The sequence below is a fragment of the Streptomyces sp. NPDC026092 genome (genome assembly GCF_040638605.1).
Classification (GTDB): Bacteria; Actinomycetota; Actinomycetes; order Streptomycetales; family Streptomycetaceae; genus Streptomyces.
This window is the reverse complement of the sequence record NZ_JBEZYN010000029.1, coordinates 1-86822: the sequence shown is the minus strand read 5'-3', so window position 1 is coordinate 86822 and position 86822 is coordinate 1. Positions and strand designations below refer to the sequence as shown.

At 72.3% G+C, this 86822-nt stretch carries 86 protein-coding genes and 1 riboswitch; of the genes, 42 read left to right on the top strand and 44 right to left on the bottom strand.

From position 1 onward, the window contains the following. Window positions 1-381: 381 nt before the first annotated feature. A complete protein-coding gene (locus AB0F56_RS32965) occupies window positions 382-1023 on the bottom strand; it encodes a DNA-3-methyladenine glycosylase (RefSeq protein WP_362016491.1) in 642 nt (213 codons plus the stop codon). An 83-nt stretch (window positions 1024-1106) separates the two neighbouring features. Here AB0F56_RS32965 and AB0F56_RS32960 point away from each other — a divergent pair, with 83 nt between their 5' ends. The 3 genes from AB0F56_RS32960 (at window position 1107) to AB0F56_RS32950 (ending at window position 3144) form a co-directional block, all read left to right on the top strand. Then, entirely contained in the window at window positions 1107-1889 is a 783-nt protein-coding gene (locus AB0F56_RS32960; protein WP_362016489.1) for a sporulation protein, read from the top strand. A gap of 43 nt (window positions 1890-1932) precedes the next feature. Further along, window positions 1933-2466 (top strand): YbhB/YbcL family Raf kinase inhibitor-like protein, encoded by a 534-nt coding sequence (locus AB0F56_RS32955; RefSeq protein ID WP_362016487.1) that lies wholly within the window; start codon window positions 1933-1935, stop codon window positions 2464-2466. A gap of 171 nt (window positions 2467-2637) precedes the next feature. Then, on the top strand, window positions 2638-3144 hold the full coding sequence (locus AB0F56_RS32950) for an HNH endonuclease (protein WP_362016485.1): 507 nt from the start codon (window positions 2638-2640) through the stop codon (window positions 3142-3144). Between the two features lie 83 nt (window positions 3145-3227). Here AB0F56_RS32950 and AB0F56_RS32945 read toward each other — a convergent pair whose 3' ends face one another. The 4 genes from AB0F56_RS32945 to AB0F56_RS32930 all read right to left on the bottom strand — a co-directional run bounded on the left by AB0F56_RS32945 (window position 3228) and on the right by AB0F56_RS32930 (window position 6473). Beyond that, window positions 3228-4001, bottom strand: a complete 774-nt coding sequence (locus tag AB0F56_RS32945) for a sulfite exporter TauE/SafE family protein (RefSeq protein WP_362016483.1) — start codon at window positions 3999-4001, stop codon at window positions 3228-3230. A gap of 90 nt (window positions 4002-4091) precedes the next feature. Beyond that, a complete protein-coding gene (locus AB0F56_RS32940) occupies window positions 4092-5021 on the bottom strand; it encodes an SPFH domain-containing protein (protein WP_362016481.1) in 930 nt (309 codons plus the stop codon). A gap of 133 nt (window positions 5022-5154) precedes the next feature. Next, entirely contained in the window at window positions 5155-5583 is a 429-nt protein-coding gene (locus tag AB0F56_RS32935; RefSeq protein WP_362016479.1) for an NfeD family protein, read from the bottom strand. A 98-nt stretch (window positions 5584-5681) separates the two neighbouring features. After that, the gene (locus AB0F56_RS32930) at window positions 5682-6473 is read right to left on the bottom strand and encodes an ABC transporter ATP-binding protein (RefSeq protein ID WP_362016477.1); all 792 of its coding nucleotides are present in this window, start codon (window positions 6471-6473) and stop codon (window positions 5682-5684) included. Window positions 6474-6658: 185 nt separating this feature from the next. Between AB0F56_RS32930 and AB0F56_RS32925 the strand changes: the two genes are divergently transcribed. Continuing rightward, window positions 6659-7444 (top strand): hypothetical protein, encoded by a 786-nt coding sequence (locus AB0F56_RS32925; protein ID WP_362016475.1) that lies wholly within the window; start codon window positions 6659-6661, stop codon window positions 7442-7444. A 148-nt stretch (window positions 7445-7592) separates the two neighbouring features. Here AB0F56_RS32925 and AB0F56_RS32920 read toward each other — a convergent pair whose 3' ends face one another. The 3 genes from AB0F56_RS32920 to AB0F56_RS32910 all read right to left on the bottom strand — a co-directional run bounded on the left by AB0F56_RS32920 (window position 7593) and on the right by AB0F56_RS32910 (window position 9819). Then, entirely contained in the window at window positions 7593-7835 is a 243-nt protein-coding gene (locus AB0F56_RS32920) for a chaplin (RefSeq protein WP_362016473.1), read from the bottom strand. Window positions 7836-7982: 147 nt separating this feature from the next. Next, entirely contained in the window at window positions 7983-8630 is a 648-nt protein-coding gene (locus AB0F56_RS32915; RefSeq protein WP_362016495.1) for a response regulator transcription factor, read from the bottom strand. Window positions 8631-8673: 43 nt separating this feature from the next. Next, window positions 8674-9819 carry a GAF domain-containing sensor histidine kinase gene (locus AB0F56_RS32910; protein ID WP_362016471.1) on the bottom strand — a complete coding sequence of 382 codons (1146 nt, stop codon included), beginning with the start codon at window positions 9817-9819 and terminating at the stop codon, window positions 8674-8676. Window positions 9820-9999: 180 nt separating this feature from the next. Between AB0F56_RS32910 and AB0F56_RS32905 the strand changes: the two genes are divergently transcribed. From AB0F56_RS32905 to AB0F56_RS32895, 3 genes are all read left to right on the top strand, one after another. Continuing rightward, window positions 10000-10746 carry an SDR family NAD(P)-dependent oxidoreductase gene (locus AB0F56_RS32905; RefSeq protein ID WP_362016469.1) on the top strand — a complete coding sequence of 249 codons (747 nt, stop codon included), beginning with the start codon at window positions 10000-10002 and terminating at the stop codon, window positions 10744-10746. Further along, entirely contained in the window at window positions 10743-11816 is a 1074-nt protein-coding gene (locus tag AB0F56_RS32900) for an S-adenosylmethionine:tRNA ribosyltransferase-isomerase (RefSeq protein WP_362016467.1), read from the top strand. Before AB0F56_RS32905 ends, AB0F56_RS32900 begins: the two co-directional genes overlap by 4 nt. 325 nt (window positions 11817-12141) lie before the next feature. After that, complete coding sequence (locus AB0F56_RS32895) at window positions 12142-12888, top strand: transglycosylase SLT domain-containing protein (protein WP_362016465.1); 747 nt, start codon at window positions 12142-12144, stop codon at window positions 12886-12888. An 83-nt stretch (window positions 12889-12971) separates the two neighbouring features. On the opposite strand, the gene AB0F56_RS32890 is transcribed toward AB0F56_RS32895, so the two are convergent. Continuing rightward, window positions 12972-15554, bottom strand: a complete 2583-nt coding sequence (locus AB0F56_RS32890) for an FHA domain-containing protein (protein WP_362016463.1) — start codon at window positions 15552-15554, stop codon at window positions 12972-12974. A 241-nt stretch (window positions 15555-15795) separates the two neighbouring features. On the opposite strand from AB0F56_RS32890, the gene serB reads away from it, so the two are divergent. Beyond that, window positions 15796-17010 carry a phosphoserine phosphatase SerB gene (gene serB / locus AB0F56_RS32885; protein WP_362016461.1) on the top strand — a complete coding sequence of 405 codons (1215 nt, stop codon included), beginning with the start codon at window positions 15796-15798 and terminating at the stop codon, window positions 17008-17010. A 93-nt stretch (window positions 17011-17103) separates the two neighbouring features. Here the strand turns inward: serB and AB0F56_RS32880 are convergent, their stop codons facing one another. The 4 genes from AB0F56_RS32880 to AB0F56_RS32865 form a co-directional block, all read right to left on the bottom strand. Then, on the bottom strand, window positions 17104-17655 hold the full coding sequence (locus AB0F56_RS32880; RefSeq protein ID WP_362016459.1) for a histidine phosphatase family protein: 552 nt from the start codon (window positions 17653-17655) through the stop codon (window positions 17104-17106). A gap of 99 nt (window positions 17656-17754) precedes the next feature. After that, complete coding sequence (locus tag AB0F56_RS32875; protein ID WP_362016457.1) at window positions 17755-17976, bottom strand: hypothetical protein; 222 nt, start codon at window positions 17974-17976, stop codon at window positions 17755-17757. A 181-nt stretch (window positions 17977-18157) separates the two neighbouring features. Continuing rightward, window positions 18158-18274 (bottom strand): SGM_5486 family transporter-associated protein, encoded by a 117-nt coding sequence (locus tag AB0F56_RS32870; RefSeq protein ID WP_261992078.1) that lies wholly within the window; start codon window positions 18272-18274, stop codon window positions 18158-18160. Between the two features lie 17 nt (window positions 18275-18291). Further along, a complete protein-coding gene (locus tag AB0F56_RS32865) occupies window positions 18292-19602 on the bottom strand; it encodes an MFS transporter (RefSeq protein ID WP_362016455.1) in 1311 nt (436 codons plus the stop codon). 130 nt (window positions 19603-19732) lie between these two features. Between AB0F56_RS32865 and AB0F56_RS32860 the strand changes: the two genes are divergently transcribed. Beyond that, window positions 19733-20458, top strand: coding sequence for a FadR/GntR family transcriptional regulator (locus tag AB0F56_RS32860; protein ID WP_362016453.1), 726 nt, complete (start codon window positions 19733-19735; stop codon window positions 20456-20458). Here AB0F56_RS32860 and AB0F56_RS32855 read toward each other — a convergent pair. The 3 genes from AB0F56_RS32855 to fabG all read right to left on the bottom strand — a co-directional run bounded on the left by AB0F56_RS32855 (window position 20391) and on the right by fabG (window position 22469). Next, the gene (locus AB0F56_RS32855) at window positions 20391-20807 is read right to left on the bottom strand and encodes a hypothetical protein (RefSeq protein WP_362016451.1); all 417 of its coding nucleotides are present in this window, start codon (window positions 20805-20807) and stop codon (window positions 20391-20393) included. The genes AB0F56_RS32860 and AB0F56_RS32855 overlap by 68 nt on opposite strands. A gap of 163 nt (window positions 20808-20970) precedes the next feature. After that, window positions 20971-21747: an enoyl-ACP reductase FabI gene (fabI, locus tag AB0F56_RS32850; protein ID WP_362016449.1), complete on the bottom strand. Its 777-nt coding sequence runs from the start codon at window positions 21745-21747 to the stop codon at window positions 20971-20973. Window positions 21748-21749: 2 nt separating this feature from the next. Continuing rightward, window positions 21750-22469, bottom strand: coding sequence for a 3-oxoacyl-[acyl-carrier-protein] reductase (gene fabG, locus AB0F56_RS32845; protein WP_362016447.1), 720 nt, complete (start codon window positions 22467-22469; stop codon window positions 21750-21752). A gap of 191 nt (window positions 22470-22660) precedes the next feature. Between fabG and AB0F56_RS32840 the strand changes: the two genes are divergently transcribed. The 3 genes from AB0F56_RS32840 to tyrS are packed head-to-tail and all read left to right on the top strand — an operon-like array spanning window position 22661 to window position 26916. Further along, entirely contained in the window at window positions 22661-24193 is a 1533-nt protein-coding gene (locus AB0F56_RS32840) for a TldD/PmbA family protein (RefSeq protein ID WP_362016445.1), read from the top strand. Then, window positions 24190-25584: a metallopeptidase TldD-related protein gene (locus AB0F56_RS32835; RefSeq protein ID WP_362016443.1), complete on the top strand. Its 1395-nt coding sequence runs from the start codon at window positions 24190-24192 to the stop codon at window positions 25582-25584. The genes AB0F56_RS32840 and AB0F56_RS32835 overlap by 4 nt, the downstream gene beginning before the upstream one ends. A 54-nt stretch (window positions 25585-25638) precedes the next feature. Beyond that, window positions 25639-26916, top strand: coding sequence for a tyrosine--tRNA ligase (tyrS, locus tag AB0F56_RS32830; protein ID WP_362016441.1), 1278 nt, complete (start codon window positions 25639-25641; stop codon window positions 26914-26916). A 69-nt stretch (window positions 26917-26985) separates the two neighbouring features. On the opposite strand, the gene AB0F56_RS32825 is transcribed toward tyrS, so the two are convergent. Further along, window positions 26986-27261 (bottom strand): GlsB/YeaQ/YmgE family stress response membrane protein, encoded by a 276-nt coding sequence (locus AB0F56_RS32825; RefSeq protein ID WP_362016439.1) that lies wholly within the window; start codon window positions 27259-27261, stop codon window positions 26986-26988. 180 nt (window positions 27262-27441) lie between these two features. On the opposite strand from AB0F56_RS32825, the gene AB0F56_RS32820 reads away from it, so the two are divergent. Both AB0F56_RS32820 and AB0F56_RS32815 read left to right on the top strand, forming a co-directional pair. After that, window positions 27442-27786 (top strand): DUF3099 domain-containing protein, encoded by a 345-nt coding sequence (locus AB0F56_RS32820; protein WP_362016437.1) that lies wholly within the window; start codon window positions 27442-27444, stop codon window positions 27784-27786. A gap of 181 nt (window positions 27787-27967) precedes the next feature. Beyond that, window positions 27968-28210, top strand: a complete 243-nt coding sequence (locus AB0F56_RS32815) for a hypothetical protein (protein ID WP_362016435.1) — start codon at window positions 27968-27970, stop codon at window positions 28208-28210. On the opposite strand, the gene moaA is transcribed toward AB0F56_RS32815, so the two are convergent. From moaA to AB0F56_RS32800, 3 genes are all read right to left on the bottom strand, one after another. Further along, window positions 28193-29200 carry a GTP 3',8-cyclase MoaA gene (gene moaA / locus AB0F56_RS32810; protein WP_362016433.1) on the bottom strand — a complete coding sequence of 336 codons (1008 nt, stop codon included), beginning with the start codon at window positions 29198-29200 and terminating at the stop codon, window positions 28193-28195. The genes AB0F56_RS32815 and moaA overlap by 18 nt on opposite strands. Window positions 29201-29352: 152 nt before the next feature. Next, the gene (locus AB0F56_RS32805) at window positions 29353-30981 is read right to left on the bottom strand and encodes a cation acetate symporter (protein WP_362016431.1); all 1629 of its coding nucleotides are present in this window, start codon (window positions 30979-30981) and stop codon (window positions 29353-29355) included. Next, complete coding sequence (locus AB0F56_RS32800; protein ID WP_362016429.1) at window positions 30978-31349, bottom strand: DUF485 domain-containing protein; 372 nt, start codon at window positions 31347-31349, stop codon at window positions 30978-30980. The genes AB0F56_RS32805 and AB0F56_RS32800 overlap by 4 nt, the downstream gene beginning before the upstream one ends. Window positions 31350-31642: 293 nt before the next feature. On the opposite strand from AB0F56_RS32800, the gene AB0F56_RS32795 reads away from it, so the two are divergent. Beyond that, complete coding sequence (locus AB0F56_RS32795; protein ID WP_362016428.1) at window positions 31643-33184, top strand: S8 family serine peptidase; 1542 nt, start codon at window positions 31643-31645, stop codon at window positions 33182-33184. A gap of 262 nt (window positions 33185-33446) precedes the next feature. Beyond that, entirely contained in the window at window positions 33447-34751 is a 1305-nt protein-coding gene (locus AB0F56_RS32790; RefSeq protein ID WP_362016426.1) for a CoA transferase, read from the top strand. Window positions 34752-34779: 28 nt separating this feature from the next. Here the strand turns inward: AB0F56_RS32790 and AB0F56_RS32785 are convergent, their stop codons facing one another. The 3 genes from AB0F56_RS32785 to AB0F56_RS32775 are packed head-to-tail and all read right to left on the bottom strand — an operon-like array spanning window position 34780 to window position 37388. Continuing rightward, on the bottom strand, window positions 34780-35823 hold the full coding sequence (locus tag AB0F56_RS32785) for a zinc-dependent alcohol dehydrogenase family protein (RefSeq protein WP_362016424.1): 1044 nt from the start codon (window positions 35821-35823) through the stop codon (window positions 34780-34782). An 18-nt stretch (window positions 35824-35841) separates the two neighbouring features. Further along, a complete protein-coding gene (locus AB0F56_RS32780; protein WP_362016422.1) occupies window positions 35842-36510 on the bottom strand; it encodes a lysoplasmalogenase in 669 nt (222 codons plus the stop codon). Next, window positions 36507-37388, bottom strand: a complete 882-nt coding sequence (locus AB0F56_RS32775) for a sterol desaturase family protein (RefSeq protein WP_362016420.1) — start codon at window positions 37386-37388, stop codon at window positions 36507-36509. Before AB0F56_RS32775 ends, AB0F56_RS32780 begins: the two co-directional genes overlap by 4 nt. 150 nt (window positions 37389-37538) lie before the next feature. Between AB0F56_RS32775 and AB0F56_RS32770 the strand changes: the two genes are divergently transcribed. Further along, window positions 37539-40631, top strand: a complete 3093-nt coding sequence (locus tag AB0F56_RS32770; protein WP_362016418.1) for an NACHT domain-containing protein — start codon at window positions 37539-37541, stop codon at window positions 40629-40631. Here the strand turns inward: AB0F56_RS32770 and AB0F56_RS32765 are convergent. From AB0F56_RS32765 to AB0F56_RS32745, 5 genes are read right to left on the bottom strand one after another with little or no spacing between them, the layout of a single operon-like run. Beyond that, window positions 40628-41341 carry a VIT family protein gene (locus AB0F56_RS32765; protein ID WP_362016416.1) on the bottom strand — a complete coding sequence of 238 codons (714 nt, stop codon included), beginning with the start codon at window positions 41339-41341 and terminating at the stop codon, window positions 40628-40630. The two genes, AB0F56_RS32770 and AB0F56_RS32765, sit on opposite strands and share 4 nt — an antisense overlap. Window positions 41342-41365: 24 nt before the next feature. Beyond that, the gene (locus AB0F56_RS32760) at window positions 41366-42589 is read right to left on the bottom strand and encodes an amidohydrolase family protein (RefSeq protein ID WP_362016415.1); all 1224 of its coding nucleotides are present in this window, start codon (window positions 42587-42589) and stop codon (window positions 41366-41368) included. After that, window positions 42589-43869, bottom strand: coding sequence for an amidohydrolase family protein (locus AB0F56_RS32755; protein ID WP_362016413.1), 1281 nt, complete (start codon window positions 43867-43869; stop codon window positions 42589-42591). Before AB0F56_RS32755 ends, AB0F56_RS32760 begins: the two co-directional genes overlap by 1 nt. 22 nt (window positions 43870-43891) lie before the next feature. Continuing rightward, window positions 43892-44776 (bottom strand): SDR family NAD(P)-dependent oxidoreductase, encoded by an 885-nt coding sequence (locus tag AB0F56_RS32750; protein WP_362016411.1) that lies wholly within the window; start codon window positions 44774-44776, stop codon window positions 43892-43894. Further along, window positions 44776-45573 (bottom strand): acetoacetate decarboxylase family protein, encoded by a 798-nt coding sequence (locus tag AB0F56_RS32745; RefSeq protein WP_362016409.1) that lies wholly within the window; start codon window positions 45571-45573, stop codon window positions 44776-44778. Before AB0F56_RS32745 ends, AB0F56_RS32750 begins: the two co-directional genes overlap by 1 nt. Before the next feature lie 124 nt (window positions 45574-45697). On the opposite strand from AB0F56_RS32745, the gene AB0F56_RS32740 reads away from it, so the two are divergent. The 6 genes from AB0F56_RS32740 (at window position 45698) to AB0F56_RS32715 (ending at window position 51131) form a co-directional block, all read left to right on the top strand. Further along, window positions 45698-46354: a TetR family transcriptional regulator gene (locus AB0F56_RS32740; protein ID WP_362016407.1), complete on the top strand. Its 657-nt coding sequence runs from the start codon at window positions 45698-45700 to the stop codon at window positions 46352-46354. A gap of 66 nt (window positions 46355-46420) precedes the next feature. Continuing rightward, a complete protein-coding gene (locus AB0F56_RS32735; RefSeq protein WP_362016405.1) occupies window positions 46421-47395 on the top strand; it encodes a DEDDh family exonuclease in 975 nt (324 codons plus the stop codon). A gap of 54 nt (window positions 47396-47449) precedes the next feature. Then, window positions 47450-47683: a hypothetical protein gene (locus AB0F56_RS32730; RefSeq protein WP_361958709.1), complete on the top strand. Its 234-nt coding sequence runs from the start codon at window positions 47450-47452 to the stop codon at window positions 47681-47683. A gap of 49 nt (window positions 47684-47732) precedes the next feature. Continuing rightward, window positions 47733-48533 carry an SURF1 family protein gene (locus tag AB0F56_RS32725; RefSeq protein ID WP_362016403.1) on the top strand — a complete coding sequence of 267 codons (801 nt, stop codon included), beginning with the start codon at window positions 47733-47735 and terminating at the stop codon, window positions 48531-48533. Window positions 48534-48585: 52 nt separating this feature from the next. Beyond that, window positions 48586-50370, top strand: coding sequence for a glycoside hydrolase family 15 protein (locus AB0F56_RS32720; RefSeq protein WP_362016401.1), 1785 nt, complete (start codon window positions 48586-48588; stop codon window positions 50368-50370). A 5-nt stretch (window positions 50371-50375) separates the two neighbouring features. Continuing rightward, complete coding sequence (locus AB0F56_RS32715; protein ID WP_362016399.1) at window positions 50376-51131, top strand: SDR family oxidoreductase; 756 nt, start codon at window positions 50376-50378, stop codon at window positions 51129-51131. A 15-nt stretch (window positions 51132-51146) separates the two neighbouring features. On the opposite strand, the gene amaP is transcribed toward AB0F56_RS32715, so the two are convergent. Genes amaP through AB0F56_RS32690 form a run of 5 tightly spaced genes read right to left on the bottom strand, consistent with a single transcriptional unit; the run spans window position 51147 to window position 53427 of the window. Continuing rightward, window positions 51147-51734 (bottom strand): alkaline shock response membrane anchor protein AmaP, encoded by a 588-nt coding sequence (gene amaP / locus AB0F56_RS32710; protein WP_362016397.1) that lies wholly within the window; start codon window positions 51732-51734, stop codon window positions 51147-51149. Then, entirely contained in the window at window positions 51734-52363 is a 630-nt protein-coding gene (locus AB0F56_RS32705) for a DUF6286 domain-containing protein (protein ID WP_362016395.1), read from the bottom strand. Before AB0F56_RS32705 ends, amaP begins: the two co-directional genes overlap by 1 nt. Beyond that, on the bottom strand, window positions 52360-52746 hold the full coding sequence (locus AB0F56_RS32700) for an iron-sulfur cluster assembly protein (protein ID WP_362016393.1): 387 nt from the start codon (window positions 52744-52746) through the stop codon (window positions 52360-52362). Before AB0F56_RS32700 ends, AB0F56_RS32705 begins: the two co-directional genes overlap by 4 nt. 6 nt (window positions 52747-52752) lie before the next feature. Continuing rightward, window positions 52753-52944 carry a hypothetical protein gene (locus tag AB0F56_RS32695; protein ID WP_315894609.1) on the bottom strand — a complete coding sequence of 64 codons (192 nt, stop codon included), beginning with the start codon at window positions 52942-52944 and terminating at the stop codon, window positions 52753-52755. A gap of 30 nt (window positions 52945-52974) precedes the next feature. Continuing rightward, entirely contained in the window at window positions 52975-53427 is a 453-nt protein-coding gene (locus tag AB0F56_RS32690) for an Asp23/Gls24 family envelope stress response protein (protein ID WP_362016391.1), read from the bottom strand. A gap of 57 nt (window positions 53428-53484) precedes the next feature. On the opposite strand from AB0F56_RS32690, the gene AB0F56_RS32685 reads away from it, so the two are divergent. Then, window positions 53485-54186 (top strand): hypothetical protein, encoded by a 702-nt coding sequence (locus tag AB0F56_RS32685; protein ID WP_362016389.1) that lies wholly within the window; start codon window positions 53485-53487, stop codon window positions 54184-54186. A 61-nt stretch (window positions 54187-54247) separates the two neighbouring features. On the opposite strand, the gene AB0F56_RS32680 is transcribed toward AB0F56_RS32685, so the two are convergent. The 3 genes from AB0F56_RS32680 to AB0F56_RS32670 form a co-directional block, all read right to left on the bottom strand. Beyond that, the gene (locus tag AB0F56_RS32680) at window positions 54248-55045 is read right to left on the bottom strand and encodes an enoyl-CoA hydratase/isomerase family protein (protein ID WP_362016387.1); all 798 of its coding nucleotides are present in this window, start codon (window positions 55043-55045) and stop codon (window positions 54248-54250) included. 119 nt (window positions 55046-55164) lie between these two features. Then, window positions 55165-55386, bottom strand: coding sequence for a helix-turn-helix domain-containing protein (locus tag AB0F56_RS32675; protein ID WP_006123601.1), 222 nt, complete (start codon window positions 55384-55386; stop codon window positions 55165-55167). A 322-nt stretch (window positions 55387-55708) separates the two neighbouring features. Next, window positions 55709-57307 (bottom strand): ABC-F family ATP-binding cassette domain-containing protein, encoded by a 1599-nt coding sequence (locus AB0F56_RS32670; RefSeq protein WP_362016385.1) that lies wholly within the window; start codon window positions 57305-57307, stop codon window positions 55709-55711. Window positions 57308-57572: 265 nt separating this feature from the next. On the opposite strand from AB0F56_RS32670, the gene AB0F56_RS32665 reads away from it, so the two are divergent. Further along, a complete protein-coding gene (locus AB0F56_RS32665; RefSeq protein WP_362016383.1) occupies window positions 57573-58463 on the top strand; it encodes a neutral zinc metallopeptidase in 891 nt (296 codons plus the stop codon). Window positions 58464-58548: 85 nt separating this feature from the next. Beyond that, window positions 58549-58950, top strand: a complete 402-nt coding sequence (locus AB0F56_RS32660) for a VOC family protein (protein WP_362016381.1) — start codon at window positions 58549-58551, stop codon at window positions 58948-58950. Window positions 58951-59020: 70 nt separating this feature from the next. Here the strand turns inward: AB0F56_RS32660 and AB0F56_RS32655 are convergent, their stop codons facing one another. Beyond that, the gene (locus AB0F56_RS32655; RefSeq protein WP_362016379.1) at window positions 59021-60352 is read right to left on the bottom strand and encodes a hypothetical protein; all 1332 of its coding nucleotides are present in this window, start codon (window positions 60350-60352) and stop codon (window positions 59021-59023) included. A gap of 223 nt (window positions 60353-60575) precedes the next feature. Continuing rightward, the gene (locus AB0F56_RS32650) at window positions 60576-61703 is read right to left on the bottom strand and encodes a hypothetical protein (protein ID WP_362016377.1); all 1128 of its coding nucleotides are present in this window, start codon (window positions 61701-61703) and stop codon (window positions 60576-60578) included. 429 nt (window positions 61704-62132) lie between these two features. Here AB0F56_RS32650 and AB0F56_RS32645 point away from each other — a divergent pair, with 429 nt between their 5' ends. From AB0F56_RS32645 to AB0F56_RS32615, 7 genes are all read left to right on the top strand, one after another. Then, the gene (locus AB0F56_RS32645) at window positions 62133-63398 is read left to right on the top strand and encodes an inorganic phosphate transporter (protein ID WP_362016375.1); all 1266 of its coding nucleotides are present in this window, start codon (window positions 62133-62135) and stop codon (window positions 63396-63398) included. 12 nt (window positions 63399-63410) lie between these two features. Beyond that, window positions 63411-63632, top strand: a complete 222-nt coding sequence (locus AB0F56_RS32640; RefSeq protein ID WP_362016373.1) for a hypothetical protein — start codon at window positions 63411-63413, stop codon at window positions 63630-63632. A 194-nt stretch (window positions 63633-63826) separates the two neighbouring features. Continuing rightward, a riboswitch (cobalamin riboswitch) is annotated at window positions 63827-63901 on the top strand. Window positions 63902-63955: 54 nt separating this feature from the next. Further along, window positions 63956-64933 carry a cobalamin biosynthesis protein gene (locus AB0F56_RS32635; protein ID WP_362016371.1) on the top strand — a complete coding sequence of 326 codons (978 nt, stop codon included), beginning with the start codon at window positions 63956-63958 and terminating at the stop codon, window positions 64931-64933. Then, on the top strand, window positions 64930-66438 hold the full coding sequence (locus AB0F56_RS32630) for a cobyric acid synthase (protein ID WP_362016369.1): 1509 nt from the start codon (window positions 64930-64932) through the stop codon (window positions 66436-66438). Before AB0F56_RS32635 ends, AB0F56_RS32630 begins: the two co-directional genes overlap by 4 nt. Before the next feature lie 115 nt (window positions 66439-66553). Continuing rightward, window positions 66554-68584, top strand: coding sequence for a putative cobaltochelatase (locus tag AB0F56_RS32625; RefSeq protein ID WP_362016367.1), 2031 nt, complete (start codon window positions 66554-66556; stop codon window positions 68582-68584). After that, complete coding sequence (gene cobO / locus AB0F56_RS32620) at window positions 68584-69192, top strand: cob(I)yrinic acid a,c-diamide adenosyltransferase (protein ID WP_362016365.1); 609 nt, start codon at window positions 68584-68586, stop codon at window positions 69190-69192. The genes AB0F56_RS32625 and cobO overlap by 1 nt, the downstream gene beginning before the upstream one ends. Next, window positions 69186-70550: a cobyrinate a,c-diamide synthase gene (locus AB0F56_RS32615; RefSeq protein WP_362016363.1), complete on the top strand. Its 1365-nt coding sequence runs from the start codon at window positions 69186-69188 to the stop codon at window positions 70548-70550. Before cobO ends, AB0F56_RS32615 begins: the two co-directional genes overlap by 7 nt. A gap of 2 nt (window positions 70551-70552) precedes the next feature. Here the strand turns inward: AB0F56_RS32615 and AB0F56_RS32610 are convergent, their stop codons facing one another. Then, window positions 70553-71281 carry a ZIP family metal transporter gene (locus AB0F56_RS32610; protein WP_362016361.1) on the bottom strand — a complete coding sequence of 243 codons (729 nt, stop codon included), beginning with the start codon at window positions 71279-71281 and terminating at the stop codon, window positions 70553-70555. A 63-nt stretch (window positions 71282-71344) separates the two neighbouring features. Between AB0F56_RS32610 and AB0F56_RS32605 the strand changes: the two genes are divergently transcribed. Further along, on the top strand, window positions 71345-72223 hold the full coding sequence (locus tag AB0F56_RS32605; protein ID WP_362016359.1) for a hypothetical protein: 879 nt from the start codon (window positions 71345-71347) through the stop codon (window positions 72221-72223). Further along, window positions 72220-73776, top strand: a complete 1557-nt coding sequence (gene cobC, locus AB0F56_RS32600; protein ID WP_362016357.1) for an Rv2231c family pyridoxal phosphate-dependent protein CobC — start codon at window positions 72220-72222, stop codon at window positions 73774-73776. Before AB0F56_RS32605 ends, cobC begins: the two co-directional genes overlap by 4 nt. Window positions 73777-73891: 115 nt before the next feature. Here the strand turns inward: cobC and AB0F56_RS32595 are convergent, their stop codons facing one another. Further along, on the bottom strand, window positions 73892-74866 hold the full coding sequence (locus AB0F56_RS32595; RefSeq protein WP_362016355.1) for an SCO1860 family LAETG-anchored protein: 975 nt from the start codon (window positions 74864-74866) through the stop codon (window positions 73892-73894). 316 nt (window positions 74867-75182) lie between these two features. Continuing rightward, entirely contained in the window at window positions 75183-75908 is a 726-nt protein-coding gene (locus AB0F56_RS32590) for a siderophore-interacting protein (protein ID WP_362016353.1), read from the bottom strand. Window positions 75909-75972: 64 nt separating this feature from the next. Here AB0F56_RS32590 and AB0F56_RS32585 point away from each other — a divergent pair, with 64 nt between their 5' ends. Continuing rightward, a complete protein-coding gene (locus tag AB0F56_RS32585; protein ID WP_362016351.1) occupies window positions 75973-78147 on the top strand; it encodes a penicillin acylase family protein in 2175 nt (724 codons plus the stop codon). Further along, window positions 78131-78736 (top strand): GNAT family N-acetyltransferase, encoded by a 606-nt coding sequence (locus AB0F56_RS32580; RefSeq protein WP_362016349.1) that lies wholly within the window; start codon window positions 78131-78133, stop codon window positions 78734-78736. Before AB0F56_RS32585 ends, AB0F56_RS32580 begins: the two co-directional genes overlap by 17 nt. 20 nt (window positions 78737-78756) lie before the next feature. Here the strand turns inward: AB0F56_RS32580 and AB0F56_RS32575 are convergent, their stop codons facing one another. Both AB0F56_RS32575 and AB0F56_RS32570 read right to left on the bottom strand, forming a co-directional pair. Next, window positions 78757-79842 carry an amidohydrolase family protein gene (locus AB0F56_RS32575; protein WP_362016347.1) on the bottom strand — a complete coding sequence of 362 codons (1086 nt, stop codon included), beginning with the start codon at window positions 79840-79842 and terminating at the stop codon, window positions 78757-78759. Between the two features lie 41 nt (window positions 79843-79883). Next, window positions 79884-81425 (bottom strand): esterase, encoded by a 1542-nt coding sequence (locus tag AB0F56_RS32570; RefSeq protein WP_362016345.1) that lies wholly within the window; start codon window positions 81423-81425, stop codon window positions 79884-79886. Window positions 81426-81641: 216 nt separating this feature from the next. Between AB0F56_RS32570 and AB0F56_RS32565 the strand changes: the two genes are divergently transcribed. Then, the gene (locus AB0F56_RS32565; protein ID WP_362016493.1) at window positions 81642-82742 is read left to right on the top strand and encodes an aminotransferase class V-fold PLP-dependent enzyme; all 1101 of its coding nucleotides are present in this window, start codon (window positions 81642-81644) and stop codon (window positions 82740-82742) included. A gap of 40 nt (window positions 82743-82782) precedes the next feature. Here AB0F56_RS32565 and AB0F56_RS32560 read toward each other — a convergent pair whose 3' ends face one another. After that, window positions 82783-83118 (bottom strand): hypothetical protein, encoded by a 336-nt coding sequence (locus AB0F56_RS32560; protein ID WP_362016343.1) that lies wholly within the window; start codon window positions 83116-83118, stop codon window positions 82783-82785. A 487-nt stretch (window positions 83119-83605) separates the two neighbouring features. Here AB0F56_RS32560 and ectA point away from each other — a divergent pair, with 487 nt between their 5' ends. The 4 genes from ectA to thpD are packed head-to-tail and all read left to right on the top strand — an operon-like array spanning window position 83606 to window position 86668. After that, window positions 83606-84103 carry a diaminobutyrate acetyltransferase gene (ectA, locus tag AB0F56_RS32555; RefSeq protein WP_362016341.1) on the top strand — a complete coding sequence of 166 codons (498 nt, stop codon included), beginning with the start codon at window positions 83606-83608 and terminating at the stop codon, window positions 84101-84103. After that, window positions 84100-85368: a diaminobutyrate--2-oxoglutarate transaminase gene (gene ectB / locus AB0F56_RS32550; protein ID WP_362016339.1), complete on the top strand. Its 1269-nt coding sequence runs from the start codon at window positions 84100-84102 to the stop codon at window positions 85366-85368. The genes ectA and ectB overlap by 4 nt, the downstream gene beginning before the upstream one ends. 32 nt (window positions 85369-85400) lie before the next feature. Continuing rightward, complete coding sequence (locus AB0F56_RS32545) at window positions 85401-85799, top strand: ectoine synthase (RefSeq protein WP_362016338.1); 399 nt, start codon at window positions 85401-85403, stop codon at window positions 85797-85799. A 2-nt stretch (window positions 85800-85801) separates the two neighbouring features. Continuing rightward, window positions 85802-86668 carry an ectoine hydroxylase gene (thpD, locus tag AB0F56_RS32540; RefSeq protein WP_362016336.1) on the top strand — a complete coding sequence of 289 codons (867 nt, stop codon included), beginning with the start codon at window positions 85802-85804 and terminating at the stop codon, window positions 86666-86668. Window positions 86669-86822 lie beyond the last annotated feature (154 nt).

Genomic DNA, 86822 nt, shown 5'->3' with positions numbered 1-86822 from the left:
GTTGATTTTTGGCACGCTGTTGAGTTCTCAAGGAACGGACGCTTCCTTTGTACTCACCCTCTCGGGCTTTCCTCCGGGCTTTTCCCTTCGGTCTTTCGTGTTTCCAACCTTACCAGATCGTTTTCCGTTCCGTTTCCGGTTCGGATTTTCTTTCCGGTGGCCTGTTGGCTGCCTTTGCCTTTCGGCGTGGTCACTACTTTAGCCGAATTCCCCGGCGACTCATAATCGAGCCATTCGGAACAGATTTCGGCATGCCGAAAACCGCACCCGTTGGGGTTCGTCGTAGGTAGTGGATGGCCGCTTCGGGGTGCTTGAACAAGCACGTCCCGTTTCAAGCGGCTCGCCTACGTTAGGCGTCCGAAGCACCCGAGTCAAGTCGGGTCAAGAGGACCTCTTGCGTGGCGCGTGGGCGCGGTACGGGCTCACCGTCGGGTCCTCGTCGATCCAGAAGCGCCAGGGGTGCGGGGCGCCGTCCCCTCCTACTCCTGTGCGCGGGCCGTTGCGGACCTGGTCAGGTGGGGGTGGGGTGCCGGTGAGGACCGAGAGAGGGGAGTCCGGGCCGGCGCAGGTGTCCGTGCCGTTCAAGGAGAGCGCCACGTCGAGTGCCGTCGCGAGGCGGGCGGGGCCTTTGGCGAGTTCCGTGTCGTACCGGGCCGAGAGTCGTCGGGTGCGGGCCTCGTCCGCGCCGGTCAGGATCCGGCCCGCGCGCAGGAGGACTCCGCTCGCCTGGCCCTCGGGGCCGCACACCAGGTTGAGGCAGTGCCACATGCCGTAGGTGAAGTAGACGTACGCGTGTCCGGGCGGGCCGAACATGACCGCGTTGCGGGCGGTGCGGCCGCGGAAGGCGTGCGAGCCGGGGTCGATCGCGCCGGCGTACGCCTCGACCTCCGTGAGGCGGAGTTCGATACGGCCTGTCTTCGACGTACGGACGAGCGTGCGGCCCAGGAGATCGGGGGCGACCTCGAGGACGGGGCGGTCGAAGAAGGCCCGCGGGAGCGGCGTACGGTCGTGGCTCTCGCTCATGGCGTCCGAGCGTACGGGGAACCGGCTACGGTCGTCGCGCGTATGTAGAGGTCAAGGCCAAGCAGGTCCAAGAGGGAGTGTTCATGGGATTCAAGAAGCTGCTCGCGAGCCTGGGTGCCGGCGGCGCGTCCGTGGAGACGGTGCTCACCGAGGAGAACGTCGTTCCTGGTGGGGTCGTCCAGGGCGAGGTGCGGATCCAGGGCGGTTCGGTCGATCAGCAGATCGAGGGGCTGTCCGTCGGCCTGCAGGCGCGGGTCGAGGTCGAGGGCAACGACCAGGAGATCAAGCAGGACATCGAGTTCGTCAAGGTCCGCCTCGGCGGTGCGTTCACTGTTCAGGCCGGCGCGGTGCACGTGGTGCCGTTCGGTCTGGAGATTCCCTGGGAGACGCCGGTCACGGCCATCGGGGGGCAGCAGCTGCGCGGGATGAACATCGGTGTGACCACCGAGCTGGAGATCGCCCGCGCGGTGGACTCCGGTGACCTGGACCCGATCAACGTGCACCCGCTGCCGGCGCAGCAGGCGATCCTGGACGCCTTCATCCAGCTGGGCTTCCGCTTCAAGAACGCGGACATGGAGCGCGGGCACATCCGGGGGACCCGGCAGAAGCTGCCGTTCTACCAGGAGATCGAGTTCTTCCCCCCGCAGCAGTACCGCGGCCTGAACCAGGTCGAGATCAGCTTCGTCGCGGACGACCGTGAGATGGACGTCGTTCTGGAGATGGACAAGAAGCCGGGGCTCTTCAGCGAGGGCAGCGACTCGTTCCGTTCCTTCAAGGTCGGGCTGAACGACTTCCACACGACCGACTGGGCGGCCTACCTCAACCAGTGGCTCGCCGACGTCGGTGGCAAGCGCAACTGGCTCTAGGCTCGGCCCCGTACAGCAGGTCGGGCGATACGGAGGTACAGACGTGGCCGAGGGGAAGAGGGCGCCGCTCCCTCACGACTTCCATCCGCCGGTGCCGGCGTTCACCGTGGTGAGCGACGACATCGTGCCGGGCGGTGTGCTGAAGGACGCGCAGGTGTACGCCGAGGGGAACACCTCGCCGCAGCTGCGCTGGGAGGGGTTCCCGGCGGAGGCGAAGAGCTTCGCCGTCACCTGCTTCGACCCGGACGCGCCGACGGGCAGCGGTTTCTGGCACTGGGTGCTGTTCGACATCCCCGTGTCGGTGACCGAGCTGCCGGCGGGCGCGGGATCGGGGTCGTTCGAGGGGCTGCCGGCCGGTGCCGTGCACGTCCGTAACGACTACGGGTCCCGGGACTTCGGCGGTGCCGCTCCCCCGGCCGGCGACGGTCCGCACCGGTACGTCTTCACCGTGTACGCCGTGGACCGGGAGAAGCTCGGCCCGGACTCCGACGCCTCGCCCGCGGTGGTCGGTTTCCATCTGCGGTTCCACGCGCTGGCGCGCGCCCAGCTGATCGGCGAGTACGAGATCCCCGCGTAGCTCAGCTGAGCGTTCGTTTGTTGTTTGCCCGCTTCTGGTCTTGGAGAGATCAGAAGCGGGCATCTTTCGTTGCACGGTAATTGCGTTGTCCAACCCGGCGCGCCCGGCCACAGTTGATCCAAGCCTGGAGCCCCGCGACGGGGCTGGGCCGGCACACGGGAGGTGGGCACAATGCGGGACACGCTGGTACTGAACGCGAGCTTCGAGCCGCTGTCGACGGTCACACTCAACCGTGCGGTGGTGCTTGTCCTCCAGGACAAGGCCGTCGTCGAGCAGGAGCACCCGGAGCTGCGTATGCGTGGTGCCGCCGTCGACATTCCCGTGCCTCGGGTCATCAGGCTCTGCCGCTACGTCCGGGTGCCGTTCCGAAGACAGGCTCCGTGGTCGAGGCGGGGTGTGCTGGTCAGGGACCAGCACCGGTGCGCGTACTGCGGGCGGCGGGCGACGACGGTGGACCACGTGGTGCCGCGGGCGCAGGGTGGTGGCGACAGTTGGCTGAACACGGTGGCGTCCTGCGCCGAGGACAACCACCGCAAGGCGGACCGGACGCCGGAGCAGGCGGGGATGCCGCTGCTGCACGAGCCGTTCGTGCCGACGCCGGCGGACGCGATGCTGCTGGCGATGCGGGCGGGTGAGCGGTCCGAGCTGCCGGGGTGGCTGGCCAGTTCGGCGGCGTAAGTCCGTGTGTGCGTAGGTCTGTACGTCCGTAGGCTGTACGTCCGTAGGCCCGTTCCTCTTGTCGGGGAACGGGCCTTTGTGGTTCAGCGGAGCAGGAGTTGCACGATGGCGACCGTGCCGATGGCGACGATGAAGCCGCGCAGGACCGTCGGCGGGAGGCGGCGGCCGACCTTGGCGCCGATCTGGCCGCCTATGGCGGAGCCGACGGCGATGAGGACGACGGCGGTCCAGTCGAATTCGGCGACGAAGAGGAAGAAGAGCGCGGCGATGCTGTTGACGATCGCGGCGAGGACGTTCTTGACGGCGTTGAGGCGCTGGAGGGTGTCCGTGAGGAGCATGCCCATGAGGGCGAGGTAGATGATCCCCTGGGCGGCGGTGAAGTAGCCGCCGTAGACGCTGGCGAGGAGCAGTCCGGTCATGAGGAGCGGGCCGCCGTCGGGGTCGCCCTCCTTGCCTTCGCGTGCGCGGCGGGCCTGGACGGCCTTGGAGAGCCTCGGCTGGAGGATGACGAGGACCAGGGCGAGGGCGACGAGGACGGGGACGATGGTCTCGAACGCGCGGGGCGGGAGCATCAGCAGGAGGATCGCTCCGCCGAGTCCGCCGATCGCGGCGACGGTGCCGAGGCGCAGGATGCGGCGGCGCTGGCCCTTGAGTTCCTCGCGGTAGCCGATGGCTCCGCTGATGGAGCCGGGGATGAGGCCGAGGGCGTTGGAGACCGTGGCGGTGACCGGAGGGAGTCCGGTGAGGAGGAGGACCGGGAACGTGATGAGCGTTCCCGATCCGACGATCGTGTTGATGGTGCCGGCGCCGACGCCGGCCGCGAAGACTGCCAGGACTTCCCAGATGGACAACGCCATCTCCTTACAGGATCAGTGGCTCGCCTCCCCGCCCTGACCTCCGTCGGGGTCGAGGGGCTCGCACCGATCATGCACGATTACGTGTACGTGTCAGTCAACCGGGGGCTGTTCCCGGCGCTCCGTACCCGTGTTGAAGCCCGGCGCTCCGCTGCCGAGGTTGCCGAAGGCGCCGGAGAGGCCCTTGAGCGCGTCGCCGATCTCGCTGGGCACGATCCAGAGCTTGTTGGCGTCGCCCTCGGCGATCTTCGGGAGCATCTGGAGGTACTGGTACGAGAGGAGCTTCTGGTCCGGGTCGCCGGCGTGGATGGCCTCGAAGACCGTACGGACGGCCTGGGCCTCGCCCTCGGCGCGTAGGGCTGCGGCCTTGGCCTCGCCCTCGGCGCGGAGGATCGCGGACTGCTTCTCGCCCTCGGCGGTGAGGATCTGCGACTGGCGGATGCCCTCGGCGGTGAGGATCGCGGCGCGCTTGTCGCGGTCGGCGCGCATCTGCTTCTCCATCGAGTCCTGGATGGAGGTCGGCGGCTCGATGGCCTTGAGCTCGACGCGGTTGACGCGGATGCCCCACTTGCCGGTGGCCTCGTCGAGGACGCCGCGCAGGGCCGCGTTGATCTCCTCGCGGGAGGTGAGGGTCCGCTCCAGGTCCATGCCGCCGATGATGTTGCGGAGGGTGGTGACGGTGAGCTGCTCGATGGCCTGGATGTAGCTGGCGACCTCGTAGGTCGCGGCGCGGGCGTCGGTCACCTGGTAGTAGATGACGGTGTCGATGTTGACGACCAGGTTGTCCTGGGTGATCACCGGCTGGGGCGGGAAGGGGACGACCTGTTCACGGAGGTCGATCCGGTTGCGGATCGAGTCGATGAACGGGACGACGATGTTCAGGCCCGCGTTGAGCGTGCGGGTGTAGCGGCCGAACCGCTCGACGATCGCGGCGCTCGCCTGCGGGATGACCTGGATCGTCTTGATCAGTGCGATGAAGACAAGCACCACCAGAATGATCAGGACGATGATGATTGCTGACATCGTGTTCCCTGTGCCCTTCGCTGCCGGTTCGCTGGCGGGTGTGCCGGATGTGCCGGGTTGATCCGATGATCGAGTTTCCCAGAACACGGGCCGTGGTGGGGGCCGTTCGGGCAAGAGGTCCGATGGTCACATGTCACATGACCACGGCGGTCGCTCCGTCGATCTCGACCACGTCGACCTGGTCTCCCGGTTCGAAGCTCTGGCCGGCGTCGAGCGCGCGCGCCGACCAGACCTCGCCGGCGAGCTTGATGCGGCCACCGGCGCCGTCGACCCGTTCCAGGACGACGGCCTGACGGCCTTTCAGTGCGTCGATGCCGGTGGCGTGCCGGGGTGGCCCGTTGCGGTGCCGAGCCGCGATCGGGCGGACCACGGCGAGCAGGGCGACGGAGACGACGACGAAGACGATCACCTGCGCGACGATGCCGAAGCCGAGAGCCGCGGTCACGGCTCCGGCGATCGCTCCGACGGAGAACATGCCGAACTCGGGCATCGCGGTGAGGACGAGCGGAATGCCCAGTCCCACGGCGCCGATCAGCCACCAGACCCATGCGTCGATGTCCACGTGGTCATGGTAGGGCGGTGGCGTGGAGTCGGACAGGGCGCGGATCCCCCAGAGCTTCGCCTGGGAGGTGCCCCCAGTGCGGTCTCGGCGCCCCGCCGTCACTTCAGCGGCAGGCCCTGGGCGGTGTAGCGCTCGCCGTTGCGCTCGACGACGAGCGGGAGGCCGAAGCAGAGGGAGAGGTTGCGGGAGGTGAGCTCGGTCTCCATGGGGCCGGCGGCGAGCACCTTGCCCTGACGGATCATCAGGACGTGGGTGAAGCCGGGCGCGATCTCCTCGACGTGGTGGGTGACCATGATCATGGAGGGGGCGTACGGGTCCCGGGCGAGCCGGCCGAGGCGGCGGACGAGGTCCTCGCGGCCGCCGAGGTCGAGACCGGCGGCGGGCTCGTCGAGGAGGAGGAGCTCGGGGTCGGTCATCATCGCGCGGGCGATCAGGGTGCGCTTGCGCTCGCCCTCGGAGAGGGTCCCGAACTTGCGGTCCAGGTACTCGGTCATGCCGAGGCGGTCGAGGAAGGCGCGGGCGCGCTGCTCGTCGACGGCGTCGTAGTCCTCGTGCCAGGTGGCGGTCATGCCGTACGCGGCGGTGAGGACGGTCTGGAGGACGGTCTGGCGCTTGGGGAGCTTCTCCGCCATGGCGATGCCGGCCATGCCGATGCGGGGGCGGAGGTCGAAGACGTCGACCTTGCCGAGCTGCTCGTCGAGGATCTTGGCCGAGCCGGTGGTGGGGAAGAGGTAGCTGGAGGCGATGTTGAGGAGGGTGGTCTTGCCGGCGCCGTTGGGGCCGAGGATGACCCACCTCTCGCCCTCCTTGACCGACCAGGAGACATCGTCCACCAGAGCCCGTCCGTCGCGGACCACGGATACGTCCACCAGCTCCAGTACATCGCTCATGAGCGCGTTGTCTCCCCTTGCGGTCGAGTCGTGTCGTCGCCCAGCACCGGTGCGCGTGGCGTCCAGGGAAAACCTACGCCACTGCCGGAGCGGGCCGGTCGTTAGGTCCGGATACTTCCCCAGGAGGTCCGGATACTTCCCCGCTACGGCCCGGGCAGGCCCCGGGGCGCCCCTAGGCTTGGGCCATGCTTTCGGAACCACGCTCAGGACGGTTGGCCGCTTGGGGCAATGCCCTGTTGGCCGGATCGGTGTCGCCGGACGACGCGGCGCTGGCCATTGTCGGGGACGACGCGGTGCACCGCGTGGAGGGGCTTCCGGGTGAGGCGGGGCCGGTCGGTCTGACGCTGGCGCTCGGGCGGCTGCGGCGGCTCGGGGTCAGCGGGTGGCGGGTGGCGCTGCCGGCGCCGGGGCATCCGCTGGGGCTGAGCGGGCCGCCGGACTTCAATGCCCGAGCGCTGGAGGCGGAGGAGGCGGTGGTCGGTTTCGGCGCGCCGTACGGCCTGGTGCCGGAGGTCACGGAGGCGGGTCCCGCGGGTGACGTGCACGTGGAGGTGGTCTGGCGGTGCCTGACCGTACGGGAGGCGCCGCCGGCGGACGTGCCGTCGCTCGGTGAGGCGGAGCGGGAGCTGGCGGAGGCGCTGCGCGAGGCGACGGCGGTCCTGACCAAGCTGGACGTGGCGGCCTCGGGCCCGATGGCGGAGGCGGCACGCGACGCGTACCGGGCGCGGGCGGAGGCGGGCCGCGAGGTCCTCGCCCCGGGCTATCCGGCACGTGCGGTACGGGTGTTGGAGCTGGCCCAGCGGATCGGCCTGCTGATCGACCTGGCGTACGACCACGGCCACGGCGGCGCGGTGAGCGCCTCGGAGATGGCGGCGCGGGGGGCTGCGCTGCGGCCGGTGGAGCGGGTGGCCCGGCGGGCGCAGGTGGCGGCGTACAACGCGTACGTGGAGGAGCGGGAACGGGAGCGGTGAGCCTGGGGCCACGGCTGTGCGGGACGGGCGGTGCGTCTGCGGCGCGAGCCTTCGGCGGTGAGCCTGCCGGGGGCTTGAGCCGGTCCGGGCATGGAGCAGCCCGGCCGCCGGGGGATCGTCCGGGGCCGGGCTGGGCGGTGGGGCGTCGTCAGTGGTTGACGGAGCCGTTGCCGAAGGCCGGGTTGAGCAGGCCGATCACGTTGACCGTGTTGCCGGTGGCGTTCACGGGGACGTGGACCGGGACCTGCACGAGGTTGCCGGAGCCGACGCCCGGCGAGTTGAGGGCCTTGCCGTCCGCCTGCGCGCCGTGGGCGGAGGCGACACCCGCACCGGCGGCGACGATGCCACCCGCGACGAGGGTGAGGGCAGCGGCCTTCTTCAGGTTGTTCACTTCAGGATCCTCCTGGTCTTCGCTGCGGCCGGCCGCCGCAGCACGCCATGGAGAACGCCCCCACGCCCGTCGGGTTGCGCCGAACGGGGGACATACACCCGACGGTATGACGATGGGAACGGGCTTGCCCCTTCCGTCACACCCGTCTCACCGGCTCAGGCCGTGCCGCACCGCCCACAGCGCCGCCTGCGTACGGTCCGCCAGGTCGAGCTTCATCAGGATGTTCGAGACGTGCGTCTTGACCGTCTTCTCCGAGAGAACGAGCGCCCGGGCGATCTCGCGGTTCGACCGGCCGTCGGCGATCAGCCCGAGCACCTCCTGCTCCCGTTCCGTGAGCGTCGTCCCGCGTCCCGTGCCGCCGTGCCCGTCCTCCTGGGAGAGCAGCGCCGTCGCGACCTCCGGCTGGAGCAGCACGTGGCCCGCGTGGACGGAGCGGATCGCACCGGCCAGGGCCTCCGGGTCCACGTCCTTGTAGACGTACCCCGAGGCGCCGGCGCGCAGCGCGGGGACGACCGTGCGCTGCTCGGTGAAGCTGGTGACGATGAGGACCTTCGCCGGGTTCGCCAGCTCGCGGAGCTTCCGGAGCGCCTCGATGCCGTCCATGCCCGGCATCTTGACGTCCATCAGGATCACGTCGGGCCGCAGCTCCTCCGCCCGTGCGACGCCCTCGGCGCCGTCGGAGGCCTCCCCCACGACCTCTATGCCGTCCTGGACCTCCAGAAAGGTCCGCAGGCCGCGCCGGACCACCTGGTGGTCGTCGACGAGCAGGACGCGGATGGCCCTCCCGTCTCCCACCACCACCCCTTCAACGAAGCGCTCCGCGCTGCCCCTCTTCTTCTCAGCCACCGGGAACCTCCATCTCGATCGTGGTGCCTCGGCCCGGCTCGGATGTCACGGTGAGCGCGCCGCCGACGCCGCCCGCCCGGTCCCGCATGGAGACCAGGCCGAGGTGCCGGCCCGCCCGGCGGACCGTACGGGGGTCGAAGCCCTTGCCGTCGTCGGCGACGGTGAGCAGCGCGCCCTGGCCGTGCCGGACCAGGGAGACGCAGACCCGCTCCGGTTCCCCGTGCCGCAGGGCGTTGTGCAGGGCTTCCTGGGCGACCCGGAGCATGGCCTCCTCCTGGGCGGCGGGCAGGGCGCGCACCCCGGAGCTCTCGAACGTGACGCGGGCGGTGTGGGCCCGGTCCAGGACCTGGATCTGCGTACGGAGGGTGTGGACGAGGCCGTCCTCGTCCAGGGCGGCGGGGCGCAGCTCGACGACGGCGGCGCGCAGCTCGTCCGCGGCCTCGGCGGCAAGCACGGCGACCTGCTGGAGCTCGCCCTTGGCGCGGGCCGGGTCGCGGTCGACGAGGGCGGCGGCGGCCTGGGCGGTGAGCCGGAGCGAGAAGAGCTTCTGGCTGACCGCGTCGTGCAGCTCGTGGGCGAGCCGCGAGCGCTCCTCGGCGATGGTGAGCTCCCGGCTGCGCTCGTAGAGCCGGGCGTTGGTCAGGGCGATGGCAGCGTGCTGGGCGAGGATCGAGAGCAGTTCCTCGTCCTCCTCCGTGAAGCCGCAGCCGCCCTCCGGCTTCGGGCAGCGCTTGTTGGCGAGGAAGAGCGCGCCGATGGTCTCGTCGCCGTCCTGGATGGGCAGGCCGAGGAAGTCGGACATGTCAGGGTGGGCGGACGGCCAGCCCTCGAAGCGGGGGTCCTGGCGGACGTCGGCGAGGCGCTCGGGCTCGGCCTTGTGGAGCATCGCCGCGAGGATGCCGTGCTGGCGGGGCAGCGGGCCGATCGCCCGCCACTGCTCGTCGCTGACGCCGTCCACGACGAACTGGGCGAAGCCGCCGTGGTCGTCCGGCACGCCCAGCGCCGCGTACTCCGCGTCGAGCAGCTCGCGGGCGGAGGCCACGATCGTCTTGAGGACGTCGCGCACCTCCAGCTGGCGGCTCATCTCCAGGAGCGCGGTGCTCACGGCGGCGAGGCCGGAGCTCGGTCGGTGACTCATGGATCAACCGTACCGGTGGGTTGTGACAGTCCGTATCCGTCCGGGGACGGCGCTCGCCTAGGACCACGGGACTAGGCCGAAGTGCCTTGTGCGGTCGGGGCCCGCGGACGAGGCGGCGGGCCGGTCGGCGGTCGGAGGGTGGAGCCATCGGTCGGAGAAGGACCAGAGGGGACGGCTGTCATGACTGTCGCGATCATCACGGGGGCGTCGAAGGGGCTCGGGCGGGCGCTCGCCGGGGCGCTGGCCGGGCGGGGCTGGGACCTGGTGCTCGACGCGCGGACGGAGCAGGTGCTCCGGGAGAGCGCGGAGGCGGCACGCGCGCGTGGGGCACGGGTGGTGGCGCTGCCCGGGGACGTGACCGACGCCGCGCACCGCCGGGAGCTGGTGGCGGCCGCCCGGGAGCTGGGCGGGCTCGATCTGCTGGTGAGCAACGCGAGCGCGCTGGGGGCCGAGCCGCTGGTGCGCCTGGAGGCGCTGTCGCCGGACGGGCTGCGGGCGGCCCTGGAGACCAATGTGGTGGCCGCGCTGGGTCTCGTACAGGAGGCGCTGCCGCTGCTGCGGGAGAGCGGGGCGGGGACGGTCGTGACGGTGAGTTCGGACGCGGCGGCCGAGGCGTACGAGACATGGGGCGGGTACGGGGCGTCCAAGGCGGCGCTCGACCAGCTGGCGGCCGTGCTGGCCGTGGAGGAGCCGGGGCTGCGGGTGTGGGCGGTGGATCCGGGTGACATGGCGACGGATCTGTACGCGGCGGCCGTCCCCGGCGACGAGGACCCCCGGCCGGCTCCGGAGTCGGTGGTGCCGGGGTTCCTCGCGCTGCTCGACCGCAGGCCCGCCAGCGGGCGGTACGCGGCGGCGGATCTCGCGGCCGTGGGGACCGTCGGGGCCCCCGGGGCTCTCGGGGCTCTCCGGACGGAGGGCGGTCGGTGAGCGTTCTGGAGAGCCTCGGGGTGCCCGCGGAGCTGTCGGCGCGGGTGCCGGCCGAGCAGCGCGGCCCCGGGCGGGGGCGGGACGACGTACGGCTCATGGTGTCGCGGGGCACGGAGGTGGCGCACCACGCCTTCCGTGAGCTGCCGGGGCGGCTGCGGGCCGGGGACGTGCTGGTCGTGAACACGAGCGCGACGCTGCCGGCGGCGGTGACCGGGCGGCTCGGGGCGGAGGGCGGCGGGGAGCCGGTCGTCGTGCACTTCTCCACGCGCGGGGACGACGGCCGCTGGGCGGTCGAGCTGAGGGCGCCGGACGGGCGGGGCAGTACCCGGCCGCGGGCGGGCGGTCCGGCGGGGGTGGTCGTACGGCTGCCGGGAGGCGCCGGTCTCGTCCTGGACGAGCCGCTGGCCCCCGGGGCCGCCCGGCTGTGGTGGGCGCGGGTGGACAGGCCGGTACCGGCCCTGCTGGCGCGGTGCGGGCGGCCGATCCGGTACGGGTACACGGAGCGGGACCAGCCGCTGTCCGCGTACCAGACGGTCTTCGCGCTGCCCTCCCCCGACGGCGCGGGCTCGGCGGAGATGCCGAGCGCCGGGCGGCCCTTCACGGCCCGGCTGGTGACGGAGCTGGTGAGCCGGGGGATCCAGTTCGCCCCGCTCACCCTTCACACGGGGGTGGCGTCGGCGGAGGCGCACGAGCCTCCGTACCCGGAGCGGTTCGCGGTGCCGGCGGCCACGGCACGCCTGGTGAACGCGGCCCGGGCGGGCGGGGGCCGCGCGATCGCGGTCGGGACCACGGCCGTGCGGGCGCTGGAGTCGGCGGCGGACGACCGGGGCGTGGTGCGGGCCGCTGCCGGGTGGACGGACCTCGTGGTGACGCCTGCGCGCGGGGTGCGCGCGGTGGACGGGCTGCTGACCGGGCTGCACGAGCCCCGGGCCTCGCATCTGCTGATGCTGGAGGCGATCGCCGGACGGCCCGCCCTGGACCGCGCCTATACCGAGGCCGTACGCGCGCTCTACCTCTGGCACGAGTTCGGGGACGTCCATCTCCTCCTCCCGGAGGAGGGCACTCACTGAGCGCATTGCTCAAGCAACGTCTGGTCAGTTCGTTACACGCCCGATGTGAGCCCGCGCATAGGACCCAGGTCACTTACGAAGACCCCTAGTGGTACCGCGAGTGGTACCGAAACGGGCGGATGGGGACTGTACGGGCCGGTTTCGGGCGGGTTCCGGTCGGGTTTGTCCGGCCGGTGCACGGGTCCCTGATCCACTACCCGGGATCGTACGTCACACCTTTGCCACAGGATTTTGCTGCCGCTAAGAATTGCGTTCGTCGCCGCCGAGCAGGCGCAGCGCCGCCCCGGCCTGAGCGACCCCCTGCGATTCGAAGAGGTAGTCCTCCATGTCTGCGAACACTCCCGGCCACTATCGCCTGAAGAAGACGCACAAGGCTTCCCTTGCCGGTGTTGCCGCCCTTGGCGCGGTCGCCCTTGGTGTCACCCTGGTCCCCGGCAACGCCGCCGCCGAGACCGAGCCCCAGGCGCTCAACAACACCCAGCAGGTCGCTCTCGCCTACAACGCGAACAGCCCGCAGGCCAAGGCGCTGCACACCAGCCTCACCGAGCAGCAGAACGCCCTGAGCCTGAAGGCCAAGGCCGACGCCGAGGCGAAGGCCAAGGTCGCCGCCGCGGCCAAGGCGAAGGCGGACGCGAAGGCCAAGGCCGACGCGAAGGCGAAGGCCGCCGCCAAGGCGAAGGCCGACGCGAAGAAGCGCGCCGCCGAGGCGAAGGCGGCCGCGAGCCGTGCCGCCGCCCGCAAGCCCGTCTTCGCGAACAACCTCGACGGCTGGATCCGCGAGGCCCTGTTCATCATGGACAAGCACAACATTCCGGGCACGTACAACGGCCTGCACAAGAACATCATGCGTGAGTCCAGCGGTAACCCGCGGGCCATCAACAACTGGGACATCAACGCCATCAACGGCGTCCCGTCGAAGGGCCTGCTGCAGGTCATCTACCCGACCTTCAAGGCCTACCACATCCCGGGCACCAAGTTCGACCAGTACGACCCGGTCGCCAACCTCGTCGCCGCCGCCAACTACGCGGCCGACCGTTACGGCTCGATCGACAACGTCAACAGCGCGTACTGATCCGTCCAGGACTTCAGGACTGCACGCCGAAGGGCGGCACCCCGTGCGGGGTGCCGCCCTTCGGCGTACGTGGAGTCACGCGGTCACTTGCGCATGACCTCGGGCTCGTGGCGGCGCAGCAGGCGCGCCACCGCGAAGGCGCAGACGACGCCGATGAGCACCAGGACCGTGAGGTTGAAGCCCCACTGGCCGGCCGTGTGGTCCCACAGCGGGTCCAGGTTGGTCGGGTCCTTGTGGTCCCACGGCGGCATCAGGTGCGCGAGGTCCAGGGTCGAGCCCGCCGCGGCGATGGCCCAGCGCGAGGGCATCAGCCAGGCGAACTGCTCCAGGCCGGGCGATCCGTACACCTGGAAGAGGATGCCGGTGAAGACGACCTGGACGATCGCGAACATCACGAGCAGCGGCATGGTCTTCTCGGCGGTCTTCACCAGCGAGGAGATGACCAGGCCGAACATCATCGAGGTGAAGCCGAGCGCGATGATCGTGACGCAGAGCTCGACGGCCGGCGGCATGACCAGGCCCTCTTCGGGCAGCTCGCGGGTGGCGAAGCCGATGCCGCAGATGATCACGCCCTGGAAGGCGGTGATCAGGCCGAGGACGATGACCTTGGACATCAGGTACGCGGAACGGGACAGGCCGGTGGCCCGCTCGCGTTCGTAGATGACCCGTTCCTTGATCAGCTCTCGTACGGAGTTGGCGGCGCCGCTGAAGCACATGCCGACCGCGAGGATCAGCATGATCGTGCCCGCGTCTCCGTTGAAGCGGGAGGGCGGGGTGGGCTTGCCGAGGCCGAAGTCGGCGGGGATGACGACCGAGACCGCGCCGAGGACGGCCGGCAGGATCACCATCAGGCCCAGGAAGCCCTTGTCGGAGGCGATCACCGAGGAGTAGCGGCGGATCAGCGTCCACAGCTGCGAGCCCCAGCCCTGTGGCTTGGGCGGCCTGGCCATGGCCTGCTGCGGCACCTGGACGGGCTGGGCGGCGACGGCGTCGATGTCCGCGGCGTACATCTGGTAGTGCTGCGAGCCCTTCCAGCGGCCCGCCCAGTCGTAGTCGCGGTAGTTCTCGAAGGCGGAGAAGACGTCGGCCCAGGTGGAGTAGCCGAAGAAGTTCAGCGCCTCCTCCGGCGGGCCGAAGTACGCCACCGAACCGCCGGGCGCCATCACGAGCAGCTTGTCGCAGAGGCCGAGCTCGGCCACCGAGTGCGTGACGACGAGGACCGTACGGCCGTCGTCGGCGAGGCCGCGGAGCAGCTGCATGACGTCGCGGTCCATGCCCGGGTCGAGGCCGGAGGTCGGCTCGTCCAGGAAGATCAGCGACGGCTTGGTGAGGAGCTCCAGGGCCACGGAGACACGCTTGCGCTGGCCACCGGAGAGGGAGGTGACCTTCTTCTCCTTGTGGATGTCGAGCTTCAGCTCGCGCAGTACCTCGTCGATGCGGGCCTCGCGCTCGGCCTCGGCGGTGTCGCCGGGGAAGCGGAGCTTGGCCGCGTAGCGCAGCGCCTTCTGGACGGTCAGCTCCTTGTGCAGGATGTCGTCCTGCGGGACCAGACCGATGCGCTGGCGCAGCTCGGCGAACTGCTTGTAGAGGCTCCGGTTGTCGTAGAGGACATCGCCCTCGTTGGCCGGGCGGTAGCCGGTGAGCGCCTTGAGCAGGGTCGACTTGCCGGAGCCGGAGGGGCCGATGACGCCGATGAGCGACTTCTCCGGGACGCCGAAGGTGACGTCCTTGAGAATCTGCTTGCCGCCGTCGACCGTGACGGTGAGGTGGCGGGCCGAGAAGGAGACCTCACCGGTGTCGACGAACTCCTCGAGCTGGCCGCCGACCATACGGAAGGTCGAGTGGCCGACGCCGACGATGTCGTTGGGGCCGATGAGGACGGAGCCGCCCTTGGCGATCGGCTGACCGTTGACGTACGTGCCGTTGTGCGAGCCGAGGTCGCGGATCTCGAACCGGCCGTCGGGCGTCGCGTGGAACTCGGCGTGGTGGCGCGAGACCTGGAGGTCGGAGACGACCAGTTCGTTCTCGAGCGCACGACCGATGCGCATGACGTGGCCGAGGGCGAGTTGGTGGAACGTCGTCGGGCTGCGGTCGCCGTAGACCGGTGGCGCCCCCGCGGCGCCGCCACCCTGGGCGGGAGCCTTCTGCGCGAGCTGCTCGACGGGGCCACCCTGCTGGTGCGGGACCTGCGGCGGCTGCTGCTGCCAGCCCTGCTGCGGCTGCTGGTGCTGCTGGTGCTGCGGCGGCGGGGCCTGGTGCGTGGCCCAGTCGGCCTGCGCGGGGCCTGCCTGCTGGGCGTTCGGGGCGGCGTGGGCCGGCTGCTGCGCGGGCTGCTGATGGGCCGGCGCCTGCTGCGGCGCGGCCGCAGCGGCGAGATTCAGCCGCGGGCCGTCCGTCGCGTTGCCGAGGTGCACCGCGGAGCCGGGGCCGATCTCCATCTGGTGGATCCGCTGCCCCTGCACAAAGGTGCCGTTGGTCGAGCCGTGGTCCTCGATGACCCAACTCCGGCCGCCCCAGCTGATGGTGGCGTGTCGCCACGAGACCCTGGCGTCGTCGATCACCAGGTCGCCCTGCGGATCACGTCCCAGGGTGTACGACCTGGACGGATCGAGGGTCCAGGTCCTTCCGTTCAATTCCAGTACGAGTTCTGGCACTCCATGCCCCACTATTTGTCCCCCGATGTACCCCCGTCGACGGGGGTTTAGGGATGGCGAACATCGGGGGGAACTATTTCAGGCCGGACCCGTACTCCGAAAGTCGGGCGGTGTGAAGACCCCGCAGAGGGGTACCGGCGTCGCGTAGCCCGCCGGTGCGGCGCCTCGACTCCCGACGGTGCCGCGCGCCTCCTGTCCGCCACGCGGGACGGGTGGACCGGTGGCACCCGGTGCCCGATACGGTGGAAGCACCATGAGCGCATCGCAGACCTCAGACGTTCCCACTCTTCTCGTCAAGATCTTCGGGAAGGACCGTCCCGGGATCACCGCCGGACTCTTCGACACCCTCGCCGCCTACTCCGTCGACGTCGTGGACATCGAGCAGGTCGTCTCCCGCGGCCGACTCGTCCTGTGCGCGCTTGTCACCGAGCCGACCGTCGCCTCCCAGGGGGAGCTCCGGGCGACCGTGCACAGCTGGGCGGAGTCGCTGAAGCTCCAGGCCGAGATCATCTCCGGCACCGGTGACAACCGTCCGCGCGGCGTCGGCCGCTCGCACGTCACCGTGCTCGGGCACCCGCTGACCGCCGAGCAGACTGCCGCCATAACGGCGCGTATCGCCGAGAGCGGCGGCAACATCGACCGTATCTTCCGGCTGGCGAAGTACCCGGTGACGGCCGTCGAGTTCGCCGTCTCGGGCTGCGAGACCGGGCCGCTGCGGACCGCCCTGGCCACCCAGGCGCACGAGATCGGCGTGGACGTGGCCGTCGTCTCGGCCGGGCTGCACCGCCGCGCCCAGCGGCTTGTCGTCATGGACGTGGACTCCACGCTCATCCAGGACGAGGTGATCGAGCTCTTCGCGGCGCACGCGGGGTGCGAGGACCAGGTCGCCGAGGTCACGGCGGCGGCGATGCGCGGCGAGCTGGACTTCGAGCAGTCGCTGCACGCGCGGGTGGCTCTCCTGGCCGGGCTCGACGCCTCGGTGGTGGACAAGGTCCGGGCCGAGGTACGGATGACACCCGGTGCCCGCACCCTGATCCGTACGCTCAAGCGGCTCGGCTACCAGGTCGGTGTGGTGTCGGGCGGCTTCACCCAGGTCACGGACGACCTCAAGGAGCGTCTCGGCCTCGACTTCGCCTCGGCCAACACCCTTGAGGTCGTGGACGGGAAGCTGACCGGCCGGGTCACCGGCGACATCGTGGACCGGGCGGGCAAGGCGCGGCTGCTGCGCCGGTTCGCGGCGGAGGCGGGCGTGCCGCTCTCCCAGACCGTGGCGATCGGGGACGGCGCGAACGACCTGGACATGCTGAACACGGCCGGGCTCGGGGTGGCGTTCAACGCCAAGCCGGTCGTACGGCAGGCCGCCCACACGGCGGTCAACGTGCCGTTCCTCGACACCGTCCTGTACCTCCTCGGGATCACCCGGGAAGAGGTCGAGGCGGCGGACGGCGACGAGGATCTGCTGCACTGAGCGTCCTCGTCCTCCGTACGGACGGCGGAAGGCCCGGTCACCGCTCGGTGACCGGGCCTTCGGCGCTCTTCCGGCCTCTGGGTGGGGACGGGATCAGGCGTGCGGGGCCCAGTAGTCGACGAGGGTGCCGACGCCGGGCTCCACGGACTTCCAGGAGCCCTCGAAGGTGACGACGGAGAAGGCGGCCGTCGGGAAGCCGCCCCGGTTCATCCGGGTCAGCGCGTCGCCCTCGGCCTCGCCGACGAGGACCTCGGAGAGCGCGTGCATGCCGGGGTTGTGGCCGATGACGACGAGCGACCGCACCTCGTCGTCGACCTCGTTGAGCAGGGCGATCAGCTCGCCGGGCGAGGCTTCGTACAGCCGCTCCTCGTACACGGTCCTCGGGCGGTGCGGAAGCTCCTGCACGGCCAGCTTCCAGGTCTCGCGGGTCCTGGCGGCGGTCGAGCAGAGGGCCAGATCGAAGGCGATCCCGGTGTCGGCGAGCCTGCGGCCGGCCACGGGGGCATCCGTGCGGCCGCGCTCGGCGAGCGGGCGTTCGTGGTCGGACACCTGGGGCCAGTCGGCCTTGGCGTGCCGGAGCAGCACGATCCTGCGGGGTTCGGGGGATCCGGGGGATGTCCCTCCGGAAGACGCTGCGACGCTCATGGGTTCCAGCCTCCCATGAAACGGGCTGGCGGGCGCAGGGTGTTGACCCGCTCGCGGACGACCGGAAGCGGGCCGGTGAAGGCGGGCAGGCAGGCCGGGTCAGTGGGGCAGCGACTGCTGGATCTGCTCCAGGAGGCGGCCGACCGTGGGGTCGCCGCCGGCGGCGGGGCCGCCGCCCGCGCCCGCTATGAGCAGGAAGAGCGCGACGAACGCGGCGACCGGCAGGGCCAGCGCCCACCAGGGCAGCCGGGTGTCGACGCCGGTGGCGGACGGGGACCCGACGGACGGGGACGGGGTCCTGGTGTGCGTACGGGCCGACATGGCCGCCTCCGTGGGTCGGGACGACGTCCGCAGCGGGTGACTGCGGCGCTGTCTCCACGCTACGGAGCGGCGGAGGGCCGGCCCATCCGGTGATCCACCTACTTCACCCTGACACTCACCCCCTAGGGGATGGAGGGGTTAACCCCACCCACCCCACCGCGAGTCGGGCGGCGTCGGGGGATCACGGCGAGGCGATCGTGGCGATGACGGCGATGACGACCGAGATCCCGAGCATCGCGCCGAGCACGAGCAGGAGCTTCTTCTGGCCGTTCTGGGGGTTCGGGTCGAGCACTGGCATGGGGACAGTCTCGCATCTCAGCATTCGTCCTCGACGGTCCGGTCCCGTCCGGCGAGCGTGCCGATGATCATCTGCGGGATCATCAGCCCGGCCATCAGCGCGATGGGCAGCCCCCAGCCGCCGCTGTGCTGATAGAGGACGCCGACGAGGAGCGGGCCGGGGATGGAGATGAGGTAGCCCACGCTCTGCGCGAAGGCGGAGAGCCGGACGACACCGGCGCCGGTGCGGGAGCGCAGCCCGATCATGGTGAGGGCGAGCGGGAAGGCGCAGTTGGAGACGCCGAGGAGCAGCGCCCAGACCCAGGCCCCCGCCGCCGGGGCGAGGTAGAGGCCGCTGTAGCCGACGAGGCCGCACAGGCCGAGCGCGACGACGATCGGGCCCTGGGTCTTGAGCCGGGTCGCGAGGCCGGGGATGACGAAGGCGAGCGGGACGCCCATGACCATCGTGACGGCGAGCAGCACACCGGCCGTGCCGGCCGGGACGCCCGCGTCGCGGAAGATCTGCGGCATCCAGCCCATGGTGATGTACGCGCCGGTGGCCTGGAGGCCGAAGAAGGCACCGAGCGCCCAGGCGGTGCGGCTCCGGGTGATCCGCAGCGGGGCGCTCGCCGAAGCGCTCCCCCGGGAGGTCGGCTCCGCCGCCGGGAGGGTCGTCGCCGACCTCGCCCGGTCGCGGACGAGCGGGATCCAGGGCAGCACCGCGAGGGCGGCGAGGGCCGCCCAGAGGCCGAGCCCGGCGCGCCAACTGCCGCCGAGCGCCTGGGTCATGGGCACGGTCGCGGCGGCGGCCAGGGAGGTGCCGAGGGCGAGCGCCATCGAGTAGAGCCCGGTCATGGTGCCGACCCGGCCGGGGAAGTACCGCTTGACGATGACGGGCATCAGGACGTTGCTGACGGCGATGCCCATGAGGGCCAGGGCACTGGCGGCGAGGAAGCCGACGGTGCCGGAGGCGAAGGGGCGTACGGCCAGGCCCGCGAAGATCGCCGCCATGCCGGCGCAGACGACGGCCGTGGGGCCGAAGCGGCGGGCGAGGCGGGGCGCGGTGATGCCGAAGATCGCGAAGCAGAGCGGGGGTACGGAGGTGAGGACGCCGGCCACGCTGCCGCTCATGTGGAGCCCCTCGCGGACCTCTTCGAGGAGGGCGCCGAGGCTGGTGATGGCGGGGCGGAGGTTGATCGCGGCGAGCACGAGTCCGACGACGACGAGCCGGGTCACCCACAGGGCCGGCCGGTCCGGTGCGGGAGAATCCGCGGTGGTGGCGGCCGGTCCGGGGGCGGGGGTACGGGCCGGCGGTGCGGCGGTCGTGAGGGTCTTCGGCTCGTCAGGCATGGCGCCATCATAGAATCATGGGATGATTGGTTGTCCAATCCGGAACTGCCTTCGGGAACCGTCCGGAAGCGGGCGACGAACCACACGCGGAAGCGTCCGGAACCCTCCGGACCGAAAGAGAAGGTGCTTCATGGCGCTCGGCTCTCCCCGGCGTTCCGGGCTCTCCGATCAGGTGATCACGGAGCTCCGGAACCAGATCACCTCCGGTGAATGGCCGGTCGGGTCCCGGATCCCGACCGAACCGGAGCTGGTCGAGCAGCTGGGCGTGGCCCGCAACACCGTGCGCGAGGCGGTGCGCGCGCTCGCGCACAACGGACTGCTCGACATCCGGCAGGGCTCGGGGACGTACGTGGTCGCGACGAGCGAGCTGGCCGGGGTCATGCACCGCCGGTTCGCCGACTCCGACCCCCGGCACATCGCGGAGCTGCGCTCCACGCTGGAGTCCTCGGCGGCGAGCCTCGCGGCGCTCCGGCGCACCGACCGCGACCTGAAGCAGCTGGACGCCCTGCTCGCGGGCCGCGAGGAGGCCTGGGTCTCGGGCGACGCCGAGCGGTTCGTGATGGCGGACGGGGCCTTCCACCACGCGGTGGTGGTCGCCTCGCACAACGAGGTGCTGACCGAGCTCTACGCCGACCTCGGCCACGTCCTGCGGCAGTGGCTGCGCGACGACGTGGGCCAGGAGCTGCGCCCCGAGCACCACATGGACCACGCGCGGCTCGTGGAGGCGATCCGGTCCGGCGACGGGGAGACGGCGGCCGCGGAGGCGGCCGGCTATCCGTTCATGTGCCTCAGGGACCTGGGGCCGGTGACGGGGGCGGGGCCTTCGACGGGAGCGGCTCGGCCGGCTGGTGCGTGAGCCAGGCGGACTTGACCTCCTTCCAGCAGCGGGCGGTGAGCTGGGCGTAGGCGGTCGGGCCGACGTCGACGGGCGCGCTGTCGGTGTCCACGTCCCACCAGCGCTCGCACTCGACGTGCAGCCGGACGCGGTCGGTGGTGGGGTACGGGTTCTGGCAGTGGGCGGTGACGGTGGAGCCCTCGACGACCGTGCGGCAGGAGGCCTCGAAGCCCTCGGCGTCCCGGGCCGCCGGCGCCGGTATCTCCTCGGCCGGGGCGGGGGCGGCACGGACCTCGGCGGCTATCCCGAGCCCGGTGAGGAACACGGCGGCCGAGGCGAGAGCGGCGGCCCTGCGGTGCGGCACGCGCATGCCCGTACCTCCTCCCCATCAGTAGCCGGATGTCGCGCTCTGGACCAGTTTGGGGTGGTTCGCCGGAGTTTTCGACTCGGGCGCGGGCCCTCGGGTACGACGAAGGCCGGGCGCCCCCTGAGAGGGGCGACCCGGCCTTTCGTACCGCCGAACGGGTGAGCGCTCAGGCGCCGATCGCGTGCAGACCGCCGTCGACGTGGACGATCTCGCCCGTGGTCTTCGGGAACCAGTCGGACAGCAGGGCGACGACGCCACGGCCGGCCGGCTCCGGGTCGGCGAGGTCCCACTTCAGCGGGGAACGGCTGTCCCAGACCGCCGCCAGCTCGCTGAAGCCGGGGATCGACTTGGCGGCCATGGAGCCGATCGGACCCGCCGAGACGAGGTTGCAGCGGATGTCCTGCTTGCCCAGGTCACGCGCCATGTAGCGGTTGGTGGCCTCGAGCGCCGCCTTGGCCGGGCCCATCCAGTCGTACTGCGGCCAGGCGAACTGCGCGTCGAAGGTGAGGCCGACGACCGCACCGCCCTGGTGCATCAGCGGCAGCAGCGCCATCGTCAGGGACTTCAGCGAGAAGGCCGAGACGTGCATGGCGGTGGCCACCGACTCGAACGGCGTGTTCAGGAAGTTGCCGCCGAGCGCGTCCTGCGGAGCGAAGCCGATGGAGTGGACGACGCCGTCGAGACGGTCGCCGAGCTGCTCGCGGACCTGGCCCTCCAGGCGGGCGAGGTGCTCGTCGTTGGAGACGTCGAGCTCGAGGACCTTGACCTTGTCGGGCTCGGGCAGCTTCTTGGCGATGCGCTCGGTCAGCGTCGGACGCGGCCACGCGGTGAGGATGATCTCCGCGCCCTGCTCCTGGGCCAGCTTCGCGGTGTGGAAGGCGATGGAGGACTCCATCAGCACACCCGTGATCAGGATGCGCTTGCCCTCAAGAATTCCGCTCATGGTCAGTGACCCATGCCCAATCCGCCGTCAACCGGGATGACGGCTCCAGTGATGTACGAAGCGTCGTCGGAGGCGAGGAACTTCACCGCGGCGGCGATCTCCTCGGGCTGCGCGTAGCGGCCCAGCGGCACCTGGGACACGATGCCCGCGCGCTGCTCCTCGGTCAGCACCGCGGTCATGTCGGTGTCGACAAAACCGGGGGCGACGACATTGAACGTGATGTTGCGCGAGCCGAGCTCGCGGGCCAGGGAGCGGGCGAAGCCGACCAGGCCCGCCTTCGAGGCGGCGTAGTTCGCCTGCCCCGCCGAGCCCAGCAGACCGACGACCGAGGAGATCAGGACGACGCGGCCCTTCTTGGCCCGCAGCATGGCGCGGTTGGCGCGCTTGACGACCCGGAAGGTGCCCGTGAGGTTGGTGTCGACGACGGTGGTGAAGTCGTCCTCGCTCATGCGCATGAGGAGCTGGTCCTTGGTGACCCCGGCGTTCGCCACCAGGACCTCCACCGGACCGTGCGTCTCCTCGATCTCCTTGTAGGCCTGGTCCACCTGCTCGGCGTCGGTGATGTCGCACCTGACGGCGAGGCAGCCCAGTTCGAGGAGGGCTGCCGGCGGCTCACCGGACCGGTACGTGATCGCGACCTTGTCGCCGGACTCGGCGAACGCGCGGGCGATGGCGAGGCCGATGCCCCGGTTGCCTCCGGTGACGAGAACCGAGCGGCTCAACGGATCACCCTTTCGATCTTTCAGCGGTCTGGATACCGAAAACCTATCGGTCCGGCCTCGGTCACGAGGGATCGCCCCCTGACAGTGGCGTACGAATGTCACTGTCGGGTCCCTACATAAAGCTCTGGGCGTGGCGGCCCGAAGCGCGACATGATCGGGGGCGACCGGTCTCATACGAACAGGAGACAGCTGTGCCATCTGGGACCCATTCGATCGACGCGGCCTTCACGGCGCTGCCGCTGCGGGCGCTGGCCGACGCCGCGCTGGCACGCGCGCGCGCCCTCGGCTCCGAACACGCGGACTTCCGGCTCGAGCGGGTGCGCAGCGCCTCGTGGCGGCTGCGGGACGCCAAGCCATCGGGTTCCTCCGACACCACGGACCTGGGGTACGCGGTGCGGGTGGTGCACGGCGGGGCGTGGGGGTTCGCCTCCGGGGTGGACCTGACCATGGACGGGGCGGCGCGGGTCGCCTCGCAGGCCGTCGCCATGGCCAAGCTTTCGGCCAAGGTGATCGCCGCGGCCGGTTCCGACGAGCGTGTGGAGCTGGCCGAGGAGCCGGTGCACGCGGAGCGGACCTGGGTCTCCTCGTACGAGATCAACCCCTTCGACATCCCGGACGCCGAGAAGAGCGCGCTGCTCGCCGACTGGAGCGACCGGCTGCTGCGGGCGGACGGCGTGGCGCACGTGGACGCCTCGCTGATGACCGTCCAGGAGAACAAGTTCTACGCGGACACGGCCGGCACGGTCACCACCCAGCAGCGGGTTCGGCTGCACCCGCAGCTCACGGCGGTCGCCGTGGACGGGACGACGGGCGAGTTCGACTCGATGCGGACGATCGCGCCGCCGGTCGGGCGGGGCTGGGAGTACCTGACCGGCACCGGCTGGGACTGGGACGCGGAGCTGGAGTCGATTCCGGGGCTGCTCGCGGAGAAGATGCGGGCGCCGAGCGTGGAGGCGGGGACGTACGACCTGGTGGTCGACCCGTCGAACCTCTGGCTGACGATCCACGAGTCGATCGGGCACGCGACGGAGCTGGACCGGGCGCTCGGCTACGAGGCGGCGTACGCGGGGACCTCGTTCGCCACCTTCGACCAGCTGGGGAAGCTGGCGTACGGCTCGTCGATCATGAACGTGACGGGTGACCGCACCGCCGAGCACGGCCTCGCGACGATCGGGTACGACGACGAGGGCGTCGAGGCGCAGAGCTGGGACCTGGTGAAGGACGGCACGCTCGTCGGCTACCAGCTGGACCGGCGGATCGCGAAGCTGACGGGCCTCGGCCGGTCGAACGGCTGCGCGTTCGCCGACTCCCCCGGGCACGTGCCGGTGCAGCGGATGGCGAACGTCTCGCTCCAGCCGGACCCGGGCGGGCTCTCCACCGAGGACCTGATCGGCGGGGTCGAGCGCGGCATCTACGTGGTCGGCGACCGCTCGTGGTCGATCGACATGCAGCGGTACAACTTCCAGTTCACCGGGCAGCGCTTCTTCCGCATCGAGAACGGCCGGCTCGCCGGGCAGCTGCGGGACGTCGCGTACCAGGCGACGACGACCGACTTCTGGGGCTCGATGGAGAAGGTCGGCGGCCCGCAGACGTACGTCCTCGGCGGCGCGTTCAACTGCGGCAAGGCCCAGCCGGGCCAGGTCGCCGCGGTCTCCCACGGCTGCCCGTCCGCCCTCTTCCGGGGCGTCAACATCTTGAACACCACGCAGGAGGCCGGTCGATGAGCTCGCGTTCCACCAAGCCGTACGAGATCGTCGAGCGGGCGCTCGAGCTGTCGCGGGCGGACGGCTGTGTCGTCATCGCCGACGAGGAGTCCTCCGCCAACCTGCGCTGGGCGGGCAACGCGCTCACGACGAACGGCGTGACCCGGGGCCGTACGCTCACCGTCGTCGCGACCGTGGACGGCGCCCAGGGCACGGCCTCGGGGGTCGTGTCGCGCTCGGCGGTGACCGCCGACGACCTGGAGCCCCTGGTGCGGGCCGCCGAAGCCGCCGCGCGGGCCGCGGGGCCCGCCGAGGACGCGCAGCCGCTGGTCCAGGGCGTCGACGCCTCCGCGGACTTCACGGACGCGCCGGCCGAGACCAGCTCCGCCGTGTTCACCGACTTCGCGCCCGCGCTCGGCGAGGCCTTCGCCCGCGCCCGGGCCGGCGGCCGCGAACTCTACGGCTTCGCCCACCACCAGCTGACCTCCACCTACCTCGGTACGTCGACGGGGCTGCGGCTCCGCCACGACCAGCCCAACGGCACCCTTGAGCTCAACGCCAAGTCCCCGGACCGCCAGCGGTCCGCGTGGGCCGGGCGCTCCACGCGGGACTTCAAGGACGTCGACCCGGCGGCGCTCGACGCCGACCTGGCGAAGCGGCTCGGCTGGGCGGAGCGCAGGATCGAACTGCCCGCCGGGCGGTACGAGACGCTGCTGCCGCCGACCGCGGTCGCCGACCTGCTGATCTACCAGCTGTGGTCCTCGGCGGCCCGGGACGCGGTGGAGGGCCGGACGGTCTTCTCCAAGCCGGGCGGCGGGACGCGCCTGGGCGAGACGCTCTCCCCGCTGCCGCTGACGCTGCGCAGCGACCCGAACGAGCCGGGTCTCGAATCCGCGCCGTTCGTCATCGCGCACGCCTCGGGCGACGACTCCTCCGTCTTCGACAACGGTCTGCCGCTCGCCCGGACGGACTGGGTACGGGAGGGCAGGCTGGAGCACCTCATCACCACCCGGCACACGGCGGGGCTCACGCGCCTGCCGGTGGCGCCCGGTGCGGGGAACCTGATCCTGGAGGGCGGTGGCGAGCAGTCCCTGGACGACATGGTCGCCGCGACCGAGCGCGGGCTGCTCCTCACCTGCCTCTGGTACATCCGCGAGGTCGACCCGGCGACGCTGCTGCTGACCGGGCTGACCCGGGACGGCGTCTACCTCGTGGAGAACGGCGAGGTCGTGGGCGAGGTGAACAACTTCCGGTTCAACGAGTCGCCGGTGGACCTGCTGTCGCGGGCCTCGGAGGCCGGCCGGACCGAGAAGACGCTGCCGCGCGAGTGGAGCGACTGGTTCACCCGGGCGGCGATGCCGGCGCTGCGGGTGCCGGACTTCAACATGAGCTCGGTCAGCAAGGGCGTCTGACCCCCATAGACTGGGGTCGGCGTGACTACAACCAATCCAAGGAGACGGACGATCGTGACGGACATCGTCGACGAGCTGAAGTGGCGCGGGCTGTTCGCCCAGTCCACCGACGAGGACGCACTGCGCAAGGCTCTCGCGGACGGTCCCGTCACGTTCTATTGCGGCTTCGACCCGACCGCGGCCAGTCTCCACGTCGGCCACCTGGTCCAGGTGCTCACCGTCCGCCGGCTCCAGCAGGCCGGTCACCGGCCGCTGGCGCTGGTCGGCGGGGCCACCGGCCAGATCGGCGACCCGCGCCCGACGGCCGAGCGCACCCTGAACGACCCCGAGACGGTCGCGAACTGGGTGAACCGGCTCCGGGGCCAGATCGAGCCCTTCCTCTCCTTCGAGGGGGAGAACGCGGCGGTCATGGTGAACAACCTGGACTGGACCGCGGGCCTGTCCGCGATCGAGTTCCTGCGGGACATCGGCAAGCACTTCCGGGTCAACAAGATGCTGACCAAGGACTCCGTGGCCCGGCGCCTGGAGTCCGAGCAGGGCATCAGCTACACCGAGTTCAGCTACCAGCTGCTCCAGGGCATGGACTTCCTGGAGCTGTACCGGCGGTACGGCTGCACGCTCCAGCAGGGCGGCTCCGACCAGTGGGGCAACCTGGTGGCCGGGCTCGACCTGATCCACCGCCTCGAGCCGGGCGCCGAGGTGCACGCGCTCGCGACGCCGCTGATGGTCAAGGCGGACGGCACCAAGTTCGGCAAGACCGAGGGCGGGGCCGTCTGGCTCGACGCGGAGATGACGACGCCGTACGCGTTCTACCAGTTCTGGCTGAACGTGGACGACCGTGACATCTCCACGTACATGCGGATCCTGTCCTTCAAGTCCCGCGCGGAGCTGGAGGAGCTGGAGCAGCTCACCGCCGAGCGGCCGCAGGCGCGGACCGCGCAGCGGGCGCTCGCCGAGGAGCTGACGACGCTGGTGCACGGCGCCGAGCAGTGCGCGGCCGTCATCAGCGCCTCGAAGGCGCTGTTCGGGCAGGGCGACCTGGCCGAGCTGGACGAGGCCACGCTCGCCGCGGCGCTCTCCGAGCTGCCGCACGCGCGCGTGACCGCGCTCGGGCAGGTCGTGGACCTGTTCACCGAGGTCGGTCTCGCGCCGAGCAAGTCGGGCGCGCGCCGCACGGTGAAGGAGGGCGGGGCCTACGTGAACAACGTGAAGGTGACCGCCGAGGACGCCGAGGTGGCGGCGGACGAGCTGCTGCACGGCCGCTGGCTGGTGCTGCGCCGGGGCAAGAAGAACCTGGCGGCGATCGAGCTCGTGGCCGGCACGGAGGGCTGACGCCCCCGGTCGATCGGCGACATGACGGAGGCCGGTACGCGCGTCGCGCGCGTACCGGCCTCCGTCATGTCAGGCTCGTTGTTTGTTGCCGCGGACCGTGGTCCACAGCATGTCGCCCAAGCCCACCACGACGACCGCGCCGACGAGTTGGAGCAGGTGGCGGATCCAGTCGATGCCCTTGGTGTCCTCGACACCGATCCAGCCCGCGACAGCATTGCCGAGAATGCTGCCGAGAATGCCGAAAATGGTCGTCAGCCACAGAGGGATCTGCTGCTTCCCCGGGATGATCGCCTTGGCGATCAGACCGAGGACGAATCCCACGATGATTGCCCACAACCAGCTCATGCTCGCCTCCTCATGCGGCGCAATCTGCGCATGTGGGCCCAGTCTCGGCCCATCCGCCATACGGCGCATGTCGGACGGACCCATACGTGACCCGGCCTCCTCGACCTCGGACCTCAGGCGTACCGTGGAGACAGGTCCGGAACGGGGAGAGTCCGGCGTGGACGCTGGTGGTGGAATGTGATGCGGAAGCATGGCGGAGCCGAGGTCTTCCGGATCACCGGGGCCCGGCAGGGTCTCGCCGAGGACGTGCGGGGCCGCGAGCGTCGGTACGTGATCTCGATGACGATCAGGACGCTGTCCGTGATCGCCGCGGTCGTCCTGTGGAACGTCGAACGCCACGTGTCCATCGTGGCCCTGGTACTGGGTGCGCTGCTCCCCTATGTCGCCGTGGTCGTCGCCAACGCGGGACGGGAGCGGCCGCCGTCGCTGCCGTCGACGTTCGTCCCCGCGCCGACCCGGCCCGAACTCCCCGCGGGGGACGTCCCGGCGGAACCGCGTACGGAACGCGCACACGATCAGAGTTGATCATCGTAGCGATCTAAAAGCTCAGGAAAAGCTCAGATCAATCATGAAGTTCCGGTGCACCGGAACCCGTCCCCCGTGACATACTTCCTACGCGCTCCGCATCCCCCGTCGGAGCGACGGACCGGTGCCGGGCAGCTCCCCCCGTGGCTGCTCGGCATCGCCATTGCTGGACAATGATCGGATGAGCGACGAGACCCCGATCTGTTCGGCCAAGGGCTGCCGCGCCGCCGCGGTGTGGGTGCTGGCCTGGAACAACCCGAAGCTGCACACGCCCGAGCGCCGCAAGACCTGGCTCGCCTGCGAGGAGCACCGCGAGCACCTCTCCCAGTTCCTGGGTGTACGGGGCTTCCTCAAGGATGTCGTCCTGCTGACCGACTGGGAGTCGGCCGACGACTCAGCCGACGGGTCAGCCGCCGATAGCTGACATCGGGCGCTCGGGCTGCAGGAAGCTCGGGTCGTCAAGGCCCGAGCCCGCCTTCTTGCCCCACATCGCCAGCTTCCAGATCCGGGCGATCTCCGCGTCCGAGTCGGCCGAGCCCTCCGGCCCCGCCGCGCGCAGCGCCGCCCGCAGGTCGGTCTCCTCGGTGGCGAACAGACACGTGCGCACCTGGCCGTCGGCGGTCAGCCGGGTCCGGTCGCAGGCCCGGCAGAACGGGCGGGTGACGGAGGCGATGACGCCCACGGTGTGCGGTCCGCCGTCCACGACCCAGCGCTCGGCGGGGGCCGAGCCGCGCTCGTCCGAGCCCTCGGGGGTCAGGGTGAAGCGGGTGCGCAGGGACTCCAGGATGTCCCCGGCGGTGATCATGCCGTCGCGCTTCCAGCCGTGCTGGGCGTCCAGCGGCATCTGCTCGATGAACCGCAGTTCGTAGCCGTTCTCCACGGCCCAGGCCAGCAGGTCGGGGGCCTCGTCGTCGTTGAGCCCGGGCATCAGGACCGCGTTGACCTTCACCGGGGTGAGCCCGGCGTCCCGCGCGGCGGCCATGCCGTCGATCACGTCGTGATGGCGGTCGCGGCGGGTCAGGGTCTTGAAGACGTCGGGGCGCAGGGTGTCCAGCGAGACGTTGACCCGGTCGAGGCCGGCGGCCTTCAGCGCGGCGGCCGTCCGCTTGAGTCCGATGCCGTTCGTGGTCAGGGACATCCGGGGGCGGGGCTCCAGGGCCGCGCAGCGCTCGACGATCCCGACCAGGCCGGGGCGGAGCAGCGGCTCGCCGCCGGTGAAGCGGACCTCCGTGACACCGAGCTGGGTGACCGCGATCCGTACCAGCCGGACGATCTCGTCGTCGGTCAGCAGATCGGGCTTGGCCAGCCACTGCAGACCTTCCTCCGGCATGCAGTACGTGCAGCGCAGATTGCACCGGTCGGTGAGCGAGACGCGAAGGTCGGTGGCCTGTCGGCCGTACGTGTCGATGAGCACTGTGGGCCCCCTCCCCTTCGTTCGGTGATTTATACAGCGAGCCTACGCGAGAGCACCGACGACGAGCAGGGGCCGTTTGTCACGAGGACCGCGTCGGCCGCGTCGTAGGACCCTACGACGCGGCCGCTCCGGTATCGCTCACCGTGTACGGGTCAGTGCGCTCCGACACCGGTGAGGGACTTGACCTCCAGTTCGGCGTACTTGCCCTTGTCCGGCTCCTCCTTGGAGAGGATCGAGCCGAGCCAGCCGAGCAGGAAGCCCAGCGGGATCGAGACGAGGCCCGGGTTCTCCAGCGGGAACCAGTAGAAGTCGACGGTCTTGAACATCGAGGTGGGCTTGCCGGAGACGACCGGCGAGAAGAGCACCAGGACGACCGAGGAGATCAGACCGCCGTAGATCGACCAGAGCGCGCCCTGGGTGGTGAACCGCTTCCAGAACAGGCTGTAGAGGATCGTCGGCAGGTTGGCGGAGGCGGCGACCGCGAAGGCGAGGGCGACCAGGCCGGCGACGTTGAGGTCGCGGGCGAGCGCGCCGAGGGCGATCGAGACGACACCGATGAAGACGGTCGCCCAGCGGGCCGCGCGGACCTCCTCCTTCTCGGTGGCCTTGCCGCGCCGGATGACGTTGGCGTAGATGTCGTGCGCGAAGGAGGACGACGAGGCCAGGGTGAGTCCGGCGACCACCGCGAGGATGGTGGCGAAGGCGACGGCGGAGATCACGGCGAGCAGGATCGCGCCGCCGGTGGAGCCGGAGCCGCCGCCGATCTCCAGGGCCGCGAGCGGGGCCGCGGTGTTGCCCGCCTTGTTCGAGGCGATGATGTCGCTGTTCTTCAGCAGGGCGGCGGCGCCGAAGCCGAGCACGATCGTCATCAGGTAGAACGCGCCGATGATGCCGATGGCCCAGTTGACCGACTTACGGGCGGCCTTGGCGGTCGGCACCGTGTAGAAGCGGATCAGGATGTGCGGCAGGCCGGCCGTGCCGAGGACGAGCGCGATGCCGAGCGAGAGGAAGTCCAGCTTCGAGATGCTGGTGGCCCCGTACTTGAGCCCGGGCTCGAGGAAGGCCGAGCCCTTGCCGCTGTTGGTGGCGGCCGCGCCGAGCAGGTCGGAGAGGTTGAAGTTGAACTTCAGCAGGATGAGGAAGGTGATCAGGAGCGTGCCCGCGATGAGCAGGACGGCCTTGACCATCTGCACCCAGGTGGTGCCCTTCATGCCGCCGATGGTGACGTACACGATCATCAGGATGCCGACCAGGGCGACGATGGCGATCTTGCCGCCGTCGCTGGTGATGCCGAGCAGCAGCGAGACGAGCACGCCGGCGCCGGCCATCTGTGCGAGCAGGTAGAAGATCGAGACGACGATCGTGGAGGTACCGGCAGCGGTACGGACCGGGCGCTGGCGCATCCGGTAGGCGAGGACGTCGCCCATGGTGTACCGGCCGGAGTTGCGCAGCGGCTCGGCGACCAGGAGCAGGGCGACCAGCCAGGCGACCAGGAAGCCGATGGAGTACAGGAAACCGTCGTAGCCGAAGAGCGCGATCGCGCCGGCGATGCCGAGGAAGGACGCGGCGGACATGTAGTCGCCGGAGATCGCGAGGCCGTTCTGGAAGCCGGTGAACTGGCGGCCTCCGGCGTAGAAGTCGGCGGCGCTCTTGGTCTGGCGGCCGGCCCAGACGGTGATGAAGAGCGTGGCGACGACGAAGGCCCCGAAGAGGGTGATGATCAGCGGCCGGTGCTCGCTGGTGGCGCTGCTCGCCGCGAGGAGGAGGGTGGAGCTGTTCACGCGTCGGCCTCCATACGGGACTTGATGGCCTCGGCCTTGGGGTCGAGGCGGTCGGCCGCGTGGCGGGAGTAGAGCCAGGCGATGAGGAAGGTGGTGGCGAACTGGCCGAGGCCGAGGACGAGCGCCACGTTGATGTTGCCGAAGAGCTTGGTGCCCATGAAGCCGCCCGCGTAGTTGGAGAGCAGCACGTACAGCAGGTACCAGGCGATGAAGGCGACCGTCAGGGGGAAGGCGAAGGAGCGGTACGTACGGCGCAGTTCGCCGAATTCCGCACTCTCCTGCACCTCGACGAAGGCCTCGGTCGTGGGCTGGACGGGGCCGGCGTAGGCCTCGGGGCCGTCCGGTGGCGGCGGTGCTTCGGTGACCACGGAATCTCCTTGGGGCGCGGGTGCGGTGGGCATGGACAAAGGGGCCTCACTGGGGGTCGGGGACGGTGCTCCGGCCGGAGCACCTCCCCTGCACAACGGCACGGAGCGCGCGGCGAAGCGGTTCACGGGGAGTGGTTCTCCTCCGTGGGTCTGTCTGGATATTCCTCCGGATCCACGCCAATCCCTCTCAACTCATTGATGACGCGGGAAGATCAGCGATAACTTCACTCGTCATGCACCTGCCTGTACGCAAACGGCGTACGGGCAGTACATACGGATGATGTGGAGAACCCATGGCTCATCTGGGATCGAGACGCGGCCGAGTACTCGCTCTGCCCGTCGGTCTCGCGCTCACGGCCTCGCTCGGCTTCCTGCCGGCGGGCGCCTCCGCCGCCGAGGTCAGCGACGGCGCCGCGACGACCGCCGTCTCGACGAACGGCCCGAAGCTGTCCTACGTCGTCAACGTCGACGGGGGCCGCGGGACGGCCGCCTCGGTGAAGAAGGCGATAGCCGCGGCCGGTGGCACGGTGGTCATCGCGTATGACCAGATAGGCGTGATAGTCGTCCACTCGCAGAACCCCGAGTTCGCGAAGACGATCCGCAAGGCCCGGGGTGTGGTGTCGGCCGGTTCGACGCGTACCGCCCCGCTCTCCGTCCAGAAGGACACCTCCGTCGGCGAGGGTGGTCAGGCGCTCACCGCGGCCGAGGCGACCTCCGCCGCGGCACGTGCCACGGACGACCAGGACGCGCTGGAGCCGCTGCAGTGGGACCTGCCCGCCATCAAGGCGGACCAGGCCCACCGCAAGACCCTCGGCAGCAGCAAGGTCACGGTCGCCGTCATCGACACGGGTGTCGATGACACCCACCCGGACCTGGCGCCGAACTTCGACGCCCGCGCCTCGGCCAACTGCGTGACCGGCAAGCCGGACATCACGCCCGGCTCGTGGCGGCCGCAGGCGGGCGAGAGCGACCACGGCACGCACGTCGCCGGCACGATCGCCGCCGCCAAGAACGGCACCGGCATCACCGGTGTCGCGCCGGGCGTGAAGGTCTCGGGCATCAAGGTGTCCACGACCGAGGGCTTCTTCTACACCGAGGCCGTCGTCTGTGGCTTCATGTGGGCGGCCGAGCGCGGTGTCGAGATCACCAACAACAGCTACTACACCGACCCGTGGCTGTTCGCCTGCAAGAACGACGAGGACCAGAAGGCCCTGATCGAGGCCGTCACCCGCGCGACCCGCTACGCGGAGCGCAAGGGCACGGTCAACGTCGCGGCGGCCGGCAACTCCAAGATGGACCTGGCGGCGGACGAGCTCACCGACGTCACCAGCCCGAACGACACCACGCCGGTGACCCGGGTCATCAACCCGAAGGAGTGCTTCGACTACCCGGCGATGCTGCCGGGCGTGGTCACCGTCTCCGCGACGGGTGCCAAGGACCTGAAGGCCTCCTACTCCAACTACGGTCTCGGCGTCGTCGACATCGCGGCGCCGGGCGGAGACCGGACCGAGTACCAGACCCCGGACGCTCCGGCTGTCAACGGCCGCATCCTGTCGACCACGGTCAACGGCGGCTACAACTACAAGGCCGGTACGTCGATGGCCTCGCCGCACGCCGCCGGTGTGCTCGCGCTGCTGAAGTCGACGCACCCGAAGGCGAGCCCGGCGCAGCTGAAGGCCATGCTGTACGCGCAGGCCGACGACCGCGCCTGCACCAACCCGTACGACATCGAGGGTGACGGCGTCGTCGACGCGGTCTGCGAGGGCGGCAAGAGCAAGAACGGCTTCTACGGGGCCGGTCTCGTGGACGCGCTCGACGCGGTCAAGCGCCGCTAGGGAGTGTCCGGAAAGTATGGTCGTCCGCCCGAAGGGTAGGGCTCGCGGCGTCCGGTGCGTGCGATCGCAAGGCGCCGGGATGCCCTCGTAGCGGAGCTACGTGGGCATGTCGGCAACGCGGCGAGCGTGCGTGCCGGGCGTCGCGAGCCGGGCCAGACTTTCCGGACACGAGCTAGTACGTACGTCGCGCAAAGGAGGGGCCCTGGTGTGGTGCGCCACACCGGGGCCCCTTCGCGTGGCACGGAGTGCCATCATGCGGCGCATGGACAACACAGTGCGTACGGGTACGGAGTTGTTGTGGTCGGCCCTCGGCGGCGATCCCTCGCTGGTCGACCGGGTGGCGTACGGAGGTCCGTCGGGGCTCCTCGCGGCCCGTCTGCCGGTGATGGACCTGGCGCGGGCGGCGGTCGCGGTCGCGGGGCTCGCGGCGGTCGAGCGGGCCGGACTGCCGGGGCGGGTCCGGGTGGACGACGGGGCGGTCGCCACGGCCTTCGTGAGCGAGCGTCACCTCCGGATCGACGGCAGGGAGCCGGTCACCTTCGCGCCGCTCTCCCGCTTCTGGCGGGCCTCGGACGGCTGGGTCCGTACGCACGCCAACTACCCGCACCACCGGGCCGCGTTGCTGTCGGCCCTGGGGGTGCGGGAGGAGTCGGTGGAGGCCGTGGCGGCGGCGATCGCCGAGCGGAAGGCCGTCGAGACCGAGACGACGGTGTACGCGGCCGGGGGCCTCGCCGTCGCCCTGCGTGCCCCTGAGGAGTGGGCGGCGCACGAGCAGGGCCGGGAGGTGGCGGCGCGGCCCCTGCTGACCCGGGAGCGGCTCGACGAGGCGGCGCCGAGGACGCGCCCGGACCGGCCGCTGCGGGTCCTGGACCTGACCCGGGTCCTCGCCGGGCCGGTCGCGACGCGAACGCTCGCGCTGCTCGGCGCGGACGTGCTGCGGATCGACCCGCCGGCCAACCCCGAACTGCCCGACCAGCACGCGGACACCGCCGTCGGCAAGCGGACCGCCGCGCTCGACCTGGAGAGCCCCTCGGACCGGCGGACCTTCGACGAGCTGCTCGACGCGGCCGACGTCCTGGTCACCGGCTACCGCCCCGGCGCCCTGGACCGCTTCGACCTCCACCGCCCCGGCCTGGTGATCGCCCGGCTCTCCGCGTGGGGCGACTACGGGCCCTGGGGCGAGCGGCGCGGCTTCGACAGCCTGGTGCAGGTGGCGACCGGCATCGCGGTGACCGAGGGCTCGGCGGACGGGCCGGGCGCGCTGCCCGCGCAGGCCCTGGACCACGGCACGGGCTACCTGCTCGCGGCGGCCGTCCTGCGCTCCCTGACCGAGCAGGAGCGGGAGGGCGGCACGCGTCTCGTACGCCTGGCGCTGGCCCAGACGGGCCACTGGCTGACGCACGCGCTGCCCCGGTACGAGCCGGAGCGGTACCTCACGGAGACGGACGGCCCGCTGGGCCGGCTGCGGCACGCGCTGTCGCCCGTCTCGTACGAGGACTGCCCGGCGGGCTGGTCACGCCCGCCGGGCGTCGCGGGAGCGGACGCTCCCGAGTGGCTCGGGGCTTGAGCTCAGGGCTTGAGCTCAGGGCTTGAGCTCAGGGCTTGACCAGGACCTTGAGCGCGGTGCGCTCGTCCATGGCCTTGTAGCCGCCGGGGACGCCGTCGAGTCCGACCGTCAGGTCGAAGACCGGGGACGGGTCGATCGTGCCGTCGAGGACGTCCGGGAGCAGCTCGGGGATGTACGCCCGGACCGGGGCGACGCCGCCGCGCAGGGCGATGTTCCGGTCGAACATGACGGAGAGGTCGAGTCCCGTACCGCTGCCGTGCGGGACGCCGACGTAGCCGATGGAGCCGCCGTCTCGGGTGATGGCGACGGCGGTGCGCATCGACTGCTCGGTGCCGACGGCCTCGATGACGGCGTGGGCGCCCTGCCCGCCGGTGAGCTCGAGGACGGCCGCCTCGGCGGCCTCGCCGCGCCCGGCGACGACGTCGGTGGCGCCGAAGGTGCGGGCGATGTCGGTACGGACGGTGTGGCGGCCGAGCGCGATGATCCGCTCCGCGCCGAGCCGCTTGGCGGCGAGGACGCCGCACAGGCCGACGGCGCCGTCGCCGACGACCGCGACGGTGGAACCCTTGACGACGCCGGCGCCGAGGGCGGCGTGGTGGCCGGTGCCCATGACGTCGGAGAGGGCGAGGAGCGCGGTCAGGAGGTGGTCGTCGGAGGCGGCCTCGGCGGGCAGCTTGACGAGGGTGCCGTCGGCGAAGGGGACGCGGACGGCCTCGCCCTGGCCGCCGTCGGAGCCGACGGAGCCCCAGAAGCCGCCGCGCGGGCAGGAGGTCTGGAGGCCCTCGGCGCAGTAGTCGCAGGTGCCGTCGGACCAGACGAACGGGGCGACGACGAGGTCGCCCGCGGCGAAGCCGGTGACGCCGGCGCCCGCCTCCTCGACGATGCCGAGGAACTCGTGGCCGATGCGCTGGCCGGGCTGCCGGGCCGACTCGCCGCGGTAGGCCCACAGGTCGCTGCCGCAGATGCAGGCCCGCAGGACCCGTACGACGACGTCGGTGGGGTCCTGGACGACGGGGTCGGGGACGTCCTCCACGCGCATGTCGAACGGGGCGTGGATGGTGGTGGCGCGCATGCGGGGAGGTCCTTGCTGTCAGGCGGCGGTACTCCGCTCACCGTACGCCTGTGTGAGGACGCCCGTGGTCAGCAGGTACTGGGCGGCGACGTAGGTGGCCATGATCCAGAAGTCGGGGGCGGGGAGCTGGGGCCACTCGGCGACGCCGGTCGCGATGAGGGTGTCGGAGAGCAGGAAGAGCGCGCCGCCTGCGCCCGCGGTGAGCCCGAGGGAGCTGGCACGGTAGGCCATGGCGGTGAGCAGGAGGGAGTAGCCGGCGACGGGGATCCGCAGGTCGGCGGGGAGGTCGGGCCAGAGCAGCGCGACGGTGCCGAGGAGGGCGACGGTGTACGCGATCCCGAGGGGTACGGACGTGCTCCGGCGCCCGAAGAGCGCGAGGTAGCAGACGTGCCCGGCGGCGAAGGAGCCCATGCCGACGAGGAAGGCCCAGTCGGCGTCGAACAGCAGGAAGACGTCGCCGCCCCAGCCGAAGAGCAGCGCGACGATCAGGAGCCTGGGGGCGCCTCGGGTGGCGGCGTACGCGGCGAGCAGCGGCATGAGCAGCGGCTTGGCGATCCGGTGCCCGAGCTCGGCGCCGGCGAGGAGGGAGACCAGGTCGACGGCGACGGCGAGCGCGAAGGCGGCGAGGAGGGCGCGGGAGAGCGTGCTCGAGACGGTGGCGGCGGAGGCCGCGGTACGGGCGCTCACGCGGCGGGCTCCGCGGCGGCGGGGCCGGTGCCCGTGGCCGGCGGCTGTGTCCTCGGCTGCCAGCCCGGCCCCCGGAAGACCCGCCCGGTGCGTTCGCGCCAGCTGGTCGCGGCGCGGACGTCGCGGGCGATGGCGGCGTACTCGTGGGTGGCGACGCGCAGCGGGTTGTACGTCTCGATGTTCTTGGTGAGGCCGAAGACGGGCTTGGTCGTCTCCCCCACCCAGGAGCCGAACGTCCGGTCCCAGACGATGAGGATCCCGCCGAAGTTCCGGTCCAGGTAGCCGCCCTGGGAGGCGTGGTGGACGCGGTGGTGGGAGGGCGTGTTGAGGACGTACTCGAAGGGGCGGGGCAGCCGGTCGATGCGCTCGGTGTGGATCCAGAACTGGTACACGAGGTTGATCGAGTAGCAGAACGCGACGGCCGCCGGGTGCACGCCGAGGGCGATCATCGGCAGGTAGAACGGCCAGGACGTCAGGCTGGTCCAGGGCTGGCGCAGCGCGGTGGTGAGGTTGAACTTCCGGCTGCTGTGGTGCACGACGTGGCAGGCCCACAGGACGCGGATGACGTGGTGGCCGCGGTGCTGCCAGTAGTAGAAGAAGTCCTGGGCGAGCAGCATCAGCGGGATCGTCCACCACACGATCGGGACGCGGAGCGGGGTGAGCTCGTAGACCGCGGTGTAGATGGCGACGATCGGGATCTTCCAGAGGAAGTCGAAGACGAGACTGCCGATCCCCATGCCGAGGCTGGTGGCGGCGTCCTTGGTCTCGTATCCGGCGGCGTCCTCGTCGGGATGGAGTCGGTAGCTGACCATCTCCAGGACGGTGAGCAGGACGAACGCCGGTATGGACCAGAGCACGACATCGGGCAGGTTCGGCATGCCGACGACGGTAGAGGTGCGGGTCGGGGTGCGGCTAGACGCTGTTACCGACAAGTATGCGAGACGACTTGTCAGCAAGCTTTGACACCTTCCGACAAGACGGGGCGGCGTACGATCGGGTGGACGGCGGCCACTGGGGGAGGAACTCCGTTGCAGGGAGTGGAAGTTGCGCTGGCGCGGCTGGCCGGGACGGTACTGGGCGCGGTCGTGAAGTCCGTGGCGATGCCACGCAAGGGTGCCGGACTCGTCGACTCGCCGGTCCGCCCGCTCCCCCGGCCCGCGAAGCCCGACCGCCTGGCGAAGGTCCTGGGCGCGCGGCTGGCCTCGGGCTCGTACGCCGGCCTGGCGGAGCACGAACGACTGGCGGCGGTCGACGGCGTACGGGACACCTTCGCGGCGGCCGGCCCGGTGGACACGGACCGGCTCTTCGCGGTGGACCTCGACCCGGAGCGGCTGCGCGGCGAGCTGCGCGCCCCGGACGCGGGCCTGTCCGGACGGACCCTGGAGCTGTACGACGAACTGCTCGGGCTCTGCTGCGCCCACCTGGTGGAGCAACTGACGGCCGAGCCGTCGTTCGCGGGGCGGGCGGCGATGGAGCACGCGCACGTGGCAGGACGGACGCGGGACGCGGTGGAGGCCCTGGCGGCGGACCGGCCTCGCCCGGAGGCGGAGGCGCTCGCTTTCGAGGAGCGGTACGCACGGTATGTGGCGGCGACCCATGGGCGCCTGGAGCTGTTCGGGTTGACGCTGGGACGGTCGGCGCGGGAGTGGCCGTTGGACACGGCGTACATCAGTCTGGCGGTGAGCGGGGGCGGGGAGCGGGAGGCCCTCGGACTCCCGCACACCGGCACGACGACCGTGAGCACCGAGGCGGCGTTCGCGACGACCGACCGGCTCCTGCTGCGCGGACCGGCGGGCTCCGGCAAGAGCACCCTCATGCAGTGGCTGGCCCTCAACGCGGCCCGCAGGTCCTTCGCCGGCGACCTCGCGGACTGGAACCGGTGCGTGCCGTTCGTCCTGCGGCTGCGCGCCTTCACCACGGCCGACGCGCTGCCAGCGCCCGAGGAGTTCCTGCGCGCGAGCGGCGTGCCGCTGACCGCGCCGTCCGGCTGGACGGAGGACCTCCTCACCAGCGGGCGGGCGCTGATCCTCGTGGACGGCGTGGACGAGGTCCCGGTACGGCTGCGCAACCGCACCGAGACCTGGCTGCGCAATCTCGTCACCGCGTATCCGGAGGCCCGGTACGTGGTGACGACCCGGCCGTCGGCTGTACCCGAGGAGTGGCTGTCCCGCCAGGGCTTCGCGGCGCACACGCTGGTGCCGATGGACGGCGACGACATCCGGGCGTTCGTCGCGCACTGGCACGACGCGGCCCGCCTGGAGTGCGCCTCGGACGAGGAGCGGGCGCAGCTCGGCACGTACGAGACCGCGCTGCGGCAGGCCGTCGGCAGCCGCCGCGACCTGGCCCGGCTCGCCACCAACCCGCTGATGTGCGCCCTGCTCTGCGCCCTGAACCGGGACCGTCGGATGCAGCTGCCCCGGGCCCGGAAGGAGCTGTACGACGCGGGACTCGACATGCTGCTGGTGCGCCGGGACACCGAGCGGGAGATCTGCGGCGTCGAGGGCGTGGACCTGACGCGGGAGGAACAGACGTCGCTGCTGCAGCGGCTGGCGTACTGGCTGATCCGCAACGGGCAGGCGGAGGCGGAGCGCGCCGACGCGGAGGAGATGGTCGCGGAGTGGCTCACGGCGATGCCTCAGGTCCGGGGCGACGCCGCGCGGGTCTTCGCGCATCTGCTGATCCGCAGCGGCCTGCTGCGCGAGCCGGCTCCCGGCGCGGTGGGCTTCGTGCACCGCACGTTCCAGGACTACCTGGGGGCGAAGTCGGCGGTGGAGGCCCGTGACCTCGGCATGCTGGTGAAGAACGCGCACGACGACCAGTGGGACGACGTCGTCCAGATGGCCGTCGGCCACGCACGGCCGGAGGAGCGGGCCCGGCTGCTGAAGCAGTTACTGAAGCGGGCCGACCGCGCGCCGAAACTGCGCCACCGGCTCGTTCTGCTGGCCGCGGCATGTCTGGAGCACGCGCCGGAGCTGGACCCGACGGTACGGGAGCTGGTGGAGGTCCGGACCCGGGAGCTACTCCCGCCGCGCGACCTCAACGCCGCCGAGGAGCTTGCCAAGGTCGGGGAGCTGGTCCTGCCTCTGTTGCCGGGGCCGGAGGGGCTGGACAAGGAGAGCGCGGCGGCCGTGGTGCGGACGGCCGCGCTGATCAAGGGCGACGCGGCGTTCGAAGTGGTGGCGCGGTTCCGGGAGGACAGTCGCCTCCTGGTGCCGTTCCAGGTGTCGCAGGCGTGGCCCTCGTTCGACACCGAGCGGTACGCCCGCGAGGTCCTCTCCGTGCGGCCGTGGGAGGAGGACTTCCTGCATGTGCAGTCGGCCGAGCAGCTCGCGGCGCTGAAGCTGTTGCCGCGTGCCCACAGCGTCCATCTCGCGGGACCGTACGCGGACCTGTCGCCGCTGCATGTCGTCAAGGACCTTCAGCGCGTGTTCGTCTTCGAGAACACCGCCCTGACCGACCTCACCCCTCTGCGGCGGTTCACCGGGCTTCGGTACGTCGGCCTGAGCCGTAGCCCGCTCCTGTCGGACCTTTCGCCGCTGGCCGGGCCGGGACTCGAGTTCCTCTCGCTGCACGAGCTGCACCCCGCGCTCTCCGTCGAGCCCTTGCGCGACATGCCGGACCTGTCCAGCTTCAGTCTCGGGCACCCTCTGCTCATCGAGAGCCTGGCCGAGCTGCCCCTCGGGCCCGCGCTCACGCACCTCGCACTGAGCCCGCAAGCGCGCTACGTCGAGCTCGCCGGCATCGAGCGGTGGCCCCGCCTGACCAGCCTCGCCCTCTTCGGACAGGCGCAGCTGAAGCAACTCCTCACCATGGCGGCACCACCGCGACTGGAATCGTTGCATCTGTCCGACCTGATCGACCCCGATCTTGCCTCGCTCGGCGCCCTGCCGAACTTGCGCAGCCTGTCTCTGTTCCGCTGCGAGATCCCCTCCCTCGCGCCCTTCCGCGACCACCCCTCGCTCGGCCGTCTGACCCTCTGGCAGTGCATGGGACCGAACGGCGGCCCCATCGACCTCACCCCGCTCGCGGACCGGGACGAGCTCACCCTCTCGGTAACCGCGGCCACCCCACTCCTCGGCGAGGAGTTGTTCCCGCCCGGCCGCATCGAGCGGGTCGCCTAGACCCCCGCCGCCCCCAGCAACGACCCCGCCCCGTACGTCACCGCCATCGCCAGGGCGCCGCCGCCGACCGTGCGGAGGATGGCGCGGGTGGGTGGGGCCGTGCCGAGGCGGGCGCTGGACCAGCCGGTGAGGGTGAGGGCCGCGAGGACCGAGAGGACCGTGATCCAGAGGCGGGTCGACGGGGGCGGGAGGACGATCGCGAGGAGCGGGAGGAGGGCTCCCGCCGTGAAGGCGAGGAAGCTGGCGGCCGCCGCGTGCCAGGGGTTGGTGAGGGCGTCGGGGTCGATGCCCAGCTCCACGCGCGCGTGGGCGCGCAGGGCGTCGCGTTCGGTGAGCTGGACCGCCGCCTCGCGGGCGACGTCGGGAGAGAGGCCGCGGGCCGACAGGAGGTCCGTCAGCTCCGCCAGTTCGGCCTCCGGCTCTTCGCGGAGTTCGCGCCGTTCCTGGGCCAGGGCCGCCTTCTCCGAGTCCCGTTGGGTGGAGACCGAGACGTACTCCCCCACCGCCATCGACATCGACCCCGCGAGCAGCCCCGCCAGGCCGGCCGTCAGGAGCGCGGCCCGCGACTCCGTCGCGCCGGCGACGCCCACGACGAGGCCCGCCGTGGAGACGATGCCGTCGTTGGCTCCGAGCACGGCGGCCCGGAGCCAGTTGAGACGGGTGCCGAGGCCGCCGCCGTGAGCCTCGGTGTGGGTGGGGGCGTCAGTCACTCCGGGAGGGTCTCACCCGGTCCGTCACCAGACCCGGACCGACCCGCCCGGGGCGAAGGCGGGGCTGGTGGCGGCCGCCGGGACCTCCTTCAGGGGCTCGGCGATCTCCTCGACGGTCGGGCCGTGCACGGCCGCGAGGGCGTCGAGGAACGGCAGGTCGAAGCCGTAGACGCGGGCCGCGTTGCCGCCGACCATCGCCGCGACCTCCTCCTTCGGCAGCCCCGCGTAGGCGATGCGGAGGCCTTCGCGGGAGTACGGAGTCGTGCCCTCGTCGTGCGGGTAGTCGCTGCCCCACATGATCTTGTCGAGGCCGATCCGGTCGCGCAGCGGCACCTCGTGCGGGCGCATGAAGCTCGCGCCGACGAAGCAGTTGTCCCGCCAGACCTCGCTGGGGCCCTTGCCCATGGACTCCGCGAGTCCCGCGCCGAACTTGGACTCGGCGGTGGCCGCCCGGGAGGCCGCCGCGACAAGACGCGCGTGGTAGTAGTCCAGCATCTCGACCACGCCCGGGATCCAGCCCGAACCCTGCTCGGTGAGGACGAGCTTGAGGTCCGGGTGGCGGCGGAACGCGCCGCCGAACACCAGGTGCCAGAGCGCCCGGTGCGAGAACCAGGTCGTCTCCACCATGAACACCGCGCGCGCCGCCGGTTCGTCGCCGAGCGGCGGCGACGCGGAGCCGCCGTGGTGGTTGACCGGGACGTCGAGCTCCGCGCAGACCGCCCAGATCGGGTCGTACGTCTGCGAGTACAGCTCCGGGATCCCGCTGCCCGGCGGCGCGCCCGGCAGAAGGATGCCGCCCGTCAGGCCCGCCTCCTTCGTGCGGCGGATCTCCTTCACGGCCTCGTCGACGTCGTTGAGCAGGATCTGTGACACGCCCGCGCGGCGGCCCGGCGCGTCCGCGCAGAACTCCGCCAGCCACCGGTTGTGCGCCCGCAGCCCCGCCCAGCGCAGTTCGAACTCCTCCCGCGTCGGCGCGGGCGCCATCAGCGAGGCCGACGGGAAGAACGGCGGGATCGTGTTGGGGAAGACGACCTCGGCGACGATGCCGTCCTCCTCCAGCTCGCGCAGCCGGCGCCGGGAGTTCCAGTTGCGGTCGGCGGTGTCGGCGAGCAGGTCCTCGTACGGGTTGACGTAGCCGGCCGCCCAGGCGTCGAAGGCCTCGTGGTGCCTCTTCTCCAGGTACGGCCTGTAGTCCAGGAGGTCGGCGCCCGCGTGGCAGTCGGCCGAGATGACGGTGTAACGGTCCATCAGTTCACCCCCAGGGTGGGGAAGTCGTGGTCCGTGAGCCAGTGGCGGCCGACCTCCCGCGAGCGGGCCCAGGAGGCTTCCACGGCCGCCTGGTCCGGCGACTGGCCGAGGTCGGCGGGGGTGGGGCCGATGCGGCGGGCGAGCGGAGCGAGCGCGTCGGTGTCGAAGCCGAAGACCTCCGCCGCCGCGAGCCCCAGCATCCGTCGCGTCTCCTCCACCGGGATGTCGTGGAAGGTGTTCCGCAGCCACGCGCGCGTGTTGGGCCAGGTCCCCTCGGGGTGCGGGAAGTCCGAGCCCCAGAGGATGTTGTCCACGCCGATCTCGTACCGCTGCGCCAGCTCGCGCCGCTTGGTGTTGGTGGCGCAGACGAAGACCTGGCGGTCCAGGTACTCGCTCGGCGGCCGCTTCAGCTCCGCGAACGGGGAGAGCTTCTTGCCGCCGTGGGCGCCGAGGTAGAGCCGGTCCATGAACCAGAGCAGGTTCGGCAGCCACCAGCAACCGGACTCGGCCACACCGAACTTGAGCCCCGGGTGCCGCTCGAAGACACCGGACCACAGCAGGAACCACAGCGGCCTGGACGGCCACCAGGTCACCTCGCTGACGTAGATGCCGAGATGGTCGCCGTACTCCTCGCGCGGCGCCGCGCCCGAGTGGGTGACCAGCGGCATCCCCGTCTCGGCGGCGGCCGCCCAGACCGGGTCGTAACGCCGGTCGTGGTACGGCTCCTTGTCCACCCACATGGAGGGGATCATCAGCGCGCCGAGCCCGGACTCCTTGGCCCGGTGGATCTCGGCGACGACCTTCGACGGCTCGGCGGTGATCGGCAGCAGCGCCACCCCGCAGTGCCGCTCAGGGTTCTGCCCGACGAACTCGGCGAGCCAGCGGTTGTGCGCCTGCGCGCCCGCCATGCCCAGCTCCGGGTCCTGGTCGCCGGAGAGCCCGAGGCCGACCCCGAAGGGCGCGGCGGTCTGGCTGTCGACGGCGTCGGCGTCGGGGAAGACGACCTCGGCCGCCACCCCGTCGCCGTCGAGCTCCTTGAGCCGCTGGGCGGCGTCCCAGCCGCCCCGCAGCCCTTCCTCGTTGGCGCTGAACCACTTGGTGGCGAAGTCCTCGTTGCGCACCCCGAGCCGCGTAATGGCCTCGCGGCGGGCCTCGCGCCCGGCGAGGAACTCGTCGAAGTCGCGGTGGAACCGGGGGTCGAGATAGGGCCGGTAGCGCTCGGTGGGCAGTCCGGCGTGGCAGTCGGAGGAGATGATCAGATACGGGTCCTCATGGGTCATGGCCAAGCCCCTCAGTGACGGGTCAGTCGAGGATGAAGCTGTCCAGGTAGGACGGGTTCGCGCGGTCGAGCATCGACCGCGAACGCGCCCGGATCTGCTTGTCGCTGTGCTCGCTCGCCGGCAGCATCCAGAACCGGTCGGCGCGGATGCCGTCGACGACGTGCTCCGCGACCTCCTCGACGGGCGTGAAGGCGACCTCGTGCCCGGCGTCCTTCATGGCCGCCTCCCACTGGTCGAGGCTGCGGTACGGGGTCTTGCGCGGCCGCTCCTTGGCGTACCGCTCGGGCCGGTTGCGGTGCGACTCCCACAGGCCCGTGCGCAGCATGTGCGGGCCGGGGAAGAGCACGGACGCCCCCACGCGCGCGTGCTCGGCCTTCAGGTGCGCGTACAGCGACTCGGTCATGGTGACGACGGCCGCCTTGGTGACGGCGTACACGGAGGCGGTGGGCAGCGGGGCGATCCCGCCGTCGCCTGAGGAGGTGTTGACGACGTGGCCGGGTTCGCCGCCGGCGAGCATGCGCGGGACGAAGGCCTGGATGCCGTGGAAGACGCCCCAGACGTTGACGGAGAAGGCCCATTTCCAGTCGTTGGGCTCGTGCTCCCACATCCGGCCCTCGGCACCCGAGCCGACGCCCGCGTTGTTGCAGAGGACGTGGACGGCGCCGAAGGTGTCGAAGGCCGCGTCCGCGAGGTCCCGTACGGACCGGGCGTCGCTGACGTCGACGGTACGGGCGAGCACCCGGGCCCCGCCCTCGGTCAGCTCCTCGGCCGCCTTGGCGAGCGCGGCCTCCTCCACGTCGCCGAGGACGACGGCGAGCCCCTCGGCGGCGAAGCGGCGGGCCATCGCGAGCCCGATGCCGCTCGCCGCGCCGGTGACGACCGCGACCTGCCCCTGACGCAGCTCCATCACACGCTCCCTTCCGGCGGGCCGTCGAGGATCTGCTGCGGGTCGTCGTAGCGCTGGTGGATGTACGGCAGGAGGGCCTGGGCGCTCACCCGTTCGGCGACCCGGCCCTTCTGGTCGGTGGTCTTCTCGCCGATCGTGATCTCGACGACCCGGCGTACGGGGAGGTCGGCGACGGGGTCGTACATCGACTCGCGGAGCACGATGTCGCCGGTGATCCGCTCCAGCTTGCGGACCTTCTCGTTGCGCAGGCAGTGGACGAGGACGGGGTCGGCGTCGAAGCCCGTGCCGTCCACGCCCGGCAGGAACTTGAAGTAGAAGTCGGTCTTCTCGGTCGGCTCGGGCAGCGGGAGCGGCCCGGAGACCGCGCCGCGCACCTCGACGAAGTCGATGCCGTGCCGGCCGAGGGCGGCGCGGACGACGAGTCCGTCGCGTTCGACGACGACCTGGCCGAGCTTCTTCGGCTCGCCGAAGACCTCGCGGCCGCCGATGAGGGCCCGCTCCAGGGTCATCGGCATGACCAGGGGGTACCAGCCCTCCTGGTCGCCGTGGGCGGCGGCCACCGCGACCGAGCCCGCGCCGAGGGGGTAGCCGGGCAGGTCGACCTGGGAGATGTTGGCCCGGACCAGGGGCCGCTCGGTGGGTTTCAGCGGGGGCGGCAGGACCGCCGCGACCACGTCCGGATCGGTCTCCCAGACGGCGACCACTCCGGTGGACCAGATGTCGGGAAGCTTGCTGCTCTTGGCGCGGGCCGCCGAGATCTCGGCGTCGGTGCGCGCCCCGTACCGTACTCGTGCCATGACGTACCACCCTTCAGGACTGCAGGGACCGTCGGCCTGTAACACAGTTACACCGGCGGCGATGAAGGGTAAAGAGCCGTGCACGCGGAAGAAGCGGACGGACGGCGGAGGGACGGGGGACCGGATGGCGCGCAGCGCACTCACCCGCGAGGAGGTCCTGACGGCCGCCGCGGCGCTCGTGAAGCAGCACGGCCCGGACGCCCTCACCATGCGGAAGCTCGCGGCCGAACTGGGCACGGCGGTGACCTCGATCTACTGGCACGTCGGCAACCGCGAGTCGCTCCTCGACGCGCTCGTCGAGCGGACGGTCGCCGACCTCTCCGCGATCGGCGCGCGCGGCCGGACCCCCGTCGAGCGGATCGTCTCGGTGGCCCGCGCGCTCCGCCGCGAGCTGCGGGACCGGCCGCACCTGGTGGCGATGGTCCACGAACGCGGCCTGACGGAACGGATGTTCCTGCCCGCCCAGCGCGCCCTGGCCCACGAGGTGCACGCGGCGGGGCTGCGCGGCGCGCGGGCGGCGGAGGCGGTCCGGGCGGTCCAGGTCCAGGTCGTCGGCTACGTCCTGGTGGAGCGCAACCGGGAACGCGCCCCGGTCCAGTCCCCCGCCGAGGAGGAGCTCTGGGAGAGCGCCACGACCGACCCGGACGACCCCGCCCTCACCCGCGCGCTGGCTCGCCCGATCGACACCGAACGCCTCTTCACCACCTCCGTACGGGCCCTGGTGGAGGGCCTGTTGGCCGCCCGCACCGAAAGAACCGAGGGGCGGCGGGCGTCGACCTGATGGCCGATTCCCGAGGGTGGGTGGGGCACCGGGGCGTCGGGGTGTCAGTGAGGGCCCGTATTCTCAGTGACCATGCTCGACGACCGTAGATCAGCAGCGACGTGGCCGACCGCATACCCACAGGGGTACGCGGTCGTCGACGTGGAGACCACCGGACTCGCCCGCGACGACCGGATAGTGTCGGCTGCCGTCTACCGCCTGGACGCCCAGGGGAACGTCGAGGACCACTGGTACACGCTGGTCAATCCGGAGCGCGACCCCGGCCCGGTCTGGATCCACGGGCTCACCCGCGACCTGCTCGAAGACGCGCCGCTCTTCCCGGAGATCGCCGCCGAGTTCGCAGCCCGGCTCGACGGTCGGGTCCTGGTGGCGCACAACGCGCTCTTCGACTGGTCGATGATCGCCCGCGAGTACGCGCGGGCCGAGAGCGCCGCGCCCGTGCGCCAGCGGCTGTGCACCATCGCGCTCGCCAAGGAGCTGTCGCTCCCGCTGCCCAACCACAAGCTGGAGTCGCTGGCCGCGCACTTCGGTGTCGTCCAGCAGCGCGCGCACAACGCGCTCGACGACGCGCGCGTGCTGGCCGAGGCGTTCCGGCCGAGCCTGCACGCGGCGGCGGAGCGGAACGTACGGCTCCCGCTCCTGGAGTGCCGGCCGCTGACCGAGTGGGTCTCCACGCCCGCCCCGGCCCGGATCGGCCACCAGGCCTCATACACCACGAACGGCTGGCGTCCCTCGCGGAAACGGCCGCCGTGCCCGTACCCGAACCCCGGACGTTACGAAGCGGACAAACCGCTCAAGCAGGGCATGCGGGTGGCGTTCTCGGGCGACACCTCCATCGACCGCGAGCTCCTGGAGGACCGCGCGGTCGAGGCGGGTCTCCATGTCGCCACCAGCGTCTCCCGGCTGACGAGCCTGCTGGTGACGAACGATCCGGACTCCGCCACATCCAAGACGGTCAAGGCGAAGTCCTTCGCCACCCCGATCGTCGACGAGGCCGCCTTCACCCAGCTGCTGCGGGACGTGGCCCCGGCAGACGGGTGACGCGCCGGGCGTGCCGCCCGCGGCTCGTCCGCCGCGGGCCGCACCCTGTGGCGCATGGCACGTTGTGAGGTCTGCGGAAACGACTACGGCATGTCGTTCGAGGTGCACGCGCAGGGCGCGGTGCACGTCTTCGACTGCTTCTCGTGCGCCATCCACCGCATGGCGCCCATCTGTGAGCACTGCCGGGTCTCGATCATCGGGCAGGGCGTCGAGGTCGAGGGGAACTGGTACTGCGGCGCCCACTGCGCCCGCGCGGAGGGAAAGGTGGGCATCGTCGACAGGGTCTGACCACAACCCCCGTGCGTGCACCCCATGACCACAGTTGTACGGTCATGGGGTGTACCGCTTCCTGTTGTCCCGGCAGTGGGTGATCCTCACCCTCGTCGCCCTCGTCCTCGTCCCGACGATGATCGAGCTGGGCTTCTGGCAGTTCCACCGGCACGAGCGCCGGGTCGCCCAGAACGCCCTGATCGCGGACAACCTGCAGGCGAAGCCGCTCCCCGTCGAACAGCTGACCTCCCCCGGCCACACCGTCCCGCGCGCCGACTTCTGGCGTACGGTCACGGCCACCGGCACCTTCGACACCGGGCACGAGGTCGTCGTCCGGCGCCGTACGAACGCCGACGACCAGCAGGGCTACATGGTCCTCACCCCGCTCGTCCTGAAGGACGGCCGGGCCGTCGTGGTCAACCGCGGCTGGGTCCCCGCCGCCCCCGACCAGAAGGCCTACCCCGAGGTCCCGCCCGCCCCCAAGGGCGAGGTGACCGTGACCGGCCGGCTCAAGGCGGACGAGACGACCGGAGCCAGCGGCATCAAGGACCTGCGCGGGCTGCCGGAGCGTCAGGTGATGCTGATCAACAGCGCCCAGCAGGCGGAGCTGACCGGCCTCACCGTGCTCGGCGGCTATGTCGAGCAGACCGCGCCCGAGGCACCCGGCGGCTCCCCCGAACTGGTCCCGGAGCCCGACCACGACTCGATCGGCGCCCACATGGCGTACGCCGTTCAGTGGTGGCTCTTCACGGCCGGCGTGCCCGTCGGCTGGGTGATCCTGGTGCGTCGCGAGAAGCGCGACCGGGAGGCCGCGGCCCGTACGGACGGCGGCGCGGGGACTCCGGAACCCGAGCCGGCAGCGGTGTAGGCCACAGCGTCCCTCTGATTGACCGTCGCCTCGCGCGGGAACACGCCAGAGCGTGACGCAACGTATCGACGACTACGCCCTCATCGGCGATCTCCAGACCGCGGCGCTCGTCGGACGCGACGGGTCGATCGACTGGCTGTGTCTGCCGCGCTTCGATTCGGCCGCCTGCTTCGCCGCGCTCCTCGGCGACGAGGAGAACGGCCAGTGGCGGATCGCGCCCAAGGGCGCCACGACCTGCACCACCCGGGGCTACGCGGGTGACTCGCTGGTCCTGGAGACGTACTGGGAGACCCGCACCGGCACCGTGAAGGTCATCGACTTCATGCCGCAGCGGGACACGTACCCCGATGTGATGCGGATCGTGGAGGGCGTCAGCGGCACCGTCGAGATGAGCGGGGTGCTCCGGCTCCGCTTCGACTACGGCTCGATCGTCCCGTGGGTGCGGCGCAGCGACGGCCACCGGGTGGCCGTGGCCGGGCCCGACTCGGTCTGGTTTCGCAGCGAGCCGCCGGTGAAGACCTGGGGGCAGCAGTTCTCCACGTGCTCCTCGTTCACCGTGGACGCCGGCCAGAAGGTCGCCTTCGTGCTCACCTGGCACCCCTCGCACCAGCCGCGCCCCGAGCTGATCGACCCGTTCGGCGCGCTCGACGAGTGCCTGACGGACTGGCGGGACTGGGCGTCGCGCTGCTCCTACGAGGGTCCGTACCGGCAGGCGGTGCTGCGCTCGCTGCTGACCCTGAAGGCGCTCACCTACCGGCCGACCGGCGGCATCATGGCCGCCCCGACCACCTCGCTGCCGGAGGAGCTGGGCGGCGTACGGAACTGGGACTACCGCTCCTGCTGGCTGCGCGACTCGACCCTCACCCTCGGCGCGCTCCTGTCGGCCGGTTACGTCGACGAGGCGGCGGCCTGGCGCGACTGGCTGCTGCGGGCGGTCGCGGGCGATCCGGCCGATCTGCAGATCATGTACGGGCCGGCCGGCGAGCGGCGGCTGCCGGAGATGGAGCTGACCTGGCTGCGCGGCTACGCGGAGTCGGCGCCGGTCCGGATCGGGAACGCGGCGGTGGAGCAGTTCCAGCTCGACGTCTACGGCGAGGTCATGGACTCGCTCCACATGGCGCGGCAGGCCGGGATCCCGCCGGGGGACCACGCCTGGAACCTCCAGCTGAGCCTGCTCGGCTTCCTGGAGTCGACCTGGCGGAACCCGGACGAGGGGCTGTGGGAGGTGCGCGGGGCGCGCCGGCACTTCGTGCACTCGAAGGTGATGGCCTGGGTGGCCGCCGACCGGGCGGTGCGCACGCTGGGGGCCGACCCCTCGCTGCGCGGCGACCCGGCGCGCTGGCGGACGATGCGGGACGAGATCCACGCGGAGGTGTGCGCCAAGGGATACGACCCCGTGCGCAACACCTTCACCCAGTCCTACGGCTCGCGGGAGCTGGACGCGGCGACGCTGCTGATCCCCCGGGTCGGCTTCCTGCCGCCGGACGACCCCCGGGTGGTGGGGACGGTGGACGCGGTGCGGGAGGAGCTGACGCACGGCGGCTTCGTCCGCCGCTACAGCACCGAGGGCGGCTCGGTCGACGGCCTTCCCGGCGGCGAGGGAACGTTTCTGGTCTGCTCCTTCTGGATGGCGGACGCGCTGCGGATGACCGGCCGGAAGGACGAGGCCCGGGAGCTCTTCGAGCGCCTCCTGGAGCTCCGCAACGACGTCGGGCTGCTCGCGGAGGAGTACGACCCGGTGGCGGGGCGTCAGCTGGGCAACTTCCCGCAGGCGTTCAGCCACATCGGTCTGGTCGGCACCGCTCTCGCGCTGGGCGAGGAGGACCCGGCAGGATAGGGCGCATGGATCTTGGACTGAAGGACCGTGTGTACGTGGTGACCGGCGGGACCCGGGGGCTCGGCCGTGCCTCGGCCGAGGCGCTGCTCGCCGAGGGCGCGAAGGTGCTGGTCACCGGGCGCGAGGAGAAGACCGTCGCCGAGGCGGTCGCCGAGCTCGGCCCGGACGCGGCGGGGCTCGCCGCCGACAACGCCGACCCGGAGGCGCCCGCCCGGCTGATCGCGGAGGCGCGCTCCCGCTTCGGGCGCTTCGACGGCATCCTCGTGAGCGTCGGCGGCCCGGCCCCGGGCTTCGCCGCGGACAACACCGACGAGCAGTGGGCGGCCGCCTTCGACAGCGTCTTCCTCGGCGCGGTACGGATGGCCAGGGCGGCGGCGGAGGCGCTGACCGAGGGCGGGGTCATCGGCTTCGTCCTGTCGGGCTCGGTCCACGAGCCGATCCAGGGCCTGACGATCTCCAACGGGCTCCGGCCGGGCCTCGCCGGCTTCGCGAAGTCCCTCGCGGGGGACCTGGGCCCGCGCGGCATCCGGGTCGTCGGCGTGCTGCCGGGCCGGATCGACACGGACCGGGTGCGCCAGCTGGACGCCCTCTCGGGCGACGCGGACGCCTCCCGCACCGCGAACGAGTCCCGCATCCCGCTGCGCCGCTACGGCACCCCGGAGGAGTACGGCCGCACGGCGGCGTTCCTGCTGTCGCCGGCCGCCTCGTACGTGACCGGTGTGATGGTGTCGGTGGACGGCGGCGCCCGGCACGGCTTCTGACCGAGGCGCGGGGCGTCACGTCACGCGGCGGGCCCGGTGCTTGACCGCCCGGAGGCGGGCCTCCGTGGGAAGGGCGGTCAGGCCCGTGGAGGTGCGGGCGTTGGCCAGGGCCTCCGTGCTCAGCGAGGTCAGGGCGGCGCCCGGGGAGGCGTACGGCTCCAGGAGCAGCGCCATGCGCGTGCGCGGGGCCGTGCGGCGGCCCGTCAGGGCGACCCGGGCCCGGGCCACGCCGTCCTGGGCCGTCGCGTCCGCCTCCAGGACGGCCTCCAGGGTCCGGCCGCGCAGCGTCGCCGCCTCCCCGTCGCCCGTGTCGATCAGGATCTCGGCGAGCCGGGCGCGCCGGAACTGGGCGAGCAGCCACCACAGGGCGAGGAGCACGATCACGCCGAGGACGGCGATCACCACCGGCCACCACCAGCCCTCGTCGCGCCACCGGAGCCGGTCGGCCCGGCTCAGCAGGACGTCGGAGGGGCCGTACCACGGCCACCACGAGGGCACCGAGAGATCGAACCCGGCGGCCAGGACCGCCCCGCCGACGAGGACGAGCGCCAGGCCGATCAGGGCGAGCAGCACGCGGTTGACGCGGCGCAGGACGACGGTCATCACACCCGGCCCCCCTTCGTCGGCGGCCGGCCCACCCGTACGGTCAGCGCGGGTGGCCGGGCGAGGCCCAGGTCGTCGATGCCGGTGCCGAGGACGCTCTCCACGTCGGCGCGGACCTCGTCGAGTTCGCGGAAGTGCGAGACCGCCCGGACGGCCACCTTCTTGCGCCCCATCCGTACCCGTACCGACTGCACGCCCGACACCTCCATCGCCCGGTCCCGCAGGGTCAGCGCGGCGGCCTCGCGGTCGAGCCCGGCGCGTACGTCGGTGTGGTCCCGGCGCATCGGCAGGACCGCGCGCAGCCCCGGGGTCGCTGCCAGGATCAGCAGCCAGACGCCGACGAGGACGGCGAGGGACGCGCCGGCCAGCACCCAGGCGTTGTCGAGCGGCCGGGTCGCCAGGTCGTCGGCGAGTTCGCGGCGCCAGGCCATGGCCGTACGGTCGGCCCGGACGGCGGCCACGTCGTAGAGCAGCAGACCGCTCGCGCCGAGCAGGACGAGCGCGATCAGGGCCGCGGGGATGCGCCGCACCGCCCAGAAGCGGCGCGCGCCGGGCGGCGGCGCTGGGTCCTTCAGTACGGGTACGGGCGGGTCCTCGGCTCCGGTGCCGGTCGCCGTGTCCGTCGTCATCGCAGCCTCCGCCCGTCCGACTCGCGCGCCGTGCGCGGGGAGTGCAGCCGCTCGACATGGACGGCCACCTCGGGGACCTCCATGCCCGCCAGCTCCCGGACCCGGCGCTTCACCTGGCCGCGCACCGCGCCGCACTGCCGGCCGAGGTCAGCAGGGTAGGCCAGCTCCAGGGTGACCGAGACCCGCGCCGTGTCACGGAGCACGACGACCGAGGCGTGCGGCGCCGAGCCGCCCGGGGGAACCGCGTCGAGCGCCTCCCTGGCGGCACGCGCCGCGATCTTCGCTACGACCCGGTCGGCGATCGTGGTCGCACCCCGGCCGGCCGGGCCCACCCGCTCGACCGGCCGGTCGAGCGCACCACCGCCTGCCCCGTCGACTGTCACCCCCGGTCACCGCCGCCGGTCGCCGCGCTCGCGACCCCGGAAGAAGTCGCCGGGTTCGAGGTCGCCCTCCAGGAACCGCCCGACGACGAAGCCGACCGCGCCCAACGCCGCGACCAACACGAACGCCCCGAATCCGCCGAAGTACCCGGCGAATCCGAGGGCCATTCCGGCCACCAGGCCGACCACTGCCATGCTCATGCTGAGCCCTTTCCGCCGGTCAGCCCGCGGCTACTGGAGCCGAGACTCCGGCACCTCGTCCTCTTCGTCCGGCAGCTTCACGTCGCTCACGGCGATGTTGACCTCGACGACCTCGAGACCGGTCATCCGCTCGACGGCGGCGATGACGTTCTCGCGCACGGCCCCGGCGACATCTCCGATGGAGACGCCGTAGTCGACGACGATCTCCAGGTCGAGGGCGGTCTGCACCTCGCCGACCTCGGCCTTCACACCGCGGGTGACCCCCGACTTGGTACCGCCTCCACCGGGCACCCGGTCCCGTACGGCACCGAGCGTGCGGGAGAGCCCGCTGCCCATGGCGTGGACGCCGACGACCTCGCGGGCCGCCAGACCGGCGATCTTCTCGACGACGCCGTCGGCGATGGTGGTCCGGCCGCGGGAGGCCGGATTGCCGCCGCCCCGCTTGGTGACGGACGGTTCCTTGGGGTGTGCGGGGTCATTCATCACCGTTCATCCCTTCCATGAGGCTATCTATGCCTTTGCCCACATTAGGCTGGGGCGATGACGACGACACCTGGGGCGGGATGGGTGGGAACGGTCCGTGAGCGGCTGGGGCCCGGACGGCTGCTGCCGCTGGGGGACGCGGCGGACGGGGCGTGGCTGACGGAACGCGCGGCCCGGACGGTGCTGCTGCGGGCGGCCGGCGCGGTATTGGGCGTGGTGCCGGGGGCGCTGCGGGTAGGGCTCGCGGAGGCGGGGGCGGATACGCCGTTCCCCGTACCGCCGGGCGGGTTGCCGCCGGGGACGCTGCGGATCACCGGGGAGTTCGCGGCGGAGGCGGCTCGGGCGGCGGAGCGGCCGCTGCCGGAGCTGGCCAAGGACGTGCGCGGCGCGCTGTTCGCCTCGGCGGAGCGGGAGCTCGGCCTGAGGGTGGCGACGGTGGACCTGCGGGTGACCGGCCTCGCGGAGGCCGCCCCGGATTCCCCGGCCGCCGCTCCCCCAGTCGGGCGAACCTCGGCCCGGGCGACCGAGAGCCCCGCCACCGAGGACCCGGTGGCGGTCGCGGTGCTCGGGGTGCCGGGCGTGGCGGGGCTCATGTCCGTCCTGGGCGCCCCGGTCCACCGCTCCCCGGGCACGCTGCGCGTGGAGCTGGCGGTCGCGGCGGGTCACCGCGCCCTGGACGTGGCCCGCGCCGCCCGCGCCCGGGCAGCCGAAACGGCTCCCGGGGCGGCGGTCACGGTCCTGGTCGCGGAGATCCGCTGAGACGCGGTCTCCGGCGCACGCCCGCGCGGACGCCTCCGCGCACGCCGCATCGCGCGCCGGATCAGTCGCCGAGCCCGGCCAGGTCGCGCAGCCGGCGGGCCTGGGCGGCGCGCTCGGCGACGCGCTGGTCCTCGTACGAGCGGCCGACGGCACCCTGGAGCAGCGCCTTGGTCTCGATGACGGCATCGCGCGGGGCGGAGAGCAGCGCGGCGCTCAAGTCCCGTACCGCACCGTCGAGTTCGTCGGCGGGCACGGCGATGTTGGCGAGGCCGATGCGCTCGGCCTCCTGCGCGTGGACGAAGCGGCCCGTGGCGCAGATCTCCAGCGCACGGGCGTAGCCGACAAGACCCACAAGGGGGTGCGTGCCGGTGAGGTCGGGGACGAGTCCCAGGCTGGTCTCGCGCATGGCGAACTGCACGTCGTCGGCGACGACCCGCAGGTCGCAGGCGAGGGCGAGCTGGAAACCCGCACCGATGGCGTGCCCCTGGACGGCCGCGATCGACACGAGGTCGCTACGGCGCCACCAGGTGAACGCCTCCTGGTACTCGGCGATGACCGCGTCCAGGTCCTCGTCCGAACCCCGTGCGAGGTCCAGGAAGGACGGCTCTCCGTCGAAGCCCTCGGGCGTGAACGCCTGCCGGTCGAGCCCGGCGGAGAAGGACTGCCCCTCACCGCGCAGGACGACGACCCGCACGCTGCCCGGCAGTGACCGGCCGGCCTCTGTCAACGCCCGCCACAGAGCGGGAGACTGGGCGTTGCGCTTCGCCGGATTGGTCAGGTTCACCGTGGCAACGGCGTCCTCGACGGTGAGCCGTACACCGTCCTTGTCGAACACGAGCACAGAGTCGAGCGAAGTCATGGGGCGCCTCCGGTTCCGGTGCAGCACGCTTAAGTGACTGCACAGTAACCACCCGGTCGACCGCACGGGCGACCGGGTGGCCACCGTAAGAACCGATGGACCCGACGAACCGCGCCCAGTCAGGCCGAGGCGGCCTTCTTGCCCCGTGTCGCTCCGCCGCGTCCACGCAGCGTGACTCCGGATTCACTGAGCATCCGGTGGACGAATCCGTAGGAGCGGCCGGTTTCCTCGGCCAGCGCCCGGATGCTCGCACCGGAGTCGTACTTCTTCTTCAGGTCTGCCGCGAGCTTGTCGCGCGCGGCGCCGGTCACCCGGCTGCCCTTCTTCAGAGTCTCGGCCACCCGTGCCTCCTCATGGGAAGTGCGCTCTGGACTTCTCATGATCACCCCTCCCGGACGTCCTGGCCACCCATTCGACAAGGTCCGTGGCACCAGGTTTGCGCCTCTCCGGCCCGTCGCCACGAGCGGAGTCTTTGATTCCGGTCGGCTTGATCCATGCTCCGGGACACGCCCGGCCGGGAATCAGCAGGTCAGCGCCGCAGGGGGAGAAACAAGGCGGCGCGGCCCTGGCGGAAGGATTCCGCAGAGAGCCGCGCCGGGAGGATGAGACGCCCTCACTCAGATGAAGGATCACCCATGAGCCGAATGATCCATACCGAGATGATCAGGCGAGCGCCACGAGGTCCTTGTAGTCCGGGCCCCACAGGTCCTCGACACCGTCCGGGAGCAGGATGATCCGCTCCGGTTCGAGCGCGTCGACCGCGCCCTCGTCGTGCGTGACGAGGACGACGGCGCCCTTGTAGGTGCGCAGCGCGCCGAGGATCTCCTCGCGGCTGGCCGGGTCGAGGTTGTTGGTCGGCTCGTCCAGGAGCAGCACGTTCGCCGAGGAGACGACCAGGGTCGCCAGCGCGAGCCGGGTCTTCTCGCCGCCGGAGAGCACCCCGGCCGGCTTGTCGACGTCGTCGCCGGAGAAGAGGAAGGAGCCGAGCGTCTTGCGCACCTCGACCAGGTCGAGGTCGGGCGCGGAGGAGCGCATGTTCTCCAGGACGGTGCGCTCCGGGTCGAGCGTCTCGTGCTCCTGGGCGTAGTAGCCGAGCTTGAGGCCGTGGCCCGGGGTCACCTCGCCGGTGTCGGGCTTCTCGGCCCCGGCGAGCAGCCGAAGGAGCGTGGTCTTGCCCGCGCCGTTGAGGCCCAGGATGACGACACGCGAGCCCTTGTCGATCGCGAGGTTCACATCGGTGAAGATTTCCAGCGAGCCGTACGACTTGGACAGGCCCTCCGCCGTCAGCGGGGTCTTGCCGCAGGGCGCGGGCTCGGGGAAGCGGAGCTTGGCGACCTTGTCGTTGACGCGGACCGCCTCCAGGCCGGAGAGCAGCCGCTCGGCGCGCTTGGCCATGTTCTGCGCGGCGACGGTCTTGGTGGCCTTGGCGCGCATCTTGTCGGCCTGCGAGTTGAGGGCGGCGGCCTTCTTCTCGGCGTTCTGGCGCTCGCGCCTGCGGCGCTTCTCGTCGGCCTCGCGCTGCTGCTGGTAGAGCTTCCAGCCCATGTTGTAGACGTCGATCGTGGAGCGGTTGGCGTCCAGGTAGAAGACCTTGTTCACGACGGTCTCGACGAGGTCGACGTCGTGGGAGATGACGATGAAGCCACCGCGGTAGGTCTTGAGGTAGTCGCGCAGCCAGACGATGGAGTCGGCGTCGAGGTGGTTGGTGGGCTCGTCGAGGAGCAGGGTGTCGGCGTCGGAGAACAGGATCCGGGCCAGCTCGACGCGGCGGCGCTGGCCACCGGAGAGGGTGTGCAGCGGCTGGCCGAGGACGCGGTCCGGCAGGCCGAGGGCGGCGGCGATGGTGGAGGCCTCTGCCTCGGCGGCGTACCCGCCCTTGGTGAGGAACTCGGTCTCCTGGCGCTCGTACTGCTTCATCGCCTTGTCGCGCGTGCCGCCGGTGCCGGTCGCGATGCGCTCCTCGTTCATCCGCATCTTCTTGATGAGGACGTCCAGTCCGCGGGCGGAGAGGATGCGGTCGCGGGCCAGGACGTCGAGGTCGCCGGTGCGCGGATCCTGCGGGAGGTAGCCCACCTCGCCGGAGCGGGCGATCTGGCCGGAGGCGGGCATGCCCTCGCCCGCGAGGCACTTGGTGAGCGTGGTCTTGCCCGCTCCGTTGCGGCCGACCAGGCCGATGCGGTCGCCCTTGGCGATACGGAAGGAAGCGGACTCGATGAGGATGCGGGCGCCGGCGCGCAGCTCGATGCCGGAAGCGGTGATCACGGACAGACTCCAGGGCGGACGGTTCGGCGGAAGGGGTTGAGTGCGGATTCGACGCCGCTAGTCATGCGCGCGGAGAATGGCCATACGGCCAGTCTAACGGGCGCATGCAACTGCTTTTCGGCCACTGTCCCGGGCCCGCCCACCGCCACCCCTTTCCCCTCTTCCCGCCCATGCCCGACAAAAGGGGCGAGCCCTATCGGATTCGCCGATACTCGGGCGCAAGGCGGCGGTCTCTGCCGCGGTACGACGGCAGAGGGTGTGGCCCATGCAGTTCGACGACGACGCCAACCTGGACACCTCGGAGGTCAAGGACGTCCGCGGCAGCCGCATCCCCGGCGGCAAGGCGACCGTGGGCGGCGGCATCGTCGGGTTCATCGCGCTGATCCTGGGGCTGCTCTTCGGGGTGGGCCCCGAGCAGCTGGGGCTCTCCGCGGGCGATCCCGAACCGGTCGCGACCTCGTCCTCGCTGGCCCAGGTCGAGCAGACCTGCCGGACCGGCGCCGACGCGAACGCCCGCGAGGACTGCCGGATCGTGGCGGTCGTCAACAGCGTGCAGGACTTCTGGCGGGCGGAGTACCAGCGGCGCGGCGGACGGTACGGGGACGCGCGCACGGTCATGTTCGCCAACCGGGTCGGCACGGCCTGCGGCTCGGCCACCTCGGCGGTCGGGCCGTTCTACTGCCCCGGCGACCGGCAGGTCTATCTGGACCTGGGCTTCTTCGACGAGCTGCGGACCAAGTTCGGGTCGAGCGGCGGACCCTTCGCCCAGGCCTACGTGGTCGCGCACGAGTACGGCCACCACATCCAGAACATGATGGGCACCCTGGCCCGCGCCCAGGACGGGCGGACGGGCGCGAACTCCAACGCCGTCAAGGTCGAGCTGCAGGCCGACTGCTACGCGGGCGTCTGGGCGCGGCACGCGACGACCACGCCCGACGAGAAGACCGGCCGGCCGCTGCTGACCCGGCTCACGGACGAGGACATCCGGGACGGTCTGGACGCGGCCGCGGCGGTGGGCGACGACCGGATCCAGGAGAAGTTCCAGGGCCGGGTGACGCCGGAGAACTGGACGCACGGCTCGGCGGCGCAGCGCCAGCAGTGGTTCTACACCGGGTACCGGACCGGGGACATGGCGCAGTGCAACACCTTCCGCTGAGCCGCCCCGATGTCAGTGCCGGTGTCAGCGCCGGATGCCAGACTGAGACCCAGGTCACATTCCGCCACGAGAAGGAGTGATCGGGATGGCTGAGGCACCCCATATCTGTCCGACCCTGACCTACCACGACGCGCACACCGCGATCAGACAGCTGACGGAGGCGTTCGGCTTCACCCGCACCGCGGTGTACGAGGGCGAGGACGGCAAGGTCATGCACGCCGAGCTGTCCTTCGGCAACGGGATGGTGATGCTCGGCAGCAAGGGTACGGGGACCGAGTTCGACAAGCTGGTCGAGGGCTCCGGGCCCAGCGGGGTGTACGTCCACGTGGACGACGTGGACGAGCACCACGCGCGGGCGGTGGCCCACGGCGTCGAGATCGTGATGCCGCCGACGGACCAGGAGTACGGCTCGCGGGACTACATCGCCCGCGACGGCGAGGGGAACGTCTGGAGCTTCGGCACCTACCTGCCGGGGGCCACCGGCTGAGGAGGGGCGCGGGGCCGGGACGCGGAACTCCGGCGGAGAGCCCGGGCGCGGGGGCCCGGGCCGCCGACCGTCAGGCTCCCCCGGTGTGCACCTGGAAGGCCGCCCGGCGGACCGCCTTGGCGAGGGCGGGGTCGGGGTGGGCCGCGGCCAGGGCGACCAGGACCTGGACCGTACGGGGATGGCCGAGGGCGCGTACCTCGTCGAGGAGCGCCGGGACCGTGCCCTGGACCGCCGACTCCAGGTGCCGCACCAGGAGCGTGCTCTCGCCGTGGTCGGCGACGGCCGCGGCGGTGTCCACCCAGAGCCAGGTGGCCTCTTCACGGGTGAGCACCTCGGGGGCGTCGTCGGGGTCGGCGCCCTCGTACTCGGCGAGCCACAGCAGGGCGTACGGCCGCAGCGAGACCTCCTCGGCCGCGGCGCGGACCTCCGCCTCTGCGGGGGCTCCGACGACCCGGAGCGCCTCGAAGGCGAGGCCGCGCAGCAGGGCGTCCTCGCCGCGGGCGACGGCGATCAGCTCGGCGACCGCGCCGGCGAGGGTGCGGGCGGCGAGCCAGGCGCGGTACTCGTCGCGGGCGGGGCCGGGGGTGAGGCCGGCGCAGCCGCGGAGCATGTCCTCGGCGGACTGCTCGATGTTGCCGGCCGGGCTCTGGGCGGCGACGCAGATCTGCTCCAGCTTGACCCAGACCGCCCAGTTGCCGAGCGGGGTGAGGGTCGCCTGACGGCCCTCGGACCCCTCGCCGAGGGTCAGGGCGCCGACGGCGGCGAGCCCTTCCAGGGCCCAGTCGAGCAGCGCGGCGAACCGGTCGGGCCCGGCGGCGGACGCGTCGGTGGCGGCCGTGGTGTCGGGGGCGCCCTCGACGGGGACCTCGCAGCGCTCCTCGCGCAGTTCGTCGACGCGCTGCCCGAGCAGGTCGAGCAGGGCCGGGACCACCACGGGTCCGGCGGAGAGCTGGAGGAGGGAGAGCACCTGGGGAACGGCCTCGACGACCTCGGCGACGGCGCCGGGGGCGACGTCCTCCGGGGCGGGGTGGACCAGGGACCAGGCGTCGAAGAGGGCGACCCAGCCGCGCAGGACGGCGGAGTCGTCGCGGTCCCAGGCGTGCAGCCGCCAGCCGGGGCGGGCGGTGTCGCCGTGGAGTTCCACGAGTCCGGCGAGCCGGGCGCGGTCCCAGCCGGCCCGGATCTGGCCGGGTGTCAGGTCCAGCGCGGCGGCGGCCCGTTCCTGGTCGGGGAAGGCCTGCGGGCGGGGCTCGGCGGCGGTCCCGGGCTCGGCGTCGAGGGCCGCCCAGCGGGCGATCCGTACGGCGTCGGCGAGGACGGTCCGGGCCTGGCGGGCCAGTTCCGCGCGGGGCGGAGTGCCCTCCGGCGGGCGCGGGGCCGGGCGGGTGCGCCGGGTCGTCACGGCCCGTCGGGCGGTGGCGAGTGCCCGCGGACGGACAAGTCGGAGTCTGGAGTTGCGCGCCAAATGCTCATCGGGCTTTCGAGACGTCACGGAGGCAGTCTTCCCGTTGACGGCCCGAAAGCCCAATCGGAATCGAAAGAGGCCGTCGCGGAGCCCCGGCCGAGGCACCACCGCGGCCCGGCGCGGGGCAAGCGGAAGGCTCGCGGGAGGACTCGCGTGAGGGCTACAGGAGGGGCGTGAGGAAGCGGCGCAGGGCCTCTTCGTAGCGGATCGGGTCGGCGTTCCACATCGCGGCGTGCGGGGCGTTCCTGACGGTGTGGAGGGTGACCAGCTCCGGTCGGCGGGAGGCCAGTTCGAGGGAGGGTTCCCAGGGGGCGATCGTGTCGTCGGGGCCGTGCAGGACGAGCGTCGGTACGCGCAGGGCGGCCGGGTCGGCGAGCTCCGGAAGCCGGTCGCCGTGCGGCCAGCCCCGGCCGATCGCGGCGCGCACGGCGAGCGGGAGCAGCGGTCCCGGTACGCCCCGGGCGGCGGCGAGGTTGCGCAGGGTCGCCTCCCGGTCGAGGACCGGGGAGTCCAGGACGAGGCCGCGGATGACGTCCCGTACGCCGGATTCGGCGGCGGCGTGCAGGGCCATCGTGGCGCCGGTCCCCCAGCCGTGCAGGACGACGTGTTCGGCGCCCTGGCGGACGGCGTAGCGGACGGCCGCGTCGACGTCGCGCCACTCGGAGTCGCCGAGGTGTCCGAGGCCGTCCGGGGACTGCGGCGCGCCCTCGTCGCCCCGGTAGGAGAGGCAGAGGACGGGGATCTGCCGGCGGGAGAGGAAGGGGACGAGGTTCAGGGGGTGCCGGCGGGTGGTGCCGATGCCGTGCAGGGCGATGACCCAGGTGGAGCGCGGTCCGGGGACGAGCCAGGCGGGCAGGGAGCCGAGTTCGCCGGGGATCTCGACGTCCTCCTGGGCCACGCCCAGGGCGGTCTCCGGGGTACCGCTGTGCAGCTCGGGCGTGAGCCGGACCCGGGCGCCGGGGCCCAGGTCGCCGTGCTCGACGCGTTCCAGGCGCCGTACGACGGTGTCGGCGGTGTGCGGCACGCGGTCGAGGACCGGGCCCACGACCGCGTGGACGCCGGGGCCCTCGATCCCGTACGTACCGGGGCGCAGGGAGGCGAGGCTGCGGGTCAGGGTGACCTGGCCGGGGCCCGTGGCGTGCACGGTGAGCCGGGGGTCGCCGGGCAGGGGCCGTCCGGACGTCGCCTTCAGGGCGATGTCACCGGCGTACCGGCCGGCCGCGAGCGCGGCCGCACCGGCACCGAGCAGAGTGGTGACGGCCGCTGCCGTCGCTGTAGCGGGGCGCACGGTCCCAGTGTCGACAGGTCGGGCCGGGGCTGCCACCGGACGAACCCGCCCGTGTCCGTCCCCGGTCGTCGCCGGTCGCCGCCCATCGCGGCCCCCTCGCCGCCCCCGGGAGAGTGACATGGGTCTCCTTCCGGGGTCCCCCGGTGGGCTGACGGGCCGCGCGGCGTACGTCTCGGCGCGTCCACGGACTGACACGGGCGAGCCGGGACGAAGCGGACGCCGCCCCTCGCGTCCCGTGACGGCCGGGATTACCCGGGGTCCGGGGTGCCCACATCGTGGACAGAGCGTTCACGGGAAGCCCTCGCGCGGGTCAAGCGGAATGCCCAGACCTCGATTTGGGACACCGCACCGCCCGGCTCAGTTCATCTTCCGTTCACTCAGGTTGCCTACGTTCGTCCAGCCACTGACGTCAAACGATTGCCTGGGTAAATGGAACACATCACGCTGCTGCTCGCGATTGTGGTCGTGACAGCTCTCGTGTTCGATTTCACGAACGGTTTCCACGACACCGCCAACGCGATGGCGACGACCATCTCGACCGGTGCACTCAAGCCCAAGACCGCGGTGGCGATGTCCGCCGTGCTCAACCTGGTCGGCGCGTTCCTGTCCGTCGAGGTCGCCAAGACGATCTCCGGCGGGATCATCAACGAACAGGGCATTCGTACCGAAGTGATCTTCGCGGCGCTCGTCGGCGCCATTCTCTGGAATCTGCTGACCTGGCTCCTGGGTCTGCCGTCCAGCTCCTCCCACGCCCTCTTCGGCGGACTCATCGGCGCGGCCGTGATGTCGGCCGGCTGGTCGGCCGTCAACGGCTCGACCGTGGTCAGCAAGGTCCTGATCCCCGCGATCGCCGCGCCGCTCGTCGCCGGCCTCGCCGCGATGGCGGCCACCAAGCTGACGTACAAGATCGGCGCCAAGAAGGAGACCAAGGCCAAGGCCAAGGGCTACCGCGCCGGTCAGATCGCGTCCGCCGGTCTCGTCTCGCTCGCGCACGGCACCAACGACGCGCAGAAGACCATGGGTGTCATCACCCTCGCCCTGGTCACCGGCGGCGTCCTCGCCCCCGGCTCCAACCCTCCGATGTGGGTCATCGTCTCCGCCGGTGTCGCGATCGCGCTCGGCACCTACCTCGGCGGCTGGCGCATCATCCGCACCATGGGCAAGGGCCTCACGGACCTCCAGCCGCAGCAGGGCTTCGCCGCCCAGACCAGCGCCGCCACGGTCATCCTGGCCTCGTCGCACCTGGGCTTCTCGCTCTCCACCACCCAGTCCTGCTCCGGCGCCGTGATGGGCGCGGGCCTCGGCCGCAAGGGCGGTGTCGTCCGCTGGTCGACCGCGACCCGGATGTTCGTCGCCTGGGGTCTGACCCTGCCCGCCGCGGGCCTGGTCGGCGCCGGCGCGGAGTTCCTCACCAAGCAGGGCAGCTGGGGCGTCGCCGTCGTCGCGGTCCTCCTGATCGCGGGTTCGGCCGTCATCTGGGCGCTCTCCCGCCGCAAGCCGGTCGACCACCACAACGTCACCGCCGACGAGATCGACGGCGAGCCCGCGGGCGTCGTGACCACCGCCATCGCGGCCGTCACCCCGCCGGCCCCGGCCGGTTCGTTCGCCACCGCCGCGGACGACGACCTCAAGACCACCATCCCCTCGCCGGCCCCCACGGACCCGGCAGCCCCCGCCGCCTCGGCCGCGGTGTAAGGAACGGACACCATGAAGATCGACTGGGCAGCTCTCGGCTCCGTCTTCGGAGTCAGCCTCGTGGCGACCGTCGCCCTCGTGGGCCTCTTCACCCTCGGCATCGTCGGCCTCTCCAAGCAGGAGGAAGCCGCAGCTCAGGGAGGCTCCGCGGCCATGGCGCGCACCGGCGCGTACGCCTGCTTCGCGCTCTGCGCGGCGGCCGTCGCGTACGGCATCTATCTGATCGTCGCCTGACGACGATCCCGCTCCGCCGGCCGGGCGGGTCGCACCTTCGGGTGCGGCCCGCCCGGTCGTCGTTCACGGAGGTCCGCGCCGGGCTCCCCGTGGGTTCCGTGTGGTGCTTCGCACAGTGTCCCGCCGCAGGTCAAGCGTGAGTTGACGGGTGTTCGCACACGTGGTGGACTTCCGGGGCCATTACGGCGGCAATCAGAGGAAGCCCGGTGCGAATCCGGCGCGGTCCCGCCACTGTGACCGGGGAGTCGCTCCCCGGGAGCCAGGAACTCTCGCCGCCGGTCACGTCGAGCCAGGGCGCGGACCCTGAGTGAGGACACAGCGCCATGCCCGGCCGCAGTGCTGCCCCAGGTGTATTCGCTTACGGCGCGGCCGCCGGCCTTGCCGCCGATCTGATCCTCGGCGACCCCCGCCGCGGCCACCCGGTCGCCGCGTTCGGGCGCGCCGCCGGCGCCGTCGAGAAGCTGCTCTGGCGCGACCACCGCGGGTGGGGCGCGCTGCACAGCGCCGTCTGCGTGACGGGCGCCGCGGGCGCCGCCGCGCTGGCCGCCCGTACCGTACGTGACCACCCCCGCGCCTCCGCCGCGCTGACCGCCGCCGCCGTGTGGGCCGTCGTCGGCGGGACGACGCTGGGCCGGGAGGCCCGCGCGATCGGCGGCGCCCTCGCGGCCGGCGACCTGGACGTGGCCCGGGAACGGCTCCCCCATCTGTGCGGGCGCGATCCGCACTCCCTGGACGGTCCGGCGATGGCCCGCGCGGTCGTGGAGTCCGTCGCCGAGAACACCTCCGACGCCGTCGTGGGCGCCCTGGTGTGGGGCGCCGTCGCGGGCGTACCGGGCCTGGTCGCCTTCCGGGCGGTGAACACCCTGGACGCCATGGTCGGCCACCGGTCGGCGCGGTACCGGCGCTTCGGCTGGGCCTCGGCCCGGCTCGACGACGTGGCCGGCTGGCCGGGCGCCCGGCTGACGGCCGCGCTCGCGACGGTGGCCGGGGGCGATGCGCGGGGGGCGGTACGCGCCTGGAAGGCGGACGCGGCGAAGCACCCGAGCCCCAACGCGGGCCCGGTGGAGGCCTCGTTCGCGGGGGCGCTCGGGGTACGGCTCGGCGGGACGCTGTCGTACGGCGGCCGGGTCGAGCACCGGCCCGTACTGAACGGGGAGGGACGGGCCGTGGAGGTCGCGGACATCGAACGGGCGGTCCGGCTCTCGCGCCGGGTCACCGGGCTCACGCTCGCGGCCTGCGTGGGCGGACGGATCGTGGCGGGCGCGCTGAAGGCGCGTGCGGCGAAGCGGAGGGCGGCATGAGAGGCGGGGGGCTGCTGGTCGCGGGGACCACGTCCGACGCGGGCAAGAGCGTCGTCACGGCGGGCATCTGCCGCTGGCTGGTCCGGCAGGGCGTGAAGGTCGCCCCGTTCAAGGGGCAGAACATGTCCCTGAACTCCTTCGTGACCCGGGAGGGCGCGGAGATCGGCCGGGCGCAGGCCATGCAGGCGCAGGCGGCCCGGGTCGAGCCGACCGCGCTGATGAACCCGGTCCTGCTGAAGCCGGGCAGCGACCGGTCCAGCCAGGTCGTCCTGATGGGCAGGCCGGTGGGCGAGTTGAGCGCGCGCGGCTACCACGGAGGGCGGCAGAAGGAGCTCTTCGAGCCGGTGATGGCGTGCCTGGAGGAGCTGCGGGGCACGTATGACGCCGTGATCTGCGAGGGGGCGGGCAGTCCGGCCGAGATCAATCTGCGCCGGACCGACATCGTGAACATGGGCATCGCGCGGGCCGCGCGGCTGCCGGTGCTCGTGGTCGGGGACATCGACCGGGGCGGGGTGTTCGCCCAGTTCTTCGGCACGACGGCGCTGCTCGCGCCCGAGGACCAGGAGCTGATCGCGGGCTACCTCGTGAACAAGTTCCGCGGCGACGTGACCCTGCTCGAGCCGGGGCTCGACATGCTGCTCGGGCTGACCGGGCGGCGGACGTACGGTGTGCTGCCGTACGCGCACGGGCTCGGCATCGACGAGGAGGACGGCCTTCGGGTCTCCCTGCGGGGCGCGGTCCGCGAGTCGGTCGTCGCGCCGCCGGTCGGCGCGGACGTGCTGCGGGTCGCGGTGTGCGCGGTGCCGCTGATGTCGAACTTCACGGACGTGGACGCGCTGGCGGCCGAACCGGGCGTCGTCGTGCGGTTCGTGGACCGGGCCGAGGAGCTGGTCGACGCGGACCTGGTGGTCGTGCCGGGCACCCGGGGCACGGTGAAGGCACTGGCGTGGCTGCGCGAACGCGGGCTCGCGGACGCCCTGGCGCGGCGCGCGGCGGAGGGCCGGCCGGTGCTCGGCATCTGCGGCGGCTTCCAGGCGCTCGGGGAGCGGATCGAGGACGAGGTCGAGTCGAAGGCGGGCACGGTCGACGGGCTCGGGCTGCTGCCCGTACGGGTCCGGTTCACGGCCGGGAAGACGCTCGCGCGGCCGGTCGGCGAGGCGCTCGGTGAGCGGGTGGAGGGGTACGAGATCCACCACGGGGTCGCGGAGGTGCTTGGCGGGGAGCCGTTCCTGGACGGGTGCCGGGTCGACGCGGTCTGGGGCACGCACTGGCACGGCTCGCTGGAGAGCGACGGGTTCCGCCGGGCGTTCCTGCGGGAGGTCGCGGCGGCGGCCGGGCGGCGCTTCGTGCCGGCCCCGGACACGTCGTTCGGGACGCTCCGCGAGGAGCAGCTGGACCGGCTCGGGGACCTGATCGAGGAGCACGCGGACACGGACGCGCTGCTGCGCCTGATCGAGCACGGGGCGCCCGCGGGGCTGCCGTTCGTGCCGCCGGGGGCGCCGTGAGCCCCCTCCCCCGCGCCGTGAACCCCCTCCCCCCGTGCCTCCACCTCCCCCTGTGCCTGCGCCCCCTGATCCTCAGCACGCGTCAGCGAACCGAACTCGAAGAGAGGACCACCCGATGAGCACCCGGTATCCGTTCACCGCCGTCGTCGGTATGGACGACCTGCGCCTCGCGCTGCTGCTCAACGCGGTGAGTCCGGCGGTGGGTGGGGTCCTCGTGCGGGGCGAGAAGGGCACCGCCAAGTCGACCGCCGTGCGGGCGCTCGCGGACCTGCTGCCCGAGGTGCCCGTCGTCGCGGGCTGCCGGTTCAGCTGCGACCCGGGCTCGCCCGACCCCGGCTGCCCGGACGGGCCGCACGAGACCGCCCCGGCCGCCGCGCGGGCCGCGCGGATGGTCGAGCTGCCCGTCGGCGCGTCCGAGGACCGGCTCGTCGGTGCGCTCGACATCGAGCGGGCCCTCGCCGAGGGCGTGAAGGCCTTCGAGCCCGGTCTGCTGGCCGATGCGCACCGGGGGATCCTCTACGTCGACGAGGTCAACCTCCTCCACGACCACCTGATCGACCTGCTCCTCGACGCCGCCGCGATGGGCTCCTCGTACGTCGAGCGCGAAGGCGTCTCCGTACGGCACGCGGCCCGCTTCCTGCTCGTCGGCACGATGAACCCCGAAGAGGGCGAGCTGCGGCCGCAGTTGCTGGACCGGTTCGGTCTGACGGTCGAGGTCGCGGCCTCCCGCGAGCCCGAGCAGCGGGTCGAGGTCGTCCGGCGGCGGCTGGCCTTCGACGACGACCCGGCCGCGTTCGCCGCGCGCTGGGCGGGCGAGGAGACCGCGCTGCGCGAGCGGATCGTCGCGGCCCGCGAGCTGCTGCCGCACGTGGCGCTCGGGGACGCGGCCCTGCTCCAGATCGCCGCGACCTGCGCCGCGTTCGAGGTGGACGGCATGCGCGCGGACATCGTGATGGCCCGGACGGCGACCGCGCTCGCCGCCTGGGCCGGGCGCACGGAGGTGAGCTCCGAGGACGTCCGGCAGGCGGCGCTGCTCGCGCTCCCGCACCGCAGGCGGCGGAACCCGTTCGACGCGCCGGGGCTCGACGAGGACAAGCTCGACGAGACCCTGGAACGGTTCAAGGGCGAGGACGAGGGCGACGAGGATCCGGATCCGGGTCCGGACGGAGGCCCCGGCGGTGGTCCCGGCGGCGGTGTTCCGCCCCAGGGCGAAGGGCCGGACGACGGCGTCCCCCAGGACTCCGGGCCCGACGAGGCCCCCGCGCCGGCTCCCCAGGGGCCCGGAGGCGCCGGGGAGCGGGCTGCCGTCAAGGCCGCCGAGCCGTTCCGTACGAAGATGCTCAGCGTCCCCGGGCTCGGCGAGGGTGCGGCAGGGCGGCGCTCCCGGGCCCGTACCGAACACGGCAGGACCACCGGCTCCGTGCGGCCCAGGGGCGTGCTGACCAAGCTGCACCTGACCGCGACCGTGCACGCCGCCGCCCCGCACCAGAAGGCGCGCGGGCGGAGCGGTCCCGGGCTGGTCGTCCGCCGGGACGACCTGCGGCAGGCGACGCGCGAGGGCCGGGAGGGGAACCTGGTGCTTTTCGCCGTCGACGCCTCCGGTTCGATGGCGGCGCGGCAGCGGATGAGCGCGGTGAAGGGCGCGGTGCTCTCGCTCCTGCTCGACGCCTACCAGCGGCGCGACAAGGTCGGCCTGGTGACCTTCCGGGGCCGGGACGCCGAGGTGGCCCTGCCGCCCACGTCGTCGGTCGACGCCGCCGCGGCCCGGCTCGAACAGCTCCCGACGGGCGGCCGTACGCCGCTGTCGGCGGGGCTGCTCAAGGCCCATGACGTGCTGCGCGTCGAGCGGCTGCGGGACCCCTCGCGCCGGCCGCTGCTCGTGGTCGTGACCGACGGCCGGGCGACCGGCGGCGGCGCCGACCCGGTGGCGCTCGCCGCCCGCGCCGCGCGGCTGCACGCCGCCGACGGCACGGCGGCCGTCGTCGTGGACTGCGAGACCGGTCCGGTACGGCTCGGGCTCGCCGGGAACCTCGCCCGTGAACTGGGCGGCACCGCCGTGACCCTGGACGAGCTGCGCGCCGACTCGATCGCCGGTCTCGTCAGGAACGTACAGGCAGAGCAGCATGCAACGAGGAGGGCAGCCTGATGCCGCAGGGACAGCCGACCGTGGTTCCCGACGACGGTCTCACCACCCGTCAGCGCCGCAACCGGGCGCTGGTGATGGTGCACACCGGTGTCGGCAAGGGGAAGTCGACCGCCGCCTTCGGCATGGCGCTGCGCGCCTGGAACCAGGGCTGGCCGATCGGGGTGTTCCAGTTCGTCAAGTCCGCCAAGTGGAAGGTCGGCGAGGAGAACGCCCTCAAGGCGCTCGGCGAGACCGGCAAGGGCGGCACGGTCACCTGGAACAAGATGGGCGAGGGCTGGTCCTGGATCCAGCGTGAGGTCGCCGAGGGCGAGCAGTCCCACGAGGACAAGGCGCGCGAGGGCTGGGAGCAGGTCAAGCGGGACCTCGCGGAGGAGAAGTACAAGTTCTACGTCCTCGACGAGTTCGCCTACCTGCTGCACTGGGGCTGGATCGACACGGCCGAGGTGGTCGAGGTGCTCCGCGACCGCCCCGGACACCAGCACGTCGTCATCACCGGCCGCAACGCCCCGCAGGAGCTCATGGACTTCGCGGATCTCGTCACGGACATGTCGAAGGTGAAGCACCCGATGGACGCGGGTCAGAAGGGCCAGCGGGGCATCGAGTGGTAGCACGTCTCGTCATCGCCGCGCCGTCCTCCGGCGCGGGCAAGACCACGGTCGCGACCGGCCTGATGGCCGCGTTCGCGAGCCGTGGCCTCGCGGTCTCCCCGCACAAGGTCGGCCCGGACTACATCGACCCGGGCTACCACGCACTCGCGACGGGACGGCCCGGCCGGAACCTCGACGCGTACATGTGCGGTACGGGGCTGATCGCACCGCTCTTCGAGCACGGGGCGCGCGGCTGCGACCTGGCGGTCGTCGAGGGCGTGATGGGCCTCTACGACGGGGCTGCCGACCAGGGCGAGCTGGCGTCGACGGCGCAGGTGGCGAAGATCCTCAGGGCGCCCGTGGTGCTGGTCGTGGACGCGTCCTCGCAGTCCCGGTCGGTGGCGGCCCTGGTGCACGGGTTCGCGTCGTGGGACCCGGAGGTGCGGATCGGCGGGGTGATCCTCAACAAGGTCGCGTCGGACCGGCACGAGCACCTGCTGCGGGAGGCGCTCGGCGGGTCGGGGGTGCCGGTCATGGGGGTGCTGCGGCGGGCGCCTTCCGTCGCGACGCCTTCTCGGCACCTTGGTCTTGTGCCCGTCGCCGAGCGGCAGGCCGCCGCGGTCGAGGCGGTTGCCGCGCAGGGGGAGCAGGTGCTCCAGGGGTGCGACCTGGATGCGCTGTGGGCCCTGGCGCGGTCGGCGCCGCCGATGCCTGGGGAGGTCTGGGACCCCGTGGGCGCCGTTCGGGTGGAAGCCGTCGGGCGGGCACGCCCCGTGGTGGCCGTCGCCGGTGGCGCCGCCTTCACGTTCTCCTACGCCGAGCATGCCGAGTTGCTCACCGCCGCCGGGGCCGAGGTGGTGACGTTCGATCCGTTGCGGGACGAGGCGCTGCCCGAGGGGACCTCCGGGCTTGTCATAGGGGGTGGGTTTCCCGAGATGTACGGTGCCGAGCTGTCCGCCAACGAGCCGTTGCGGAAGGCCGTCGCCGAGTTGGCCGGGTCCGGTGCGCCGGTGGCCGCCGAGTGCGCCGGGCTGCTGTATCTCGCGCGTTCGCTGGACGGGCGGCCCATGTGCGGGGTGCTCGACGCGGAGGCGCGGATGTCGGAGCGGCTGACGCTCGGGTACCGGGACGCCGTGGCGGTGAGCGACAGTGCGCTCGCGGCGAACGGGGCGCGGATGCGGGGGCACGAGTTCCACCGGACCGTGATCGAGCCGGGCGCCGGGGCCCGGGCGGCCTGGGGGCTGCGGCAGCCTGAGCGGAGAGTGGAGGGCTTCGTCCAGGGCGGGGTGCACGCGAGTTATGTGCACACCCACTGGGCGGGCGCCCCGGAGGCGGCGGCCCGGTTCGTCGCGCACTGCGGGAACGGGCCGGCCGCGTGAGATCAGCCGCCCGACACACCCACCACGAGCCAGATGAAGCCGACGCCCGCCACCGTGCACAGCAGGGTGGAGAGGGCCGGGTGTTCGTGGTGGGCCTCGGGGAGGATCTCGGCGGCGGCGAGGTAGAGCAGGGCGCCGCCGAAGAAGCCGAGATAGCTGCCGAGGAGTTCCTCCGGAAGGGTGAACAGCAGCGTGGACGCCGCGCCGACGATCGGGGCGGCCGCGTCCGCCACCAGCATCAGGACCGCCTTGCGCCGGGCGTTCCCGTAGAGGCTGGTGATCGTGTACGTGTTGAACCCGTCGGCGAAGTCGTGGGTGATGACGGCGAGCGCGACGGTCGCGCCCATCCCCCCGCCGACCTGGAAGGCGGCGCCGAGCGCGATGCCGTCCATGAGGCTGTGGGCGACCATCGCCCCCGCCGCGGTGAGCCCGACCTGCGGTACCCGTTCGCCGGCCGCGACCCCGTGCGCGGCCTGACGGACCGCCAGCAGCCGTTCCACGACATGGGCGAAGAGGAAGCCGCCCACGAAGAGCAGCAGGGCCTGCGGCACGCCGAAGACCTTCTCCCCCGCGGCCTCCATGGCCTCCGGCAGGAGGTCGAGTCCGACCACGCCGAGCATCAGTCCGCCGGCGAGGCCGAGGACAAGGTGGCGTCGGTCGGTGACGCGCTGCGCCGTCCAGCCGCCGAAGAGCGTCATGAGGAACGCGCCGAGCGCGACGAAAACGGCCATGCGCCTTTGCTATCGGATCGGGCGCGATCCGCGCACATCGGACTCGCCTTCGGGCGCCTGGGGTTGGCCTGGGACGATGCCGTCGTCGTGGAGGGCTCGGTGCCCGACCGTGCGGTGAACGTCTGCCGGGCGCACCCCAAGGTGGCCGTGCTGCCCGCGCCGGGCTTCGGCCCCGCCGAGCTGGGCTCGGCGCTGGTGCACCGGGTGGCGTCGCGGACGCTGGTGGTGTTCTCGGCGCTCGGCGATCCCTTCCGTGAGCGGTTCGAGCGGGTGGAGCCCGCGGAGGCGATGTGCCGCGGCTGGGAGGGCGTGAGCCTGGTCCTGTGCCTGGACGAGTCGCGGCAGGACGGGCCCGCTCCGGTGGTCACAGGACCGCTGACCGGGCCGGGGCGCTGGGCGCTGCCGGAGGCGGAGTTCGCGGCCGGGAGCGCCGGCAGGTCCGTACTGCCGTACGAGGCGCGGGCGTTGGCGCTCGCGCGGCTCGGGCCGCGGGCCGGGGATCTGGTCTGGGACATCGGTTCGGGCTGCGGCGCGGTGGCGATCGAGTGCGCCCGGCTCGGTGCGGCGGCGGTCGCCGTGGAGCGGACGGTGTCGGGGGTCGAGCGGGTGCGGGCGAACACGGCCGCGCACGGGGTCGAGGTGCGGGCGGTGCACGGGGAGGCGCCGGCGGTGCTGACCCATCTCGCCGATCCGGACGGGGTGTTCGTCGGGGGCGGTCCTGGCGGTGGCCGTGAGCTGGAGTCGATCGTGCTGTCGGCGGCGCGGCGGGCGCGCCGCGCGGTGGTGGTGGCGGTGCCCGGCCGGGAGCTGATCGCGCCGGTCCGGGCGGCGCTCGCGTCCTGCGGGTTCGCGGCCGAGGGCGTGCTGCTGCGGTCCGAGCGGCTCGACGCTCCGTCCGCGGTGCCGGTGCCGCCGGTGTGTCTGGTCTGGGGGACGCGATGAGCGGGGTGACGGTCGGGATCGGCGCGCGGTCCGGGGTGTCCGTGGACGAGGTGCTCGCCCCGGTGGTGGCGGCGCTGCGGGAGGCCGGTCTGACGTGCTCGGACGTGGTGGCGTTCGCGACGCTGGAGGCGCGGGCGGCGGAGCCGGGGGTCGTGGGCGCGGCCCAGCGCGTCGGCGTGCCGCTGCGCGCGTACGGGGCCGAGGAGTTGGCCGCCGTGTCCGTACCGCATCCCTCGGGGGCGGCGCTCGCGGCGACGGGGACGGCGTCGGTGGCGGAGGCGGCGGCGCTGCTCGCGGCGGGGCCGGGTGCCGTGCTGCTCGTACCGAAGCGGAAATCGACGCGTGTGACCTGTGCGGTCGCCCGCGGAAACCGGTCCCTCCGGTTTCTCCCGAACGAAGATGCCTCCGCCGCACGGTTGTTGCCCCAGGGACGGGGGTACATCGACGGTCAGACGGAGCCCCGTACACCCCCCACTCATCACCCGACGGCGGCCATGGATACCCACGCGCATTCTGACGTCCACGATCTGCGGCACCACGGTGACGCTGAGGTACGGGACGAGAAACTGATCGATCTCGCGGTCAACGTCCGCACGCACACGCCTCCGGAGTGGCTGCGGGCCCGCATCGCCGATTCCCTGACCGGCCTGGCGCAGTACCCGGACGGCCGGGTCGCGCGGGCCGCGGTCGCCGAGCGGCACGACCTGCCGGCGGCCCGGGTGCTGCTCACGGCCGGGGCGGCGGAGGCGTTCGTGCTGCTCGCGCGGGCGCTTCCGGCGCGCCGGCCGGTGGTGGTGCATCCGCAGTTCACCGAGCCCGAGGCGGCGCTGCGCGACGCGGGGCACACGGTGCGCCGGGTGCTGCTGCGCGAGGAGGACGGCTTCCGGCTCGATCCGGCGGCCGTGCCCGAGGACGCGGACCTGGTGGTGATCGGGAACCCGACGAACCCGACGTCCGTGCTGCATCCGACGGCGGCCATCGCGGCCCTGGCCCGGCCGGGGCGGACGCTCGTGGTGGACGAGGCCTTCATGGACGCGGTGCCGGGCGAGCGGGAGTCGCTGGCCGGACGGACGGACGTGCCGGGTCTGGTGGTGCTGCGGAGCCTGACGAAGACCTGGGGCCTCGCCGGGCTGCGGGTCGGCTACGTCCTCGCGCACCCGGAGACGATCGCCCTGCTTCAGCGGGCGCAGCCGCTGTGGCCGGTGTCCACTCCGGCGCTCGTGGCGGCGGAGGCGTGCATGTCGCGGGCGGCGCTCGCGGAGGCGGAGCTCGCGGCGCACCGGATCGGGGTGGAGCGGGCCCATCTGCTCGCGGGGCTCGCGGAGTTCGACGAGGTGCGCGCGGTGGCGGCGGCGGAGGGTCCGTTCGTCCTGATCCGGATCGATCGCGCGGACGCGGTACGGGAGCGGCTGCGGGCGCTCGGCTTCGCCGCGCGGCGCGGGGACACGTTCCCGGGCCTGGACCGGAACTGGCTCCGGCTCGCGGTGCGGGACCGGGTCACCACCAACCGCTTCCTGCAGGCTCTGGACCAGGCGTTGTTGATAGAGGGCTGAGGGGCCCGTTTCGCGTGCGGGAGGGCGGTGCCGTCGGCACCGCCCTCCCGGCCTGTTCCCCTTACCTCCTCGGGTCCCGGGTCCCCCCTCGGCCCCGGCTCCCCCCTCGGGTCGGTCAGCCGCGGGCGCGGCTGCGGGCCAGGACGAGCGCTCCCGCGCCGCCGCCGAGCAGGAGGATGGCGCCGCCGGCCAGGTACGGGGTCATCGAGCTGCCGCCGGTCGCGGCGAGGTTCTGGTCGGTGGGCTTGGTGCCGTCGTTCTGGGTCTTCACGCCACCGGCGTCGGTGGGCTTGGTGGAGGGCTCGTTCGAGGGCTGCTCGGTCGGCTCCTCCGTGGGCTTCTCGGTCGGCTTCTCGGTGGGCTTCGTGCCCTTCGGCGTCTCGCAGGTGGCCTCGGCGAGCGTGACGGTGCCCTTGACCTCGGCGACGCCGAGCTTCAGCGGGTTGACCTCCACCTTCAGTTCGAGGGCGGTGGCGGCGGCGGTGCGCGACGTGGTGGACGTACGGGACAGGTCGAGGATCACCTCGCCGACGCCCGGCACGCTGACCTTGGTCTGGCCGGCCGTCGACAGGGTGGTCTTCTTGCCGAGGACGGTCACGTGCCCGAGCAGGTTCGCCTCGGCGACCGGCTGCTTGCCGGTCTCGCAGAGCGCCTTGGCGGTGACCTTCTGGACCTCGATCAGGGAGAGCAGGGGCACTCCGGGGACGTGGACGCGGGCCTTGACCAGGTTGACGTACCCCTCGGCCTTGTCCTTGTCCACCGTGGCCTTCGACGTGGCGACGTCGGCGCGCAGCACGTCGATCGGCTTGCCGTTCTCGGCGCCCTCCACCTTGACGGTCAGCGCGGTCTTGTTCTCGGTCTCGGGCGCCTTGACCTCGTTGAGGGAGGCGCGCAGCGGCACGTCGACCGACTTGTCGAGCAGGGAGACGTCGAGACCGGTGCGCAGGACGACGGCGGTCGCGCGCCCCTCGCCGCCGCCGGTGGCGTGGGCCGCGGGGGCCAGGAGGACCACGGGCCCGACGGCCAGCGCGACGGCGGTCGCCGCGGCGGCGGTGCGGCGTACGGGCATGCGGAAGGTGTTGCTGTTCAAGATGGTGGAACCCCCACAAGAGACATGGCGTCGCCGACCGCTCACCACGGGGACACGGGGTCGACGCGGTCTCGGCGACTTGAGACACCGGAATCTTTACGCACGGAGGGTGAACTGGCAGACACCTGGCGTGAGTTCACTCCAAAGGGGGGTTTCCGCGCCCATATTCGATTCTTTCGGCACACGCGTTCCCGCACGCCCCGCGCGTTGCGAATCGCGCGGGGCGCACACCGGAAGTGCTTCAACGAGGCCCACTGACCTCTGGTAACGGACGGTCAACCCGACGCACCGGCGGCGGGCGGCATCGCGGGCCGGATCAGGAGGCGCGCCAGTAGCCCAGGGAGTGGACCCGCTCCTTGGGGAGCGCGAGCTCCCTGCGGACGTACGCGGCGAGGGTGCGGGTGGTCGCCGTGTCGCAGGCGATCCAGACGTACGGGTCCTCGCCCTTCTCGAGGAGCTCGGGGAGGTCGCCGCGCACCCGCTCGACGAGCGCGGCGCCGCCGCCCCGGCGCGGGACCCGGCGCAGCTCGTGGCGGTCCGCGTCGAGGCGCAGCGGCAGCTCCTCGTCGGCGTCGTGCGAGGTCTCGAACCAGAGGGTGGCCGGGACGTCGGGCGCGGAGTCGAGGAGCGAGTTGATGGCGGGCAGCGAGGCGGGGTCGCCGATCACGAACATCCGGCCGGGCCGGGGCTCGGGGGCGGTGAAGCCGGTGCCCTGGAGGGTGGCCTCGATGGTGTCGCCGGGGGTACAGGAGCGGGCCCAGTCGCTGGCGGCGCCGTCGTGGAGGGCGAACTCCAGGCTGAAGGTGCCGGCCTCCTGGTCGGGGTCGACGAGGGTGTAGGCGCGCTGGTGCGGCTTGCCCGCGTTCTCGAACCAGAGCCGTACCCACATCGTCGGGTGGACACCGGCGGCGGCGAGGAGGCCGCCGTCCGTCAGGTGCACCCGGCGGTAGTGCTCGGTGACCTGCTCGGCCCCGGTCACGGTGAACGTGAAGTCCCGCCCCCGGAACAGCTTCAGGACCACACCTTCCCAGCCATGCCCCACCGCGATCGCCTCCCCATGCGTTACCTGTAGATTAATTTAGGTCAGCCTAACCTAAGCATTGCGAATGAGGATCGGGGTCGGAGTGGGTATCGAGGTCTACCGGGATGATTGGGGCGTTCCGCATCTGCGGGGCACCGATCCGGACGAACTCGCCTTCGCGCAGGGACGGGTGACGGCGGTGGACCGGGCCTGGCAGCTGGAGGTCGAGCGGCACCGGGCGCAGGGCACGACGGCCGCGTTCCTCGGCGCCGGCGAGACCGGCTGGGACACCTTCGCGCGCCAGGCCAGGCTCGCCGACACCGCGCGCCGCTGCTTCGACCGGCTGGACGCGCGGACGGCGCGCTGGGTCCGGGCGTACGTGGACGGGGTCAACGCGGGCCTGCCGGAAGGCGCGGCGCGCGCGGGCCAGTTCGTGCGGGTGGGGCTCGCGCCGGGCCGCTGGGAGCCCTGGACGCCGCTGGCGGTCTGGCTCACCACGCACATCCTGTTCGCGGGCTTCCCCGCCAAGCTGTGGCGGGAGGAGGTCGCGCGCCGGCTGGGCGAGGAGTGGACGGAGCTGTTCGCCACGGACGGCCCGGGGACCTCCGGCTCGAACGGCTGGATCGTCTCCGGCGCCCGGACGGCGAGCGGCTCCGCGATCATCGCGGGCGACCCGCACCGCTTCATCGAGGCGCCCGGGGTGTACCAGCAGATCCGCCTCGCGTGCCCGGAGTACGACGTGCTCGGCCTGGCGGTCCCGGGCGTCCCGGGCCTCGCCCACTTCGGCCACACCGGAGGCGTTGCCTGGGCGATCACCAACGCCATGTCCGACTACCAGGACGTCTACCGGGAGCGGCTCCGGCGGACCGCCGACGGTGGTGTGGAGGCGCTGGGCCCCGACGGCTGGTACCCGGCGTCCGTGCACCGGGAGACGGTGCAGGTCGCGGGCGGCGACCCGGTCGGGATCGAGGTGATCGAGACCGAGCGCGGCCCGGTCGTCATCGGCCCGGACGGCGGCCCGATCGGAGGTCCGGTCGGAGGTCCGGTCGGAGCCGAGGGCGGCGAGGGAGCCGAGGGCGGCGTCTGGGAGGCGATCAGCCTGCGGTACCCGCCGCGTGTGACCGGCGAGCTGGGGTTCGCGGTGCTGCCCGAGCTGCTCGCCGCCCGGACCGTCGCCGACGTGGACCGGGCCGTCGACGGCTGGGTCGAGCCGGTCAACGTCGTCATGGCCGCCGATGTGGACGGCGGCCTGCTGCACCGGGTCGCCGGGTACGTCCCCGTCCGCGACCACGCCAACTCCGTACGGGTGGTGCCCGCCTGGGAGGCCGCGCACGACTGGCGGGACGGCGCCGCTGTACCGACGCCGCGCGCGGAGGTGGAGGGCCACGCCGTCATGGCCAACGCGCGCGGTCTCGCGGGGCCGCTCGGCATCGAGTTCGCCCCGCCGCACCGGGCGGCCCGGATCGACGCGCTGCTCGACGCCTCGACGGCCTGGACGCCCGAGGCGATGGCCGGCATCCACACCGACACCGACAACCCCTCGGCGGCCCGCCTGCTGGCGGCGATCCGCGCGACGGCCCCGGACACCGACGCCGATGCCCTCTCCCCCGCCGCCCTCGCCGTCCGCGCCCGTCTCCTCGCATGGGACCGCCGGATGGACGCCGACAGCACCGACGCCGGTCTGTACGCCGCCGTGCGCGGCGCCGTCGTCCGGCGGCTCACCGCGCACCCGGCGTTCGCGGCGCTCCGGGAGCCCGCCCCGTACCCCGCGGTCTTCCAGCCCTGGCTGGCCCTCGGGCCGCGGGTGGCCCTCGCCCTGGAGACGCTGCTGTCCTCCGGCCCCGTACCGGCCGCCGATGTCGCCGAGATCGTCCGCGAGGCCCTGGAGGAGGTCGCCGCCGGCGAGGAGCCGCCCGCCTGGGGCGTCACGCACCGGCTCGCGCCGTGGCAGGCGCTCCCCGACGAGGACGAGGACGACGCCGACTGGCCCGGTCTCTCCGGGGACCACGACTGCGTGATGTCCTCGACCAGCGTGCCCGGCTACACCGACCGCAGCGCCCGCGCCTCGGCCGCCCGCTACGTCTGGGACCTGGCCGACCGCGACAAGAGCCTGTGGATCGTGCCGTTCGGCGCCTCCGGGGTCGCCGACGACCCCCACCACCGCGACCAACTCCCCCTGTGGCTGCGGGGCGGACTCGCCCCCGTCACCACCGACTGGCACCACCTCACCAAGGAGCACCCGCATGACGACCGCCACTGAGCCGACCGGACCGGCCGGACCGATCAGACAGGTCGAGCCGGTCCACGTCCAGGCCGTCGAGGGCTTCGGCACCGTCCGGATCGACCCCGTCGACCCCGACCGCGACGCCGCCCTCGTCCATGGTTGGGTCAACGAGGACCGCGCCCGCTTCTGGGGCATGGGCGGCACCACCGTCGACCAGGTACGGGAGATCTACGCCCACCTGGACACGCTCACCACGCACCACGGCTTCCTGGTCCGGCGGGACGGCGAGCCGGTCGCGCTCTTCCAGACGTACGAGCCCTCCGCCGACCGCGTCTCCGAGTGCTACGAGGTGGAACCCGGCGACATCGGCGTGCACATCCTGATCGCGCCCGCGGCCACCCCCGAACCGGGCTTCTCCGCCCGTCTTTTCGTCGCGCTGACCGCGTTCGCGCTGAACGGCCGCACGCGCGCCGTCGCCGAGCCGGACGCCGCCAACGAGAAGGCGATCGCCCGGCTGGTGCGGGCCGGTTTCGAGCTGGGCCCCGAGGTGGTCCTGCCGGAGGTGGACCTGCCCGAGGTCTTCATCCCGGAGAAGCGCGCCCGTCTGGCGTTCCTCACCCGCTGACACCCCGAGGGGCGCGTCGGTCAGCCGATCACGCGCCCGTTGACGACGACCCTGCGCGGCGCCGCGAGTACGCGGACGTCCGCGCGGGGGTCCTCGCCGTAGACGACGAGGTCCGCGGGGGCGCCCTCCTCCAGGGCGGGGCGGCCCAGCCAGGAGCGGGCGCCCCAGGTGGTCGCCGAGAGGGCCTCGATCGGCGGGATGCCCGCCTTGACCAGCTCCTCGACCTCGGCCGCGACCAGGCCGTGGGCCAGGGAGCCGCCCGCGTCCGTGCCGACGAAGACCGGGACGCCGGCGTCGTACGCCGAGCGGACGGTGTCGTACCGGCGCTCGTACAGCCGCCGCATGTGCGCCGACCAGCGCGGGAACTTCTGCTCACCGCCCTGCGCGAGCTTCGGGAACGTGGCGATGTTGACGAGCGTCGGGACGATCGCGACGCCCCGCTCGGCGAAGAGCGGGATGGTGTCCTCCGTGAGCCCGGTGGCGTGCTCGATGCAGTCGATGCCGGCCTCCACCAGGTCCCGCAGCGAGTCCTCGGCGAAGCAGTGCGCGGTGACCCGCGCCCCGAGCCGGTGGGCCTCGGCGATCGCCGCCTCGACCTCGGCGCGGGGCCAGCAGGCGCCCAGGTCGCCGGCCTCCCGGTCGAGCCAGTCGCCGACGAGCTTGACCCAGCCGTCGCCGCGCCGGGCCTCCTGCCCGACGTACGCGACCAGGTCCTCGGGCTCGATCTCGTGGGCGTAGTTGCGGATGTAGCGACGGGTGCGGGCGATGTGCCGGCCGGCGCGAATGATCTTCGGCAGGTCCTCGCGCTCGTCGATCCACCGGGTGTCGGACGGCGAGCCCGCGTCACGGATCAGGAGCGTGCCCGCGTCGCGGTCGGTCAGCGCCTGCTTCTCGGCCGTGCCGGCGTCGACCGGGCCGTGCTGGTCCAGGCCGACGTGGCAGTGCGCGTCGACCAGGCCCGGCAGGGCCCAGCCCTCGATCGTGAGCGCCTCGCCGGACGGTCGGGTGTACGTGACGCGCCCGTCGACCGCCCAGAGCTCGTCCCGTACGTCCTCCGGGCCGACGAGCACCCGCCCCTTCACATGCAGCACCACGTGATCGCTCATGTCTGCACTCTACGAGGGGCGGGCACCCCGCTGAAGACGGCTCATTCGTCGATCGCGGCCCCGAAGGCGGCGTCCACGGCCGGTCCGCCGAGGGAGCCGGCGGAGTACGTCCACGAGCCCGCCGCCGTCAGCCCTCCCGTACCGGCCGAGAAGACCCAGACGTGCCCGTCGCCGGTGTTCTCGCCGGGGGCGGCGGCGAGGAGTCCGAAGCGGCCGTCGCCGTTCGGGTCGGTGAGCCGGACCTGGGCGCCGAACCGGTCGGCGCGCTCGACCGCGCCGGGCACGGACGGCGAGTCCTGGGTCCAGGACTGGGCACCGGTGGCCGTGAGTCCGGCGCGGCCGCCGCGCAGGACGGTGACCATGCCCGCGTCGGCGACGGTGCCGATGTCCTCCTCGGGCGCGCCGATCGCCACGTCCGCGTAGCCGTCGCCGTTCGTGTCCGCGACGGAGAGGTCGGAGCCCCAGCCGTCGCCGCGCTCGGAGGCGCCCGGGACGCCCGCGGAGTCCTGGGTCCACCAGCGCGGCGGGGTGCCGGGCCCGTCGACGCCGGCCGGTCCTGAGGGGCCGCCGAGGTAGACGCCGACCATGCCGCCGGTCATCGACTCGCCGCCGTCGTCCGGGCTGTGCGGCTCGCCCGTGACGAGGTCGTCGTGGCCGTCGCCGTTGATGTCCCCGGACGCGGCGACCGGTCCGCCGCGCAGGGCGCGCTCGTAGCGCAGTTCGTCCGCGTGCCCGGAGAGGTACCAGGACCAGCCGTGGCCGGGTTCGGTGCCGGTGGAGACCCCGCTGATCACGAGGTCGGCGAAGCCGTTGCGGTCGTAGTCGCCGGTGGTGACGGACCGTTCGGAGATGTCGCGCCACTCGTCGGCCGTGCGGGCCGAGCCGTTCAACGCGGTGCCTCGGTCCGTGCGGACGGTCGCGCCCGGCTGCGGGGCGGCGGCGAACAGGTGCCGTTCGGCGCCGTTCCGGTCGAGGGTGATCAGCTGGTCGCCCGGGGTCTCCGCGGTGAAGCGGGCGGCGGCGAACGCCGAGCCGAAGCGGGCCCCGGCGGTGGGGCCGAGGAGGCTGTCGAGGCCCTGGCTGCGGGTGCCGACGAGCCCCTTCGGCGAGCCCCAGAGGATCACGGCGCCGCCGGCGTCGGCCAGGGTGCCGATGTCCTCGCCGGGGACACCCACGATCGCGTCGTCGTAGCCGTCCCCGTCCAGGTCGCCGGTGGCGACGGCCCGGCCGAAGGCGTCGCCGGCCTCGGCGGCGCCGGGTACACCGGCGGTGTTCTGGTGGACGACGGCGGCGCGGGTGGTGCCGATGCCCCGGGCCGAGCCGTACTGGACGGTGACGAGCCCGGCGCCCCGCTTGCCGCCGACGGTCGCGCCGGGCGCGCCGACGAGAACGTCGTCGTAACCGTCCCCGTCGAAGTCGCAGTTGCGGTCGTCCGCGCGGGTGGAGCCGGGGACTCCGGCGTGGGCGGCGGGCGCGGTGACGAGCCCGACGCCGGCCGTGAGGAGGAAGGTCGCGGCGGTGAGGGCGAGGGCACGGCGCGTGAGGCGGTGCGTGCGAGTGGGCGTGACGCGGTGTGCGCGCATGGAGCGGCTCCTGGATGCAAGAGAGATGATCCGGGCGGCTGCGGGGGTGTCCGGAAAGGGCCCGTCCCTTGTCCGTCGCACCGTTTGACACCGGATGCCACGTGAGGGTTGTACGCGTGGATGGTCCGAAGCCGTGGGCGACCGGCTCGGTACGCTGAACCGACGCTCGACCCCTTTTCGTACGTTCGAACTTTCGGAGAAGGCACCACCGTGACCGTGACACACCCGCTGCTGGACCTGGCCCCGCTGACCGCCGCGCACTTCGCGTCCATCGAGCGGCGGGTCGCCGCCCTGCTCTCCACCGAGCAGGACGTGGTGATCACCCAGGGCGAAGCGCTGCTGCCCCTCGAGGGCTGCATCCGCAGCGGGGCCCGGCCGGGTTCGACGGCCCTGAACATCGTCACCGGTCCGTACGGTCAGACCTTCGGCAACTGGCTGCGGGACTGCGGCGCCACGGTCGTGGACCTGGAGGTGCCCTTCCACGCGGCGGTGACGGCCGCGCAGGTGGAGCAGGCGCTCGCCGAGCACCCGGAGATCGACTTCGTCTCCCTGGTGCACGCGGAGGCGGCGACCGGCAACACGAACCCGGTGGCCGAGATCGGCGAGGTCGTGCGGGCCCACGGGGCGCTGTTCTACCTGGACGCGGTGGCGTCCATCGGCGCGGAGCCGGTGCTGCCGGACGCGTGGGGCGTGGACATGTGCATCATCGGCGCGCAGAAGGCGATGGGCGGTCCCGCGGGCGTCTCGGCGGTCTCGGTGAGCGAGCGGGCGTGGGAGCGGTTCGCCGCCAACCCGCGGGCGCCGCGCCGCTCGTACCTCTCGCTCCTGGACTGGAAGGAGCGCTGGATCGACGGCGGTCGTACGGCGCTGCTGCACGCTCCGGCGCAGCTGGAGATGCTCGCCCTCGAGGCGTGCGTGGAGCGGATCGAGTCCGAGGGGCTCGACGCGCTGATGGCCCGTCACGCGTCCGCCGCAGCCGCGACGCGCGCGGGCGCCCTGGCCCTCGGCGGCGGTCTGGAGCCGTACGTCCACGAGGCGAAGGACGCGGCCCCGGTCGCGACGACGCTGCGCGCCCCGGAGGGCGTGGACGCCTCGGCGCTGGTCGCGGCGGCGCTTGCGGCGGACCCGTCGCTGCCGCTGATCGCGGGCGGCGGGGCGCTGGCGAAGGAGATGATCCGGGTCAACCACTACGGCGTGGACGCGACCCGGGGCGCGGTCCAGTCCTCCCTGGCGGCCCTGGGCGCGGCCCTCGCCGAGACGGGCCGCCCCGTCGACCTGGAGGCGACCCGCCGCGCGGTGACGGAGGCGTGGGGCTAGGAGGCGCCCGGCACACCCGGAGCGGGGGCCCGGAGCGGGGCTACCGGATGTCCAGGAGGGCGACGGCCTCGGCGAAGTCGGCGTGCGCGGGCTCGAAGGTCCGCGCGGCGACGAGGAACATGGAGCGATCCGTCAAGGCCCGGGCGGGGCGTGCGGGGTCGTCCGGCAGCCGGCGGGCGAGCGCCACGCCTTCGTCGAAGTACGGCGTGAACCGCTCCTCGAACCGGTAGTGGTGGCCGCCTTCGCGGAGGGCCACGCGGATGCCGATTCTGCGCTGGACGTCGACCAGTTCGGGCAGTCGGCCGGCCTCGCGCAGTCCCGCCGCCTTCGGGCCCACCTCCGCCAGAACCCGGTACGCGTGGACCTGTTCGAACACGCTCAGCCGTCCGGGCGAGTGGACCCTCGGGCCTCGCCCCGCCGGGCCGCTTCACGGGATCCGAACTCCAGCCGCCTCGGCGAGGCTCACCGTCGCCCGGCCGCCGCACCCACCGGATCGGCCGCCGCGCCACGGAACCGCCAGCGCCCATTCCCGGAGCGCATTCCGAGCGGGATTCTCGAAGGCCATTTTCTGCGCATATTCGAGCGCGCATTAATCACTCGAATTCCCCGTGCACCTTCCGCGTTTCTTCTGCCCGGTTTCCCGGACCCTAAACGCCAAGGTTTCGTCAGCGATTCCGGCCCATTTCCGCGCGTGTGACGGACTCCACATCACGCCCGTTCCGCCCGGATTTATGCGGACAGAACGGCACCGATTCGCGCTCGCGCGAATAACACATCCGCCTTCTCCAGCACACCCCTCCGCCCCGTGCATTCCGAGAATGCGATCGGTAAATTCCCTCGCCATGACCGCAGCACAAGCAGCCATGACACTGGAAAGCCCACGCGTGGAGGACGGAGCCGCGATCTGGCGCATCGCCCGCGATTCTCAGGCGCTCGACCTGAACTCCTCGTACAGCTACCTGCTGTGGTGCCGCGACTTCGCCGCCACTTCGCTGGTCGCGCGCGCCGCCGACGGCGACCCGGTCGCCTTCGTCACCGGGTACCTGCGCCCCGACCGGCCCGACACCCTCGTCGTCTGGCAGATCGCCGTCGACGAGACGCACCGCGGGCGGGGCCTGGCCGGGGTACTGCTCGACGCGCTGACCGCCCGGGTCTCCCCGGAGGCGATCGAGACGACGGTGACCCCCGACAACACGCCCTCGGACCGGCTCTTCACCGCGTACGCCGCCCGGCACGGACTCTGCCTGGAGCGCGAGGTCCTCTTCGACGGGCGTCTGTTCCCCGACTCCGCCGACGGCACCCACCAGCCCGAAGTCCTGTACCGCATCGGCCCCTTCCACCCCACCGGAGCTTCGCTGTGACCATCACCCCGCCCGCCCTGAGCGTCTTCGAGACCCTGGAGTCGGAGGTGCGCAGCTACTGCCGCGGCTGGCCCACCGTCTTCGACCGTGCGAACGGCGCGCGCCTGACCGACGAGGACGGCCACGAGTACCTCGACTTCTTCGCCGGCGCCGGCTCGCTCAACTACGGCCACAACAACCCCGTACTGAAACGGGCCTTGATCGACTACCTGGAACGCGACGGGATCACCCACGGTCTCGACATGGCGACCACCGCCAAGCGGACCTTCCTGGAGACCTTCCAGGAGGTCGTGCTGAAGCCGCGCTCCCTGCCGTACAAGGTGATGTTCCCGGGCCCGACCGGCACCAACGCCGTCGAGGCCGCGCTGAAGCTGGCGCGGAAGGTGAAGGGCCGCGAGTCCGTCGTCTCCTTCACCAACGCCTTCCACGGCATGTCCCTCGGTTCGCTCGCCGTCACCGGCAACGCCTTCAAGCGGGCCGGCGCCGGGATCCCGCTGGTCCACGGCACCCCGATGCCGTTCGACCACTACCTCGACGGGCAGACCCCGGACTTCCTCTGGTTCGAGCGACTGCTCGAGGACCAGGGTTCCGGCCTGAACAAGCCCGCCGCGGTGATCGTGGAGACGGTCCAGGGCGAGGGCGGCATCAACGTGGCCCGCGCCGAGTGGCTGCGGGAGCTCGCCGATCTGTGCCGGCGCCAGGACATGCTCCTGATCGTCGACGACATCCAGATGGGCTGTGGCCGTACCGGCGCCTTCTTCTCCTTCGAGGAGGCCGGCATCACCCCGGACATCGTCACGCTCTCGAAGTCGATCAGCGGGTACGGCCTGCCGATGTCGCTCTGCCTGTTCCGGCCGGAGCTGGACGTCTGGGAGCCCGGCGAGCACAACGGCACCTTCCGGGGCAACAACCCGGCCTTCGTCACGGCCGCCGCCGCGCTCGACACGTACTGGGCCGACGGCCAGATGGAGAAGCAGACCCTGGCGCGCGGCGAGCAGGTCGAGCAGACACTGCTCGCCCTGTGCGAGGAGAACTCGGCCGACGGCGCGCACTACCGGGGCCGTGGCCTGGTGTGGGGCCTGGAGTTCGCCGACAGGACCCGGGCGTCGAAGGTCTGCGCCCGCGCCTTCGAACTGGGGCTGCTGCTCGAGACCTCGGGCCCGGAGAGCCAGGTCGTCAAACTCCTCCCGCCGCTGACCGTCACGCCGGAGGAGCTGGACGAGGGGCTGAGCACACTGTCCCGCGCGGTCCGCGAGACCGCCTGAACAACCGCTGACCGAAAGGGAGTTGTACCACCGTGATCGTCCGATCGTTCAAGGACATCGAGAACACCGAACGCCATGTGCGAGCCGCCTCCGGCACCTGGGAGAGCAAGCGGATCGTCCTCGCCAAGGAGCGGGTCGGCTTCTCGCTGCACGAGACCGTGCTCTACGCGGGCACCGAGACGTCCATGTGGTACGCCAACCACATCGAGGCCGTCCTCTGTGTCGAGGGCGAGGCCGAGCTGACGAACGACGAGACCGGCGAGACGCACTGGATCGCCCCGGGCACCATGTATCTGCTCGACGGCCACGAGCGGCACACCCTGCGCCCCAAGACCGATTTCCGCTGCGTCTGCGTCTTCAACCCGCCGGTCACCGGGCGGGAGGACCACGACGAGAACGGGGTGTACCCCCTGCTCACGGAGGAGGGCTGATCATGACGGACGTACTGACCGACCTGTACCCCACCCGCGGCGCCGCCGAGGTGCTCACGGCCCGCCGTGACCCGGTGGTGTGGGGCGACGCCCCGGGCCTGGAGTCGTTCGACCGGGACGGCTTCCTCGTCGAACCGGAGCTGCTGGCCGACGACGAGGTCGCCGAGTACCGCCGCGAGCTGGACCGGCTGGTCGCCGATCCGGCCGTACGGTCCGATCCGCGCGCGATCGTCGAGTCGAGGACGTCGACCGTACGGTCCGTCTTCGAGGTGCACCGGATCAGCGAGGTCTTCGCCCGGCTGGTCCGGGACGAGCGGGTGGTGGGCCGGGCCCGCGAGATCCTCGGCTCGGACGTGTACGTCCACCAGTCGCGGATCAACGTGAAGCCGGGCTTCGGCGCCTCCGGGTTCTACTGGCACTCGGACTTCGAGACCTGGCACGCGGAGGACGGCCTGCCGCGGATGCGCACGGTGTCGGTGTCGATCGCGCTGACCGAGAACCACGACACCAACGGCGGCCTGATGATCATGCCGGGCTCGCACCGGACGTTCCTCGGCTGCGCGGGCGCGACCCCGAAGGACAACTACAAGCGCTCGCTGCAGATGCAGGACGCGGGCACCCCGTCGGACGAGGCGCTGACCTCGCTCGCGGACGCGCACGGCATCCGGCTCTTCACGGGCCGGGCGGGCTCGGCGACCTGGTTCGACTGCAACGCCATGCACGGCTCGGGCGACAACATCACGCCGTATCCGCGCAGCAACGTCTTCCTCGTCTTCAACAGCGTGGAGAACGCGGCGGTGGAGCCGTTCGCGGCGCCGGTGCGCCGGCCCGAGTTCATCGGGGCGCGGGACTTCACCCCGGTGCGCTGAGGGCCCGCGGGTGACGGGTGGGGGGAGGGGGCCGGACGGGGCGCGGCGCCGGCCCGCGGCGCGGCCCGGCGGGCCGGCGAGCGCGCGGGCGGGGGGCGCGGGGCCGGGGGGCGGGACCGACGAGCCGGGCGGGGGGACGCCCTCAAGCAGAGGC

Excerpts from the sequence above, each read along its gene's own strand:
- AB0F56_RS32965 (WP_362016491.1), bottom strand. The coding sequence starts at position 1,023 with ATGAGCGAGAGCCACGACCGTACGCCGCTCCCGCGGGCCTTCTTCGAC.
- AB0F56_RS32960 (WP_362016489.1), top strand. The coding sequence starts at position 1,107 with ATGGGATTCAAGAAGCTGCTCGCGAGCCTGGGTGCCGGCGGCGCGTCC.
- AB0F56_RS32950 (WP_362016485.1), top strand. The coding sequence starts at position 2,638 with ATGCGGGACACGCTGGTACTGAACGCGAGCTTCGAGCCGCTGTCGACG.
- AB0F56_RS32945 (WP_362016483.1), bottom strand. The coding sequence starts at position 4,001 with ATGGCGTTGTCCATCTGGGAAGTCCTGGCAGTCTTCGCGGCCGGCGTC.
- AB0F56_RS32940 (WP_362016481.1), bottom strand. The coding sequence starts at position 5,021 with ATGTCAGCAATCATCATCGTCCTGATCATTCTGGTGGTGCTTGTCTTC.
- AB0F56_RS32930 (WP_362016477.1), bottom strand. The coding sequence starts at position 6,473 with ATGAGCGATGTACTGGAGCTGGTGGACGTATCCGTGGTCCGCGACGGA.
- AB0F56_RS32925 (WP_362016475.1), top strand. The coding sequence starts at position 6,659 with ATGCTTTCGGAACCACGCTCAGGACGGTTGGCCGCTTGGGGCAATGCC.
- AB0F56_RS32910 (WP_362016471.1), bottom strand. The coding sequence starts at position 9,819 with ATGAGTCACCGACCGAGCTCCGGCCTCGCCGCCGTGAGCACCGCGCTC.
- AB0F56_RS32905 (WP_362016469.1), top strand. The coding sequence starts at position 10,000 with ATGACTGTCGCGATCATCACGGGGGCGTCGAAGGGGCTCGGGCGGGCG.
- AB0F56_RS32895 (WP_362016465.1), top strand. The coding sequence starts at position 12,142 with ATGTCTGCGAACACTCCCGGCCACTATCGCCTGAAGAAGACGCACAAG.
- serB (WP_362016461.1), top strand. The coding sequence starts at position 15,796 with ATGAGCGCATCGCAGACCTCAGACGTTCCCACTCTTCTCGTCAAGATC.
- AB0F56_RS32880 (WP_362016459.1), bottom strand. The coding sequence starts at position 17,655 with ATGAGCGTCGCAGCGTCTTCCGGAGGGACATCCCCCGGATCCCCCGAA.
- AB0F56_RS32875 (WP_362016457.1), bottom strand. The coding sequence starts at position 17,976 with ATGTCGGCCCGTACGCACACCAGGACCCCGTCCCCGTCCGTCGGGTCC.
- AB0F56_RS32870 (WP_261992078.1), bottom strand. The coding sequence starts at position 18,274 with ATGCCAGTGCTCGACCCGAACCCCCAGAACGGCCAGAAGAAGCTCCTG.
- AB0F56_RS32865 (WP_362016455.1), bottom strand. The coding sequence starts at position 19,602 with ATGCCTGACGAGCCGAAGACCCTCACGACCGCCGCACCGCCGGCCCGT.
- AB0F56_RS32860 (WP_362016453.1), top strand. The coding sequence starts at position 19,733 with ATGGCGCTCGGCTCTCCCCGGCGTTCCGGGCTCTCCGATCAGGTGATC.
- AB0F56_RS32855 (WP_362016451.1), bottom strand. The coding sequence starts at position 20,807 with ATGCGCGTGCCGCACCGCAGGGCCGCCGCTCTCGCCTCGGCCGCCGTG.
- fabI (WP_362016449.1), bottom strand. The coding sequence starts at position 21,747 with ATGAGCGGAATTCTTGAGGGCAAGCGCATCCTGATCACGGGTGTGCTG.
- AB0F56_RS32835 (WP_362016443.1), top strand. The coding sequence starts at position 24,190 with ATGAGCTCGCGTTCCACCAAGCCGTACGAGATCGTCGAGCGGGCGCTC.
- AB0F56_RS32825 (WP_362016439.1), bottom strand. The coding sequence starts at position 27,261 with ATGAGCTGGTTGTGGGCAATCATCGTGGGATTCGTCCTCGGTCTGATC.
- AB0F56_RS32820 (WP_362016437.1), top strand. The coding sequence starts at position 27,442 with ATGCGGAAGCATGGCGGAGCCGAGGTCTTCCGGATCACCGGGGCCCGG.
- AB0F56_RS32815 (WP_362016435.1), top strand. The coding sequence starts at position 27,968 with ATGAGCGACGAGACCCCGATCTGTTCGGCCAAGGGCTGCCGCGCCGCC.
- AB0F56_RS32795 (WP_362016428.1), top strand. The coding sequence starts at position 31,643 with ATGGCTCATCTGGGATCGAGACGCGGCCGAGTACTCGCTCTGCCCGTC.
- AB0F56_RS32790 (WP_362016426.1), top strand. The coding sequence starts at position 33,447 with ATGGACAACACAGTGCGTACGGGTACGGAGTTGTTGTGGTCGGCCCTC.
- AB0F56_RS32785 (WP_362016424.1), bottom strand. The coding sequence starts at position 35,823 with ATGCGCGCCACCACCATCCACGCCCCGTTCGACATGCGCGTGGAGGAC.
- AB0F56_RS32775 (WP_362016420.1), bottom strand. The coding sequence starts at position 37,388 with ATGCCGAACCTGCCCGATGTCGTGCTCTGGTCCATACCGGCGTTCGTC.
- AB0F56_RS32760 (WP_362016415.1), bottom strand. The coding sequence starts at position 42,589 with ATGGACCGTTACACCGTCATCTCGGCCGACTGCCACGCGGGCGCCGAC.
- AB0F56_RS32755 (WP_362016413.1), bottom strand. The coding sequence starts at position 43,869 with ATGACCCATGAGGACCCGTATCTGATCATCTCCTCCGACTGCCACGCC.
- AB0F56_RS32750 (WP_362016411.1), bottom strand. The coding sequence starts at position 44,776 with ATGGAGCTGCGTCAGGGGCAGGTCGCGGTCGTCACCGGCGCGGCGAGC.
- AB0F56_RS32745 (WP_362016409.1), bottom strand. The coding sequence starts at position 45,573 with ATGGCACGAGTACGGTACGGGGCGCGCACCGACGCCGAGATCTCGGCG.
- AB0F56_RS32740 (WP_362016407.1), top strand. The coding sequence starts at position 45,698 with ATGGCGCGCAGCGCACTCACCCGCGAGGAGGTCCTGACGGCCGCCGCG.
- AB0F56_RS32730 (WP_361958709.1), top strand. The coding sequence starts at position 47,450 with ATGGCACGTTGTGAGGTCTGCGGAAACGACTACGGCATGTCGTTCGAG.
- AB0F56_RS32715 (WP_362016399.1), top strand. The coding sequence starts at position 50,376 with ATGGATCTTGGACTGAAGGACCGTGTGTACGTGGTGACCGGCGGGACC.
- amaP (WP_362016397.1), bottom strand. The coding sequence starts at position 51,734 with ATGACCGTCGTCCTGCGCCGCGTCAACCGCGTGCTGCTCGCCCTGATC.
- AB0F56_RS32705 (WP_362016395.1), bottom strand. The coding sequence starts at position 52,363 with ATGACGACGGACACGGCGACCGGCACCGGAGCCGAGGACCCGCCCGTA.
- AB0F56_RS32695 (WP_315894609.1), bottom strand. The coding sequence starts at position 52,944 with ATGAGCATGGCAGTGGTCGGCCTGGTGGCCGGAATGGCCCTCGGATTC.
- AB0F56_RS32690 (WP_362016391.1), bottom strand. The coding sequence starts at position 53,427 with ATGAATGACCCCGCACACCCCAAGGAACCGTCCGTCACCAAGCGGGGC.
- AB0F56_RS32685 (WP_362016389.1), top strand. The coding sequence starts at position 53,485 with ATGACGACGACACCTGGGGCGGGATGGGTGGGAACGGTCCGTGAGCGG.
- AB0F56_RS32680 (WP_362016387.1), bottom strand. The coding sequence starts at position 55,045 with ATGACTTCGCTCGACTCTGTGCTCGTGTTCGACAAGGACGGTGTACGG.
- AB0F56_RS32665 (WP_362016383.1), top strand. The coding sequence starts at position 57,573 with ATGCAGTTCGACGACGACGCCAACCTGGACACCTCGGAGGTCAAGGAC.
- AB0F56_RS32660 (WP_362016381.1), top strand. The coding sequence starts at position 58,549 with ATGGCTGAGGCACCCCATATCTGTCCGACCCTGACCTACCACGACGCG.
- AB0F56_RS32645 (WP_362016375.1), top strand. The coding sequence starts at position 62,133 with ATGGAACACATCACGCTGCTGCTCGCGATTGTGGTCGTGACAGCTCTC.
- AB0F56_RS32640 (WP_362016373.1), top strand. The coding sequence starts at position 63,411 with ATGAAGATCGACTGGGCAGCTCTCGGCTCCGTCTTCGGAGTCAGCCTC.
- AB0F56_RS32635 (WP_362016371.1), top strand. The coding sequence starts at position 63,956 with ATGCCCGGCCGCAGTGCTGCCCCAGGTGTATTCGCTTACGGCGCGGCC.
- AB0F56_RS32630 (WP_362016369.1), top strand. The coding sequence starts at position 64,930 with ATGAGAGGCGGGGGGCTGCTGGTCGCGGGGACCACGTCCGACGCGGGC.
- AB0F56_RS32625 (WP_362016367.1), top strand. The coding sequence starts at position 66,554 with ATGAGCACCCGGTATCCGTTCACCGCCGTCGTCGGTATGGACGACCTG.
- cobO (WP_362016365.1), top strand. The coding sequence starts at position 68,584 with ATGCCGCAGGGACAGCCGACCGTGGTTCCCGACGACGGTCTCACCACC.
- AB0F56_RS32610 (WP_362016361.1), bottom strand. The coding sequence starts at position 71,281 with ATGGCCGTTTTCGTCGCGCTCGGCGCGTTCCTCATGACGCTCTTCGGC.
- cobC (WP_362016357.1), top strand. The coding sequence starts at position 72,220 with ATGAGCGGGGTGACGGTCGGGATCGGCGCGCGGTCCGGGGTGTCCGTG.
- AB0F56_RS32585 (WP_362016351.1), top strand. The coding sequence starts at position 75,973 with ATGAGGATCGGGGTCGGAGTGGGTATCGAGGTCTACCGGGATGATTGG.
- AB0F56_RS32580 (WP_362016349.1), top strand. The coding sequence starts at position 78,131 with ATGACGACCGCCACTGAGCCGACCGGACCGGCCGGACCGATCAGACAG.
- AB0F56_RS32575 (WP_362016347.1), bottom strand. The coding sequence starts at position 79,842 with ATGAGCGATCACGTGGTGCTGCATGTGAAGGGGCGGGTGCTCGTCGGC.
- AB0F56_RS32570 (WP_362016345.1), bottom strand. The coding sequence starts at position 81,425 with ATGCGCGCACACCGCGTCACGCCCACTCGCACGCACCGCCTCACGCGC.
- ectA (WP_362016341.1), top strand. The coding sequence starts at position 83,606 with ATGACACTGGAAAGCCCACGCGTGGAGGACGGAGCCGCGATCTGGCGC.
- thpD (WP_362016336.1), top strand. The coding sequence starts at position 85,802 with ATGACGGACGTACTGACCGACCTGTACCCCACCCGCGGCGCCGCCGAG.